Below are 113,860 nucleotides of genomic sequence, written 5' to 3' on the forward strand. Positions count from 1 at the left end.
CGTTGAAGTTGCTTTCCGCGATCTTGCCCAGTTCGGCCTGGGTTTCGGACACGATGTCGTACACGCTGCGCGAATTGGCGACAGCCTGTTCCAGATTCTGGGTGGCCAGCTTGTTCAGGCGGGTCAGGGCATCCTGTGGTGTTTTCAGGCTGCTCAGTTCGCGGGTCAGCTTGACGTTTTCTTCCAGCGACTGCTTGGACAGCTCGAAATTGAGCTTGACCAGGCGTTCAGTACTGTCCAGGGAGATTTGTGCGGCGCGGAACAGTGCCTCAAAACCATTCAGGGACAGTTTGCTCAGTTGTTCGGTTGGATTGATCATTTGGGATACCCTCACTCGCTGTTGATGTAACTCGGTCTGGTCCGGTGTGTCGTCATTGTTGTTGTACTTTTTTTGTCGCATCATACCGGTCTGTTGCGCTGCACAATGACAATTTGATAGTAGCGTAACTTCGAAATCGGTGCCTAGAAGTTTTGCTCTACCGTGTTGCATTTATGATAATGTGGCGCCACACAACAGAAAAATAAGCTGGGAGTGTTACATGAGTGTTGAAAAACGGGTCATCAAGAAGTACCCCAACCGCCGTTTGTACGATACCGCCACCAGTTCCTACATCACACTGGGCGATGTGAAGCAGCTGGTGCTGGATAATGTGGATATCCAGGTTGTGGACGCGAAAACCCACGATGACATCACGCGTGGTGTGCTGCTGCAGATCATTCTGGAAGAGGAGAACGGCGGCTCGCCGATGTTCAGCTACGAAGTGCTGACCCAGTTCATCCGTTTTTACGGCCAGGCGATGCAGGGCATGATGGGGCCGTTCCTTGAGAAAAACCTGCAGCTGTTTACCCAGCTGCAGTCGCGCATGCAGGAGCAGGCCAAGACCATCTACGGTGACAACCCGATGGTGAACGCCAAGATGTGGGGAGACTTCCTCAACTTCCAGGGCCCGGCGATGCAGAACATGATGACCAGCTATCTGGACCAGAGCACCAATATGTTCCTCGACATGCAGAACCGCATGCAGGAGCAGGCGCGCACCATGTTCAGCGGCTTCGGCTTCCCGGCCTACCCGCCTAGCCGCGACGACGACAAGAACCCGCCGAAGTAGTTTTTTTCCCGCGCGGTTTTTTCTATAATGTGCAGTTCACAGCCGGACGTTGTTGCAACGTCCGGCTTTCTGTATTGAATTTCTTCAAGGTTGTGTCCCATGTCGCACGTTGCACCAAAAGTAGGGTTTATCAGTCTGGGCTGTCCGAAGGCGGCCAGCGATTCCGAGCAGATCCTCACCCGCCTGCGTGCGGAGGGCTATGAAATTTCCGGTACTTACGATGGTGCCGACCTGGTAGTGGTCAACACCTGTGGCTTCATCGATGCTGCGGTGCAGGAGTCGCTGGATGCCATCGGCGAGGCGCTGACCGAAAACGGCAAGGTGATCGTCACCGGCTGTCTCGGCGCCAAGGGCGACGTGATCCGCGACAACCATCCGTCGGTACTGGCCGTCACCGGCCCGCACGCCACCGACGAGGTGATGGGGCACGTGCACAATCACCTGCCGAAGCCGCACGACCCGTTCGTCGACCTGGTGCCGGACATCGGCGTGCGCCTGACGCCGAAGCACTACGCCTACCTGAAAATTTCCGAAGGCTGCAACCATCGCTGCACCTTCTGCATCATCCCGTCGATGCGCGGCGACCTCGACAGCCGCCCGATCCAGAACGTGCTGGCGGAAGCCGAGAACCTGGCGAAGGCCGGCGTCAAGGAACTGCTGATCATCTCGCAGGACACCTCCGCCTACGGCGTCGACGTCAAGTACAAGCTGGGCTTCCATAACGGCCGCCCGGTGAAGACGCGCATGACCGAGCTGTGCGAGGAACTGGGCAAGCACGGCATCTGGGTGCGCCTGCACTATGTCTATCCGTACCCGCACGTCGACGAAGTGATTCCGCTGATGCGCGACGGCAAGATCCTGCCCTACCTGGACATCCCGTTCCAGCACGCCAGCCAGAAAATCCTGAAGCTGATGAAGCGGCCGGCCAACAGCGACAACGTGCTCGGCCGCATCAAGAAGTGGCGCGAGATCTGCCCGCAGCTGGTGATCCGCTCCACCTTCATCGTCGGCTTCCCCGGCGAGACCGAAGAAGACTTCGAGGAGCTGCTGAACTTCATCCGCGAGGCGCAGCTGGATCGTGTCGGCTGTTTCACCTACTCGCCGGTGGAGGGCGCAGCCGCCAACGAGCTGCCGGACCCGGTGCCGGACGCGGTGAAGGAGGAGCGCAAGGAGCGCTTCATGGCGGTACAGGCCGAGATCAGTGCCGCAAGGTTGGCCGCACGCATCGGCCAGCGCCTGCAGGTGCTGGTCGACGAGATCGACGAGGAAGGCACTGCGGTCTGCCGCAGCTACGCCGATGCGCCGGAGATCGACGGCCTGGTGTTTGTCGAGGACGCGGCCGGCCTGGTGGTCGGTGATTTTGTCGAGGTCGAAATCGTCGATGCCAGCGAGCACGACCTGTGGGGCGAGCGCGTGTAAACGCCACCCGCTGATGGCCAGAACGGCGCAAGGTGCAGACCTTGCGCCGTTTTTTATTCCTGCTCAGTTTTTTTGAACATGGGCTGCAGATTTTTGTGCTTTTTTATCGAATGGCCGGTTTGTATAGTGTTTCCATCAACCCCAGACCAGGAGCCACCCATGACCGATCCGCAATGGCAATCACGAACCGTCGAACAGCAAGTCAGCGGCATGCCGACTTCGGACGGTGCCGGCGTCAAGCTGACGCGCGTACTGACGCAAAACCTGCAGCGGCGGCTGGATCCGTTCCTGATGCTGGATGAATTCCGCTCTGACAATCCGGGCGACTACATCGCCGGTTTCCCGTCGCATCCGCATCGCGGCTTCGAGACGGTGACCTACATGCTGGCCGGGCGCATGCGCCATCGCGACAGCGGCAATAATGAAGGCCTGCTCGGGCCGGGCGGCGTGCAGTGGATGACCGCCGGCCGTGGCGTGATCCATTCCGAGATGCCGGAGCAGGAGGACGGGCTGATGCACGGCTTCCAGCTGTGGATCAACCTGCCGGCGGCGCGCAAGATGATTCCGGCCGCCTATCGCGACATCCCGGCGGCGGAGATTCCGCTGCTGCAGGAGGCGGACGGCGTCGCGGTGAAGGTGATCGCCGGCCAGTACCGCTCGCAGGCGGGGGCGATACGGCAGCCGGATACCGAGCCGCTGTATCTCGACCTGCAGCTGCCGGCGGGTGGCACGCGCGACATCGACATCGCAGCCGGCCACAATGCCTTTGTCTACGTCTACCACGGCAACGTCAGCATCGCCGGCGTCAACGTGCCGCAGCAGCGCATGGCGATACTCGCCAACAACGGTGACGGCGTGCGCCTGCACAGCGACGACGGTGCCAGCGTGCTGGTGCTGTCCGGACAGCCGCTGCGCGAACCGATTGCACAGTACGGGCCGTTCGTGATGAACACGCGCGCCGAGCTGGAGCAGGCGTTTGCCGACTACCAGCAGGGCCGTTTGGCTTGATGCTGCACAAGGTTGGCCGCAGGCGTTGCGGCCAACCTTTTTTCCATTCAATTGATGCGGAGTTTTTCCATGAGTGCCATCAGCCAGCGTATTGAACCGCGCCAGCAGGACATCGGCTTTGTCGTGCGGCGCCTGTTGCCGGTGCGCGGTATGCGCAGTGTCGGACCGTTCGTGTTTCTCGATCACATGGGGCCGGCGTATTTCGTCGCCGCCGGCACCGCTGGCGACGTGCGCCCGCATCCGCACATCGGTCTGGCCACCGTGACCTACCTCAGCCAGGGCGCGATGATGCACCGCGACAGCCTGGGCACGGTGCAGCGCATCGAGCCGGGCGCCATCAACCTGATGGTGGCCGGGCGCGGCATCGTCCATTCCGAGCGCATTCCGGCCGACATCCGTGCTGCCAGCGTGGCGGTGGAGGGGCTGCAGATGTGGCTGGCGCTGCCGCAGACGTTGGAGCGTTGCCAGCCGGCGTTCTATCACTACTCGGCGGCCGTGTTGCCGCAGCATGACTTCGAACGCGGCAGCGTGCAGCTGCTGATCGGCACCGCCTTCGGCATGGTGTCGCCGGTGAAAACCTTTTCCCCGACACTGTATGCCGCCTGGCAGTTGCAGGGCGGCGGCGTGCTGTCGCTGCCGCAGGACGTGGCCGAGCGCGCGCTGTACCTGATCGAGGGCGAGGTGCAGGTCGACGGTGAAGTCATCCGCGCCGGCGAATTGGTGATATTGTCCGACAGTGCGCGCGAGTTGCGTGCCAGCGCCTGCGTGCAGGGCGTGATCTTTGGCGGCGCAGCGCTGGACGGGCCGCGCTACCTGGACTGGAACTTCGTGGCCAGTGACAAGGCGCTGCTGGCGGCGGCGCGGGACGATTGGCAGGCCGGCCGCTTTGCCATGGTGCCCGGCGAGAGCGAGTTCATCCCGTTGCCGGCGTGAGCGGCGGGGCGGACGGCGCCGAACGGCAGATCAGGCTTTTGTCATGAATTGGCGGGTTTTTGCGTGAAGGAATAACCCTGCTTGTGGTAAGATTATTTCCTATTAATCATTATCAAATGACGGTGTTCAGTATAAATAGTTACTGCACCGTCTAACGAATGTCTGGAGCTGATTGCGTGTCGTTTTCCCGGTCCGTCGAGTCTATCCTGTCACGCCAGGTACTGAGCTGCCTGCCCACCGCCACGGTGAGCGAGGCGGCTTTTGCCATGTGCCGTGAGCGCTGTGGCGCCATTATCGTGATGGACGAGGGCGGGCGGCCGGTCGGGGTGTGGACCGAGAGCGACGCGGTCCGGCTGGACCTGCAGCAGCCGGGGGTGGCCTCGACGCCGGTGGCGACGGTGATGTCGTCGCCGGTGCGCACCATTGCCGCCAATGCCACCATCCAGGAAGTCACCGCGCTGCTGCACAAGCAGCGCATGCGCCATCTGGTGGTGACTGAGCCGGGCGGCAACCGCGTGATGGGCGTGGTGTCGACCACCGACATCGTCATCAATCAGGAGGCCGAGTTTTTCCTGCGCCTGAAGCGGCTGGATGCGATGGTGCATGTGCCGCTGGCCACCATCGCCGCCACCGCCGATATCGGCACCGCCACCCGGCTGATGCGCGAGCACAAGGCCGAGGCGCTGGGCGTGACCTACGCCGACGGCAGCTGGGGCATCCTCACCCAGCGCGACATGCTGCAGCACCTGGCGCAGCCGCGCGGCGGCCTGACGGTGGCCGATCTTGCCAGCCATCCACTGCGCACGGTGCCGGTGCAGATGACCCTGCTGGCCGCGCGCAAGGTGCTGCTGGAGCACCAGCTGCGCCATCTCGGCGTCACCGACGGCAGCGGCCAGCTGCTGACCATCATCGGCATGTCCGACATCCTCGCCACCATCGAGCAGGAATTTCTCGCCGAGCTGCATCACGCACTACGCGAGCGTGATGAGGCGCTGCTGCGCTCACGGCAGAGCCTGCTGATGGCGGACAAGGTGTTCGAGTCGACGATGGAAGGCATCGTCATCACCGACAGCAAGGGGCTGATCCAGTCGGTCAACCCGGCATTTTCCCGCATTACCGGCTACTCGCGCGATGAGGCCATCGGCCATACCCCTGCCTTGCTCAAGTCCGGGCGCCAGTCGGCGGATTTCTACGAACACATGTGGCGGCAGCTGGAAAGCGACGGTTTCTGGCAGGGCGAGGTGGTCAACCGCCGCAAGAACGGGCTGCTCTATACCGAACACCTGACCATCACCGCCATCGGCGATGATCAGGGTGTGACCCAGCACTACGTCGCGGTGTTTGCCGACATCACCCAGCGCAAGCAGGCTGAGGAGCGGCTGCATTTCCTCGCCAACCACGATGCGCTGACCGGGCTGCCCAACCGCACCCTGTTCGCGGAAAAGCTGCAGGCGGCGGTGGAGCAGGCGCGCGAGCAACAGCAGCGCTTTGCGCTGATGTTCATCGATCTCGACCGCTTCAAACTGATCAACGACACGCTGGGGCACCAGGCCGGCGACGAACTGCTGGTGAAAATCTCGCAGCGGCTGCAGGAAGAAGCGCCGGGCAGCAGCACCGTGGCACGCCTGGCCGGTGACGAGTTCACCATCCTGCTGCCCAATAGCGGCAGCCTGACCACGCTGGCCAGCATGGCGCAGGATATTCTGGACAGCATTACCGGCGAGCTGGTGCTGGGCGGCAACAGCAAGGTGTTTGTCTCCGCCAGCCTCGGCATCGCGGTGTTTCCCGATGACGGACGTACCGCCGATAGCCTGCTGGTCAATGCCGATGCCGCGATGTACCGCGCCAAAAACCGCGGCAAGAACACCTTCCAGTTCTACACCGCCGACATGAATGCCAGCGCCATGGCACGGCTGAAGCTGGAGTACAGCCTGCACCGCGCGCTGATCAAGGACGAATTCCAGGTCTGGTACCAGCCCAAGGTCGATCTCGCCAGCAGCGCGCTGGTGGGCATGGAGGCGCTGATCCGCTGGCAGCATCCGGAAATGGGCTTTGTGCCGCCGGTGGAGTTCATCCCGGTGGCCGAGGAGTGCGCGCTGATCGTGCCGATCGGCGCCTGGGTGTTGCAGGAAGCCTGCCGCCAGACCAAGCAGTGGGCCGACCGTTGCGGCTTTGGCGGCCGGGTGGCGGTCAACCTGTCCGGGCGCCAGATCAAGTTCGGCAACATCGTGGAAACGGTGGCGCAGGTGCTGCAGCAGACCGGCCTGCCGCCGTCGCAGCTGGAGCTGGAAATCACCGAAAGCACGGCGATGGACAGCGACGGCGAGGTGATGAAGGCACTGGAAGGGCTGCGCGCGATGGGCATCACGCTGGCGATCGACGATTTCGGCACCGGCTATTCCTCGCTGGCCTACCTCAAGCGCCTGCCGGTGCAGGTGCTGAAGATCGACCGTTCCTTCATCAAGGATCTGGATCGTGACAAGGACGATGCTGCCATCGCCTCGGCGGTGATTTCGCTGGGCCGCAGCCTGGGCTTGTCCATCGTGGCCGAGGGGGTGGAAAGGCCGGCCCACCGCGAGTTCCTGATCGGCCAGGGTTGCCATCAGGCGCAGGGCTACCTGTTCGGCAAGCCGCAAACCGCCGCCGAGTTCCAGCACTTGTTGTGCTAGCCATTTCCGGTTGCCACCGGGGCCGGGCGCAAAAAAAGCCGACGCGATGCGTCGGCTTTTTGCTGAAGGTTGGCCGCAACGCTTGCGGCCAACCTTGGCGCGGGGTCAGCCGCCGATCTTGTCCTTGCCGCCCATGTACGGACGCAGTACCGCCGGGATGGTGACCGAACCGTCGGCGTTCTGGTAGTTCTCCAGTACCGCCACCAGCGTGCGGCCCACCGCCAGGCCGGAACCGTTGAGGGTGTGCACGTAGCGGTTCTTGCCGTCGGCGTCCTTGAAGCGCGCCATCATGCGGCGCGCCTGGAAGTCGCCCATGTTCGAGCAGGAGCTGATCTCGCGGTAGGTGTTCTGCGCCGGCAGCCACACTTCCAGGTCGTAGGTCTTGTGCGAGCCGAAGCCCATGTCGCCGCTGCACAGCGTCACCACGCGGTACGGCAGTTCCAGCGCCTGCAGGATCACCTCGGCGTGGCCGACCATTTCTTCCAGCGCGGCGAAGGAGTGTTCCGGATGCGCGATCTGCACCATCTCCACCTTGTCGAACTGGTGCTGGCGGATCAGGCCGCGGGTGTCACGGCCGTAGGCGCCGGCTTCGGAGCGGAAGCACGGCGAGTGGGCGGTGAACTTCAGCGGCAGCTCGTCGTGCTTCAGCACCGAATCGCGCACCATATTGGTCATGGTGATTTCCGAGGTGGAAATCAGGTATTGCGGCTGGGCCGCCGCTTCGCCGCCACGCTCGACGCGGAACATGTCCTCGGCGAATTTTGGCAGCTGGCCGGTGCCGTACAGCACGTCGCTGTTGACGATGTACGGGGTGTAGGTCTCGCTGTAGCCGTGCTTGTCAGTGTGGGTGTTCAGCATGAACTGCGCCAGCGCGCGGTGCAGCTGCGCGATCTGGCCGCGCAGCACGGTAAAGCGGGCGCCGGACAGTTTGGCACCGGTTTCGAAATCGAGGCCCAGCGGGCTGCCGACATCGACGTGATCCTTGACTTCGAAGTCGAACTCGCGCGGCGTGCCCCAGCGGCGGGCTTCCACGTTGCCGCTTTCGTCGGCACCGGCCGGCACCGATTCGTGCGGCAGGTTGGGGATGGTCAGCAGCCAGTTGTCGATGCGGTTCTGTACCGAGGCGAAGGCTTCTTCGGCGGCCTTCAGCTCGTCACCCAGCGACGCGACCTGCGCCATGATGGCGGACACGTCTTCGCCGTTTTTCTTGGCGATGCCGATCTGTTTCGAGCTGCTGTTGCGCTGCGATTGCAGTTCCTGCATCCGGGTTTGCAGGGACTTGCGTTCCGCCTCCAGCGTGTTGAAGGCGTCGGTTTCCAGGGTGTAGCCACGGCTGGCCAGACGGGCCGCCACTTCATCGATATTGCTGCGCAGCAGTTGAATATCCAGCATTGTTTTCAGTCCTGTATTTCTGTCTCGGGTAGGGTGTGGCCGGCAACACGGCACGGGCGGGTCTCGCTCGCGGCCGCGGTTGCGCCCGCCGGCACAAAGTTTCCCCGCAAGTTTACCGGCAGCAGGGGGCAGTTGTCCCGTTTTGCCGTGCCGCCGGCGTGTGGCTGGCGGTCGGAAAAGTGGCCACACTGCCGCTAAGAGCATGGATTGCAGGGCCATTGCGCAGTGCTTATGCCGGAAAGATTAAAGTAACATGCAAACGTTATGTAATACTTGTAACGGATATTAATGATTGATTTTGAATGTCAGGGGAAAAACGTGTCCAGAGCTCATGTTATGGCCTTGTGCCTTGCGGCCGCGGTGGTGACCGGTTGTGCGCTACCGAAAGCGAATCAGGGAGTGTCTGTCAGCCAGACCGCGCGCGGGGTCGAAATCCGCTCTTCCGATTCCATCCTGTTCGACTCTGGCCAGTACGAAGTGAAGGCCTCGGCGCGGCCGTTCCTCGATCAGGTGGCCGGCCTGCTGACCTCGCGTACCAGGAGCAATGTCCTGATCGAGGGCCATACCGACAGTGTCGGTGGCCGCGACTTCAACCAGGACCTGTCCGAGCTGCGCGCCTTGTCGGTGATGAAGGCGCTGGTCGATCGTGGTGTGCCCAAGACGCGCATCAAGGCGCTGGGCTACGGCATGAGCCGGCCGCTGGCGGACAACGCGACCGAAGCCGGTCGCCAGATGAACCGCCGCACCGACATCATCATCCTCGGCGAGCGGCAGGAAAACCTGGGGCAGGATCCGTTCAAGGGCATGATCGACAGCGTGGTCAGCTTCGGCAAGGGCCTGTTCAAGTAATTCAATGCCACTGCACTCGCCGGCGAGTGCCGTTTTCATTTTGCAAAGTAAGGAATGTTCATGGCTGATTGCCCCGCCTGCCACGCCGTCAACCGCGACAGTGCGCGTTTTTGTCTGAATTGCGGTCACGCGCTGCAGTCCGTGCCGGCTGCGCCGCCAGTGGCGATGCCGGTCAGCGACAGTTGTGCCTGCCCGGCCTGCGGCGAGGAAAACCGTGCCGGCCGCAAGTTCTGCAAACACTGCGGCAGTGCCATGTTGGCCGCAACAGAGAGCACACAAGAGGTGCCACCAGCGGCACCAGTTGTCGCCACAGTGGTCACCACTGAGGCGGCGGTTGCCGATGCGCCAGCCAGTGCCGCAACCGTAGCGGTCGCGACTGCCGTGCAGCTTGAACCTGTTGTCGTTGCAGTCCGCGACGCGGCCGGATCACTGACGGAAGAGGAGGGCAGCCAGCCTGCGCTGACCAGTGCCGAGCCGGCACCTCTTGCTACGGAGGCGGTCGTGCCGGAAGCGGCGCTTATTGTGCAGGACAAAGAGCGTGCGGTCGTTGCGACCATTGTCAGCCGTGAGCCGCTGGCGGCGGTCGTTGCCGCTGAGCCAGCACCGGACCGTGTCGCCGCGCCAATGGTGTCTGTCGCAGTGCCGGTTTCCAGCAACGAGTCGTCTTCGCTGGAAACGGCGGTGGTCGTTACCGAGGCCATCGCGCAGCGCGCGCCGGCGCCGGTGTTGGTCGCAACGGCTGCGCCCGAAGCACCGGTCACGTCACCGTCCATGGCGGTGGCCGCGGAAAGCATGGTTGCCGTCGCGGTGGTAGCGAGTGCCAGCGAGCAGCCTGCGCCTGTAGGCATTCCTGCCGCTGTGGTGGCTGCCGGTTCGGTGGGCGCACAGCCTGCGCATACGCCATCCCCGGCGGATGTCAGCGCGGTGGCGCTGCGGGTCGAAGCGGGAGTGGCGGGAACGGCGGGAACGGCGCAGGTGTTCGCGGCAATCGACAGCGCAGTGGCAAGCTTGGCTGCCGGCGCGGTCACAACGGCGACACCGGCCGATGCACCCCCCACGAACCTGCCAGAGACGCCCGAAGCGGAATCCCGTGTCGCGCCGGCTGCGGCCACGTTCGCGCCGACACCCGTCGCCAACAGCCGCAACGACGCATTGCTGACCACATCAAGCGTCGTAGCGGAGGCGGCCAGTCCCGCCAGCGCCGTTGCGGCCAACGTTGCGACGGCCGTGGCGCCGGCGGCACGGCCGTGGTGGCACTGGGCGCTTGGCGCCCTGCTGCTGGGCATGGCCGCCGCCGCGGTGATGCTGAGCGGCGTGTTCAGTAGCGCTGGTCAGCCGGCAGCGGCGACAGCAGCCGCATCGGAGCCGGCCGCGATTGCCTTGCAACCAGGCACCGGCCCGTTGCAGGAGCAGACTGCCCTGCCGGCCGGCAGCAGTGCCGCCGCGGTGGTGGCGCCGGTGGTGACGCCGGTCGTCGCGGCCCCGCCGGTACAGAGCCCGGCGTCAGAGCCGATCCCCGCGCCGGCGCTGGCGAACGATGAACTGGCGGTGCCCCAGCCGATGCCGGAGATCAAGCCGGCGACCAAACCGGCAGTGGTGGCACCGGTCGCCAAGATCGCACCGAAGAACGAGGCGAAAGCCAGCAGCCAGCATGATGAAATCCGGCGCAAGAAAGAAGAACTGAAACGACAACTGGGCCTGCAATAAGCCGCTCACTGCCATAACTGGAGAATGATCCTGATGAAAATGTCGCAGCAACTTAAAAATACCGGCTCGCTGCTGGATGCTACCGAGGCACTGGGCAACTGGCGGGCACTGGCGCTGTTTGCGGCCAGCCTGTTGGGGGCGGCGCTGGTGTTTGGCGTGCTGGCCCTGACCCAAAGCAGTTTCGGCCTGTTCCTGGGGGCGCTGCTGTCGTGGCTGGTGGCGTTTTATGGCGTCAATGCGGTCGGCATCATGCTGATGGATGCCAGTCGCAGCGGACAGTCGCGCCAGATGGCGGCGGCGGTGATGGCGTCGCTGTTCAGCAGCCACCGCCTGCTGCTGGTCGGGCTGGTGGCGCTGGGTGGCATGCTGTTGCTGCTCTTGCTGGTCGCCATCGTGCTGCTGCTGTGCAAGATTCCGCTGCTGGGGCCGCTGCTGTTCACCTTTGTGCTGCCGCTGAGCGCCTTGCTGCTGGGCTTTGCCTTTTTCGCGCTGGCCTACGTGTTCTACCCGCTGGCGGCGTCGGCAGTGTGGAGCGGTGCCTCGGTGCGGGAAACGCTGGTCAATCTGCTGGCGATCGCGCGCCAGCGTCTGGTGTCGGTGGTGGTGAAGGAGCTGGTGCTGGCGCTGGTGGTGCTGGTGTCGGCCGGCATCATCGGCGGTATCGTGTTTTCCGGGCTGGGCATGGTGATGAGCATGTCGGCCGGCATTCTGGGCGGCATCGGTGGCCTCGGCATGCAGTCGATGGCGATGATGGCAATGGGCGGCATGGGGGAGGGCGGTGGCTATGTCATCGCCGGCGGACTGGGTTCGTCGCTGCTGCTGGCTGCGGCGATGATCGTTCCGGGGTTGATTGCGCTGCAGGGCTGCTGCCAGATCTACCTGTCGTCGATTGACGGGCTGGATGTCAGCGCCACCGAGCAGGAACTGGCGCGTCGCCAGCAACAGCTGGAGCAGAAGACGCAGCAGATCAAGCAGAAGATCGAGGAGCAAAAACAGCAGCTGGCGACACCGGCACCGGTTGCCGCCGCCAACACTGCCATGGCGCTGCCGCATTGCCCGCACTGCAAGGCGCTGTTGGAAGACGCCGACGACCGCTTCTGCGGCGAGTGCGGCAAACCGGTAAAGGACGACTGATGAGCCGCTTTTGCACCCAGTGCGGCACGGTCAACGAAGCCGACGCCCGTTTTTGCGACGCCTGCGGCAAGCCGCTGAAGCCAAGAGCGGCGGCGCCAGCGCCGGAGGCGAAGCCGTCCGCTAGCGCGGCGACCGAGCTCGACGCGCCGCTAACCCCGGCGTTGCCGGCCCGCCGCCTGCCGTGGCCATGGCTGGGTGGCGGGGTCGCGCTGTTGCTGCTGCTGGCCGCGGCGGCTTGGTACTGGTTGCAGCCGCAAGAACCGTCCCGGGAAGTGTTCATGGCGGCGATCAACCAGCATCTGGCCCAGCACGATGCCGATTACCGGCGCAAGGTGTGTCTGCGCAATCTGCCTTATGGCAAGCAGTCGCTGGTGACCAGTCCGTTCGACCAGGCGAGCAACGCCTGGCTCGGCGAACTGGTCAAGGCCGGCCTGTATGCCGCGCCGCAAAAGATCAGCAACGGCTTTTTCGGTGAGCAGCTGGAATACCAGCAGACCGATCTGGCGCGGACAGCAGTGGTGGACGGCCGCCTGTGTGTCGGCAGCGGCATCGAGGCGGTGGCGGTGACGCAGTGGTCGCCGCCACAGGCGATGGGCGAGCTGCTGGTGTCGCAGGTGCGCTACGACTTCCAGCCGCGTCAGCCGGTGGCGTGGCTGACGCCGGCCATCCGCCGCGAGCTGTTTGGCGAGGCGGGCAAGGGCGAGGCGCGCATCATGCTGCTGCGCAAGGATGGCCGCTGGCAGGTGGCCGACGATGGCGAGCGTCAGGCGCTGGAGGTGGCGGTCTTCATGCAGGCACTGGCCAAGGAAGGCATTGAGCGGGCCGGCGAGCAGGCCAGTACCGGCCTGAAGGCGTGGCTGGGCCGCCTGTTCGGCCCGGCGGAGCCGTCGGCGGACGACATCTGGCAGGCCTTGCTGGATTACTCGCCGTTGCTGGCCAGCCAGCAGCAAGGCTACGCCAAGCAGGACTGCACCGCGCTGGCGCAGCAGCCGGACACCTTCAGCTGCCGCATTCGTGTCGGCGGCGGCAGCGAGCGGGTGTTGCTGTCGAAGAACGGTGACGGGGTCTGGCAGCTGCGCTTGCCATAAACCGTTAACGGCTACCGTCCGGTTTTGGACAGCCAGACAGCAAAGCGCCGTGTTTCAGTGTTGAAACACGGCGCTTTTCACTGGCTCTGGCGATCTTGCCGGCCGCGGCTGGCGAGTTACGGCTTGCCCGGCAGGCCGCCGGCGACGGCATCGCTTTCTGCCGGGCTATTTGGCGTCTTCGTCGAGCTGGCGCAGGAAGGCCAGCTTGTCGGCGATCTTGCTTTCCAGTCCGCGTGGCACCGGCTCATACCAGTGCACGTCTTCCAGACCCTCCGGCATATAGGTTTCGCCGGCGGCGTAGGCGTGTGGCTCGTCGTGGGCGTAGCGGTAGTCGTGGCCGTAGCCCAGCTCCTTCATCAGCTTGGTCGGCGCATTGCGCAAGTGCACCGGCACCGGCCGCGACTGGTCCTGCGCCACGAAGGCGCGCGCCGCGTTGTAGGCCTTGTAGCCGGCGTTGCTCTTGGCGGCGATGGCGAGGTAGATCACCGCCTGCCCCAGCGCCAGCTCGCCTTCCGGGCTGCCCAGCCGCTCGTAGGTGAGGGCGGCATCGTTGGCGATCTGCATCGCGCGCGGGTCGGCGAGGCCGATATCTTCCCACGCCATGCGCACGATGCGCCGCGCCAGGTAGCGCGGGTCGGCGCCGCCGTCCAGCATCCGGGAGAGCCAGTACAGTGCGGCGTCGGGGTTGGAGCCACGCACCGATTTGTGCAGCGCGGAGATCTGGTCGTAGAAGGCGTCGCCACCCTTGTCGAAGCGGCGCGCGTTGACGCTGAGCACCTCGCCGAGAAAGGCGCTGTCGATGCGGCCAACCTTGCGTGCCAGTGCCGCGGTGCGGGTCTGTTCCAGCAGGTTGAGGAAGCGGCGCGCGTCACCGTCGGCGTAGCCGGCCAGTGCATCGCGGGCATCATCGTCAAACTGCAGTCCATCCAGTGCGCCCTGCGCCGCGGCGCGACGGAACAGCGCCAGCAGCTCGTCCCGGCTCAACGATTGCAGTACGTACACCTGCGCCCGCGACAGCAGCGCGGCGTTGACCTCGAAGGACGGGTTTTCGGTGGTGGCGCCGATGAAGGTCAGCAGCCCGGATTCGACAAACGGCAGGAAGGCGTCCTGCTGGCTCTTGTTGAAGCGGTGCACCTCGTCGACAAACAGGATGGTGCGGCGGCCGCTGCGCTGCAGCGTGGCATGGGCGCGTTCCACCGCCTCGCGGATGTCCTTGACGCCGGACAGCACCGCCGACAGCGGGATGAAGTCGGCGTCGAAGGCGCCGGCGAGGATGCGCGCCAGCGTGGTCTTGCCGACGCCGGGCGGCCCCCACAGGATCATCGAGTGCGGCACTTGCGCCTCGATCGCCATGCGCAGCGGCTTGCCGGCGCCTATCAGGTGTTGCTGGCCGATGACGTCGTCGAGCGAGCTTGGCCGCAGCGCTTCGGCCAGCGGCTTGTGGGGTTCTTTGGCAAACAGGTCGTTCATGCGCTGATTTTACGTGCAAACCGCTATTTGTGCCGCGCTGATCGCGTGGCCATGCACGCCGCTGGCATGGCGGTGGGCAAGCAATGCTAGAATCCGGCGACTGTACCCCCACCCTGCGAGTTTTCCGGCCATGACCCCGATGTTGTCCCTGTTTGTGAGCAAATACCTGTTCGTGCTGGCGGCGCTGCTGCCCATCATCAACCCGCCCGGTCTGGTGCCGTTTTTCATCTCGCTGACCTCGCACAACAGCAATGCGCAGCGCGCGTTCCTGGCGCGGCGGATCGCGATCTACTGCTTCTTGCTGCTCTTGGGCAGCATGTATATCGGTGGCGTGGTGCTGGAATTCTTCGGCGTGTCGCTGCCGGTGGTGCAGGTGTCCGGCGGCCTGCTGATCACCATCGCCGCCTGGCGCATGCTCAACGACGCGCCGGCGGAGGCATCGCCGCAGCTGGCGCAGGGCGAGCACCGCGAGGCACTGAAGCAGCGTGCGTTCTATCCGCTGACCTTCCCGCTGACGGTGGGGCCGGGCTCGATTTCGGTGGCGATCACCATCGGCGCCTCGCTGACCGGCACCGGTTCCGCGCTGGCGCGCTACACCATCGCGCCGGTGGCCAGCCTGGCGGCGGTAGCCACCATTTGTCTCGCGATCTGGGTGTGCCTGCGCAATGCCGACAAGCTGTTCCGCTATCTGGGGCAGACCGGCTCGGTGGTGTTCCTGCGCCTGACCGCCTTCATCCTGCTGTGTCTGGGGGTGCAGATCATCTGGATGGGACTCAGCGGCCTGTTGGAGCCGTTGCTGGCGGTGCGGCGCTAAAGCTTGGCCGCACGGTGACGACAAGGCGCGCTACGGCGCGCTTTTTGCTGTGCGCGTGCGCACTACCTCGCGCAGCTTCATGACCAGGATCACCGACGACAGCAGCAGCGTCAGCGCGTTGGCGAGCACCACCGGCAGTGCCGCGATGGAGAGGCCGTACAGCAGCCAGGTGCCGGTGCCGCACACGAACATCAGGTACATCGACAGCGAAATGCTGCGCGTGTCGCGGGTGCGCAGGGTATGCAGCACTTGCGGCAAGAAGCTGCCGGTGGTGAGCAGGGCGGCGAGATAGCCCAGTTGCGTGGTGTCCATGGCGTGCTACCGGAGAGGTCGGGTGGTGAGTGAAGGCTTGCCGTCCATTCTGCGATAGCGGGCGTTGTAAGCGAAGCACTACAGCGCTGCGGCAGCAGCGGAACAGGCTGTTCTGTTGCGGCGCCAGCAGCAAGGCGTACAATGCGCGGCTTGCCTCGTCCGGAATGCTATTGATGTTGACTTTGTCGTTTTTGTGCGCGTTTGCGTTTCTTGCCGGCCTGATCGACGCCGCTGTCGGTGGTGGCGGCCTGATCCAGATCCCGGCGCTGTTCAATGCGTTGCCGAATGTCTCGGTGCCGGCGCTGTTCGGGACCAACAAGATGGCCTCGGCGATGGGCACGCTGTCGGCGGCCCGTTCCTACCTGCGCCAGGTCACCATTCCGTGGCGGCTGGTGCTGCCGGCGGCGGCGGCGGCGTTCGTGATGTCGTTTGCCGGTGCGGCGGCGGTGAGCCTGATCCCGGCTTCGGTGATGCGGCCGCTGGTGCTGGTGCTGCTGATCGTGATGGCGGTGTACACCTTCCGCAAGAAGACCCTCGGTGCGGTGCACGCGCCGGTGGCGATCGGCCGCCGCGAGCTGGTGGTCGGTGTGCTGATCGGCGCCGCCATCGGCTTTTACGACGGCCTGTTCGGGCCGGGTACCGGCAGCTTCCTGATGTTCCTGTTCGTGCGCTTTTTCGCGTTCGACTTCCTGCACGCCTCGGCCTCGGCCAAGGTGGTCAACCTGTCGACCAATATTGCGGCGCTGAGCTTCTTCATCCCGACCGGCAACGTGCTGTTCGGCTACGCGCTGCCGATGGCGGTGTGCAATGTCGCCGGCGCCATGGTCGGCTCGCACATCGCGATGCGCAAGGGCGCCGGCTTCGTGCGCATCCTGTTCCTGCTGCTGGTCAGCGTGCTGATCCTGAAGCTGGCCTACGACATGCTGAAGTAAGCGCTGCTAACAAAACCTAGCAGAGCACCTGAGCCAAGGCGCGCCGACGCAGACAGTACAAGTCGTACGGCAAGGAGGCGCAACGCAGGATCAGGGGTTTTGTTAGTGGCGTTAAGCGGTTAGCGCGTGGCGGCCAACTGCTGCAGGCAGGCTGGGCACAGGCAGTCGCCGCCGCCGTCGGCGCTGGCCAGCGGCGGCAGCGCCATGCACCAGCAGCCACCGTTGTCGCCGCCGCGGCCGCACTGGAAGGCCTGGCCGCAACGGCGGCAGTTCAGCTCGCGCAGCGGCAAGGGCTGGCGCAGGCTGGCGATGCGCTGCAAGGCCGCCTGTTTCTGTGCGTTGCTGGCCGAAGCCCAGCCGCTGATCTCTGCCAGCGTGCGCAGGCAGCCGGTGCAGTAGCGGCCGCTGGCATCGAGCTGGCATTGCTTGACGCAGGGCGAGGCAATGTCGTCAGGCATCGCCGTCGCTCCTCTGGCCAGCAAACACGACATGCGCCAGCAACAGCTGGCAGGCGCTGTCGCTGTGCAGTTGCAGCGTGCCGGCATGCTCCAGCCACAGCAGGTCGAACTGCTGCAGCGTGTCGCTGGCCCCGTCGCTACTCACCGTCACCGCGTCCCCCTGTGCCACGAACAGCAGCAGCGGGCCGTCGTGCGCCAGTGTCAGGCTGCCGTCGAGTGACAGCCGTTCGGCACGGTGGTGGCACTGGCTGCGACGGGTCATGATGTTGAAATCGCGCACCTTGCCGGCCAGGCGCAGGCTGCTGATAGGCCATTCGCCGGCAAAATGCAGCAGCGGGCTGTCCGCTTGCAGCGTGGCCAGTGGCGCACCGTCGCGCTGCAATTGCAGGCCGCCGCCTTCCAGCAGCGTCAGGGAGCGGTCGATGCCGTCAAAGCGCGAGAACGGGCCGTCGCTGTCGACATCGGCGACGCTGACGCGCAGCGCAAAGTCGTCAAGGTTGGCCGCAGCGGGGCGGATCAGCAGCTGGCGGGTGATGCCGCCGCCGTTCTTCCACGGGCTGGGCTGGCAGGCGGCAAAGCGTACGATGTGCATGAGGGTCGGTGCCGGACAGGGAAAGGCGCGATGGTAGCACGCGTCCGCCGCCGGCCGCAGCGGGCAGGGTGCCGCCGCGCAAGGTTGGCCGCAATGGTCGCCGCGCCGGCTGGCATAGCTCCGACCGGGCGGAATTGACACAATGCTGCCCCGCTGTGGCTATCGGCTGCGCGCGGCCGGCCGGCATCGCCGCCATCATGGCAGGATGTGCCGCCGTGGCGCGTATCGGCGCAAGCCTGCCGCACAAACGTCAAGCTGCTTGCCGCAGCGCGGCGCGATGCCTCGTGATAGACTTCTGCATCCGGATTTTGTCACCCTGTCTGCCGGCCGGTGGCTACCCGTACACCGCCGGCAGCAAGCAATTCAACACTTTGGAGCCCCGCATGTCCTCTTCGATCTTCGCCGCCGTGGAAATGGCGCCGCGCGACCCGATTCTTGGCCTGAACGAAGCCTTCAACGCCGATACCCGTCCGACGAAAGTCAACCTGGGTGTCGGCGTTTATTACGACGACAACGGCAAGATCCCGCTGCTGGCCGCCGTGAAGGCCGCAGAAAAGGTGCGCCTGGAAGCGATGCCGCCGCGCGGCTACCAGCCGATCGAAGGCCCGGCCACGTATACCTCCGCGGTACAGAACCTGCTGTTTGGCGCCGACAGCGCGCTGACCGTCGCCGGCCGCGTGGTAACCGCCGAAGCGCTGGGTGGTACCGGTGCGCTGAAGATTGGTGCCGACTTCCTCAAGCGCCTCAATGCCGATGCCAAGGTCTACATCAGCGACCCGTCGTGGGAAAACCACCGCGCGCTGTTCGAATCCGCCGGCTTTATCGTGGAAAACTATCCGTACTACGATGCCGCCACCCGTGGCGTGAACTTCGAGGCGATGAAGGCCTTCCTGCTGGGTCTGGACGCCGGTTCCGTGATCGTGCTGCATGCCTGCTGCCACAACCCGACCGGCGCCGACATGTCCGACGCCCAATGGGCGGAAGTGGTGGAAGCCTGCCGCAGCCGCGGCCTGGTGCCATTCCTCGACATGGCCTACCAGGGCTTTGCCGACGGCATCGAGCCTGATGCGGTCGCGGTACGCCTGTTCTCCGCCTCCGGTCTGCAGTTCTTCGTGTCCAGCTCCTTCTCCAAGAGCTTCTCGCTGTACGGCGAACGCGTCGGCGCACTGTCGATCGTGACCGACAGCAAGGAAGAGTCGGCCCGCGTGCTGTCGCAGCTGAAGCGCGTGATCCGTACCAACTACTCCAATCCGCCGATCCACGGTGGTGCGGTAGTGGCGGCGGTGCTGTCCAGCCCGGAACTGCGCCAGCAGTGGGAAGACGAACTGGCCGGCATGCGCGAGCGCATCCGCGCCATGCGCGTGGCACTGGTGGAAGCGATCCAGGCCCAGGGCGTGGAGCAGGACTTCAGCTTCGTGATCAAGCAGCGCGGCATGTTCTCCTACACCGGCCTGACCGTGGCCCAGGTCGAGCGCCTGAAGGAAGAGTTCGGCATCTACGCCGTCTCCACCGGCCGTATCTGCCTGGCGGCACTGAACAGCAAGAACATCGGCTACGTCGCCGAAGCGATTGCCAAGGTGGTCAAGGCCTGATCACGCCGGCCGGCATCGCCACAAAAAACCCCGCGGTCTGACCGCGGGGTTTTTTCATGGCCGTTGCGTGGCCGGGCCTACGGTTCCAGCCCGACGCGCAGCACCTCCAGCGGCGGCGCGCTGAGCGGGAACCAGCGCTTGTGGATGGCCTGGAAGCTGCCGTCACGTTTCATGTCGCGCAGCGCCTGCTCCCATGCCAGCACCTGCTGCCGCGATGTGCCCCTGGAGAAGGCGAGGTACAGCGCCAGCGATTCCAGCGTGGCGATGCGCTCCACCGCGCTGTCGGCCACCCCCAGCCGCTGCAGCACCTGCGGCACCACGATATTTCCCTCCGCCCACAGGCGCACGCGGCCGGCCAGCAGCATCTTGGCCGAATGCTGCGGGTCGGTGGTGGCGGTGACGTTGTAGCCGTGCGCCCGCGCAGTGCTCTCGAAAATGCTGCCGCGATAGGCTGCGGTCGGCAGCCGCCGCCTGACGTCGCCCATGTCACGCAGCTGCTGCGCCTGTTCGCGCAGCGCAAACACGTCGGTGCTGGAGATCGCCACCGGCCCCAGCAGCGTCATCTTGCCTTCGCGCTCGGCATTGCGGCCCACGGTGAACAGCAGCACGTCCGGTTCGCTCAGCAGGTGGTGATAGGCGCGCGCCCACGGCTGCACCTGGATGACGCTGCGGTTGCCGGTGCGCTTTTGCAGCGCCTGCACCACTTCCACCGCCATGCCGGCGGCACCATCCTGGCTGTTGCGGAAGCTGAGCGGCGGCCAGTCTTCGGTGTAGATCGCCAGCGCGCGGCTCAGCTGGCTGCAGCCGGCCAGCAGCAGGAGCAGCACAAGGAGGGGGTATCGCATATGAATATCCTGACGGGCTGGAGCGCCAGTTTACTACAGCCGGTGCCGGGGATGGCGCTACGGCTTGTGCCGGAAACAAGGTTGGCCGCAGTGTTGCGGCCAACCTTGTACGGCAGGGGGGCTGCTGCTGTTACAGCGCGTGGGTGTGCTGCTGCAGCCAGGCCAGTGCCGCGCCGTCCAGCTGTGGTGCCAGCTGTTCGCGCACGCGGTGGTGGTAGTCGTTGAGCCAGTCGATTTCTTCCTGATTCAGCAGCGCGCGTTCGATGCAGCGCAGGTCGATCGGGCACAGGGTCAGCGTTTCGAAGCAGAGGAAGTCGCCGAACTCGTTGCTGGCAGCGGCCACGTTCAGCAGCAGGTTCTCGATGCGCACCCCCCACTGCCCAGGGCGGTAGATGCCCGGCTCGTTGGAGGTGATCATGCCGGGCAGCATCGCCATGGTCGCTTCCGGCTGCGAGCGCGAGATGCTCTGCGGGCCTTCGTGCACATTGAGGAAATAACCGACGCCGTGACCGACGCCGTGGCCGAAGTCGATGCCGTGCTGCCAGATCGGCGCCCGTGCCAGCGCGTCCAGCATCGGCGACAGCGTGCCCTGCGGAAACTGCGCGCGCGACAGCGCGATCATGCCCTTCAGCACCAGCGTGAAGTCGCGTTTCTGTTCGGCGCTGGGCTGGCCCACCGCCACCACGCGGGTGATGTCGGTGGTGCCGCCCAGGTACTGGCCGCCGGAGTCGATCAGCAGCAGGCCGTCGCCCTCGATCGCGGCGTGGTGCGCCTCGGTGGCGCGGTAGTGCGGCAGCGCGCCGTTGGCGTTGAAACCGGCGATGGTGGCGAAGCTGGGCGACACGAAGCCGGGGCGGCGCGCGCGCGCGGCGGTGATCTGCTGGTCGATGGTCAGCTCGGTGATGGCTTCGCGGTTGATTGCGCCCTCGAACCAGGCAAAGAACTCGGCCAGCGCCACCCCGTCCTGCACCATGGTGTCGCGCACGTGCTGCGCCTCGGCCTCGCTCTTGCGCGACTTGAGCAGGGTGCTGGGGTTGATGGTCTCGAGCATGGCAACGTTGGCCGCGACCGCGGCGCGCAGGCCGAGGGTGACGCGGCGCGGGTCCAGCAGCAGGCGGCTGTCTGCCGGCAGCGCCGTCAGCGCGGCCTTGGCCTGCTCGTAGCCGGCGACGGCGATGCCGTCTGCGGCCAACCTTTGCGCCAGCGCGGCGTCGACCTTGCCGTCACCGACGAACAGGGTGCCGCCGCAGCCGTTCAGCAGCAGGTGGCTGATGAACACCGGATTGTAGTTGACGTCGCTGCCGCGCAGGTTCAACAGCCAGGCGATATCGTCCAGCGTGGAGATGAAATGATGGCTGGCGCCATGCTGCTGCATCGCGTGGCGCACCGCGGCCAGCTTGTCGGCGCGGGGAGTGGCGGCGTAGGGCGGCAGGTGTTCGTATACCAGCTGGCTCGGCAGCGGCGGGCGCTCCGGCCACACCGCCTGCAGCAGGTCGAGGTCGCTGCGCAGCGTGATGCCGGCAGCGAGGAGCTTGTCCTGCAGCGCGCGGGCGCTGGCCAGGCCGAGCACGTCGCCATCCACTGCCAGCACGTCGCCGGCGCCAAGGTTGGCCGCAAGCCAGTCCAGATGCAGCGGCTGCGCCACGGTCTGGATCTTCATCAGCGCGATGCCGCTGCCGGCCAGCTCCTGTTCCGCCTGCACCCAGTAGCGGCTGTCGGCCCACAGGCCGGCAAAATCGGCGGTGACGATCAGGGTGCCGACCGAGCCGTGAAAGCCGGACAGCCAGCGCCGGCCCTGCCAGTAGGACGGCAGGTACTCGGACAGGTGCGGATCGGAGGACGGAATCAGGCAGGCGGCGATGCCTTGCTGTTGCATGTGGCGGCGTAGTGCGGCCAGGCGGGTAGGGATGGAGTGCGTCATCGTGCTTCTCGGTGGGAGATTGTATGCATTCTGCGATGGTGGGGTGTTTTGTGCAAATTATTTTGCCAATTGGCGCAATAGTCTGTCTTTTTGTAAATGAATAGGGCATGAAAAAAGCCGGAGCAGGCTCCGGCTTGGTTTTGCGTGCGGCAGGCTTACTTGCGTTCTACCGCCAGCGCCACGCCCATGCCGCCACCGATGCACAGTGTCGCCAGGCCTTTTTTGGCATCGCGACGCTGCATTTCGTGCAGCAGGGTGACCAGCACGCGGCAGCCGGAAGCGCCGATCGGGTGACCCAGCGCAATGGCGCCGCCGTTGACGTTGACCTTGTCGGCACCCCAGCCCAGCTCTTTTGCTACGCCCAGAGCCTGTGCGGCGAAGGCTTCATTGGCTTCCACCAGGTCGAGGTCTTCCACTTTCCAGCCGGCCTTGTCCAGCGCCTTGCGGGTGGCGGCGACCGGGCCGATGCCCATGATTTCCGGCGCGCAGCCAGTCAGTGCGTAGGACTTGATGGTGGCCAGTGGCGTCAGGCCCAGTTCGGCGGCCTTGGCAGCGGTCATCAGCATCACCGCGGCGGCGCCGTCGTTGATGCCGGAGGCGTTACCGGCGGTCACGGAACCGTCTTTCTTGAATGCCGGGCGCAGCTTGGCCAGCGATTCGGCGGTGGTGCCAACCTTGATGTATTCGTCGCTGGCGAAGGCAACCGGGTCGCCCTTGCGTTGCGGTACCAGTACCGGCACGATTTCGTCGGCGAACTTGCCGGCTTTTTGTGCGGCTTCGGCGCGGTTCTGCGACGCCAGTGCCAGCGCGTCCTGCTCGTCGCGGCTGATCTCGTACTTGGCAGCCACGTTTTCGGCGGTGATGCCCATGTGGTACTGGTTGTAGACGTCGGTGAGGCCGTCGGCGACCATGGTGTCCACCAGTTGGGCGTTGCCCATGCGGAAACCGTCACGCGAGCCCGGCAGGATGTGCGGCGACAGCGACATGCTTTCCTGGCCGCCGGCGATCACGATTTCGGCATCGCCGTTGGCGATGGCCTGGGCACCGAGGTGCACGGCGCGCAGGCCGGAGCCGCACACCACGTTGAGGGTAGAGGCCGGGGTCGACACCGGCAGGCCGGCCTTGATCAGCGCCTGGCGCGCCGGGTTCTGGCCGGCGCCGGCGGTCAGCACCTGACCGAGGATCACTTCGCTCACTGCTTCCGGCTGCACGCCGGTCTTTGCCAGCAAACCCTTGATAACGGTTGCACCCAGCTCCGGCGCCGGGATTTTGGACAGCGAACCACCAAAGCTGCCGACAGCGGTACGCAGGGCGGCAACGATCACGATATCTTGCATGAGAGTTTCTCCACGAGTGTGTTTGCTTATTATTGGCTACAGTGCTGTTGTGCGACGCACAAGAAACACTGTAGCACAATCATGAACCGGGTTGATTACTGCATGGCCGCCAGTTGCGGCATGGCTTTGGCCTGCACGTACAGACCTGGTGCCGGGCACAGCGGCGGCAATTCCTTGCTGCCCATTGCCTTCGGTGCGGCCACTTTCTTGCCTGACTGCGGTGCCAGCCAGCCGTCCCAGTCTTTCCACCAGCTGCCAGGCATGCTCTGCGCGGTTTCCAGCCAGGTATCGGCATCGGCGGCCAGGGTTTCATTGACCCAGTAGTTGCGCTTGTCCTTGGTTACCGGGTTGATGGAGCCGGCGATGTGGCCGGAAGCGCCGAGGATGAAGCGGCGCGAGGCGGCGCCTTCCAGGAACTTGACGCCGTCGAAGGCCGATTTCCACGGCACGATGTGGTCTTCACGCGCGGCGAAGATGTACACCGGCACCTTGATCTTGCGCACGTCGATGCTGACGCCGCACAGCGTGATGCTGTCCGGCTTGGTCAGCGCGTTGCGGTCGTAGAACTCGCGCAGGAAGAAGGTGTGCATCGGCATCGGCAGATCCACCGCGTCGTTGTTCCAGTACAAGAGGTCGAACGGTGGCGGCGTCTTGCCCAGCAGGTAGTTGTTGACCACGTAGTTCCACACCAGGTCGTTGGCGCGCAGGCTGGCAAAGGTACGGCCCAGCTCCTTGCCGCTGACGATGCCGCCGTTGCCGGCGGCCAGTTTGGCGGCGCGGCCCTTGAAGAAGTTGTCATCGAGGAACACCTTGATCTCGCCCGGATCGGTGTGGTCGATCAGCGAGGTCATGAAGGTGGCGGAATCGATGTAGTTCAGGCCGCGCGCTTCCATCACGCACAGCGCGGTGGTGAGGATCACGCCGCCGATGCAGAAGCCCAGCGCGTTCATGCTGCTCTGCTTGGTGATCTTGCGTACCGCTTCGGCGGCGGCGATCACGCCTTCCTCAATGTAGTTGTCCCACTGGTACTGCCGCATCTCCGGCGTCGCCGATTTCCAGCTGACCAGGAACACGCGGTAACCCTGGGCCACGAAGTGGCGCACCATGGAGTTGTCCGGCTGCAGGTCCATCAGGTAGTACTTGTTGACGCACGGCGGCACGATCAGCAGCGGCTTTTCGTACACTTCGCCGGTGGTCGGCGTGTACTGGATCAGCTCCATCAGGTCGTTGCGGAACACCACTTCGCCCGGGGTGCAGGCAATGTTCTTGCCGATCTCGAACTTGGTTTCGTCCGACATCGAGATGTGACCCTTCTGGATGTCTTCCATCATGTTCTTCATGCCTTCGACCAGGCTCTCGCCCTTGGTCTCGATGGCCTGCTTGATCACTTCCGGATTGGTCAGCATGAAGTTGGTCGGCGCCATGGCGTCGACGTACTGGCGGGTGATGAAGGCCAGCCGTTCCTTGTCTTCGCCTTCCAGATGGGTCTGGTCGGCGAGGTCGGTCATCCATTTCGAGGTCAGTAGGTAGCTTTGCTTGATGAAGCTGTAGAACGGATGCTCGTTCCATTCCGGTGCCGAGAAACGGCGGTCAGTGCTCGCCGCCGGGGCAGCGGCAGCACCGTTCTGGCCCAGGAACTGCATCCACAGGTTCATCTGCTGCTGGTACAGGTTGTTCTGCATCGCGATGAACTGGGTGGCGTTGTTGACCATCTGGTTCCAGGCGCCGGCCATCGGGTTGGCGGCATCTTGCGGCGTCAGGCCGCTGCTCATGGAGTTGACGAACTGCTGCATCCACTTTTGATTGGCCTCGGACAGATTGGCAAAAAAGCTGTCCAGCGGGTTGGGGGTTTCCTGGCTCATTGGTTCTCCTTCGAAAGTGGAAAGACGATCAAGCACCATCCCGCCCTGCATGCAGGCTGTTTTCTTGCTGGCACTGTCGGTAGATGGTTACGACTGTACCACCGCTTTATGACAAAACACAGCGCCTTATTGTTGCAGCGCAGGAATATCGTTGCGGGCTCGCAAACGCCATGCCAGCAGCGGCAAGAACAGTTGTTCGGGCGGGTGGTGCGGATGATGGCAGCAGTATAACTTGTCTCATGCTTTTGGTATGTTGCGATGCATCAATCGCTGGCCCAAGGCGAACTGGCGAGGTTGGCCGCCGTAGCGGCAAGGTTGCCCTGTGGCGACAGGAAAATCATACTGCAACCGTGGTGGTGCTCTGCCTGTCGCCGGCCCGTTTTGCATGGCAGCACTGCCGCGGCCGGCAGGCCACCCATACCCATTTCAGAAAAGGAAACATTCATGCACGTGCAGCTGTCGGAGACCGCGCAGCGGGTGAATACGGTGTTCTGCATCGGGCGCAATTACGCCGCCCATGCCGCCGAGCTTGGCAATGCGGTGGAAAGCGAACCGGTGGTGTTCCTGAAGCCGAACGCGGCGCTGCTGCACGAGGGCAGCCCCATCGTGCTGCCGGACTACTCGCAGGAGGTGCACTACGAGTGCGAGCTGGTGTTGCTGATTGGCAAGGACGCCGACCACGTCGACGAAGCCGCGGCGCTGTCCTGCATCGCCGGCTACGGCCTCGGCCTGGACCTGACCGCGCGCGATGTGCAGTCGGAGGTCAAGGCCAAGGGACTGCCATGGACCAAGGCCAAGGGCTTTCGCGGCGCCGCCTGTGTGTCGGATTTCGTTGCGGCCAACCTTGTTGCCGATCCGGCGCGGCTGCAGTTCAGCCTTCGCATCAACGGCGAGCTGCGCCAGCACGGCGACACCGCGCTGATGCAGTTCCCGGTGGCGACCATCGTCAGCTACCTGTCGCGCATCTACGGCCTGCGTGCCGGTGATCTGGTGTTTACCGGTACGCCGGAAGGGGTGGGGCGGTTGCAAGGGGGCGACCGTCTGCAGCTGGAACTGCCGGGACTACTGCAGGCGGCGTGGCAGGTTGCGCCATGAGCAAGGCAAGGTTGGCCGCAGGCGCGGATGACGACAAGGTGCGGCTGGACAAGTGGCTGTGGGCGGCGCGCTTTTACAAAACGCGGCAGCTGGCACACGAGGCGCTGGAGCTGGGGCGGGTGCTGGTTGACGGCGAGCGGGTCAAGGGCTCGCGGGTGGCGAAGGAGGGCGACCAGTTGTTGATCCGCATCGAGCGGCTGGAGTACAAGGTCACCATCCTGGCGCTGGCGACGCAGCGGCGCCCGGCTAGGGAGGCGCAGCTGCTGTACAGCGAGAGCGAGGCGTCGGTGGCCGCGCGCGAACACCAGATCGCGCTGCAAAAGGCCGAACACGCCAGCTACCCGCACGGCGACGGCCGGCCGACGAAAAAGGCGCGCCGCGACATCTCCCGTTTCAAGGACAGCTGGTGAGCGATAGGCGGGGGCCGGCAATGGCGCTATCATGCCGCCCCGCGCCTGTTTTTGCCCTTGCCTGAAAGAAAATCCGCCATGCCCGCCGTTGCCGACCTGCGTCCGTTCGCCGCGTTCTACTTCAGCTATTTCGCCTTCCAGGGCCTGTTCGGCCCGTTCTGGGGGCTGTATCTGGAGTCGCTGGCGTTCAGCACGGTGCAGATCTCGGTGCTGATGGCGCTGTCGACGCTGGCACGCATCGTGGCGCCGGGGCTGTGGGGCTGGCTGGCTGACAGGCGCGGCCGGCGGCGCAGCATCATCCTGTCGACCTCGCTGCTGTCGGCGCTGGCGTTTGCGTTCGTCGGGCTGGACAACGGCTTCTGGTGGGTGTTCGTCAGTCTGGCGGTATCGCACTTCTTCTGGGCGGCGGCGCTGCCGCTGGTCGAGGCCAGCACCGCGCACCTGACGCGCGCGACGCCGGGACGCTACAGCCGGGTGCGGGTGTGGGGCTCGATCGGTTTTGTCACGCTGTCGCTGGTCGGTGGTGCCTTGCTGGAGCTGATCGGGCTTCGCAACCTGCCGTGGGCGGTGCTGGCGTTGCTGCTGCTGATCGCGCTGGCCGCCTGGTTCGTGCCGGAGGTACACGCCGCGCCGCGCACTGCGGTGCGGCAGTCGATTGCCGGCACCCTGCGCCGGCCGCAGGTGCTGGCGCTGTTCGCCTGCTGCTTCCTGCTCGCCTTCGGCATGGGGCCTTACTACACCTTCTATTCGATCGGCCTGCAGCAGGCCGGCTACGGCAAGAGCGCCATCGGCTGGCTGTGGTCGGTGGGGGTGATCTGCGAGATCGGCGTCTTCCTGCTGATGCCGCGGCTGATGGCGCGCTTCGCGCTGGAACAACTGATGCTGGCCTCGCTGTTGGTGACCGCGCTGCGCTTCGTGCTGATTGCACTGCTGCTGGCGCAGCCGGCGGTGGCGGTGTTCGCGCAGACGCTGCACGCCTTCACCTTCGGCGTGCACCACGCGGCGGCGGTGGGGCTGATCCACCGCTACTTTGCCGAGCAGCACCAGGCGCGCGGCCAGGGCCTGTACGTGATCGCCTCCTTCGGCGTCGGCGGCAGCGCCGGCGGCCTGCTCGGCGGCGTGCTGTGGCCGCATGGCGGGGTGACGCTGACCTTTGCCGTGTCCGCGCTGGTGACCTTCATCGGCGTGCTGGTGTGCTGGCGCTGGCTGCGTACCCCGGCGCACGGCTGAGACCAAAGGTTGGCCGCAACCGCCGCACTCAGCTCGACAGCAGCATCACCAGCTTCAGTCCCGGCGCATTGGCCAGCCGCAGCGTCAGCTGTTGGTAACTGACCCGTCCCAGTTGTGCGTGGTTGAACGCGCGCTCGCCGCCTTCGCGGCCCTGCACGTCCTGCTGCCGCCACAGGCTGTCGAAGTCGCCGCTCTGTCGGCGCAGGCCGTCGAGCAGGGTGCCGACTTCGCCGTCATCGCGACGGGCGCTGGTCTCGGCGCGGAATTCCGCCACCATGCGGCGCGCCCGTGTCGGCCAGTCGTCGACCAGCTGCGGCGCCAGCGGGTGCAGGAACATGAAGTGCAGCAGGTTGTGGCGCGGCTCCGGCTGGTCCAGCCAGCCGCGGAACAGGGTGGCAGCCTGCGCGTTCCACGCCGGCACGAACCATAGCCCGTCCAGCACATAGGCCGGGTCGGCGATCTTGCCGACCGCCAGCGCCAGCGCCTGCTGCGCCTCCGGATCGCTGGCGAGGTGGGCGTCGTCCGGGTTTTTCTGCCCGGCGAGGTTGAACAGGTAGTCGCGTTCGGCGCGGCTCAGCAGCAGCGCGTCGGCCAGCCGCGCCAGCGTGGCGGCCGATACCGACTGCGTGCGACCCTGCTCGATCCAGGTCAGCCAGGTCGGGCTGATGCCGCACAGCGCGGCGACTTCCTCGCGGCGCAGGCCCTTGGCGCGGCGACGGCTGCCGGCGGGCAGGCCGGCCTGCTGCGGCGACACGCGCTCGCGGTGGCTGCGGATAAAGTCGCCTAGCGGGCTGGTGTTGCGCTCGTCGTTCATGGTGGTGGCGGCTCATCTTGGTAGTGTTACTACTAGTATAAATGCTTATCTTGTACTAGGAACCGGTTTGATCAATGATAGGGCTACTACGCACGGCCGGCTGCCGGCCCAGGGTTGGCCGCAGCGGCTTGTTCCGCCTCGGGCGGACGTGACAGAATGACCGGATCCACTGCCGGAATGTTGTCGGCAAACTCATCGGGAAAGCAGAACCATGACCGCACAGACCCTCTACGACAAGCTGTGGAGCAGCCACGTGGTGCACGAAGAAGCAGACGGCACCGTATTGCTCTATATTGACCGTCACTTGGTCCACGAAGTGACCAGCCCGCAAGCCTTCGAAGGCCTGAAGCTGGCCAATCGTCCGCTGTGGCGCGTGGACTCGGTGGTGTCGACCGCCGACCACAATACGCCGACCGACCACTGGGACGAGGGTATCAAGGACCCGATCTCGCGCCAGCAGGTGGAAACGCTGGACGCCAACATCAAGGCCTTCGGCGCGCTGGCCTACTTCCCGTTCAAGGACAAGGGCCAGGGCATCGTGCACGTGATGGGGCCGGAGCAGGGCGCCACCCTGCCGGGCATGACCGTGGTCTGTGGTGACAGCCATACCTCCACCCACGGCGCTTTCGGCGCGCTGGCGCACGGCATCGGCACCTCCGAGGTCGAGCACGTGATGGCGACCCAGACGCTGGTGGCGAAGAAATCCAAGAACATGCTGGTGCGCGTCGACGGCAAGCTGCCGGCCGGCATTACCGGCAAGGACGTGGCGCTGGCGATCATCGGCAAGATCGGCACCGCCGGCGGTACCGGCTACGCCATCGAGTTCGGCGGCGAAGCGATCCGCGAGCTGTCGATGGAAGGCCGCATGAGCCTGTGCAATATGGCCATCGAAGCCGGCGCCCGCTCCGGCCTGGTGGCGGTGGACCAGAAAACCATCGACTACGTGAAGGGGCGCCCGTTCGCGCCGAAGGCCGAGCAGTGGGACGCCGCCGTGGCGTACTGGAACACCTTGCACAGCGACGACGGCGCGCAGTTTGACGAGGTGGTGGTGCTCGATGCCGCCGCCATCCAGCCGCAGGTGACCTGGGGCACCTCGCCGGAAATGGTAACCGACATCAACGGCCGCGTGCCGGACCCGGCGCAGGAAAGCGATCCGGTGAAGAAGGGTTCCATGGAGCGCGCGCTGGCCTATATGGGCCTGCAGGCCAATACCCCGATCAACGAGATTCCGGTGGACATCGTGTTCATCGGCTCCTGTACCAACAGCCGTATCGAAGACCTGCGCGAGGCCGCTGCAGTGGCCAAGGGCCGCAGCAAGGCGGCCAACGTCAAGCAGGTGTTGGTGGTGCCGGGCTCTGGTCTGGTCAAGGCGCAGGCCGAGGCCGAGGGGCTGGATAAGGTGTTTGTCGCCGCCGGTTTCGAATGGCGCGAGCCGGGTTGCTCGATGTGCCTGGCGATGAACGCCGACCGCCTGCAGCCGGGCGAGCGTTGCGCGTCCACCTCCAACCGCAACTTTGAAGGCCGTCAGGGCCAGGGCGGCCGTACCCACCTGGTCAGCCCGGCGATGGCTGCTGCCGCTGCGGTGGCCGGCCACTTCGTCGACATTCGCGCGCTGTAAGCGGGCCAGAGCTAGGAGAACAGACATGACAACGCGACTTCTGACTGCGCTGGCCTTGCTGGCGGCAGTCACCGGATGCAATACCGTGGCCGGTGTCGGCCAGGATCTCAGAAACGCAGGTTCCGCCATCGAAAGGGCAGCACAATGAAGGCATTTACCACCCTTGACGGCCTCGTGTGCCCGCTGGATCGCGCCAACGTCGATACCGACGCGATCATTCCCAAGCAATTCCTGAAGTCGATCAAGCGTTCCGGCTTCGGCCCCAACCTGTTCGACGAGTGGCGCTACCTCGATCACGGCGAGCCGGGCATGGACAACAGCCAGCGGCCGCTGAACCCGGACTTCGTGCTCAACTTCCCGCGCTACGCTGGCGCGCAGGTACTGCTGGCGCGCGAGAACTTCGGCTGCGGCTCTTCGCGTGAGCACGCGCCGTGGGCACTGGAAGACCAGGGCTTCCGCGTGGTGATCGCGCCGTCGTTCGCCGACATTTTCTTCAACAACTGCTACAAGAACGGCCTGTTGCCCATCGTGCAGCCGGCGGAAGTGGTCGACCAGCTGTTCCGCGAATGCGAAGCGGCCGAAGGCTACACGCTGCAGGTGGACCTGCCGACGCAGACCATCACCACGCCGTCCGGCAAGGTGTTTGCCTTCGACATCACCGAGCATCGCAAGCACTGCCTGCTCGGCGGTCTGGACGAGATCGGCCTGACGTTGAAGCACGAAGCCGAGATCAAGGCCTTCGAAAGCAAGCACCGCGCGGCGCAGCCGTGGCTGTTTGCCTGAACTCACCACCAAAGGTTGACCGCAGTGCGGCCAACCTTGTCCTCCACGCTACGGGATAAAGATCATGAAAATTGCAGTCTTGCCAGGTGACGGCATCGGTCCGGAAATCATTGCCCAGGCGCAGCGCGTGCTGGAAGTGTTGCGCAGCGACGGCCTGCCGATCGAGATGGAGCAGGCGCCGCTGGGTGGCGCCGCCTACGACGAGTTCGGCCATCCCTACCCGTCGTTCACGCAGAACCTGTGTCGCGACGCCGACGCGGTGCTGCTCGGCGCCGTTGGTGGCCCGCAGTACGACAATCTGGAGCGCGCGCTGCGCCCGGAGCGTGGCCTGCTGGCGATCCGCAAGGACCTCAACCTGTTCGCCAACCTGCGTCCGGCCATCCTGTACCCGGAACTGGCCAACGCGTCGACGCTGAAGCCGGAAGTGGTGTCCGGCCTCGACATCATGATCGTGCGCGAACTGACCGGTGACATCTACTTCGGCCAGCCGCGCGGCATCGCCGTCAACGAGTTGGGCGAGCGCGAGGCGTACAACACCATGCGCTACAGCGAGGGCGAAATCCGCCGCATCGCCCACGTCGCCTTCGGCATCGCGATGAAGCGCGGCAAGAAGCTGTGCTCGGTGGACAAGGCCAACGTGCTGGAGACCACCGAGTTCTGGAAAGAAATCATGATCGACGTGGCGCGCGAGTACCCGCAGGTGGAACTGTCGCACATGTACGTCGACAACGCCGCGATGCAGCTGGTGCGCAACCCGAAGCAGTTCGACGTGATGGTGACCGGCAACATCTTCGGCGACATCCTGTCCGACGAGGCCTCGATGCTCACAGGCTCCATCGGCATGCTGCCGTCGGCATCGCTGGACCAGAACAACAAGGGCCTGTACGAGCCTAGCCACGGCTCCGCTCCGGACATCGCCGGCAAGGACCTGGCCAACCCGCTGGCCACCATCCTGTCGGCGGCGATGATGCTGCGCTACACCTTCAACCAGGAAGCCGCCGCCCAGCGCGTGGAAAACGCGGTGAAAACGGTGCTGGCGCAGGGCTATCGCACCGCCGATATCTTCGAGACCGGTTGCGAGAAAGTCAGCTGCTCCGGCATGGGCAATGCGGTGGTTGCGGCCTTGTAATTTGCATCTTTAATGTTGTTTGAATAAAAAACGTCAGCCCCATTGTGCGTGCCGCTGTTGCCCTGCACAATGGGGCTGATCACTACATAAAGCTGGTCTGTCAAGAGATGGCTGGCGAGACAGTTTCAAACACCCAAGACATTCAGGAGAATTATCGTGCGAGTAGGTTTTGTTGGCTGGCGCGGCATGGTCGGTTCCGTGCTGATGCAGCGCATGCTGGAAGAGAATGATTTTGCCGTTATCGACGAACCGGTGTTTTTCACGACCTCCAATGTCGGTGGTGCCGCCCCCAACGTTGGCCGCGACGTACCGCCGCTGAAAGACGCGCGCAACATCGACGAGCTGAAGGCGATGGACGCCATCGTCACCTGTCAGGGCGGTGACTACACCACCGAGGTGTACGCCAAGCTGCGCGAGGCCGGCTGGAACGGCTACTGGATCGATGCCGCCTCCACGCTGCGCATGGAAGACAACGCCATCATCGTGCTCGACCCGGTCAACAACAACGTGATCGAAGCCGGCCTCGCCAATGGCGTCAAGGATTTCATCGGCGGCAACTGCACCAACTCCATCATGCTGATGGGTATGGGCGGGCTGTTCCGCGAAGGCTTGGTAGAGTGGGTGTCCTCGATGACCTACCAGGCGGCCTCCGGCGGCGGCGCCAACCACATGCGCGAACTGCTGAAGGGCATGGGCGTGGTGCACGCCGCGGTGGCCGACGAGCTGGCCACGCCATCGTCCGCCATCCTCGACATCGACCGCAAGGTTGCCGCCACCATCCGTGAAGACGTACCGACCGAGTTCTTCGGCGCGCCACTCGCCGGCGGCCTGATCCCGTGGATCGACAAGCAGCTCGACAACGGCCAGTCCAAGGAAGAGTGGAAGGGCCAGGCCGAGGTCAACAAGATCCTCGGTAACACGGCGACCATCCCGGTCGACGGCCTGTGCGTGCGCATCGGCGCCATGCGCTGTCACAGCCTGGCGCTGACCGTGAAGCTGAAAAAAGACCTGCCGCTGGAAGAGATCGAGGCCATCATCAAGTCCGGCAACGATTGGGTGAAGTGGGTGCCGAACGACCGCGACATCACCGTCAAGGAATTGACACCGGCCGCCATCACCGGCGGTCTGCAGATCGGCGTCGGTCGCGTGCGCAAACTGAACATGGGCGGCGAGTACCTGTCGGCCTTCGTGATTGGCGATCAGCTGCTGTGGGGTGCGGCCGAACCGCTGCGCCGTATGTTGCGGATCCTGATTGAACGCTAAAATAGTGCGATACTGTTAGCCAAGGGCGCCAACGGCGCCCTTTTCGTTTTCTAGAACTGGATAAAGAATGTCTGAAACCCTGCGTATTGCTGTTGTTGGTGCCACCTCGCTGGTTGGCGAGGCCGTGCTTGAATTGCTGGCCGAACGTGCGTTGCCGATCGGCCGCGTGTTTGCGCTGGATGTGGCGGAAAAGGACGGCGAAACCGTGTCGCTGGGCAATCTCGAGCTGGATGTGGCCACGGTGGATGACTTTGACTTTGCCAACGCCTCGCTGGCGATCTTTGTCGGCGGCAGCGAACTGTCGCGCCGCTTCGTGCCGGAAGCACGCAACGCCGGTTGTGCCGTGATCGACTTCAGCTCGGTATACCGGCTGTCCGAGGACGTGCCGCTGGTGGTGCCCGGCATCAACGACGCCGCGCTAGATGATCTCGGCGAAGGCCTGCTGCTGGCGGTGCCGAACTGCACCGTGACACCGGTGGCCAAGGCGTTGGCCGCACTCCAGGCCAGCGGTCTGGAGCGGGTCACCATCGCCAGCTACCAGTCGGTATCCGGCACCGGCCGCGCCGCGCTGGAAGAGCTGGCCAACCAGACCACCGCGCTGTTTGGCGCCCGTGACATCGAGCTGGAGGTCTACCAGAAGCGCATCTCCTTCAACGTGCTGCCGCTGATCGGCGACGTCGACGAGCAGGGCAGCAGCGAAGAAGAACAGTCGCTGGTCGACGAGCTGCACAAGGTGCTGGGCAATCCGCAACTGCGGGTCGAGGCCAGCTGCGTGCGGGTGCCGGTCTTCTTCGGCCACGGCTGGGCGGTGACACTGCAGACCCGAGATCCGTTGAATGCGGACAAGGCGCGCGAACTGCTGGCCGCTGGCGGTCTGCAAATCGTTGACGATCCGCGTGGCGAACTGCCATATGTCACGCCACTGGAAGCATCCGGCAACGAAGCGGTCTGGGTCAGCCGCGTGCGGCAGACCGCCGGTGGTACCGTGTCGTTCTGGCTGGCGGCCGACAATGTCCGCGCGGGTGCCGCAGAGCCTTGCGTGGCGCTGGCCGCAGCCCTGATGAAGCGTGGCTATTTTGCCTGAGCCGGAATCTCAAGGTACTATGTCGCTATACTGATTTGGCTATTCGCTTGCAAGATTTATCAGGCCGGTTTAAAAATCGGCCGTCACCACGCTTATACAAATGGTGGATAAATGAGCGGCAACGGCGCTAGAGCAAAACAACACACCGAAAGGTAGCAAAAAAGAATGCTGGCCAAGAAAAAACTGAGCGTATTAATGCTGTCAGTGGCATTTTCTTCTGCAGCCTGGGCGGGTTTGGGGGGGGTCGTCGTCAAGTCCAATCTTGGCGAGCCGTTGCGTGCCGAAATCGAGCTGAGCAGCTCGGATGGCGATGTGCAGCGGGTTGGCCTGGCCACCCTGGATACCTTTCGCGAGTTGAAAGTCGATTACGCGCCGCTGCTGAGCAGCCTGCGCTTCACGCTGGCCCAGCGTGCCAATGGCCGCCCGTATATCCGGGTCACGTCGCTGGCGCCGATCAGCGAGCCTTATCTTCGCTTTGTGGTGGAAGCGAAAATGCCGAGCAGCCGTTCGGTGCGCGAATATACCGTGCTGCTGGATCCGGTCGATTATGCGTTGCCGGCCAATCCGGCACCGGCACCGGTTGCGGCCCGTCCGCCGAGCGAGCGGTTGGCACCGGCGCCAAGGCTACCGTCTCCGCCGCGTGCCGCGCGCGAAATCGTCAATCGTGCGCCGCCGGACCGTATCAGCGTGCGCTCGGGGCAGACCCTGCACCAGCTGGCGGCGTCATTGGCGCTGCCCAATGTTTCGCTGCGCCAGGTGATGGCTGCGCTGCTGGAGGCAAATCCGCAGGCCTTCGTCGCCGGCAATCCCGACCAGTTGCGTGCCGGTGCCCGCCTGAAGGTGCCGTCACTGTCACAAATCCGTGCCCTCGGGCGCGAACGCAGCAACAGCCTTCTCGCCGCCGATCGTGCCCCGCAGACTACTGCGGCAGCACCCGTTGTCGCCGCCGCCGCGACGCCGACAGAAACACCGGCGCCCGCCAAACCGGCTGCCCCTACGGAACAGCTGGTGAAGCTGGAGCCGGTGACCGCTCCCGCCTCGGCGCCAGCCGTTGATGCCTCTGCAGTGGTCTCCGAACAGGCGCTGCAACTGCAGCAGGCGCAGCAAAAAATCACCGAACTGGAAAAACGCCTCAATGCGCTGCAGGCGGCGGCGTCGCCGCAACCGGCACCGGCCGCCGAGGAGCGCGGCGAGCCGTTGCTGGGTCAGATCATGGCCTACCTGCCGCTGATTGGCGGTGCGCTGGCTGCGGTCTTGCTGGGGTTGGCGGCCATCATCATGCTGCGCCGCCGTCGTGCCGCGGGTTCGGGCCACGCTGGCGCGGCCAGCACCCTGCGCAAGCAGTCGCTGCACCAGCCCAATACCGAGCCGATGACCGCCGGTAATACTTTCCTCACCGACTTCACCCGTAGCGGTACCGGCGGCGCCGAGGCCGGCGATGTCGACCCGATCGCCGAAGCCGAGGTCTACCTCGCCTACGGCCGCGACCAGCAGGCCGAGGAAATCCTGAAAGAAGCACTGGCGAAAGACCCGACCCTGCACGAGGTGCGCGCCAAGCTGCTGGAAATCTATGCGTCACGCCAAGACCGAGCCGCCTTCGAACCGCACGCCAGAGCGCTGCACGACGCGCTGGGCGGGCAGGGCACGCTGTGGGATAAGATCGCCAAACTGGGTCGCGGCATCGATCCCGCCAATGTCCTGTATGGCGGTGTTGCCGTCGCCGGCGAGGTGGTGGCCGACAGTGCCTTCACGGCGTCACCGATGGACATCGACCTCGACAACGAACTGATGGGTAGTGTGCCGGCCGCCGCTGCGGCAGTGGTAGAGCCGGTTACGCCGGCCGTGGATGATGATCCACTGCGTGCGGCCCTGCTCGGCGACGATCCGTTCGCCGTGGATGCGCCCCCCAAGGCGCTGGCGCCGGAGCTGGATATTGAAAGCCTGCTGGCCAGCACCGAGCAGGTGGTGGCGGAACCAGCACCGCCCGAACCGGAGCCGGAAGAGAACAAGCACATGCTGGACTTCGATTTCCAGCTGGACGAGCCGGTGAGCGCCGCTAGTCCGCTGGAAACGTTGGCCGCAGCCGAGCCGGATGCCAATAGTGTCGATTTCGACTTCGGTCTGGACAGCCTGGGCGCGGAAACGCCGGCAGTCAGCACCGAAGGCATGTCGGTGTCGGACGATCCACTGTCGACCAAGCTGGATCTGGCCCGTGTCTATCTGGACATGGGGGACAAGGATGGCGCGCGCGAAGTGCTGGAAGAACTGGTGGCCGAGGCCGGCGGTTCGCTGAAGCAGGAAGCCGCCAACCTGCTGTCCTCGCTTTGATGTCAGCGCTGGCGACCGCAGATGAAAACCAACGCTAGTCACCCAAGCTTTGCCCTGCGCCCGGTGCTGGCCGGCCTGCTGACCGCCTGCGCGGTACTGCCGGCTTGGGCCGGACTCGGCGCGTTGCGGGTGCTGTCGGCGGCCGACGAGGCGTTTTATGCCGAGGTGGCGGTCGAGCCGGAGGGCGGACTCAGCGCGCCGACGGCGTCGCTGGCGTCGCTGGAGCGTTATCCGATGCTGGGGCCTTACGCCGAAGCGGTACGCCAGCTGGCGATCCGCACCAGCGAGGTGTCGCCCGGCCGCTACCTGATTACCTTGTCCGGGCCGGTGTTGCCCCGTGACCAGGGTCTGCATTTTGCCCTTGAGCTGTCATGGCCTTCCGGTCGGGCCATCCGCGAATATCACCTGCCGGCATCCGGGCAGTGGCCGGTGACACCGGACAAGAAGCCTTCGCCGCACAGTGCCTTGCCGGCGGAAAAACCGAGTTTCATCACCGGTGCCACCACACCTGCCTTCGGTGCCGGGCGTTTGCTGTCGGTGCGCGGGCTGCCGCTGCGCATGGAAGTCGAGCTGCTGGGCGACTGGCCGACGGCCGATCACTCCAGCCAGTTCCAGCTGTCGGCGCTGCACGGGCTGGGCGATGCGCAAGCGGTACGCTTTGCGCTGCGCAGCCGTGGCGGGCGTCAGTTCTTGCGGTTGCATCATCCGCAGCCGGTGACCAGCAGCCGCATCGGTTTTGAATTGCAGGCCCGGCTGGGCGAGGCCGAGGTGGTGCGCCGTTTCAGTGTTGCGGTGCCGAAGGCCGGTCAGCGCTATCGCAAGCACGTGGCCCCGTCGGCGCAGGCGTTGCCGGTGGACGGCTACCGCGTCAAGGCGGGGGACAGCCTTAATCGGCTGGCGCTACGCTACGCCCCGGCGGCGCGGCAGTCCTGGATGGTGGCGGTGCTGGCACGCAATCCGCAGGCCTTTGCCGGCGGTGATCGCGACCTGTTGTTTGCCGGTGCCTGGCTGGTGTTCCCGGAACACAAGCCGGCGCCCACTGGCAGCACGCACGATTCGGGGGTAACCGCCCCGGCCAAGGCTGCGGCGACACCATCGGCTTCAGTCGCGCCGCCGGCCCCGGTCGCCTCTGCGCCGTCAGTCGCAGCGGCGGTACCGTCCGAGCAGATCGGCCAGCAGTTGAAGGCGGCGCAGCAGCGCATGAAATGGTTGGAAGCGGAAATCAGCCGGCTGGAGGCCAGCCCGGCGCCCGCGGTGGCGGCCAGTGCCGCACCGGCCATGCCGCCGTTGTCGGACAGCGAAGCGGCGTTTCTTGATGGCCGCTTGACGGAGTGGGTGCTGACCGGTGTTGGCGGCATTTCCGTGGCCAGCCTGCTGGCGTGGATGCTGCTGCGGCGCCGCAAGCAGAAACCGGCGGACAGCGCAGCGGAAGCCGGCCAGACACCGGCCGCGACGCCGCCCGTGGTGGCGGCAGCGGCTGCGCTCGTGCCGCCGCCGCCCGCGCCGGCCGAGGAGATCCGGCTTGATACGGTCGACGTACTGGCCGAGGCGGACGTGCTGCTGGCTTATGGCCGCAGCGAGGCGGCCGAGAGCCTGCTGCGCAATGCCCTGCGCGCCGAGCCGGAGCGCGAGGATCTGCGCATCAAATTGCTCGACCTGATCGCCACGCAGGGTAATCGCGGCGAGTTCGAGGCGGTGGCGCTGGATGTGCTGGCGGTGTTCGGCCCACTGAGCGGTCTGTGGACGCGGGTGCAGCAGTTGGGCGCCACGCTGGACGCGGACAACCCGCTGTATCGCGCCATCGAGCGCCCGATGAGCGAACCCGTGGTGCTGGCATCCGCGCCGGCCGAGGTCGAGGCGCCCGAGGTGCCGTTGCCGGCAGCCGCTGTGGCGATTGCAGAGCCTCTGCCGCCGTCGGCGCCAGTGGCGCCGGAGCCGGAGCTGCCTGAGTTCGTGGCGCCAGAACCGGTAGCGCCGCGCCGCGTCGCCGACTTCGCCGCCAATGACCGGCAGCCGGTATCGGTGGCGGGTGAGCTGTCGGAGCAGGCGGCGATTGCCGAGCTGGCGCAGCTGTATCGCGAGATGGGTGACAGCGAGATGGCCGATACCCTGCTGCGCGATGCCGGGCTGCTGGAAGCGCCCAAAGAAGCGGTGGACGGTTCCTGATCGTGTGCGGCCATCCCGCACTGGCGCTGGTGGCGTGGTTGCTGCTGGTGCTGGTGCTGCAAGCCTGGTCCTGGCTGGCGCTTTCCCTGTTGTTCCTGTGCTGTCTCCCCCTGTTATGGCGGCAGCTATCCCTCGCGCTGCGGCGCATGCGCTGGCTGCTGCTGACCCTGCTGCTGGTTACCGCCTGGTCGGTGCCGGGTGATGCGCTGTTCGCCGCCGCGTGGTCGCCGTCGCGGCAGGGGCTGGCCTTGGCACTGCAGCAGCAGTTGCGGCTGCTGTTGCTGATGGCGAGCCTGCGCTGCGTCTGGCTGCAATTGGGGCAGCAGGGCATGCTGCAGGCGCTGGCGTGGCTGCTGCAACCGCTGGCGCGGCTCGGTCTGCCGCTGGAACGCGTGCTGCTGCGGCTGGGGCTGACGCTGTTTTATGCCGAGCACTGGTTGCAGCATCCGCCGGCGCTGAGCCTGGCGGCGTGGCGCGCGGCGCTGGCGGCGCAACTGACACAAGCCCCGGCGGATGAGGTAAAGTTAGGCTTTTCGCCGTGGACCATGCGTGACACGTTGGCCTTGTTGCTGCTGTTGCTGTTGTCCGGCTTACTCGTGAAAGTGGGACAATGAGAGTTGCGTTGGGTGTGGAGTATGACGGCCGTGCGTTTTCCGGCTGGCAGACGCAACCCGGTGGTAACACCGTGCAGGACAAACTGAACCAGGCGCTGTCGCGCATTGCCGGCCATCCGGTGACCACCCTCGCCGCCGGCCGTACCGATGCCGGCGTGCACGCGCTGATGCAGGTAGTGCACTTCGACAGTGATGCCATCCGCCCGCTCAATGCTTGGGTGCGCGGCGTCAATGCCCACCTGCCACCCGAGATCGCCGTGGTGTGGGCGCGGGAAGTCAGTGACGAATTTCATGCGCGCTTTTCCGCGTTTTCCCGCTCGTACCGCTATTTCCTGCTGACGCACCCGGTGCGCCCAGGGCTGACCGCCGGTCGCGTCGGCTGGTACCACCAGCCGCTGGATGTGGCCGCGATGCGCGCGGCGGCGGCGGTACTGCTGGGGCGACACGATTTTTCCAGCTTCCGCGCGGCGGAGTGCCAGGCCAAGTCGCCGCTGAAAGATCTGCAGCAGCTGGACATCAGCGAAGTCGACGGCCTGCTGCGCTTCGACCTCACCGCCGACGCCTTCCTGCATCACATGGTGCGCAATATCGTCGGCGCGCTGCTGTATGTCGGCAGGGGCAAGCTCGATACTGCCGGCATGGCGGCCTTGCTGGCGGCGGCGGATCGTACCAAGGCGCCGCCGACCTTCATGCCCGATGGCCTGTACCTGACCGGTGTCGGCTACCCGGCGCAGTTCGAACTGCCGTCGCAGGCCCAGGCCGCGCGCCTGACCCTGTGGAGATAAGATGAGCGTTCGCATCAAAGTATGTGGCTTTACCCGCGTCGCGGATGCGGTGGCTGCGGCCAACCTTGGCATCGACGCCATCGGCCTGGTGTTCTACGACAAGAGCCCGCGCCACGTCGGCATCGCGCAGGCGCAGACCATCATCGCCGCGCTGCCGCCGTTCGTGACCGTGGTGGCGCTGTTCGTCAACGCCACGCGCGAGGAGATCGAAGCCGTGTTGGCGCAGTGTGCCATCGACGTGCTGCAGTTCCACGGTGAAGAGTTGCCGGCGTTCTGCCGCAGCTTCCACCGTCCGTACCTGAAGGCGGTGCGGGTGCAGCCGGGTACCGATCTGCAGACGTTGGCCGCACAGTACCATGACGCGCGCGGCCTGCTGACCGATGCCTTTGTCGAGGGCGCGCACGGCGGCACCGGCAAGACCTTCGACTGGACGCTGATCCCGGCGCAGCTGCCCTTGCCGCTGATCCTGTCCGGCGGCCTGGACGAGCACAATGTTGCCGATGCGGTGCGTCGCGTACGCCCGGCGGCGGTCGATGTCTCCAGCGGTGTCGAGACCGGCAAGGGCATCAAGAGTCCGCAGCGGGTGGCGGATTTCGTCGCCGCGGTGCGGGCGGCACAGAATTAACACGGCGCGCCACCGCGTGCCGCTACCATCATCAAACCATCAGGAGCATTCCATGAGCAGTTATGACTTCCCCGATGCACGCGGTCACTTCGGCCCGTACGGCGGTGTCTATGTAGCGGAAACATTGATGGCAGCACTGGACGAGCTGAATGCCGAGTATGCCCGTGCCAAGGCTGATCCGGCGTTCTGGCAGGAATATCACTACGAACTGAAGCACTTTGTCGGCCGCCCGAGCCCGATCTACCACGCCAAGCGCTGGTCGGAGCAGCTCGGCGGCGCGCAGATCTACTTCAAGCGCGAAGACCTCAATCACACCGGCGCGCACAAGGTCAACAACACCATCGGCCAGGCGCTGCTGGCGCGGCGCATGGGCAAGAAGCGCGTGATCGCCGAGACCGGCGCCGGCCAGCACGGCGTGGCCTCGGCCACCGTCGCCGCCCGCTACGGCATGGAGTGCGTGGTGTACATGGGTTCGGAAGACGTGAAGCGTCAGGCGCCGAACGTGTTCCGCATGAAGCTGCTCGGCGCCACCGTGGTGCCGGTGGAGTCCGGCTCCAAGACGCTGAAGGATGCGCTCAACGAGGCGATGCGCGACTGGGTGACCAATATCGACAGCACCTTCTACATCCTCGGCACCGCCGCCGGCCCGCACCCGTACCCGATGCTGGTGCGCGACTTCCAGCGCATCATCGGCATCGAGGCCAAGGAGCAGATGCAGGAAATGGTCGGCCGTCAGCCGGACATGGTGGTGGCCTGCGTCGGTGGCGGCTCCAACGCCATCGGCATTTTCCATCCTTATGTCGAGGTGGAAGGCGTGCGCCTGGTCGGCGTTGAAGCCGGTGGCGACGGGGTGGCCACCGGCCGCCACGCGGCGCCGCTGTCGGCCGGCAAGCCGGGCGTGCTGCACGGCTTCCGCAGCTACCTGATGCAGGATGAGAACGGCCAGATCATCGAGACCCACTCGGTGTCTGCCGGCCTCGACTACCCGGGCGTCGGCCCGGAGCACAGCCTGCTGAAGGACATCGGTCGCGCCGAATACGTGGCCATCAACGACGACGAGGCACTGAAGGCATTCGAGGACTGCTGCCACCTGGAAGGCATCATCCCGGCGCTGGAGTCCAGTCACGCGCTGGCCTATGCTGCCAAGATCGCGCCGACCATGGCCAAGGATCAGATCATTCTGGTCAACCTGTCCGGCCGTGGCGACAAGGACATCAACACCGTCGCCGGTCTGATGGGCCTGACCCTGTAAGGTGGCCAGGGTTGGCCGCACTGCGGCCAACCTTTGCCGCTCCCCGATGATACCGGCCTGACTGATTGTCAGGCCGGCTGCAAGGAAACGCGTGATGAGCCGTATTGCTGAAACCTTTACCCGCCTGCAAGCCGCCGGCGAAAAAGCCCTGATCCCGTTCATCACCGCCGGCGATCCCGATCCCGGCCTGACCGTCAGCCTGATGCACGGTCTGGTGGAGGGCGGTGCCGACGTGATCGAACTGGGCATCCCGTTCTCCGATCCGATGGCCGACGGCCCGGTGATCCAGCGCGCCAGCGAACGCGCGCTGCTGCACAAGGTCGGCCTGCGCAACGTGCTGGACATGGTGCGCGAATTCCGCCGCAGCAACCAGCAGACCCCGGTGGTGCTGATGGGCTACCTCAACCCGGTACACGTGCTGGGCTACGAGGTGTTTGCGCAGGAAGCCGCCGCCGCCGGTGTCGACGGCGTGCTGACCGTGGACTGCCCGCCGGAAGAAGCGGCCGAGCTGTCGGCGGCGCTGATCGCCGCCAAACTGGATCCGGTATTCCTGATTGCACCGACCACGCCGATGGCGCGGGTCAAGCAAATCGCCGCGCTGGCACGTGGTTATGTCTACTATGTGTCACTTAAAGGCGTGACCGGTGCCGGAAATCTGGACATTGACGACGTAGCGCGTAAAATTGCCGCCCTTAGAGAATTTATTGATGTGCCGATCGGTGTCGGCTTCGGAATTCGCGATGCCGAAACGGCGCGCGCCATCTCCACCGCCGCGGATGCGGTGGTGGTCGGTAGCCGTCTGGTGCAGGAAATCGAAGCGGCGACCCCCGAAACTGCCAAAGAGCAGCTTACCCGTCTGGTGGCATCACTGAAGGATGCCATCCGTTAGAACAATGCTGGTCACCCGTGCCAGCACCCTGCGGCCAACGTTACCGTTGGCCGCAACGTATTGATTCAAGGAGTCAGCAATGAGCTGGTTGAATAAACTCCTGCCGCCGAAGATCAAGCGCGATCCGCGCACGAGCAAGGCGTCGGCGGTACCGGAAGGTTTGTGGAGCAAGTGCCCCGCGTGTGAGGCGGTGCTGTACCACACTGACCTGCAGGCCAATCTGCAGGTATGTCCCAAGTGTGACCATCACCACTCGCTGAATGCCCGCGAGCGGCTGGACATGCTGCTGGATGCGGAAGGCCGTCGCGAGATCGGCGCCGAGGTCAAGCCGATTGACATCCTGAAGTTCAAGGACAGCAAGAAGTACCCTGACCGTCTGGTCGCCGCGGCGGAAAGCACCGGCGAGGACGACGCGCTGGTGGTGATGCAGGGCAGTATCCACAATATGCCGGCGGTGGTCGCCGCCTTCGAGTTCCGCTTCATCGGCGGCTCGATGGGTTCGGTGGTCGGCGAGCGCTTCGTGCGCGGCGTGCAGGCTGCGGTCGAGGCGCGCGCGCCGTTCATCTGTGTCGCCGCCTCCGGTGGTGCGCGGATGCAGGAAGGCCTCAACTCGCTGATGCAGATGGCGAAGACCTCCGCCGCGCTGCAGCTGCTGTCCGACTACCAGCTGCCGTTCATCTCCATCCTGACCGATCCGACCATGGGCGGCGTGTCCGCCTCGTTCGCCTTCCTAGGCGACGTGGTGATCGGCGAGCCGGGCGCGCTGATCGGCTTTGCCGGCCCGCGCGTGATCGAGCAGACCGTGCGCGAGACGCTGCCGGAAGGCTTCCAGCGCTCGGAGTTCCTGATCGAAAAGGGCGCGCTGGACATGATCGTCGACCGCCGCGAGCTGAAGCTGCGCGTGGCGACGCTGGTGGCACTGCTGATGAAGGAAGCACAGCCGGTCAGCGCCTGATCTTCGCTGCTGCCAAACAAAACGCCACGGCTAGCCGTGGCGTTTTTGCGTTTGCGGCCAACGTTGGCCACAAGCGAGTGGCCCTAGTACAGCACTCGGCAGCGCAGGGTGCCGGGGATCTGCTGCAGTGCCTCCAGCGCCGGCTGGCTGGCGGCGCTGTCGGTTTCGATCACCACGTAGCCGATCTCGTCGCTGGTCTGCAGGTATTGCGCGGCGATGTTGATGCCGAGCTTGGAGAAGGCGTCGTTGATGCGCGCCAGCACCCCGGGCTGGTTCTTGTGGATGTGCAGCAGGCGGCACTTGCCAGGGTGCGCCGGTAGCGAGGCCTCGGGGAAGTTGACCGCGGTCAGCGTCGAGCCGTTGTCGCTGTACTTCACCAGCTTGGCGGCGACTTCGCCGCCGATATTGGCCTGCGCCTCCAGCGTGCTGCCGCCGATGTGCGGCGTCAGGATCACGTTGTCGAATTCGCGTAGCGGCGACAGGAATTCCTCGCCGTTGCCCTCCGGCTCCACCGGGAACACGTCGATGGCGGCGCCGGCCAGGTGCTTGCTCGCCAGTGCGGCCGCCAGCGCCTCGATCACCACCACCGTGCCGCGCGAGGCGTTGATCAGGTGGCTGCCGGCCTTCATCGCCGCCAGCTCGGCGGCGCCGAACATGTCCTTGGTCTGCGCCGTTTCCGGTACGTGCAGGGTGACCACGTCGGATTCGGCCAGCAGATCGTGCAGCTTGCCGATCTGGCGCGCGTTGCCCAGCGGCAGCTTGTTCTCGATGTCGTAGAACACCACCTTCAGGCCCAGGCTTTCCGCCAGCACCCCGACCTGGGTGCCGATGTGGCCGTAGCCGACGATGCCCAGCGTCTTGCCGCGCACCTCGAAGCTGCCTTCAGCCGATTTCAGCCAGCCGCCGCGATGGGCGAGGGCGTTCTTTTCCGGAATGCCGCGCAACAGCATGATGCTCTCGGCAATCACCAGCTCGGCCACCGAGCGGGTGTTGGAGAACGGCGCGTTGAACACCGGGATGCCGCGGCGGGTGGCGGCGGCGAGGTCGACCTGGTTGGTGCCGATGCAGAAGCAGCCGACGGTGATCAGCTTTTTCGCCGCCTCCAGCACGTCATCGGTGAGCTGGCTGCGCGAGCGGATGCCGACGATGTGGGCATCGGCAATGCGTTCCTTCAGCTCGTTATCGGCCAGTGCCTTCTTGTGATACTCGATGTTGTGGTAACCATTGTCACGGAAGGTGTCGAGTGCACTCTGGTGCACACCTTCCAGCAGCAATACCTTGATCTTGTCCTTGGCGAGCGATACGGTTTGCATGATGCGAATGGCCCTTTGTTGACTAAATTTATCGGGTATTATGACTCCGATTGCCGTTTTTTGACTAGAGAGAGCGCACATGCTTGCACCGCAACAGCTGGCCGAACTGGGCCGCCTGCTGGCCGCCGACCGCGTGGCCACCGATACCGATACCCTGACGCGCTACGGCCTGGACTGGACGCGCTATTTCACGCCCGATGCCGCCGCGGTGCTGTTCCCGAAAACGGTGGAGGAGGTGGTGGCGCTGGTGCGCTGGGCGCAGCGCGAGCAGTTTGCGCTGGTGCCGTCCGGCGGCCGCACCGGCCTGTCCGGCGGCGCGGTGGCGCGCAACGGCGAGCTGGTGGTGTCGTTCGAGCGCATGAACGCGATCCTGGAGCTGGACAAGGTTGGCCGCACCGTGCGCTGCCAGGCGGGGGTGATCACCAAGACATTGCAGGAGTACGCGCTGGCCAACGGCCTGTACTACCCGGTGGATTTTGCCTCCAGCGGCAGCAGCCAGATCGGCGGCAATATCGCCACCAACGCCGGCGGTATCAAGGTCGTGCGCTACGGCATGACCCGCGAGTGGGTGGTCGGTCTGAAAGTGGTGACCGGCGAGGGCGAGGTGCTGGAGCTGAACCACGGCCTGGCCAAGAACAATACCGGCTATGACTTCCGCCACCTGTTCATCGGCTCGGAGGGCACGCTGGGCTTCATCGTCGAGGCCACGCTGCGGCTGGCGCGGCCGCCGGCGGAGCTGGCGGTGATGGTGCTGGCGGTGCCGCAACTCGCCGACATCATGAATATTTTCAACGCCTACCGCGACAAGCTGGACCTGACCGCGTTCGAGTTCTTCTCCGAGCAGGCGCTGCGCCACGTGCTGGCGCGCGGCACGGTGCAGCGGCCGTTTGACGAGGCCGCCGACTACTACGTGCTGCTGGAGTTCGAGAAGATCGCGCCGGACACCGAGACGCAGGCGCTGGCGCTGTTCGAATACTGCGCCGAGCAGGGCTGGCTGGTCGACGGCGTGCTGTCGCAGTCGCAGCAGCAGGCGGCGGAGCTGTGGCGCCTGCGCGAGGACATCAGCGAGTCGATTACCCCGTACAAGCCGTACAAGAACGACATCGCGGTGGTGGTCAGCAAGGTACCGGCTTTTGTCGCGCAGCTGGACGAGATCCTGGCGCGCGAGTACCCGCAGTTCGAGGTGGTATGGTTCGGCCACATCGGCGACGGCAACCTGCACATCAACGTGCTGAAGCCGGAGGCGCTGGCCATCGACGACTTCCGCCGCGCCTGCGAGCAGGTCAACAAGCACGTGTTCGAGCTGGTGCGCGACTTCAACGGCAGCATGTCGGCGGAGCACGGCGTCGGCCTGCTCAAGCATGACTATCTTGACGTAAGCCGCAGTCATGCCGAAATCCGGCTGATGAAAGCGGTGAAATCACTTTTTGACCCGGATGGCATTATGAACCCGGGCAAGCTGGTGTAAGCGGCAGACGATGCCCGAAAAATGCGCGGCGTCAGCAAACTGCTGACGCCGCGCTGTTTTTTTTGGCTTTCAACAGCTTATCCACAGCTTTTTCCCTGTTTTGCTGTGGATAAGCGTCTAATCCAGTTGGCAGGGGCTGATCACGATGCCGGCGCGCAGGCCGATGCCGACCTTGGGGTTGGGGAACAGGATGCGTTCTTCGCCACCATCGGCGACATAACGGATATCGCCATCTTCGGCAATTGTCATGCCATGCGGAAGGGCGGTGAAGTTCTCCACGCTATCGGCCAGGTGCAGCTTGAACTGCTCGCTGTGCTTCACCAGATCGTACTTGGCGTGGAACACCGCGAAGCGGCTGGCGTCGTAGGCCGGCAGCGGCGGGGTGCTGCCAGAGACCAGGCGTCGCAGCGCGCGGTCGATGCCGGCGAAGCGGGCGAGGTCGTTGTCGCCGAACGGCCGCGCCTTGCCCAGCTCCAGCGTCAGCGCGTCGGCGTGGAAATGGTGGCTGGTGTAGTAGCTGAAGGTGGCTGCCGGCTTGCTGTGCAGCAGCAGGGTGCTGACGTCGGCGCTTTCCAGCCACAGCAGCTGTTCGCGCTTGTGCGGCCGGCCGTCGGTGTACGGGTAGATGGCGAACTTCTCGAACACCGAGCCGCGGATGGCGGTGTGCAGGTCGTAGTGCAGACGCTGCACGCCGGCCGGCGCGGCGCGGAAGAAGTCGGCGGCCAGCTGTTCCAGCTCGGCGGCGCGGCGCGCCTCCTGTGCCTGCGGCTGGCTGATGTGGGCGCCGTTGAACAGCCGGTTCATGTCGTAATCGGTAAAGCGCGCGCCGCTGCGCATCGCCACCGGGTTGCCCAGCATCACCAGCAGTCGGCAGCGCAGCGGCATGGCGCCGGCGAGCAGGTCGTTGACAATGCTGTTGACCACCTCGATCGGGGCGGTCTCGTTGCCGTGGATGCCGGTGGACAGCAGCACGTGGTCCAGCGTGTCGGTGGCGTCCAGCGGCGCCAGCGCCAGCACGCCTTCGGCCAGCCACTGCAGGCTCAGGGTCGCGGTCTGCCAGTGGCGGGGGCCGGCAAAGCGGCCTTCCAGCGTGGCGTGCAGAAAATCACGGGCGGGAGCAAACGGCGTCATGGGGTGTCCTGTGCTTGTGGTGTTGCCCCATTCTAATCAAATGCCAGTCAGCGCCAACGCGGCTGTCACCGCCCTGTCCGAATGTGGCGCAAACCGGACATTCTCCACCTTAGAACCTGTTCACGATCTGCTGCGACTGATATCAATCGGGCGATGCCGCGTTAAACACGGCTTCGGCATGCTTGTTTATGTCTGGATAAACGTCGCTTCCTCAGCCGTTTTCGCCTTGTCTCGCGTGAGCGTGCGAGATCGTGAACACGTGCTCAGGCGTCGGCGAAGCGGCTGATCTGCTGCGCGAAGGCGGCCGGCGCTTCGAGGTGGATGGCGTGGCCGGCGCCGGGCAGAACCGTCAGCGTCGAGCCGGCGATGCCCTGGTGCAGCAGTTCCGACTGGTACAGCGGGGTGAGGCGGTCTTCGCTGCCGACGATGATGTGGGTCGGTACCCTGATCTCATCCAGCCAGCTGCGCGCGTCGTGTTCACGGATGCCGGCCAGGATGCGTTCCACCCCCGGCCAGTCCACGGTGGCGGCGATGGTGCGCAGGTCCGGCAGCATCTGCGCGCTGCTGACGAAGAAGCGGCTGGAAAACAGCCACGGCAGGCTGATGTCGAAGCGCAGTCCGGGGCCGCCGGCCTGTTGTGCCGCGCTCCAGCTCTGCGCGATGTAAACGTTGGCCGCATCCGACCACGCCAGCGTCGAGGCCAGCAGTAGCCGCGACAGCCGCGCCGGATGGCGGCGGGCGAAGTGCTGCGCCACCATGCCGCCATAGGACAGGCCGGCGAGGTAGCACTGCTCGATGCCGAGGTGGTCGAGCAACGCGGCGGCGTCGTCGGCCTGCTGCGTCAGCGGGTAGCTGTCCTGCACCCGCCGCTCGCTCTGGCCCTGGCCCTGGAAATCGAGGCGGATCAGCTTGAAGCGCGGCTCCAGCAAGGGCGCCATCAGCGTCCAGGCGGCGGTGCTCATGGTCAGGCCATTGAACAGCAGTAGCGGCTGTTCGCCGTGGCCACTGACTTCGTAATACAGCTGGCGTCCGTCGTGTTGCAGCATGGGCATGGCGTCTTCCTTGTCGGATACGGTTAATGTCAGTGTGGTGCAGGAAGCGGCGGCCCGCAATAGCGGCCACCGCCGTCATCGCCGATTTGTCATATTGTTGCGCTAGCCTTTCCGCTCTTGGAAACGGACTTGTGCAATGGAAACCATGCTGGAAACCGTCACGATCAGCGTCGCGCCGGGCTTGGCGCATCAGGCGCTGCTGGAACAGATCATTCGTCAGGGCCAGGTGCAGGTGGTGTTCCAGCCCATCGTGCAGCTGGCCGACGGCGAGCTGTACGGCTACGAGGCCCTGGTGCGTGGGCCGTCCGATTCCATCCTGCATTCGCCGGTGATGCTGTTCGAGCAGGCGGCGCGCGCCGGCCTGTCCGGGGTGCTGGACCAGGTCTGCATCGCCGCAATCCTGCGCCAGTTTGCGCTGCGCCAGCTGCCCGGCATCCTGTTCATCAATGTCATTCCCGATACCCTGCTCAGTGCCGATGTCTCGGTCGAGGCGCTGCTCGGCCTGTTGCAGCTGAACGGGCTGCCGCCGCAGCGGGTGGTGCTGGAACTGACCGAAACCCGCCCCAATGCCGGCTACCCGGTGCTGCGCCAGGTGGTGGACGAGCTGCGCCGCACCGGCCTGCGGCTGGCACTGGATGACCTCGGCGAGGGTTTTTCCAATCTGCGGCTGTGGTCGGAGCTGCGTCCGGACGTGGTCAAGCTGGACAAGTATTTCGTGCAGAACATCCACGCTGACCCGCTGAAGGCGCAGTTCGTGCGTTCGCTGGTGGACATGGCGCGCGCCTCGGGCGCGCTACTGGTGGCGGAAGGGGTGGAACAGGCGGAAGAGTTGCGCGTGCTGCGCGAGCTGGGGGTGGCGATGGGGCAGGGCTACCTGATCGCACGGCCGCAGGCCGATCCGGCGCTCGTGCACCACTACCCGTTGCCGCGCGCGCCGCAGCACGCCGGAAACCGGTGCCGACCGGTGGCGCGCGACCTGTTGCAGGAGGTGCCGTACCTGACCACTGCGCACAGCTGCGAGCAGGCCTACCAGATGTTTGCCGCCTCGCTGCAGCGTTTTGCCATTCCGGTATTGCACGAGCGGCGTCCGGTGGGCTTGCTGACGCGGCACCACGTGCTGGAAACCTTCGCCAAACCGTTCAACCGCGAGCTGTTTGCCAAGAAGCCGTGCATGGCGCTGGCCGACGCCAGGCCGCTGCTGGTGTCGGCGGAGATGGACATCCAGTCGCTGTCCGGGCGGGTGGTGGAGGCGGAGCAGCGCTACCTGGTCGACGGTTTCATCATCGTCGAGGATGGTGCGTATCTCGGCATGGGTACCGGCTACGACCTGATGCGCCTGATCAGCGAGATGCAGCTGTCAGCGGCGCGTTACGCCAACCCGCTGACCGGGCTGCCGGGCAATGTGCCGATCGGCGAGGAGGTGCAGCGGCTGCTGGAGGGCGAGCGCCCGTTCGTGGTGGCTTATGTCGATCTCGACTACTTCAAGCCGTTCAACGACCACTACGGCTATGGCGCCGGCGACGACCTGATCCGCGAACTGGGGCGGATTCTGCTGTCGCAGCTGGACATGACGCTGGATTTTGTCGGCCACATCGGTGGCGATGACTTCGTGTTGTTGTTGCAGAGTTGCAACTGGCGGCGCCAGCTGCAGGCCATCATCCAGTTGTTCGATCAGCGGGTGCAGGCGTTCTTTTGTGCCGCAGCGCGCCATGCCGGTGGCTATCACATCGCCGATCGTGGCGGGCAGATGCAGTTCTTCCCGCTGACCAGCGTGTCCATCGGGGTGCTACCGGTGTTGCCGGGCCGCTTCCGTTCGCACTACGAAGTGGCAGCGGCGGCGACGCAGGCCAAAAAAATGGCGAAAAAACAGGAGGGTAGCAGCCTGTTTGTCGAAGCGCGCGAATTCCCCGTTTTGGTGCGGCCAACGGCGCTGGCCGTTTGAGGAATTAAACAGTTTTTGCCGTTATTGCTGCTTGTGCCAACGTTCATGCTGCAGGGCAGCATGAGCGTGATAGCTAAGTCCATGATTCACGTCCGTTTTTTATTTCGCTGCTTTTCTTGCGACTCTCCCGTTTTCTCTTGTCAATTTTATTAAACGTGCGCTACTCTTTTTTCGACGGGTGGCGGCGTTTGTGCGTACAACGTGGCGAGCGACGGTCGTCTGCGGCGTTCCGTGTTGCGGCGGGTAGGGGTCTTGCCGCGGCAGCCGGCGGTGTCTGCCATGCCGTGCACGGCGCCGCCGCGGGCGCAAAAATCCCGTTTTGGCGGTGCTTGCCGGCAAATGCCAGTGGCTGCGGATATTGCCTGCAAGGTTGGCCGCAAGTAGGGTGTCGGTTTATGTTGAACGGCGCTACGTCCACCGCGTCATGATGACGAAGACGTACGAAAATATCACAGGGACGAACCACGTCCTTCAGGGGAAACAATCATGGTTGATGCTGCAAAGCAGTCTGCTAGCGAAAAGCCTTATTTGTCGATTGCCAATATCGTCAAGAAATTCGGGGACACCACCGCTGTCGACGGCGTGACACTGGACATCCAGCGCAAGGAAATCTTTGCCCTGCTCGGCAGCTCCGGCTGCGGCAAGTCCACCCTGCTGCGCATGCTGGCGGGCATGGAACGGCCCACTGCCGGCCAGATCATTCTCGACGGCCAGGACATCACCAAGCTGGCGCCGTACGACCGCCCGATCAACATGATGTTCCAGAGCTACGCGCTGTTCCCGCACATGTCGGTGGCGGACAACATCGCCTTCGGCCTGAAGCAGGACAAGATGCCCAAGGGTGAGATCGACGCCCGCGTGGCGGAGATGCTGGATCTGGTGCAGATGCGCAAGTACGCCAACCGCAAGCCGTACCAGCTGTCCGGCGGCCAGCAGCAGCGTGTCGCGCTGGCACGCAGCCTGGCCAAGCGTCCGAAGCTGCTGCTGCTGGACGAGCCGCTGGGTGCGCTGGACAAGAAGCTGCGCCAGCAGACGCAGCTGGAGCTGGTCAACACCCTGGAGAGCGTCGGCGTGACCTGCATCATGGTGACCCATGACCAGGAAGAGGCGATGACCATGGCCACCCGCATCGGCATCATGAGCGAAGGCCAGCTGCTGCAGGTGGGTACCCCGGCAGAAATCTACGACTACCCCAACTGTCGCTTCACCGCCGAATTCATCGGCGACACCAACCTGTTCACCGGCCCGGTGGTGGTCGACGAGCCGGACCGGGTCGAGATCGAGGCCGAAGAGCTGGGCGGGCGCATCTGGATCGACCACGGCATCACCGGCCCGAAAGGCATGCAGGTGTGGGCCAGCATCCGGCCGGAAGACGTGCGCGTCGACCGTGACCCGGTGGCTGCCGGCCCCAACGCCGCCAAGGGCTCGGTGGCGGAAATCGCCTACTTCGGCAGCTATTCCGTCTATCACGTCAAGCTCGGCAGCGGCAAGGTGCTCAAGGCGATGGTGCCGGTCAACCGCTGGCACGAGGCCAACCTGGAGCCGCCGACCTGGGGCGATCAGGTCTACGTCAGCTGGCGCGCCGACATGCCGGTTGTGCTCACCCGCTAAGGAGCTGTGACATGAATATCCAGCGCCTCTTCAAGCGCCTCAAGCCCGGTCGCGGTGCGGTGATCTCGATCCCGTACTTCTGGCTGCTGCTGTTTTTCCTGGTGCCGTTCTTCATCGTGCTGAAGATCAGCTTCGCCGAGCAGGATCTCGCCATTCCACCGTTCACCAGCCTGATGAACCTGGAGGAGGGTGGGCTGCTGCACCTCACGCTCAACCTCGGCAACTTCGACTTCATCCTCAGCGATGACTTCTACGCCAAGACCTACCTGTCCTCGCTGCAAACCGCGCTGTTCACCACGCTGATGTGCCTGCTGCTGGGCTACCCGATCGCCTACGCCATCGCGCGTACCGATCCGGCGCGCCGCAACGTGCTGCTGATGCTGGTGATGCTGCCGTTCTGGACCTCATTCCTGCTGCGCGTCTACGCCTGGATGGGCCTGCTCAACGAAAACGGCCTCATCAACAGCTTCCTGCTGGGGATCGGCCTCATCGACGAGCCGTTGATGCTGTTCCACAACGACTTCTCGCTGTATCTGGTGATGGTGTACGCCTACCTGCCGTTCATGATCCTGCCGCTATTCTCGCACCTGGTGAAAATGGACGGTCGCCTGCTGGAAGCGGCCAGCGATCTTGGCGCCGGCCCGATCAAGGCCTTTTTCACCATCACCCTGCCGCTGTCCAAGAACGGCATCATCGCCGGTTCGATGATGGTGTTCATCCCGGCGGTCGGCGAGTTCGTGATTCCGGAGCTGGTCGGTGGCCCGGATACGCTGATGATCGGCAAGGTGCTGTGGAACGAGTTCTTCGACAACAACAACTGGCCGATGGCCGCCGCGGTGGCGACGGTGATGGTGCTGCTGCTGATCGTGCCGATCGCGTTCCTGCACCGCTTCGAAACCCGCCAGCTGGAAGGAAAAGGCAATGAATAATCAAAAACTGTCCCCCTTCCTCAAGGGTATGCTGCTGCTGGGGCTGCTGTTCCTGTACATCCCCATTGTCAGCCTGGTGGTGTACTCGTTCAACGACTCCAAGCTGGTGACGGTGTGGGGCGGCTTCTCCACCAAGTGGTACGCGTCGCTGTTCCAGAACGAGCAGATCATCTCGGCGGTGGAATTGTCGGTGCAGATCGCACTGGCCAGCGCCACCGCGGCGGTGACGCTGGGCACCATCGCCGGCTTCGTGCTGGCACGTTTCAAGCGCTTCCCGGGCAGCTCGCTGTTCGCCGGCATGATGACGGCGCCGATGGTGATGCCGGAGGTGATTACCGGCCTGTCGATGCTGCTGCTGTTCATCTCGATGCAGCAGCTGATCGGCGTGCCGGCCGAGCGCGGCTTCTTCACCATCTGGGTCGGCCATACCACGCTGTGCATGGCCTATGTGTCGGTGGTGGTGCGCTCGCGGCTGCTGGAAATCGACCAGTCGCTGGAGGACGCGGCGATGGATCTGGGTGCGCGCCCGCTGAAGATCTTCTTCGTGATCACGCTGCCGCTGGTGGCGCAGGCGATTGCCTCCGGCTTCCTGCTGTCGGTGACGCTGTCGCTGGATGACCTGGTGATGACCGCCTTCCTGTCCGGCCCCGGCTCTACCACGCTGCCGCAGGTGATCTTCTCCAAGGTGCGTCTCGGCCTCAATCCGGAAATCAACGCGCTGGCGTCGATTACCGTGCTGGTGGTCGGTGTGCTGGTGATCGTCGCCAACTACATGATGCTGAATTCGCAACGCAAGCGCGAGCGGGCGCTGGCGGCGGCGATGCGCGAAAGCAGCGCCGGCTGACCATGACGGGTGCCGCATGGCGCCCTCCGAACGGCGGAGTTGCGAGGCTCCGCCGTTTTTCTTGCCCGACCTATCCTGCCGCTTGTCAAAAAAGGACTGATCTTGCCGTTTGCCCTGCCGTTTTCCTGACCACAAACGAGGACTTTATGCTCAATTACGCCCACCAGCCGCATGCCCCATCCTATTACGCCGCCACCGCCGTGCCGTGGGAGCCCGGGGCCGCGCTGCAGGGGCGGGTGGACTGCGACGTGTGCGTGATTGGCGGCGGCCTGACCGGGGTCTCCACCGCGCTCAATCTGGCCGAACGCGGCCTGCGTGTGGTGCTGCTGGAGGGCTCGCAGATCGGCTTCGGCGCCTCCGGCCGCAACGGTGGCCAGGTCATCGCCGGCTACGCCTGCGAAATGGACACCATCCGCCAGCAGCTGGGCGACGAGCTGGCCAAGGCGTTCTGGCAGATGTCGCTGGAAGCGATCGACATCATCGAGCAGCGGGTGCAGCGGCACGGCATCGCCTGCGACTGGACGCGCGGCTACTGCACCGCCGCGGTGAAGCCGGCACACCTCGACGATCTGCTGGCGTGGCAGCACGAGGCGGAAAGCTTCTACGGCTATCGCCACTACACGCTGTGGGACAAGGAAACGTTGGCCGCCAACCTCGCCTCCGAGCGCTACCAGGGTGGCCTGTTCGACCCGCTGGCCGGGCATATCCATCCGCTGAACTACCTGCTGGGACTGGCCGCCGCCGCGCGTGCCGCCGGGGTGACGCTGCATGAAAACTCGCCGGTCACCAGCATCGATACCGGTATCGGCACTGGCGGGCGGCCGCGGGTGCGGACCGCACAGGGCGAGGTGCACTGTCGGCAGCTGGTGCTGGCCTGCAATGCCTTTGTCGGCCAGCTGGTGCCGGCGCTCAACCGCCGCATCATGCCGGTCGGCACCTATGTCATCGCCACCCAGCCGCTGGGCGAGGCGCGCGCGCGTGGCCTGATCGCCAACAATATGGCGGTGTGTGACACCAATTTCGTGCTCGACTACTACCGCCTGTCCGCCGACCAGCGCCTGCTGTTCGGCGGCAAGGTCAGCTACTCCGGACGCGAGCCGCGCGATCTGGCCGGCAGCATGCGCGCCGACATGCTGCGCGTGTTCCCGCAGCTGGCCGACGCGCGGATCGACTACGCCTGGGGCGGCTTCTGTGACATCACCATGAACCGGGCGCCGGACTTCGGCCGCCTTGCGGCCAACGTTTACTACGCGCAGGGCTTCTCCGGCCACGGCGTGGCCATCACCGGGCTGGCCGGCAAGGTGCTGGCCGAGGCGATCACCGGCGACGACCAGCGCCTGAAACTGTTCGAGCGACTGCGCCATCGTCGCTTCCCCGGTGGCGAGCTGCTGCGTACCCCGGCGCTGGTGCTGGGCATGGCCTGGTACCGGCTGCAGGATCACTTCTGAGCCGGTCGCCGGCGGCGCACGGCTTGCCGGCGCGCTGGCCGGGGCGGGTGCCTGCGCCGGCCAGCCGTCATTGCGCCGGTATTCGCGGGGCGCCCCGACTATATTGAGGCAACGGTGCCTTGTCCTCGCGCGGCGCGCCCTGAAACGGTGCGCCGGCGTTGCCATTTTTCATCATGTTGCAGTGCGACATCAGTCCGCGGCCGTGGTGTTGAATATCATGGACGCGCCGCGTGCTGAATGTCGTCGCCGCATGGCGGCGGAACGGTTAAAAAACATTCACATGACGCCGCTACACTGGGCTGTCGGCAACAGGGGTGGCCGGTGTCGTGTTGATTAAAATGGACGGCCCAAAATTGTGCTTGTCACAGCGCGTGATGTTGCTAAAATCCGCGCTCATTTTGCGGCGATCAGCCGTTTATTGCGCGCTCCGACATCCCAGGCCCACATGAAGCTTTCTTAGCCCGAAAGCCGCGCACTAAGGAGCAGTTTTTCCAAATTTTTAGCAGGAAATCCTTTCATGGCTTGGACTGTGGCAGATAGCCGGAGCCTCTACGGCATCCGGCATTGGGGGGCTGGCTATTTCAACGTCGGCGAGAGCGGTTGCGTCAAGGTGCGTCCTAACGCCAACCATCAGCGCGAAATCAATCTGTACGAACTGGCACACACGCTGTCGGACAAGGGTCTGGACATGCCGCTGCTGGTCCGTTTTCCGGACATCCTGCAAGACCGCGTCACCCGCCTGTGCCGCGCGTTCGACAACGCCATCGCCGGTATCGGCTACGACAACCAGTACACCGCGATCTACCCGATCAAGGTCAACCAGCAGGAGGCGGTGGTCAAAAGCATCATCGCCACCCCGGACGTGTCCATCGGCCTCGAGGCCGGCTCCAAGCCGGAACTGATGGCAGTGCTGGCGCTGGCGCCCAAGGGTTGCACCATCATCTGCAACGGCTACAAGGATCGCGACTACATCCGCCTGGCGCTGATCGGCCAGCGCCTGGGCCACCAGGTATTCCTGGTGATCGAGAAGGAATCCGAAGTCGACCTGCTGATCGAGGAAAGCTACAAGCTGGGCGTGAAGGCCAATATCGGCCTGCGCGTGCGACTGTCGTCGCTGGCATCCAGCAAGTGGGCGGACACCGGTGGCGACAAGGGCAAGTTCGGCCTGTCCGCCGGCCAGCTGATCTCGGCGGTGGACAAGCTGGTGGCCGCCGGCCACGGTGACACCGTGCGCCTGATGCACTTCCACATGGGTTCGCAGATTGCCAATATCGCCGACTACCGTGCCGGCTTCCGCGAGGCGATCCGCTACTTCTCCGAGCTGCGCGCACTGGGCCTGCCGGTCGATCACGTCGATGTCGGCGGCGGTCTGGGCGTCGATTACGACGGCACCCACTCGCGCAACGCCAGCTCCATCAACTACGACATGGACGAATACGCGCAGGTGATCGTGTCGATGCTGCACGAATTCTGCGCCGAGAACGACATCCCGCATCCGCGCATCCTGTCGGAATCCGGCCGCGCGATGACCGCGCACCACGCGGTGCTGATGATGAACGTCACCGACGTCGAGCGCTTGCCGGACACCATGCCGCAGATCGACGACGCCAGCCTGCTGGCCAAACCGGTGGCCAAGCTGTTCGAGCTGATGAGCCTCACCGACGCCGAAATGGTGACCGAGACCTACTACCGCGCCAGCCACCTGGCATCGGAAGTGTCGGACATGTACGCCGAAGGCCGCCTGACGCTGAAGGAAAAAGCCGTCGCCGAGCAGCTGCACGCCGCGCTGTGCCGCCGCCTGTTGTCGCAGCTGACCGCCAGCCAGCGCTCGCAGCGGCAGGTGTTCGACGACCTGACCGACCGTCTGGCCGACAAGTACTTCTGCAACTTCTCGGTGTTCCAGAGCCTGCCGGATACCTGGGCCATCGACCAAGTGCTGCCCATCATGCCGATTCACCGCCTCAACGAGCAGCCAACGCGCCGCGCCGTGCTGCAGGACCTGACCTGCGATTCCGACGGCAAGGTCAAGCAGTACGTGGACGAGCAGAGTATCGAGTCCAGCATGCCGGTGCACGAGGTGAAGCCGGGTGAGGAGTACCTGATCGCGGTGTTCCTGGTCGGCGCCTACCAGGAAATCCTGGGCGACATGCACAACCTGTTCGGCGATACCGACTCGGTCAACGTCTACGTGCGCGAAGGCGGCCGCCTGTCGTACGAGGGCGTGGAAGAGCACGACACCATCGAGGACATGCTGCGCTACGTGCACCTGTCGCCGGAGGAAATCCTCAACTGCTACGAAGCCAAGGCACGTACCGCCGGGCTGAGTGCGGAAGAGCGCTCCAGCTACTTCGCCGAGTTCTGCCGCGGTCTGAAGCAGTCGTCGTATCTGAACGTGTGAGCGCTGGCATCCGTCGCGCCGCTTGATGCGGTACACCGGTAGTGCACAAAAGGTTGGCCGCAAGCTTCACGCTTGCGGCCAATCTTTTTTATGGCGTGAAGGTGCTGCCGCTCTAGCCCGGCTTGCCGTCGGCACGCTTTTTCGCCAGCAGTGGCAGGCCGAACCAGGCCCAGCCGAGCAGGCCCAGCAGCAGGCTCAGCGCCGCCAGCACATAGCCGCGCAGCGCGAACGTCGGCAGCAGGTCGGCGCTAACGCGCAGCAGCGCCACGCCGTGCAGCAGCAGGTACAGCCACCACAGCCCGCGGCTGGCCTGCAGCGGATGGCCGGCATGACCCAGCATCACCCGCGAGGCGAAGCCGACCAGCATGGTAATGAAGAAGCCGACCGTTACCGCGTGCAGCCCGGCCAGCGACGACACCAGGCCGAGATCGGCCAGCGTCAGCAGCAGGAAGGCCAGCGGCAGCCAGGCGAAGGCCAGGTGCAGCATGGCCAGCAGGGGCACGCTGCGGCTGCGCCACGACTGCCAGCGATAGAGGCAGGTAGCACTGAGGCCGCACAGCAGCAGGCTGGCCGGCCACAGCGGCAACTGGGCAATGGCGAGCGCGCCGTACAGCCAGCTGCCGCCCAGCAGTGCCAGCAGCAACCAGCGCGGCCGCCACACCTGATAGGGCGCAATCACGCTCTGGGTGAAGAACGGCAGCATGCGGTGGCTGACGGCGAGGAATACCGGCAGCAAAAAGCCCCACAGCGCCAGATTGCGCATCCACCACCACGCGGCTGCCACATCCGCCAGCAGCCAGTACAGCATCGCCAGCAGTCCGCCGCAGCCGGCCAGCAGCGCGGCGAGTACCGCTTGCGCGTGCAGGCGGTCGGTCACCGTGCTTTGACTCAGCAGTTGCTGCATGGTCTGCGCCAGCAGCGCCAGCGCCGCCAGCCACAGCAGTGCGGCGGCCGCCAGCCAGTAGTGCGAGCCCGGCAGTGCCGCCAGTGCGCAGAGCAGGGCGGCGAATAACAGCAGCGGGATCAGTACGCAGCGCCAGCGTGCCGGCGAGGTGGCGTTCAGCCAGCGCGGCGCCGCGGTCAGGATGAAGCCGGTCATGAAAAACGGAAACAGGCCGTACAGCATCAGCGCCGCGTGCGCCTGCAGCGGGCTGAGCTCGTGGTGCAGGCTGGCGCCTTGCTGGCGCAGCAGCAATTCGCTGCTCCATACCGCCAGCAGCAGCAGGGCGGCGAGCAGGCCGGGCAAGAATGCCGCGCGATGGGGTGTGGCGGCCAACCTTTGTAGTAGGGGGTGGGTGGTCATGTTGGCAATCCTGGCTTGGTGCAAAGCACAAGTGTCGGTAATCTTGACGCCCCTGCCAATGACGCGAATCAAGCGCACGGGCCACGCCGGCAGATCGGCGCCGGCGGCGGGAAGCGGCGAAATTCCGGACAAATCCGGCGCCTATCTATAAAAATATTTCTAACCATCTGATTTTAGAGGATTTTATTGCGTTTGCACATTGTTGGACATTTCAGGGAAATGTGTAAGCGGATGTCGCAAAGAGGATATGGTCTGTTTCCATGATTGGATTAGAATCGGTAACAGACGCTGTTCACACAATAAATCCAGTACAGATTGCAATAAGGAACTATCAATGAGCACCAACGTTACCCGCGATACCTTCGATCAGGTCATGGTCCCGAACTACGCGCCGGCCGGTTTCATCCCGGTCAAGGCTGCCGGCTCCCGCGTGTGGGATCAGCAAGGTCGTGAATTCATCGATTTTGCTGGCGGTATTGCGGTTAACTCGCTGGGGCATTGCCATCCGGAGCTGGTCGCCACACTGACCGAGCAGGCCAACAAGGTCTGGCACCTGTCCAACGTGTTCACCAACGAGCCGGCGCTGGAACTGGCCTCGCTGCTGACCGAAACCACCTTTGCCGAGCGCGTGTTCCTGTGCAACTCCGGCGCCGAGGCCAACGAGGCCGCGTTCAAGCTGGCGCGCAAATACGCCGCTGACCACTACAGCGCCGACAAGCACGAGATCATCTCCTGCACCAATTCCTTCCACGGTCGTACCGTGTTCACCGTCAACGTCGGTGGCCAGCCGAAGTACACCGAAGGCTTCGGCCCGAACCCGGCCGGCATCACCCACGTGCCGTTCAACGACATCGACGCGCTGAAAGCCGCCATTTCCGACAAGACTTGCGCGGTGGTGATCGAGCCGGTACAGGGTGAGGGCGGCGTGCTGCCGGCAACCCAGGCCTACCTGGATGCGGCGCGCGAACTGTGCAACCAGCACAATGCGCTGCTGGTGTTCGACGAAGTGCAAACCGGCGTCGGCCGTACCGGCTCGCTGTACGCCTACCAGGAATACAACGTTACTCCGGACATCCTGTCCTCGGCCAAGGGCCTGGGCGGCGGCTTCCCGGTGGGCGCGATCCTGACCACCAGCGCGATCGCCAAGAGCTTTGGCGTCGGCACCCACGGCACCACCTACGGCGGCAACCCGCTGGCATCGGCGGTGGCCAAGAAAGTGGTCGAGATCGTCAGCCGTCCGGAAGTGCTGGCCGGCGTGCGCGCCAAGCACCAGCGTTTCGTTGACGGCCTGAACGCGATCAACGCCAAGTACAACGTGTTCAAGGAAATCCGCGGCATGGGTCTGCTGATCGGCGCCGTGGTTTCCGACGAGTTTGCCGGCCGCGCCCGTGAATTCCTGAAAGCCGCCGAAGCCAAACAGCTGATGGTGCTGGTCGCCGGCCTGTCGGTGGTGCGTTTTGCACCGTCGCTGGTGATCGAAGACAAAGACATCGACGAAGGTCTGGCACGTTTCGATGCCGCCATCGCCGAACTGGTTGCTGCCAACCGCGCCTGATTTCCGTTTCCGGAACCTAATCAAATCCGCATTCTGGGGAACTCCGCTGCCGCCACGGCAGCGGAGCGGGGCTTGCTGCGCCCGGTTCCGGAACGCCACGAGGGAGAAATAACCATGTTGATCGTGCGTCCAGTACGCATTTCCGATCTGCCAGTCATTGAAACAATGGCGGTGGACAGCGGGATTGGCGTCACCAGCTTGCCGAACAATCGGGAAAAGCTCTACGAAAAAATCCAGACCTCGCTCGGCGCCTTCGAGCACGAGGCGGTAGCCGGTACCGGCCGCGAATACTATATGTTCGTGCTGGAAGACGACGGCCAGGTGGTCGGCACCGCGTCGATCAGCGCCTCCGCCGGCTTTGAAGAGCCGTTCTACAGCTACCGCAGTGAAACCATGGTGCACGCCTCGCGCGCGCTGAAGGTGAACAACCGCATCCACGTGCTGAACATGTGCCACGACCTGACCGGCATGGTGCAGCTGTGCGGCTTCTACTGCATGCCGAATTTGTCGCTGCGCGCGCTGGAATTGCTGTCGCGTGCCCGACTCCTCTATATGGCCGCCGCGCGCGAACGTTTCGGTCGCCGCATCCTGGTCGAGATGCAGGGCATTCTCGACGCCAACGCGCAGTCGCCGTTCTGGGACGCCATCGGTCGCCGCTTCTTCAATATGGACTTCCCGCAGGTGGAGCAGGCCTTCGCCCAGCGCAGCAAGACCTTTATTGCCGAGCTGATGCCGACCTACCCGATCTACGTGCCGCTGTTGCCGGATCAGGCGCAAAACGCCATCGGCCAGATTCACCCCGATTTCGAGCGTCCGTTCAACATCCTCAGCCGCGAAGGCTTCGAGGCCGACAACTACATCGACATCTTTGACGGCGGCGCGGTGCTGACCGCCGAGGTCGACCAGTTGTTCAGCATGCGCCAGCAGCTGCGGGCGCAGGTTGAAGTGGCACCTGTGCTGCCGGAAGGCGCCGAAGAGATGGTGATTTCCAACCATCGCAGCGACCAGTTCGCCCTGGCGCAGGCGCATGCCAGCCTGGTGGACGACGTGCTGTTCATCACACCGGATACCGCGCGCGCGCTGTCGCTCGCCAGTGGCCAGATCGCCTGTGTCGCGCCGCTATTGCAAGCAGAACAAGGGAGGGTTGCAGCATGATGGTGATTCGCCCGGTCAAGGCGTCCGACCTGGACGGCCTGATGGAGCTGGCGCGCAGCGCCGGCGTGGGTTTGACCTCGTTGCCGGTGAACGAAGAGCGCCTCAGCGCCCGTATCGCCCGCTCCGAGAAAAGCTTCAGCGGCGAGGCCGATCTGGCCGAGCGCGGCTACGTGTTCGTGCTGGAAGACACCGCCAGCGGCCGTGTCGGCGGCATATGCGCGCTGGAAGCGGCGGTCGGCCTGAAAGAGCCTTGGTACAACTACCGTGTCGGCACCATCGTCCACGCCTCGGAAGAGCTGGACGTCTACACCCGTCACGAAACGCTGTTCCTGTCCAACGATCACACCGGCTACTCCGAGCTGTGCACGCTGTTCCTGCACCCGGATTTCCGCGTCAACAAGAACGGCGGCCTGCTGTCCAAGAGCCGCTTCCTGTTCCTGGCGCAGTTCCCGGAAATGTTCGGCAAGGTGGTGGTGGCGGAGATGCGCGGTGTGTCCGACGCCGCCGGTAACTCGCCATTCTGGGAGGCGCTCGGCCGCCACTTCTTCTCGATGGAGTTCGCGCAGGCCGACTACCTGACCGGCGTCGGCCAGAAGGCTTTCGTCGCCGAGCTGATGCCGAAATTCCCGGTCTACATCGACTTCCTGCCGCAGGACGCGCAGGCGGTGATCGGCCAGACCCACGACAACACCCGCCCGGCGGTGGCGATGTTGCACAGCGAAGGCTTCCGTTACGAAGGCTACGTCGACATTTTCGACGCCGGCCCGACGGTACAGGCCTACACCCGCGACATCCGCGCGGTGCGCGACAGCCGCCTGCTTGCGGCCAACGTTGGCGACAGTGCGGATAGCGCGGCAACCGGTTTCTATCTGGTGTCCAACACCGGCTTTGACGGCTTCCGCGTGCTGCTGGCCGAGCTGGCACCGGGCGCGGACAGCGTCAAACTGAGCGCGGAACAGGCGGCAACACTGAATATCAAGCAGGGCGATGTGGTGCGCGTGGTGGCACTGTCGCCGAAGGAGACTGCATAAATGGCAACGCAATTCATCAATGGCAGCTGGTTGTCCGGTAGCGGCGAGCAGCTGAACAAGAACAATCCGGCCACCGGCATCCTGATCTGGCAAGGCCAGGCCGCCGATGCGCAGCAAGTCGACGCCGCCGTGCGCGCCGCGCGTGCCGCGTTCAAAGGCTGGGCACGCACCGCGCTGGACGAGCGCCTGGCCGTCATCCGCCGCTTTGGCGAACTGCTGAACAGCAACAAGGCCGCGCTGGCGGAGATCATCGCCAAGGAAACCGGCAAGCCGATGTGGGAAGCGCAGACCGAAGTCACCACTATGGTGAACAAGGTCGAGATCTCGATCAAAGCCTATAACGAGCGTACCGGTGAGCGCAGTGCGGCGATGGGCGACGCGCAGGCGGTATTGCGCCACAAGCCGCACGGCGTGGTGGCGGTGTTCGGGCCGTACAACTTCCCCGGTCACTTGCCGAACGGCCACATCGTGCCGGCGCTGATCGCGGGCAACACCGTGATCTTCAAGCCGTCCGAGCTGACACCGTGGACGGCGCAGGAAACCGTGCGTTTGTGGCACGAGGCCGGCCTGCCGGCCGGGGTGATCAACCTGACCCAGGGCGCCAAGGAAACCGGCATCGCGCTGGCCAACCACGACGGTATCGACGGCCTGTTCTTTACTGGCAGCTCCGGCACCGGCAACCTGCTGCACAAGGCCTTCGGCGGGCAGCCGGAGAAAATCCTGGCGCTGGAAATGGGCGGCAACAATCCGCTGATCGTCGGCACGGTCGCCGATGTCGATGCCGCCGTGCATCACGTGATCCAGTCCGCCTTCGTCTCCGCCGGCCAGCGCTGCACTTGCGCCCGCCGCCTGCTGGTGGCGGAGGGCGCCGCCGGCGACGCCTTCATCGCGCGGCTGGTGCAGGTTGCGGCCAACCTTAAGGTGGGTCTGTACAACGAGGAACCGCAGCCGTTCATGGGTTCGGTGATTTCCAATGCCGCCGCCGACGCGCTGTTGGCAGCGCAGGCCAGCCTGGCCGCCACTGGCGGCAAGGTGCTGCTGGAGATGAAACGACTGTCCGAAGTCGGCGCCATCCTGTCGCCGGGCATCATCGACACCACCCACGCGCAGCGTCCGGACGACGAATTCTTCGGCCCGCTGCTGCAGATCATCCGCTACCGCGATTTTGACCAGGCGATCGAACTGGCCAACGACACCCGCTTCGGCCTGGCCGGGGGTGTGCTGTCCGACGATCGCGGCCAGTACGAGCAGTACCTGCTGGAAAGCCGTGCCGGGGTGGTGAACTGGAACAAGCCGCTGACCGGCGCCTCCAGCGCTGCACCATTTGGTGGCATCGGCGCCTCCGGCAATCACCGTCCTAGTGCCTATTACGCCGCCGATTACTGCGCGTGGCCGGTAGCGTCGCTGGAATGCGACAGCCTGACCGTTCCGTCTCAACTTTCTCCGGGGATCGTACTGTGAGCAATGCTTTTGAAGTGAACTTCGACGGCCTGGTGGGCCCGACGCACAACTACAGCGGCCTGTCCTACGGCAACGTCGCCTCTACCGGCAACCAGAATGCAGCCTCCAATCCGAAGCTGGCCGCCAAGCAGGGCCTGGCCAAGATGAAGGCGCTGCACGACCTCGGCTTCAAGCAGGGCGTGCTGGCCCCGCACGAGCGTCCGGATGTGGCCTCGCTGCGGCTGCTGGGCTTTGGCGGCAGCGATGCGCAGGTCATTGCCCGCGCCGCGAAAGAGGCGCCGGCGATCCTGGCGGCCGCCACCTCGGCGTCGTGCATGTGGACCGCCAACGCGGCCACCGTCAGCCCGTCCGGTGACACCGCCGACGGTCGCGTGCACTTCACGCCGGCCAACCTGAACAACAAGTTCCACCGCTCCATCGAGCATCCGACCACCCGCCGCATCCTGCAGGCGATGTTCGCCGACGAATCGCGCTTCGCGGTGCACCCGGCGCTGCCGGCGCAGATGCACTTCGGTGACGAGGGCGCGGCCAACCATACCCGCTTCTGTCATGAATACGATGGTGCCGGCGTCGAGTTCTTCGTGTTCGGTGCCGCCGCCTTTGACAGCCGTTACCCGAAACCGGCGCGTTTCCCGGCGCGGCAGACGCTGGAAGCCTGCCAGGCGGTGGCCCGCCTGCACGGTCTGAAGGAAGCGGGCGTGGTCTACGCGCAGCAGGATCCGGATACCATCGACGCCGGCGTGTTCCACAACGACGTGATCTCGGTCGGTAACCGCAATGTGCTGTTCCACCACGAGAAGTCCTTCCTGCATCAGGCCGAGGTGCTGGCCGAGTTGGATCGCAAGTTGGCCGCGGCCGGCGGCAACTTCATCGCCATCGAAGTGCCGCTGGCGGAAGTCAGCGTCGAAGAGGCAGTGAAGAGTTACCTGTTCAATAGCCAGCTGCTGTCGAAGCCGGACGGCAAGATGATCATCGTGGTGCCGGAAGAGTGCCGCAACATCGAACGGGTGTGGACTTACCTGCAGAAGATGAGCAGCGCTGGCGGCCCGATCGACGAGGTGCGCGTGTTCGACCTGAAGCAGAGCATGCAGAATGGCGGCGGCCCGGCCTGCCTGCGCCTGCGTGTGGCGCTGTCGGCGGCGGAGATTGCGGCGGTCAATCCGAACGTAATGATGAGCGATGCATTATTTGGCACGCTTAATGCTTGGGTAGACCGGCATTATCGCGACCGCCTGTCACCGGACGATCTGGCCGATCCGCAACTGCTTGTCGAGTGCCGTACCGCACTGGATGAACTGAGCGGCATCCTGGCCCTGGGCTCGGTGTATCCTTTCCAAATGGTGTAATTAAACCCATCTGGAAAATGCATTTGCATATAGGCCATCTGCGATCATGTCGCAGGTGGCTTTTTTGTTGTGTGAGTGCAAAAGCAAATAAAATCGATTGTATCCATAATCGGTTTTTTGCTTTTGCGCGGATTTGGTGCATCGGCGGCGTATTTGTGATTCGAATTGAAACAAATTTGGTTCGTTTTCGAAAAGAAAGGAAAATTTTTAAAAATAATACGCGCGAAAAAGAACATCAAAAAAAGCCTTTGGTTGCAACGCAACATTGAATTGCGGCTAGTATTTTTTGCTGTTTTTTTTAATCAAATCAATGACTTGCATTGTGTTAAAAAAATCGCAAAAAAACCTTAATTTCTCAAGTTTTTGCGATTGACAGTCGATTGGATACGCTATCATAATCCGCTCGGCTTGTCGGACAGAAACCCAACTGCCGACCTTTGCACAGAAGACGGTAAAAGAGGGTAAACCCCGCATAAATCGTCGGGACAATCATCCTTAGGAGATCCCACCGTGGACATTTTTCTGCAACAGATCCTGAACGGCCTCGTGCTGGGCAGCATTTATGCCCTGATCGCACTTGGTTACACCATGGTGTACGGGATCATGGGCCTCATCAACTTCGCGCATGGCGAAGTCGTGATGTTTGGCGCCATGGTTACCATCACCGTTGTTACTTCCCTGATGAATGCCGGTGTCGGTCTGCCGGGTCCGATGCTGGTACTGATCGGCCTGCTGGTCGCCATTCCCGCCTGCATGCTGCTGGGCTACTCCATCGAGCGCGTAGCTTACCGCCCGCTGCGTGGCGCACCCAAGCTGGCACCGCTGATCACCGCGATCGGCCTGTCCATCGTGCTGCAGCAGGTTGCCATCCTGATCTGGGGCCGTAACTACATCCCGTTCCCGGCCATCCTGGATCACGAAACCATCGAGATCTTCGGTGCCACCATCACCAAGCTGCAACTGGGTATCGTTGCCCTGTGCCTGCTGCTGATGATCGGCCTGCTGGTCGTGGTCGAGAAGACCAAGCTGGGCCGAGCGATGCGCGCCACCAGCCAGAACCCGGCAGTTGCCAGCCTGATGGGTGTCAACGTCAATACCATCATCTCCGCGACCTTCGTGATGGGTTCGGCGCTGGGTGCCATCGCTGGTGTGATGGTTGCCACCAACTATGACCAGGCTCACTACTATATGGGCTTCATGATCGGCCTGAAGGCGTTTACCGCCGCGGTGCTGGGTGGTATCGGCAACCTGGGTGGTGCCGTCGCCGGTGGCATCCTGCTGGGCATTATCGAAAGTCTGGGTGCCGGCTATATTGGTGACCTGACCGGTGGTTTCCTGGGTTCGCACTATCAGGACATCTTTGCCTTCGCTGTGCTGATCGTCGTTCTGATCTTCCGTCCTTCTGGCCTGCTGGGCGAGAAAATGGCCGATCGCGCCTAATAGGGAGAGACAAGTGAGCATGACTATGGATACCAACAAAAAACTGGCGGTCTTTATTGCCTCCGCCATCGTGCTGGCCGTGCTGCCGTTCGTGGTCGGCAATACCCTGGGTAACTCCTGGGTGCGCACCATCGACTTCGCGCTGCTGTATGTAATGCTGGCGCTGGGTCTGAACATCGTGGTCGGCTTTGCCGGTCTGCTGGACCTGGGTTTCATCGCCTTCTACGCCGTCGGTGCCTACACCTTCGCGCTGCTGGGCTCGCCGCACTTCGACATTCACCTGCCGTTCTACATCTCGATCCCGCTGGGCGCCGGTCTGGCCGCGATGTTCGGCCTGCTGCTGGGTACTCCGGTACTGAAGCTGAAGGGCGACTATCTGGCGATCGTGACGCTGGGCTTCGGTGAAATCGTACGGATCTTCATGAACAACCTGAACGCCCCGGTGAACATCACCAACGGGCCGCAGGGTATCAACCTGATCGATCCGATCCAGATCGGCGGCGTGTCGCTGGGCAAGGCCATCGAGGTATTCGGTTTCAGCCTGAACCCGGTGCACATGTACTACTACGTGTTCCTGTTCCTGACCGTGGTGGTGGTGATCATGGTTTACCGCCTGCAGCACTCCCGTATCGGTCGTGCCTGGGTGGCGATGCGTGAAGACTCGATCGCCGCGGCGGCAATGGGTCTCAACATTCGCAACATCAAGCTGCTGGCCTTTGCGCTGGGCGCGCTGTCCGGTGGTGTGGCCGGTGGCCTGTTCGCGACCTTCCAGGGCTTTATCTCGCCGGAATCGTTCGGCCTGCTGGAATCGATCATGATCCTGGCAATGGTGGTACTGGGCGGTATGGGTCACATCCCTGGCGTGATCCTGGGTGCCGTGGTGCTGACCATTGCGCCGGAAGTCCTGCGTGACGTGATCGGTCCGCTGCAGATGCATACCTTCGGCAAAATGATTGTCGACCCGGAAAACGCCCGTATGCTGCTGTTCGGTGCAGCGATGGTGATCATGATGCTGGTACGTCCTGAAGGTATGTGGCCGTCCAAGCGTCGTGCGGCCGAATTCAAAGATGCGAAGAAAGGTTAAGCCATGTCTGAAGTTTTGCTGAAAATCGAAGGCATCAACAAGCGTTTTGGCGGCCTTCACGCACTGAGTAATGTCAGCCTGCACATCAACAAGGGCGAGATTTACGGCCTGATCGGTCCTAACGGCGCCGGCAAGACCACCATGTTCAACGTGCTGACCGGCCTGTACACCCCGGACGAAGGCTCCTTTACCTTTGACGGCAACGATCTGTTCCGTGCGCCACCGCACGTGGTGGTGAATACCGGTATCGCCCGTACCTTCCAGAACATCCGTCTGTTCCACGAGATGACGGCGCTGGAAAACGTGATGGTTGGTCGCCACATCCGCTCCAAGGCCAATGCGCTGGGTGCGGTGCTGCGCAACAAGGCCACCCGCGACGAGGAAGCCGAGATCGAGGCCAAGGCCTGGGAACTGCTGCGCTATGTCGGCATCGAGGATGTCGCCTACGAGCGTGCCAAGAACCTGTCCTACGGTCACCAGCGTCGTCTGGAAATCGCCCGTGCGCTGGCCACCGAGCCGAAGCTGCTGGCGCTGGATGAACCGGCCGCCGGCATGAACCCGAGCGAGACCGAATCGCTGAAGGCGTTGATGGAAAAGATCCGCGACGGTGGTGTCACCGTGCTGCTGATCGAACACGACGTGAAGCTGATGATGGGCCTGTGCGATCGTATCGCCGTGCTCGACTATGGCAAGAAAATTGCGGAAGGTGTGCCCGAAGTGGTACGTAAAGATCCGAAAGTGATCGAGGCTTATCTGGGAGTGGCACACGAATGAGCATTCTAGACGTCAAGAACCTGCAGGTTTCCTACGGTGGCATTCAGGCCGTCAAGGGCATCGACTTCCACATCAACAAGGGCGAGCTGGTGACCCTGATCGGTGCCAACGGTGCCGGCAAGACCACCACGCTGAAAACCCTGGTCGGCATGGTCAAGATCGCCGGCGGCAGCATCAACTTTGATGGCAAGGACACCACCAGCATCGCCACCCACGATTTCGTGCGTAACGGTCTGGTGATGGTGCCGGAAGGTCGTGGCATCTTCGGCAAGCTGACGGTGGAAGAAAACCTGCAAATGGGTGGTTTCCATCGCAACGACAAGGATGGCATCCAGCGCGACATCGAGCGCGGCTACGAGCTGTTCCCACGCCTGAAGGAGCGGCAGAAGCAGCTGGCCGGTACCCTGTCCGGCGGTGAGCAGCAGATGGTGGCGATGGCGCGTGCGATCATCTCGCAGCCGAAGCTGCTGCTGCTGGACGAACCGTCGATGGGTTTGGCACCGCTGATCGTGGAAAAGATCTTCGAGATCATCCAGATGGTGGCGGCAGAAGGCGTGACCATGTTGCTGGTGGAACAGAACGCCAAGCTGGCGCTGCAGGTATCGCAGCGCGGCTACGTGATGGAAAGCGGCAAGATCAGCATGAGCGGCCCAGCGAAGGAACTGCTGGACGACGAGCGCGTGCGTAACGCCTACCTCGGCGGTTAATCCCGTCCGGTCACGGGTGCGGCCTGCCGGCCGCCCCGTGTGTGCTTGCCCGAGGCGGATATTGCCGCCGTGTCGCGAGAACAATCACCATGCTTGACACCCTCAGCCCCGATGTCCTGCTCCGTCAGGCACTCGGGGCTTTGTTTTTTCCGCCGCTGAACGGGCTGTTGTTGCTGCTGGCCGGCGGCTACTGGCAGCGGCGGGCACCGGCGGCCGGCCGCTTGCTGTTGCTGCTGGCGCTGCTGTTGAGCTATCTGCAGGCGACGCCATGGCTGGCGATGCGGCTTAACGGCGCGCTGGAAACGTTTGCGCCGGCCACGCTGGCGCAGGTACGCACGACCGGCGCCATCGTGGTGCTCGGCGGCGGCCAGCGGCCGGCGCCGGAGTATGCGGCCAACGTGCCGTCCGGCGACAGCCTGGCGCGGCTGCGCTATGGCGCCTATCTGGCGCGGGCCAGTGGCCTGCCATTGCTGCTGACCGGCGGTGCCCCCAACGGTGGCGAGGCCGAGGCGGTGGTGATGGCGCGCGTGCTGCAGCAGGATTACGGCATCACCCCGCGCTGGGTGGAAGCCGCCGCGGAAACCACCGCCGACAATGCCCGCCTGTCTGCCGCGCTGCTGCGCGAGGCCAAGGTTGGCCGCATCACGCTGGTGACGCAGGCGTGGCACATGCCGCGCGCGCTGCCGTCGTTCCGTGCCGCCGGCCTGCAGGTGCTGGCGGCGCCGACCGGCTATAGTCGTTATGACGGCATCTGGCTGCAGCACTGGCTGCCGAGCGGGCGTGCGATGCAGGAGGTGTATCAGGCGGAGCGCGAATGGCTGGGGCTGCTGTATTATCGCTTGCGTTCCCTCATCACAGGATTAAGCACATGAACATCGGCGCGCTGATCATCGGAGACGAACTGTTGTCCGGCAAACGCCAGGACAAGCACATGCCGGTGCTGATCCGCCTGCTGGCGGAACGCGGCATGAAACTGGCCTGGGTCGAGTACCTCGGTGACGATCCGGCGCGCATCGAGGTGGCGCTGCGTCGCGCTTTCGCCAGCGGCGACCTGGTGTTCAGCTTCGGCGGCATCGGCGCGACGCCGGACGACTACACCCGCGCCTGTGCTGCCCAGGCGCTGGACGAGGCGCTGGAGATCCACCCCGAGGCGAAGCAGCTGATCGAAGGCCGCTTTGGTGCCGACGCCTATCCGCACCGCATCAATATGGGCCGGCTGCCGGCCAGCGCGCGGCTGATCCCCAATCCGGTCAACCAGATGCCGGGCTTTTCCTGCCGCGATGTGCACTTCGTGCCCGGCTTTCCCAATATGGCGTGGCCGATGGTGGCGTGGGTGCTGGACACGCAGTACCGGGCGCTGTTTTCCGAGCACCCGGACGTGGAGCAGGGCTGCATCGCCATCGAGGCGCGTGAGGGCGACCTGATCACGCTGATGCAGGAATTCGTGGCGCGCTATCCGGCGCTGCGTTTCTCCAGCCTGCCCAATTTCGGCACCGACGCCATTCCGCAGATGCACATCGAATTCGGCTTCAGTGGCCAGCCGGCGCTGGTGGCGATGGCACTGGACGAGTGGCGCAAGGCGCTGCTGGCCAAGGGTTACGAGGTGCGCGACAAGCCGGCGAGCTAGCTGCTGCGGTGCTGGCCGGCTAACGGCCGATGCGGATAACGCGGGGCGGCGCCACTGACCCGTGCGCCGCGACAAGACAAAAGGTTGGCCGCAAGCGGTGATGCTTGCGGCCAACCTTTTGTCGTTGTGGCGTAGGGCGCCGGCAGGCGCCGGTAGCTTAGTTGACGAAGCGCATCGAGAAGTCGATGGCGCGCACGTCCTTGGTCAGCTTGCCGATGGAAATGCGGTCGACGCCGGTGTCGGCGATGGCGCGCACGCTGTCCAGATCGACACCGCCGGAGGCTTCCAGCTGCGCACGGCCGGCATTGCGGCGTACCGCCTCGCGCATCTCGTCCAGCGACATGTTGTCGAGCAGGATCAGCGGGCAGGTCGCGGCCAGCGCCTCGTCCAGCTCGGCCAGGTTTTCCACTTCCACCTGCAGCGTCACATGCGGCGGGGCGATGGCGCGCGCGGCTTTGAGCGCCGCGGTGATGCTGCCGTTGGCGATGATGTGGTTTTCCTTGATCAGGATGCCGTCGTAGAGGCCGACGCGCTGGTTGGCGCCACCGCCGACGGTGACGGCGTACTTCTGCGCCAGGCGCAGGCCGGGCACCGTCTTGCGGGTGTCGTGGATCACGGCGCGGCTACCGGCGACGGCATCGACGTAGCGGCGCGTTTCGGTGGCCACACCGGACAGCGTCTGCAGGAAGTTCAGGCCGCTGCGTTCGGCGGTGAGCAGCGCTTGCGCCGGGCCGTTGATGGTGCACACCACGTCACCGTTGTCGATGCGGGCGCCTTCGGCGACGTGCCACTGCACCCGGCAGCGCGCGTCGATCTGGCGATAGCACTCTTCCAGCCACGCCTGGCCGCACAGCACCGCCGCTTCGCGCGCCACGATGCGCGCTTCACCCGGCTGGTTCGGGCACAGGGCGGCAGTCCAGTCCTTGTCGCCGATGTCTTCGGCAAGGGCAAGGCTGACGGAGTGGGCGATCAGGTGCTGGGCGGGCAAGGTCGGCATGATGGTCTGGGTCCGGGGCAAAGAGCGCGATTTTACCCCGCTTTGGCGTGGCGGTGGGGGGCTCTGCTATGATGAGGGTCTGTCGCCCGTCCCGATCCGTCGATGAATTTTCCCGATACGCTGTTTTCTCCGCCACTGCTGTGGGCTGCCACCGGCCTGATGTTGCTGCTGCTGTCACTGGCGGCGTGGCGCGTGCCGTGGCGCACACTGCCATCCGGCGCGGTCAGTGCCTGGGCGGCGGCCTGTGTGTTGCTGGCCGCGATGTGGCTGGTCAAGGCAGGCTTGCAGCCGGGGCTGTCATTTCACCTGCTGGGGGCGGCGATCTTCACCCTGCTGATGGGGCCGGCGCTGGCGCTGCTGGCACTGGCGCTGGTGCTGCTGTTGCAGGTGGCGGCAGGGCAGCTGGGCTGGCTGGCGCTGGGGCTGAATTTCTGCGTCACGCTGTTGCCGGCTGTGGCAGTGACCGCGCTGGCCCTGCGTCTGGCGCAGCGCTATCTGCCGGCACACCTGTTCGTCTATGTCTTCGTCAACGCCTTTCTCGCCGGCGGCCTGAGCCTGATAGTCGCCGCCGCCAGCGGCATGGCGCTGCTGTGGCTGCAGGGCGTATACGACTGGCCCTACCTGCTGGATAACGCGCTGCCGTTCTATTTCTTGCTGTCGTGGTCGGAGGCGTTCACCAGTGGGCTGGTGCTGTCGATCATGGTGGTGTACCGGCCGCAGTGGGTGCGCAGTTTTGATGACGCGCGCTATCTGGTGCGCTGACTGAAAGGGGAGTGTGATGCAGTTTGCGTTCTGGGCAATCCTGCTGGCCGCGGCGATGCCGCTACTGTGGGCGGTGCTGGCCAAAAGCGGGCCGGGTTTCGACAATCATCAGCCGCGGCGCTATCTCGCCGGGCTGCAAGGCTGGCGCCAGCGTGCACAGTGGGCGCAGCAGAATTCCTGGGAGGCGTTCGCGCCGTTTGCCGCCGCCGTCATCGTCGCCTACCTGATGATGGTGACCCCGCAGCAGCTGGATGCAGCGGCCGCCGTCTTCATCGTGGCGCGGCTCGGCTACGGCGTGTGCTATGTCGCCGACTGGGCCACGTTGCGCTCGCTGTGCTGGACGGTGGGCTTTGGCGTGGTGGTGTACCTGTTCCTGGCGGCAGCGCATTTGCTGTGATGCCGGTGAGTGGAAAGCAATGCGGCCAACCTTGTCCAAGGTTGGCCGCATTGCTTTGGCGATGGCTTGTTGCAGTTACGGCATGATCGGTTCGGCTTCCAGCGCCACGCCGTAGCGGGCCAGCACCGTGGCCTGTACCTTGGCCGCCAGCGCGGCGATTTGCCGGCCGCTGGCCTGGCCGTAGTTGACCAGTACCAGCGCCTGTTTGGCGTGCACGCCGGCGTCGCCGTCGCGGTAGCCCTTCAGTCCGGCCTGGTCGATCAACCAGCCGGCCGCCAGCTTCACCTTGCCTTCGCCGGCCGGATAGTGCGGCAGCGCCGGGAAGCGCGCCAAGAGCGCGGCGGCCTGCTCGTTGTCGACGATCGGATTCTTGAAGAAGCTGCCGGCATTGCCCAGCTGCGCCGGATCCGGCAGCTTGCTCTGGCGGATGGCGATCACCGCGCAGCTGACCTCCTGTGCAGTCGGCGTGCCGCTGATGCCCATCGCCTGCAGTTGCTGCGCGATGTCGCCATAGCCAGTCTTGCTGTGAGCGTGGCGCGACAGGCGAAAGCGCACCGCGGTCACCAGATAGCGGCCGGCGTGCTGCTTGAACACGCTGTCGCGGTAGGCAAAGTGGCAGTCGGCATTGGCCAGCGTCACCGCCGCGCCGCCGTGCTGCAGGTCGGCACACACCACTTCCGTGATGCAGTCCTTCACCTCCACGCCGTAGGCGCCGATGTTCTGGATCGGGCTGGCGCCGACGGTGCCGGGGATCAGGCTGAGGTTTTCCAGTCCGCACCAGCCCTGCTGCAGGGTGTGGCAGACGAAGTCGTGCCAGTTTTCGCCGGCGGCGGCCTCGATGACCACGCTGTCGCCGTCGTCGGCCAGCAGGTGGATGCCCTTGAGCAGGATGCGTACCACGGTGCCGGGGTAGTCGTCGCGCAGCAGCAGGTTGCTGCCGCCGCCCAACCACAGCACCGGTCCGTCCAGCTCGGTCAGCAGGGCCGGCAGCTGGCTCAGTTGCTGCAGCTCGGTGTAGCGGCGTGCACTGGCGGCAATGCCGAAGGTGTTGAACGGTTGCAGCGAAACGTGTTGCTGGAAGGTGATGGTCACGAAGCGGGCCTCACAAGGTTTGACGATGCAGGCGCTGCCTGCTGATATGGGAAAGGTAGCCGACCAGGGTCAGCCCCGCCACGCTGAGGCTGACCACCAGTGCCGCCCAGAAGCCGTGCACGCCCATGCGCGGCAGCAGCCAGTCGGTCAGTCCCAGCACCATGCCCAGCCCGAGGCCGAGACCCCAGAACGACACGATGTGGATTGCCATCGGCAGGGTGGTGATCTTGTAGCCGCGCAACGCACCGGAGGCTACCGTTTGCATCGCGTCGGTCAGCTGGTAAAAGGCGGCGAACAGCATCAGCGTGCTGCCCAGCGCCACCACCGCCGGGTCCGGGCTGTACATGGCGATGATCTGGTGGCGGAACAGCAGCACCAGCAGCATGGTCAGCACCGCGGCAGCGATACTGAGCGCGATGCCTAGGCCGCTGATCAGCCGCGCCTGCAGGTAGTCGCCGCTGCCGATGCTCTGGCCGACGCGGATGGTCAGCGCGGTGGCGATGCTCTGCGGGATCATGTAGATCAGGCTGGAGAAGTTCAGCACCGCCTGGTGGCTGGCTACCACCAGGGTGCCCAGTTGCGCGATCAGCAGCGCGATGAAGGAAAACAGGCTGACCTCGACGAAGAACGACAGCCCGATCGGCAGCCCCAGCTTCAGCATCGCCGGAAAACGCGACCATTGTGGCCAGCTGAATTGCTGTGTCAGGCCGTAGTCGGCCAGTGCCCGGTTGCGGGCGAGGTAGACGAACAGCGTGATGGCGTTGAACCACATCACCATGCCGGTGGCCCAGCCGCAGCCGGCGCCGCCCAGTTGCGGCAGGCCGAACAGGCCGTGGATCAGCATGTAGTTGAGCGGAATGTTCAGCAGCAGCGCGATCAGGCTCACCACCATGATCGGGCGCGGTCGGTTGAGGCTGGAGGCAAAGGCGTGCAGCGCACGGTGCATCATCGCCGCCGGCATGCCGATGGCGGTGCCGCTGATGAACAGCATTACCTTGTCCTCCACCGTGTCCGGCAGGCTCAGCCACTGGCGCAACAGAGGCTGGATCGCCAGCATCAGCAGCGCGCCGAGGCAGCCGAGCAGCAGCCCGAACCACAGGCCCTGGCGCGCGGTTTCGCCGATGCTGCGGGTTTCGCCGGCACCGAACTGGTGCGACAGGATCGGGTTCAGCGCGCTGACGATGCCCATCAGCGTGACATAGACGGTGATGAAGATGCTGGCGCCCAGCGACACCGCCGCCAGATCGTCGGTGCTGACGCGGCCGGCCATTACCGTGTCGACAAAACCGGTCGCGACCTGGGCGATCTGCGCCACCATCATCGGCAGCGCCAGATGGCTCAGGGTGCGGGTTTCTTCGCGGATGCGCGGCCAGCCGGCCTTATCAAGGTGAAACAGCATGTCAATCCAGCTCGGGAGCAAACCGCCGATTATAGCCGGATCGGCCGCGCGGCGTCCGTGCCGCGCAGCGGACTCAGGCGACGCCCGGGCGGCGCAGGTGGCAGCTGATGATCAGCGCGTTGCCGAACAGGCGGTTGATCTGCAGCGCCTGGTCGACATCGACATCCTGCAGTAGTAGTTTGCCCTGTTGCAGGCTGGCGGCCAGGCCGCGTTCGCTGGCCCAGGCCAGCAGTGTGGTCAGCTGGCGGGCGCCGGCATTGTCGCCGAGGTGGATGGCGCGCAGCTCGCCGCGCAGCGATGGGGTGGAACGGGCAGGGGTGGTGGCAAACTCGGTGTAACGGTCTTGTTCGCAGTCGTACATGGTCTCGGTCTTCCTTGTCGGTCGCCCGGACTATCCGAGCGACGCTTTAGCAGAGTTGGTTTAACGGCGCCCTGCAAGTTGTCGATTAACTCGGCGCCATGCGTTTTCACGCGGGGTACGGCTTTGCGGCAGCAGAAAACAAAAAATCCGCTGGCCAGTGGCTGCAGCGGATCGCTTGATCTGACGCTTTAGCTGGCATTTATAATGCGCCCGCAAGCTGATATCAAATCGGCGCAGAGACAACGTTACGACAGGGCACTGCCGCTTGTCAAGCCGCGGCGGCGCGCGGCTGCCGGCGGCGGTATTGGCAGGCAGGTGGAGCCAGTTTTGCGAATCGCGCTATAATCCGCCGCCTGAACGCGGACTTTGTGTCCTTTTTTTCTTTCTCAGTGTAGCCCCGATGATCCGTAAACTCATCAGTCGAATCTTCGACTTGCCTGCCAGCCTGGCCGGCAACAAGAGCAAGCCGCGTGTGCTTGCCCTGGCCCAGCACGGCGTGCGCCGTGACGCACTCAGCCATGCCGCCCTGCGTGTGGTATCGCGGCTGCAGGACGCCGGTTTCGCCGCCTATGTCGTCGGTGGCGCGGTGCGGGATCTGCTGCTGGGTGTCACGCCCAAGGATTTCGACGTGGCCACCAGCGCCACGCCGGAGCAGGTGCACCACCTGTTCCGCCGCTCGCGCATCATCGGCCGGCGCTTTCGCATCGTGCACGTGATGATGGGGCCGGAAACCATCGAGGTGACCACCTTCCGTGGCGGCGAAGTCGCCAACAAGAACGAAACCGGTCGCGTGATGGCGGACAACACCTACGGCAACCAGGTCGAGGACGCGCTGCGTCGCGACTTCACCGTCAATGCGCTGTTCTACAACCCGACCGATGAAACCATCATCGACTATCACCATGGCGTGAAGGACCTGCGCGCGAGGAAGCTGGTGATGATCGGCCAGCCGGCGCGCCGTTACCAGGAAGACCCGGTGCGCATGCTGCGTGCGGTCCGTCTGGCCGCCAAGCTGGATTTCACCATCGACGAACATACCCGCAAGCCGATTGCGGCCAACGCCGCGCTGCTGCGCAACGAGCCGCCGGCGCGGCTGTTCGACGAGCTGCTGAAGCTGCTGCACTCCGGCCACGCCTACGCCTGCCTGAAGATGCTGCGCGACGAAGGCCTGTCGCAGGGGACCTTCCCGCTGCTGGATGCGGTGATGGACGAGCCGGGTGGCGAGACCTTCCTCAAGAACGCGCTGGCCAATACCGACGAGCGCGTGCGCGCCGACAAGCCGGTTTCGGTCGGCTTCATGCTGGCGGCGATGCTGTGGGCGCAGGTGCGCAACCGCTGGCAGCAGCGCCTGCAGCAGGGTGAGCGCGACATCGCGGCACTGGTCGAGGCGATGGCGGAAGTGGAAACGCTGCAGGACAACGACTTTGCCATCCCGAAGCGCTTCTCGGCCACCATGCGCGAGATCTGGTTCCTGCAGCCGCGCTTCGAGAGCCGTGCCGGGCAGCGCCCGTTCCGCTTTGTCGAACAGCCGCGCTTCCGCGCTGCCTATGACTTCTTCTGCCTGCGCGCCGATGCCGGCGAGGTGCCGCGCGAGCTGCAGCAGTGGTGGGAAGACTTTCAGAACGGCGATACCGCCGAGCGCCAGCAGCTGGTCGACGACGTGCGCAACAGCGGTGGCGAAGCCGCCAATCCGGAGCGCAAGAAGCGCCGTCGCCGGCGCAAGCCGGCTGCCGCCGCGGGTGGCGGGGAGCCGGCGTGACCCTGGCGGTGATTGCGCTGGGCAGCAATCTGGAAAATCCGGTGCAACAGGTGGAGGCGGCGCTGCAAAGGTTGGCCGCATTGCCGGCCACGCGGCTGGTGCGCCGTTCCGCCTGCTACCGCACCGCCCCGGTCGGTTTCGCCGATCAACCCGATTTCATCAACGCGGTGTGCGAAGTCGACACCTCGCTGGATGCCGAAGCGCTGCTGGCGCAGCTGCTGCAGCTGGAACAGGACTTCGGCCGCGTGCGCAGCTTCCGCAACGCACCGCGGGTGCTGGACCTCGACCTGCTGCTGATGGACGGCGTCACGCGCGACAGCGAGTTTTTGACGCTGCCACACCCGCGCATGCACGAGCGTGCCTTTGTGATGCTGCCGCTGGCGGAAATGGCGCCCGAGCGGCAGTTGCCGCAGGGCCGGGTCAGCGACATCGCCGCTGCGCTCGACGGCAGCGGTGTCAGCCGCCTGCCACGCAGTAAATAACCCCCGGCAGCAGCGGCTGCCTCCCAAGGAGTACGTGATGACGCAACTGCGCTATGTCGTGGTGGAAGGCCCCATTGCTTCCGGCAAGGCCGCCCTGGCGCGCCGGCTGGCGGATCACTGGGCGGTGCGGCTGCTGGCGGAAGCCGCGGAGCAGAACCCGTTTCTCGAGCGTTTCTACCGCAATCCCCCGTATCACGGCCTGGCCACCCAGTTGTCCTTCCTGTTGCAGCGTGCCGACGCCGCGCGCGCGATGCTGGAAGGCGAGCTGCTGGCGACGCCGCTGGTGTCTGACTTCCTGTTCGAGAAGGACGCGCTGTTTGCCGAGCTGGCGCTGGAAGACGACGAGCTGGCGCTGTACCGCCGTATCGCGCCGGCGGTGTTGCGCGCCCACCCAGTGCCGGACCTGGTGATCTACCTGCAGGCGTCGCCGGAAACGGTGCAGCAGCGGCTGGAGCGGGGGGTGGCCAGTGGCGCGATGTCGCCGCTGCCGGCTGGCTATGTCCAGCGGGTACACGCCGCCTACAGCACGTTTTTCCACGCCTACGCGGGCGCGCCGCTGTTGATCGTCAACACCGATCATCTTGATTTGGTTGAAGGTGATGATGATTTCGGGCTATTGTTGCGCTGCATCAGCGAGATGCGAGGCCAACGCAGTTACTTCAACAAGGGTATCTGAACCCTGCCCGGCCGGAAGGCGGAGCCATCAGTTCCGCACCGCGGCCGCCCCTGCGTATCCGGGTGGTCACCCGCACCCCGGTCGCAGCTGCACGCAACGAGGAAATACAGAATATGAAAATAACCGTTAATACTTTGCAGACCATGGCCGCCGAAGGCCGCAAGATCAGCATGCTGACCTGTTACGACGCCAGCTTCGCCAGCCTGCTGGATGGCGCCGGTGTCGACATCCTGCTGATCGGCGATTCGCTGGGCATGGTGATGCAGGGGCGGGATTCGACGCTGCCGGTGACCATGGAACAGATGGAATACCATACCCGCTGTGTCGCGCAGGGCAGCAAGAACGCGATGGTGCTCGGCGACATGCCGTTCGGCAGCTACCAGGAAAGCCCGGCACAGGCGTTTGCCAATGCCGCGCGCCTGATGCAGGCCGGCGCGCACATGGTCAAGATCGAGGGTGGCGCCTTCATGGCGGAAACCGTGCGCTTTCTGGTGCAGCGCGGCGTGCCGGTGTGCGCCCATATCGGCCTCACCCCGCAGTTCGTCAACACTTTCGGCGGCTACAAGGTACAGGGCAAGAGCGAATCCGATGCCGAGCGCATCATGGCCGACGCCCGCGCGCTGGCCGACGCCGGTGCCAGCATGGTGCTGATGGAGTGCGTGCCGGCGGTGCTGGCAAAGAAGATCACCGAAGCGATCAGCGTGCCGACCATCGGCATCGGCGCCGGTCTTGATGTCTCCGGCCAGGTGCTGGTGCTATATGATGTGCTCGGCGTGTATCCGGGCAAGAAAGCGCGTTTCGTCAAGGACTTCATGGCCGAGGCGCAAAGCATCCAGGGCGCGGTCAGCGCCTACGTCGCAGCGGTGAAAGCACAGACTTTCCCGGCGCCCGAACACTGTTTCTGAGTCCGTCCCATGCAAATCATCCGTAGCATTGCCGAGCTGCGCGCCTGGCGCAAAACCGCCGGCCGCGTCGCCTTCGTCCCGACCATGGGCAACCTGCACGAAGGCCATCTGGCGCTGGTCGCCGCCGCGCGGCAGCACGCCGAACAGGTGGTGGTCAGCATCTTCGTCAACCGTCTGCAGTTCGGCCAGGGCGAGGATTTCGACGCCTACCCGCGCACCTTCGAGGCCGATGGCGACAAGCTGCGTGCCGCCGGCGTCGCGGTGCTGTTCTTCCCCGACGAGCGCGAGCTGTATCCGCGCATCAAGCAGGACTTCAACGTCGAGCCGCCGCATATCCAGAACGAGCTGTGCGGTGCCTTCCGCCCCGGCCACTTCCGCGGTGTGGCCACCGTGGTCGCCAAGCTGTTCAATATCGTGCAGCCGGACGTCGCCTGCTTCGGCAAGAAGGACTTCCAGCAACTGCACGTGATCCGCGCCATGGTCGACGACCTCAACATGCCGATCGAGATCGTGCCGGTGGATACCGGCCGTGCCGATGACGGCCTGGCGCTGTCGTCGCGCAATGGCTACCTCAGCAGCGACGAACGCGCCGAGGCGCCGCGGCTGTACCGCCAGCTGTCCGCCATCCGCGCGGCGCTGCAGGCAGGTGACAGCAATTATGCGGCGCTGGAAAAGGCCGCCTGTGACGAGCTGAACGGCCACGGCTGGCGCGTGGACTATGTCGAGATCCGTCAGGCCGACACGCTGGAGATCGCCCACGTCGGCGAGGCGCGGTTGGTGGTGCTGGCGGCGGCGCGTCTGGGTCGTACCCGGCTGATTGACAATATCGAAGTGGCGCGCTGACCCGCCGCGCCGCAAGCAACAACAGGAAGACCGAACCATGCAGCGTTCCATGCTGAAATCCAAGCTTCACCGCGTCACCACCACCCACGCCGAACTGCACTACATCGGCTCCTGCGCCATTGATGAAAACCTGCTGGAAGCGGCCGACATCAAGGAATACGAAGAAGTGCAGATCTGGAACGTGACCAACGGCGAGCGTTTCGCCACCTACGCCATCCGCGCCGAGCGCGGTTCCGGCGTGATCTCGGTCAACGGTTCCGCCGCGCGTCGCGCCGCCCCCGGCGACCTGCTGATCATCGCCTCGTTCGCCGCCTACGAAGACAGCGAGCTGGCGAATCACACGCCGAAGCTGGTGTTCGTCGACGAGCGCAACCAGATGACCGAGCTGGCGTCGCTGACGCCGGTGCAGCCGGCCTGATGCTGCCGTCGTGATCCGTTCGAACCAAGCCGCCCGCAGAGGCGGCTTTTTATTGTCTGAACACAAACGAGAAAAGGAGAAAGCATGAGTTTCCTGACAACCGATCTCTACGATGCCAACGAGGGCCGCGTGGCGGTGGTGGAGCCGATGTTCCGCGCCTACGGCGGCCGCGCCCGCTTTGCCGGGCAGGTGGTGACGCTGAAGGTGTACGAGGACAACACCCGCGTGCGCGAAGTGCTGGCCGAGCCGGGGCAGGGCAGGATCCTGGTGGTCGATGGTGGCGGCTCCAAACGCTGCGCGCTGCTGGGTGACCAGATTGCCGAGCTGGGGGTGAAGAACGGCTGGGAGGGCGTGGTGATTTACGGCTGCATCCGCGACTCGGTGGCCATCAATGCACTCGATATCGGCGTGCGTGCGCTGGATACCAACCCGAAGAAAACGGTGAAGCGCAACGAGGGGCAGCGCGACCTGGTGCTGGCCTTCGGTGCGGTGGAATTCGTGCCTGGCCACTGGCTGTACGTCGACGAGGACGGGCTGCTGCTGTCGGCGACGCCGCTGCTGTAAGCCCTTGCGGCCAACGTTGGCCGCAAGGCGTAAAAAAGCCGGCCCCGCGGGTCCGGCTTTTTTGCAATGGGCGACTTATTCGCCGACCACGTCGACGCCGGCGGGCGGGGTGAAGCGGAACTGCGCCGGGTTGACCTTGACGTTGCGCTGCAGGTTCTTGAACTGGATGCGGGTGACGTTGCCGAAGCTGTCGGCCAGCTCCATTTCCACCAGCTGGTTGGCGCTGAAGCCCATCTTGATCGATTCAAACGTGTTGTCGGCTTTTTTCGGGCTGGCGGCCAGCCATTCCACCTTGCCGGTCTTGCCGACTTCGCGCAGCTGGTAGTCGCGTTCGATGGCATTGCTGCCGGCCAGCAGCGCCGCCGGCGAATTACCCAGCGCGCCGGCCTGGTCACGGCGGGTGACCTGGGCCAGCTCCTTGTCGTACAGCCACAGCGTCTTGCCGTCGCCGACGATCAGCTGCTCGAATGGCTGGGCGTAGGTCCAGCGCAGCTTGCCGGGGCGCTGGATCTGCATGGTGCCGTGCGCGGTTTCCTGGCGCTGCTTGCCGCTCACCGTCTGGGTGAAATCGGCGGCCAGGGTCCTGGTGCCGGCGATAAAGGCCTTGAACTGGGGCAACGCGGCGGCGTGTACCGGCAGCGTGGCAGCCAGCAGCAGGCCGAGTAGGGCTTTCTTCATGTGATTCCTTTGACTGGCGCGGACGGTCGTCAGCAGTGCTACGACTGTCGCGCCGTGGCCGCGTTCAGCTGAAGCGGTTGGTAATCGGGTAGCGCCAGTCCTTGCCGAAGCCGCGATGGGTGATGCGTGGGCCGACCGGCGCCTGGCGACGCTTGTATTCGTTGATCTTCAGCAGGCGCACCACCTTGGCCACGTCGGCCTCGGCAAAGCCGGCCTTGACGATGTCGGCGGCGGACTGGTTGTGCTCGACGTAGCGTTCCATGATCGCGTCCAGCACGTCGTACGGGGGCAGACTGTCTTGGTCTTTCTGGTCGGGGCGAAGTTCCGCCGACGGCGGTCGGGTGATGATGCGTTCCGGAATGATCTCGCCCTGGGTGTTGCGCCAGCGGCACAGCGCGAATACCAGCGTCTTGGCCACGTCCTTCAGCACCGCGAAGCCGCCGGCCATGTCGCCGTACAGCGTGCAGTAGCCGGTGGCCATCTCCGACTTGTTGCCGGTGGTCAGCACCAGCTTGCCGGACTTGTTGGACAGCGCCATCAGCAGCGTACCGCGGATGCGTGCCTGCAGGTTTTCCTCGGTGGTGTCGGCCGGGAGGCCGGCAAACGACGGCGCCAGCGCGTTCATGAAGCTTTCGTACATCGGCCAGATTTCGATCTCGTCGTACTTCACGCCGACGCGCTGCACCATGTCGCGGCTGTCGTCGACGCTGATGTCGGCGGTGTAGCGTGACGGCATCATTACCGCGTGCACCTTGTCGGCGCCCAGCGCATCGACCGCGATGGCCAGCGTCAGCGCGGAGTCGATGCCACCGGACAGACCCAGCAGCACGCCGGGGAAGCTGTTCTTGACTATGTAGTCGCGCACGCCGACCACCAGTGCGCGGTACGCGCTCTCCAGTTCGTCCGGCAGCGGTGCAAGGTTGGCCGCAACGATGTCGCCATCCACCACATCCAGCAGCAGCAGTTCGTCGTCGTAGGCGGCGGCCTGCGCCACCACTTCGCCGGCCTTGTTCAGCGCGAACGAGGCGCCGTCGAACACCAGTTCGTCCTGGCCGCCGGTGAGGTTAACGTAGGCCATCGGCAGACCGGTTTCCTGCACCCGGTAGCGCATCACCTCATGGCGGGTGGCGATCTTGTTGAGGTGGAACGGCGACGCGTTCAGCGACACGATGACCTCGGCGCCGGCATCGGCGGCTTCGGCAGCCGGCTCCACCGACCAGCCGTCCTCGCAGATGATAATGCCGACCTTGACGCCGTTCTGCTCGAACACCAGTGGCGCGGCGCCGGGAGTGAAGTAGCGGCACTCGTCGAACACTTCGTTATTGGGCAGCAGCATCTTGTGGTACTGGCCCAATCTATGGCCATCCCGCAGCACGGTGGCGGCGTTGAAGCGCTCGTGGCCGAGGCGGGCAGGGTGGCCGATCACCAGCGTGATGCCGTCCAGCATTTCCAGTTCGTCGAGGCCGGCGTAGATGGCGCGGTAGAAGTGTTCGCGCAGCAGCAGGTCTTCCGGGCTGTAGCCGGTCAGTGCCAGCTCCGGCGTGACCAGTACGTCGGCACCCTGTGCCATGGCCGTCTTGGCCAGCTCGAGGATTTTGCGGGTGTTGCCGGCGATGTCGCCGACAACCGGGTTGAACTGGGCAAGTGCAATGCGCATCGGGAGAACCACCAGTAGAGAATCGATCGGCCAATTTTAGCGTTGTCTCGCCCGTACCGCATAAAAAACTTGCGCAACGGCCGACTCGCTTATACAATGCGCCTCCTCTGTTGCTTGAGCGGAAACGCCGGTGATAGGCCATCTAGGAGAGGTGGATGAGTGGTTGAAGTCGCACGCCTGGAAAGCGTGTTCAGGGTAATACCCTGACGGGGGTTCGAATCCCCCTCTCTCCGCCAGATTTCCATCGTGCCGCTGTGGCGGTGCGATATTGCAGTACGCCTCACGGAGAGGTGGATGAGTGGTTGAAGTCGCACGCCTGGAAAGCGTGTTCAGGGTAATACCCTGACGGGGGTTCGAATCCCCCTCTCTCCGCCAGTATTGAAAAAGCCAGCTGCCTGCAGCTGGCTTTTTTGCGTTTGCGCTACTGCCCCGGTAGCTGCCAGTCGCCCTTGCTGCGGAACGGCATGTCCCCTAGTCCGCCGACGCCGAACACGGTGCCGTCAATCTCGTAGCGCAGCGCCGTATGGTTGCTCGCCAGTTTGCCCAGCTGCTTCAGCCAGCCGGAGAGCGAGGTGTGCAGCAGCACCTTGACGGTATCGTTGCCCAGCGGCGGGATGCTGAACGGCTGGTTGCTGGCGCCGCGGGCAAAGTTATCGCCGTCGAGGCTGACATTGAAACGCAGTCCCTGCGCGCTGAGCGGCTGCTGGTTCGGGTTGCTGATGCGCAGCGTGACCTCGAACTCCTGCTCGAACAGCGTGGCCTTGGCGGTGGGCTGGATGTCGGCCAGTTGCACTTCCGGCTGTAGTCGCGACAGGCTGGCGCAGCCGCTGAGCAGTGCCGCCAGCAGTAGCGGAGTCAGATATTTCAGCATCGGTGTCTCCATTAATGGCGTGGTGGACAATACTCAGTGTATCTGCCCGCTTGTGACCGTGCGTTGCTGTTTTATCGATATCTGTTGCGCCACGGTTGCATGTGGTGACGCTTTGTTTCATATTGATGTGCTATTCGTTCAGGATATATGACGGTTCATGTTGCGCTGGCGCGGGTGGGCGGTCATGGTGGTGGCGAGGAGCAAGATGAACGCAGCAAAGAAAATCCGTTTGTACCTGCAGTCCGGGCAGGATGCGGCCCAGGTCGAAATCCTGCTGCAGCTGGCGTTCAGCCTGCAGACTGGCAAGCCGTTCCAGTTGCAGCCGCTGCATGACCTGGACGAACCATATTTCGATACCGCGCTGCAGCTGATCCGCGAGTGGCATCTGGATCACCACATCGCCTCGCGCAGCAAGTTGCTGGAAATGATCTACGCCCGCGGCCAACGTGTGGCCGCGCGCAATGCGCCGTCACCGGTTGTCACGGAACATTAACCTTGCGGGACTAAGCTTGCCTTGTTGCATCCTGTTTCGCTGATAGTCCCTGCAATCCTGTCGCAATTTGGCCCGCCACTGCGGGCCGTTTTCTTTTCAGTCCGCGCTCGGCCACTGCAGCTGGCCATGACAGGCCTCGTTGAGGCTGGCGATCAGTGCCGCGCCCTGCGATTCGGCAATGCTGAAGCTGAGCAGCACCGCCGCGCCGTGCTCCACCGCCAGCAGTTGCGCGTCAGCCGCCTGCAGCAGGCGGCGCAGCCTGCCTTCCAGCGGGTAGGGCGCGAGGCATTGCAGCTGCTGCTGGCGGATCAGTGGCAGCCGCACCGCCTGTTCCAGCGCGCTGGCGACGCTGTCGGTGTAGGCTCGCACCAGGCCGCCGGCGCCGAGCTTCACGCCGCCGTAGTGGCGCACCACGCTGGCCAGCACGCCCTCCAGCTGCTGGTGGCGCAGCACCTCCAGCATCGGGCGACCGGCGGTGCCGGACGGTTCGCCGTCGTCGTTGGCCGCAGAGTGGCCGCCGGCCATTAGCGCCCAGCAGACATGCGCCGCCGCCGGGTGTGCCGCTTTCAGCGCCGCGATGCGTGCCAGTGCGGCCTCACGGTCCGCCATGGGTTCGACACAGCCGAGGAAGCGGCTTTTCTTGATCTCGATCTCGCTATGGACCGCGTGTTGCAGGGTGAAGGGCATGCTGGTTCGACAGGTAAGGATCGGATGGTTGCGGCCAACCTTGATGCGCTGGCGGCAAGGTTGACCGCAAGTGGAGAGCTTGCTTCAGTTGCAGAACATGAAATCGTTCGGTTGGTCATGCAGCAGCCGACCCGGGCAGGACGCCACTTGCATGGCTACTCCATATATAGGGTGGCAAACGCTGCGAACAGTGACAGCGAGGTCGCCTGCGGGACGGCTGCAGTTGCGCCACGCACATCACGCAGGGCCGATGCGCTTGGCAGACGGGCGCGGCCACGATTGTCGCAGTTTTGCCGGCTGCGGACGAGGGCGGCTAGCGGTTCAGCGCCAGACGCAGGCCAAAGCCGACGAAGGCGAGGCCGAGCACGCGGTCGAGCAGGCGCTGCAGTCGTGGCGAGCGCAGCCAGGCGCCGGCACGTGCAGCCACCAGCGCCAGCACGCCGAACCACAGTATTCCCATCAATGCGTGGATCAGTGTCATCAGTACGCTGAGGGTAAACACGTCCTCGCCGGGGGCGATGAACTGCGGCAGAAAGGTAACGTAGAACAGCCCGACCTTGGGGTTGAGCAGGTTGGTCAGCACGCCGCGCCACAGCCATTGCCAGCCGCTGGCCGCCGTGCGCTGCGCGTCCGGCTCGCCCAGTGAGGAGGTGCGGCCACGTAGCAGTTGCCAGCCCAGCCACAGTAGCCACAGCGCGCCGCCAATGCGTAGCGCGGTATAGGCGGTTTCCGATGCTGCCAGCAGTGCACCGAGGCCAATGGCCACCAGCAGCCCCCACAACAGCACGCCGCCGCAGATGCCGATGCCGGCCAGCCAGGCGGTGCGCCGCCCTTCGTTGATCGCGGTGCGCAACACCAGTGCGGTATCGAGGCCGGGAGTGACGGTGAGGACGGCGGCGGCGAGGCTGAATAGCAGCAGGGCGTTGCTCATGGCGGGGTTTTCCGGACGGGTGCGGGATGATGATCTTGCCATGAATGGGTAAGGGCAGGGAGGGGCAGTGTTGCGTTGCTGTTGCGGTCGCCGAAGGGTGGGCTATATTTTTGTTGCGTTTCGATCGCAGGCGAAAACGTTCTTGCGTTATATTTTATATTGTCCAACAAGTTAATTTTAGATTGTATACAATAGGCAAGTTGGCAAATAAAATTGATAGAGGTGAGTTCTCATGCAGTTTCAGGCATTCGCGCGCAAACAAACCGCACTCCGTGACGCCATTACGGCAGCCTATCGCCGTGACGAGCAGGCTTGCGTCAAGACACTGACCGCCGAGGCGCAGATGTCGTCCGAGCAGGTGACCTCGGTCAAGACCCTGGCCGCCAAACTGGTTTCGAAAGTGCGCAGCGAGCGCACCAAATCCAGCGGTGTTGATGCGCTGATGCATGAGTTCTCTCTCTCCAGCCAGGAAGGCGTGGCGCTGATGTGCCTGGCCGAAGCGCTGCTGCGCATCCCGGACCGCGTTACCGCCGATCGCCTGATCCGCGACAAGATTTCCGGCGGCGACTGGAAGTCCCATCTGGGCAACAGTTCCTCGCTGTTCGTCAACGCCGCCGCCTGGGGCCTGCTGGTCACCGGCAAGCTGGTGTCGTCGCACAGTGCGCACGGCCTGTCCTCGGCCCTGACCCGCCTGATCGCCAAGGGCGGCGAGCCGCTGATCCGCAAGGGTGTCGATCTGGCGATGCGTATGCTGGGCAAGCAGTTCGTGACCGGCGAGACCATCGACGAGGCACTGGTCAACGGCCGCGAGCGCGAAGCCAAGGGCTACCGCTTCAGCTACGACATGCTGGGCGAAGCGGCGATGACCGAGGCCGACGCACAGCGTTACCTGCGTGACTACGAAGTCGCCATCCACGCCATCGGCAAGGAATCCAATGGCCGCGGCATTTACCAGGGCCCCGGCATCTCGGTGAAGCTGTCGGCAATCCACCCGCGTTACGTGCGCATGAAACACGAGCGGATGATGGCGGAACTGCTGCCACGTCTGAAACAGCTGTTCCTGCTGGCCAAGCAGTACGACATCGGCCTTAACATCGACGCCGAAGAAGCCGATCGTCTGGAGATCTCGCTGGACCTGATCGAAGCGCTGGCCAATGATCCGGATCTGGACGGTTTCGAAGGTATCGGCATCGTGGTGCAGGCCTACCAGAAGCGTTGTCCGTACGTGATCGACTACCTGATCGACCTCGCCCGCCGCAGCAAGCACCGCTTCATGGTGCGGCTGGTGAAGGGTGCCTACTGGGATGCCGAGATCAAGCGCGCCCAGGTCGACGGCCTCGACGGCTACCCGGTGTACACCCGCAAGGTCTACACCGACGTGTCCTACCTCGCCTGCGCCAAGCGCCTGCTGGCGGCACAGGACGCGATCTATCCGCAGTTTGCCTCGCACAACGCCTACACCCTGTCCGCGGTGTACCACCTTGCCGCCGGCAAGGACTACGAATTCCAGTGCCTGCACGGCATGGGCGAGAGCCTGTACGACCAGGTGGTCGGTGCCGACAACCTCGACAAGCCGTGCCGCATCTACGCGCCGGTCGGTTCGCACGAAACCCTGCTCGCTTACCTGGTGCGCCGTCTGCTGGAGAACGGGGCCAACTCCTCGTTCGTGAACCGCATCGTTGACGAGAGCGTGTCCATCGACGAGCTGGTGGAAGACCCGGTCGCCGAAGCACTGCGCCAGGGCGGTGAGCCGCATCGCAAGATCACCCTGCCACGAACCCTGTACGGTGCCGAACGTCTCAACTCGCTGGGCATGGACCTGTCCAACGAGCATGTGCTGCAACAACTGAACGACGCGCTGAATGCCGGTGCCGCGCAGAGCCTGCACCTGAAGCCGATGTTGGCCGCAGGCCCGCTGAGCGAAGGCGTGGCGCAGAACGTGCTGAACCCGGCCAACCTGCAGGACGTGGTCGGCACCATCCAGGAAGCCAGCGCCGCCGATGTCGAGCTGGCCTTGCAGCAGGCAGTATTGGCTGCGCCGCAATGGGCCGCCACCGCGCCGGCCGAGCGCGCCGCCTGCCTGGAACGCATGGCTGACCTGATGGAACAGCATATGGCCACCCTGATGGGGCTGGCCGTGCGCGAAGCGGGCAAGACCTTTGCCAACGCCATCGCCGAAGTGCGTGAGGCGGTCGACTTCTGCCGTTACTACGCGGCACAGGTGCGTCGTGAGTTCGACAACCAGACTCACCCGGCACTGGGTCCGGTGGTGTGTATCAGTCCGTGGAACTTCCCGCTGGCGATCTTCATCGGCGAAGTGGTGGCCTCGCTGGCCGCCGGTAACGTGGTGCTGGCCAAACCGGCCGAGCAGACCGCGCTGATCGCCGGTTTTGCCGTGCAGCTGCTGCATCAGGCTGGCGTGCCGGCCGGTGCGCTGCAGTTCCTGCCGGGCCGTGGCGAAGTGGTCGGCGCCGCGCTGACCCGCGACGAGCGCGTCAAGGGTGTGATCTTTACCGGCTCCACCGAGGTGGCACAGCTGATCAACCGTACCCTGGCCAAGCGCAGCGGCGAAGTGCCGCTGGTAGCCGAAACCGGCGGCCAGAATGCGATGATCGTCGACAGCTCGGCGCTGCCGGAGCAGGTGGTGGCCGACGTGATGTCGTCCGCCTTCGATTCCGCCGGCCAGCGCTGCTCGGCGCTGCGCGTGCTGTACCTGCAGCAGGACATCGCCGACAAGGTCATCACCATGATCAAGGGCGCGATGGACGAGCTGCGTGTCGGCAACCCGGCGCTGCTGGAAACCGATATCGGCCCGGTGATCGACGCCGAAGCGCAGCAGGGCCTGCTGCGTCACATCGACAGCATGAAAACCAAGGCGCGCGACTGCTACCAGGCGCGGCTGACGCCAGAGTGTGCCGACGGCACCTTCGTGGCGCCGACCCTGTTCGAGATCGACAGCGTCAGCCTGCTGCAACGCGAGGTGTTCGGTCCGGTGCTGCACGTGATCCGCTTCTCGGCGCAGGATATCGACCGCGTGGTGGATGAAATCAATGCCACCGGCTACGGCCTGACCCACGGCATCCACAGCCGCATCGACGAATCCATCGACAACATCGTCGCCCGCATCAAGGTCGGTAACGTCTACGTCAACCGCAACATCGTTGGCGCCGTGGTCGGCGTGCAGCCGTTCGGTGGTGAAGGCAAGTCCGGTACCGGTCCGAAGGCCGGCGGCCCGTTCTATGTCTACCGCCTCAGCGGCGCCAGCTGGAATCCGGAACTGGCGGCCAACCCGGTGGTGCCGGCGCTGTCCGAACTGGATCGCCTGCAGGGCGTGTTGGCGCAGTTGCTGCCGGATGCCACCGCCCAGACCCGTCTGCGTGAAGCCATCGCCTATGCCCGCCGCCACACGCCGCTGGCGAACATGGTGACGCTGCCAGGCCCGACCGGCGAGCGCAACAGCCTGCACTTCGCTGCCCGTGGCCGCGTCGGTTGCCTGGCGCTGACGCTGGAAGGCCTGCTGCAGCAACTGGTGGCGGTGTTTGCCACTGGCAACAGCGCGGTGTTGCTGGACGGCGCGCTGACCGCCGCCTTGCCGGCGACGCTGGCCGGCTTCTTCGTGGCCAAGGGCGGCGATGTCGCCAGCGCCGACGTGACGGCCGTGCTGTACGAGGGCGATGCCGCCGACCGCCTGCGCCAGACCCTGGCGCAGCGTGACGGTGCGCTGATCCCGTTGCTGACCGCGGATGAGGACGGCTACAACCTGCATCGCCTGGTTGTGGAGCGCGCAGTGAGCGTAAACACCACAGCTGCAGGCGGTAATGCCAGCCTGATGAGCATTGGTGACTAATCAGACTTGCCTGAGGTTGGCCGCATTGGAATAATGCGGCCAACCTTGGCATTTTGCCTTGGAGCGGCACAATCGTTCCGATGTCTTTCCCTGACATAACTAGAGAAGAGAAACATGCAACTGACCAAAATGACCCGCCTTTCCCTCGCTGTTGCTGCTGCGCTGACTTTGGCTGCGTGCGGCAATAAAGAAGAAGCCCCGGCCGACGCATCTGCCGCTCAATCCGGCGCCGCTGCTGGTGAAGTCGTGAAGCTCGGCTTTGCCGCGCCACTGACCGGCCCACAGTCGCACTACGGTGAAGAGTACAAAAACGGCGTGACCCTGGCGATCGAAGATGCTAACGCCGAGAAGCCAACCATCGGCGGCAAGCCGGTGACCTTCGAACTGGTGGCAGAAGACGACCAGGCAGACCCGAAAACTGCGACCCAGCTGGCGCAGAAATTCGTCGACAACCAGGTAAGCGGCATTGTTGGTCACTTCAACTCCGGCACCTCGATCCCGGCTTCGAAGATCTACTCCGACGCAGGCCTGCCACAAGTGGCCATGGCGACTGCCCCGGCTTTCACCCAGCAAGGTTACAAGACCACTTTCCGCTCCATGACCTCCGATACCCAGCAGGGTTCGGTAATGGGCAAGTTCGTGGTTGAGAAGCTGGCCGCCAAGAAGATCGTCATCGTTGACGACCGTACCGCTTACGGCCAGGGTCTGGCTGACGAATTCGAGAAGGCAGTCAAGGCCGCCGGTGGCGAAGTCGTGAAGCGCGAGTTCACCAACGACAAGGCAACCGACTTTGCCGCCATCATCACCTCGATCAAGGGCACTGCACCTGACGTGGTGTTCTTCGGTGGCGCCGATGCGCAGTCCGCCCCGATGGCCAAGCAGATGAAGCGTCTGGGCCTGAAGGCACCGCTGGTATCCGGCGAAATGACCAAGACCCCGACCTTCCTGAAGCTGGCTGGCAAGGAAGCCGAAGGCACCATCGCCTCGCTGGCTGGCCTGCCGCTGGAAAAAATGCCTAAAGGCGGTGACTACGCCACCCGTTACAAGGCTCGCTTCAACGCTGACGTGGCGACCTACTCGCCATACGGCTACGACGCGACTCGCGTGATCATTGCTGCGATGAAAGAAGCGGATTCGGTCAAGCCGGCTGACTACCTGCCGAAACTGGCCGCGATCAACTACTCCGGCGTGACTTCCGCAGCCTGGTCCTACGACCAGAACGGCGACCTGAAAGACGGTGGTATCACCGTGTACAAGGTTGAAGGCGGTGAGTGGAAGGTTATGGAAACTATTGGTGGTGCCGGCGCTGCCGCAGCCCCTGCTGCTTCCGCTGCCCAGTAAGTTTCAGGTGGCAGGACAAAAAACCGGCACAGGTTTCTGTGCCGGTTTTTTTTATGGCTGTTATTCAGCTGCTAGCGGCAGCTGCCGCCGCTGTTGTGTCGTTGCAAGGTGGGGGTGACTGAATGGCGTTGGCGGCAGGCACGGAGGCGAGAGCGGGTACGGGCTGCGGCGGGTTCGCTGCCCGCCGGCGATGCTCCGCAGGCGTGTTGCTGTGGGTATTGCGAGGGCTGGCTGGATACGACAAGAGGCATCACTACCGGGGTAGTTGATGCCTCCTGTTTTTCGCGCGTGTCCTTGAAAAGCGTAATGCTCTGCAAGGCGGGGCGATGACGCTGCGCTGCTGCGACGCTCATCGCGCCATTGACTGCGATTTCATTGCCGGCGAGCAGTGCTGTAGCGCGCCGCCTGCCGGCGTCTGCTTATGCGTCCGGTACGTTCAGCGAGTTGATGCTGAAACCGCCATCGACATAGGTGATTTCACCGGTGATGCCCGACGCCAGGTCGGACAGCATGAAGGCGGCGGTGTTGCCGACTTCTTCGGTGGTCACGTTGCGGCGCAGGCAGGACTGGTTGGCCGCCATCGACAGCAGCTTGCCGAAGCCGGAGATGCCGGCTGCGGCCAAGGTCTTGATCGGACCGGCGGAAATGGCGTTCACGCGGATGCCGTCCTTGCCCAGGCTGGCTGCCATGAAGCGAACCGAAGCTTCCAGGCTGGCCTTGGCCAGACCCATCACGTTGTAGTTCGGGATCGCGCGCACCGCGCCGAGGTAAGACAAGGTCAGTAGCGCGCCGTTGCGGCCCTGCATCATCGGACGGGCGGCCTTGGCCAGCGCCGGGAAGCTGTAGGCCGACACGTCGTGTGCGGTCTGGAATGCTTCGCGGGTCAGCGCGTCGAGGAAGTCGCCTTCCAGCGACTCGCGCGGGGCGAATGCAATGGCGTGTACCAGGCCGTCGAGGCCGTCCCATTCCTTGCCAAGGTCAGCAAACAGCTGCTCGATTTCCTGATCGTTCTGTACGTCGCAGCGGAAGACCTGTGTGCTGCCGAAGTCGGCGGCCATTTCGCGGACGCGGTCTTCCAGTTTGTCTACGACATAAGTGAACGCCAGTTCTGCGCCCTCGCGGTGACAGGCCTGCGCGATACCGTAGGCAATCGACCGGTTAGAAATCATGCCGGTAATCAGGATCTTTTTACCCTGCAAGAAACCCATGTTGAATCCTTCGTTATTTTCAAGCAAGCGCGCATTATAACCGCCTATTGTCCGACAGTGTTTGTTCTCTCTGCGCTTGTCGTGTGCGGTGTGTTGAAACAGCCCCTGTCAAGGCTTGCTGCCCGTGCCGGGTATTGCTACCATCGCCCATCAAACCTGAAATTGACAGACTTCGAGAGGAAGACGATGAGCGACCTGATCCTGCATGTGACTGATGATTCTTTCGAACAAGAAGTACTTAAGTCCGAGCAGCCGGTGCTGGTGGATTACTGGGCCGAGTGGTGCGGTCCCTGCAAGATGATTGCACCGATCCTGGATGATGTTGCCAAGGAATATCAGGGCCGTCTGACCGTTGCCAAGCTGAATATCGACCAGAACGAAGCCACTCCGCCGAAGTTCGGCATCCGTGGCATCCCGACGCTGATGCTGTTCAAGGGCGGCGAAGTGGCCGCAACCAAGGTTGGCGCTTTGTCCAAAACGCAACTGGTTGAATTCCTGAACAATAACCTGGCCTGATTGAATTGACACGCCTGTACTGATCGGCTATCTTCAAGCCAGATCTTCAAAAGTCGAGCGACCTGACACGGTCGCTCGATTCTCATCTGATTTCCCCCGTACTCATTAGCAGCGCATCCCGTTTTTTGTCCCGTTACCGGTCGACGCCACACATACCATGCATTTATCCGATCTCAAGCATCAGCACGTCAGCGAACTCGTAGAAATGGCCATCGCCAACGAGATCGACGGTGCCAACCGCCTGCGCAAGCAGGATCTCATCTTTGCCATCCTGAAGCATCAGGCCAAAAAAGGCGAAAGCATCTTCGGTGAGGGCACCCTGGAAGTGCTGCCTGACGGTTTCGGCTTTCTGCGCAGCCCGGAAGCATCCTATCTGGCCGGTCCTGACGACATCTACGTCAGCCCGTCGCAGATCCGCCGTTTCAACCTGCATACCGGCGACACCATCGACGGCGAAATCCGCACCCCGAAAGAGGGTGAGCGTTACTTTGCCCTGGTCAAGGTCGACAAGGTCAACGGTGGCCCGCCGGAAGCGGCCAAGCACAAGATCCTGTTCGAAAACCTGACGCCGCTGTTTCCGACTGAACGTCTGGTGCTGGAACGCGACATCAAGGCCGAAGAAAACATCACCAGCCGCATCATCGACCTGATCGCGCCGATCGGCAAAGGCCAGCGTGCCTTGCTGGTGGCGCCGCCCAAGTCGGGCAAGACGGTGATGCTGACCCACATTGCGCACGCCATTACCACCAACCATCCGGAAGTGGAAATGATCGTGCTGCTGATCGACGAGCGTCCGGAAGAAGTGACCGAGATGCAGCGTTCGGTGAAGGGCGAAGTGGTGTCCTCGACCTTCGACGAACCGGCCACACGTCACGTGCAGGTTGCCGAAATGGTGATCGAGAAGGCGAAACGTCTGGTCGAGCACAAGAAGGACGTGGTGATCCTGCTGGACTCCATTACCCGTTTGGCCCGCGCCTACAACACCGTGATCCCGTCCTCCGGCAAGGTGCTGACCGGTGGTGTCGACGCCAACGCGCTGCAGCGTCCGAAGCGTTTCTTCGGTGCGGCACGTAATATCGAAGAAGGCGGCTCGCTGACCATCATCGCCACCGCGCTGGTCGATACCGGTTCGCGGATGGACGACGTGATCTTCGAGGAGTTCAAGGGTACCGGCAACATGGAACTGCACCTCGACCGCCGCATGGCGGAGAAGCGCACCTTCCCGGCGATCAACATCAACCGCTCCGGCACCCGCCGCGAAGAGCTGCTGATCCAGCAGGACCAGTTGCAGCGCATCTGGGTATTGCGCAAGTTGCTGTACCCGATGGACGATCTGGAGGCGATGGAGTTCTTGCTGGGCAAGATCAAGGCCACCAAGACCAACCTGGCTTTCTTTGATTCGATGCGTCGCTAAGACGCCAGGCATGACTGTTCAAACGCCAGGTTCCCCTGGCGTTTTTCTTTGCAGAAGCGAAATAATGAACTGGATGGATTTACTGCTGGATCTGGACGGCTATTCGATCATCGGCACGGTGGCGTTTGCGGTTTCCGGCTACCTGCTTGGGGTGCGCAAGCATCTCGACCTGCTGGGGGTGGTGATTGTCACGCTGCTGACCGCGATAGGCGGTGGCATCATCCGCGACATGCTGGTTGGCCGCATGCCGATGGTGTTCCTCGATAACACCAATCTGGTGGTGATCGCGCTGACCGTGCTGCTGGCGTGGCTGGTGCGGCTGCACAAGCGCGAGAACGAGGTGCTGACCACGCTGTTCATCATCGCCGACTCCATCGGCCTGGTGGCGTTCAGCCTGGCCGGGGCCAAGCTGGGAGTGGAGTTCCATCTCAATGCTTTCGGCGTGATCCTGCTCGGCTTTGTGACCGCGGTCGGTGGTGGCATCGTGCGCGACATGATGGTCAACGATGTGCCGTTCATCCTGCACAAGGATTTTTACGGCACGGTGTCGATCGTGGTGGCGGCGCTGCTGTTCGTGCTCAGCCGCTTCGGCTGGGATCATCTGCTGGCGGTACAACTGGTATTCGTCGCCGGCGTGGCGCTGCGCCTGCTGGCGCACTGGGGCGAGCTGTCGCTGCCAAAGCTGGCGGCACAGCGGAAAGGACGGGATAACTGATGTGGCCTGCCGAGTTCGAGCGTGCCCACGCCTGGTTTGCCGCGGCACTGGTGCAGATGCCGGCGGCGGCGGACGACGAGGGTCTGTTGCCGCGGCCGCAGGCGCGCAGCCAGGCGGCGGTATTGCTGGCCATCGTCTGGCAGCAGGGCGAGCCCAGCGTGTTGCTGACGCGGCGTACCGCGCACCTGCGCAGTCATGGCGGCCAGATCAGCCTGCCCGGCGGCAAACTGGAGCCGCAGGACGCGGACGCGGCCAGTGCCGCCTTGCGCGAGGCGGAGGAGGAGGTCGGCCTCTCGCCGGCGCTGGTGCAGCTGGCCGGGGTGATGCCGCCCTACATCACCATTACCGGCTACGAGGTGACGCCGGTACTGGGCCTGCTGGCGCAGCCGTTCCAGCCGGTGCCGGCACCGGACGAGGTCGACGAGGTATTCTTTGTGCCGCTGGCGCACCTGATGGATGTCGCCGCCTACCAGCGCCACGCGGTGCAGCGCGATGGCTTCAGCGGCCACTACTATGCGATCAGCTACGGTGACTACTTCATCTGGGGGGCCACGGCGGCGATGTTGCGGCGGCTGGCGCTGCACCTGGCGGCGTGGTCGCGCTGAGGCTGTCGGCCGTCGCGAAACGAAAAAACCACCGCATTGCGGTGGTTTTTTGTTTGCGGCCAACCTTGTCGCTTAGCGCTTTGGTGGGCTGAACAGCGCCGAGGTTTGGCGCGGCTTGCCGCTGCCGCCCTGGCGTGGCTTGCCACCACCGCCGGCCGGTTTGCCGCTGCCGCCGTTGCGCGGCTGGCCCGCCGGCTTGCGCAGCGGGGCATCTTCGGTCGGCGAAATGCCCAGTGCGTGCAGTGTCAGCGTTGGCTGGCGCGGGCCGTCGTCGTGGAAGTAGTTGCCGTTCGGCTCCTGCTGCGGATTGCGCTTGGGCGCGTTGTTGCGCGACTCGTTGCGGCGCGGCTCGGCGGCGGCCTGTGGCTGGCGCGGCTTGCCGGCTGCCGGCTTGGCGCTGCCGTTGGCCGCTTTGGCGGCGGCGGGCTTGCCGTTGCTGCGTGCGGCAGCCGGACGGGCGGCGTCATCACGCGGCTCGTTGCGACGGCCGTTGCTGTCGCCCTGACGCGGTTTGGCTTGTGCCGCCGGCTGGCGGCGCTGGTTGCTGCCAGCGCTGCCTTCGCGACGCTTGCTGCTGCCTTTTGGCGGCGTGGCGGTCGGGGTCAGTGCGCCGTGGATGTAGCGGCCAAGGCCGATCTCGATGGCCTGCGGTTCTTCGTTGGGGTTGGCCTCGAAGCCGGGCACGGTGAAGCGGTCCACGGTCTGCTTGGTCAGTTTTTCGATGTCGCGCAGGAAGCCCAGCTCGTCCACGCAAACCAGCGAGATCGCCTCGCCGACGCAGCCGGCACGGCCGGTACGGCCGATGCGGTGCACGTAGTCTTCCGGTACGTTCGGCAGCTCGTAGTTGACCACGTGCGGCAGTTCTTCGATGTCTAGGCCGCGGGCGGCGATGTCGGTGGCAACCAGTACCGGCAGGCTGCCGTCCTTGAAGCCGGCCAGCGCCTTGGTGCGCGCGCCCTGGCTCTTGTTGCCGTGGATCGCCATCGAGGCGATGCCGGCTTTTTCGAGTTTTTCCGCCAGGCGGTTGGCGCCGTGCTTGGTGCGGGTGAACACCAGTACCTGGTGCCAGTCGCCGCCCTTGATCATCTCGATCAGCAGCTCGGTCTTGCGGTCGCGGTCGACCAGATGCACTTTCTGGGTGATCTGGGCGTTGGTCTGGTTCGGGCGCGCCACTTCCACCAGCTTAGGCTGGTTCAGCAGCTTGTCGGCCAGGGTCTTGATCTCGTTGGAGAAGGTGGCCGAGAACAGCAGCGTCTGGCGCTCCTTCGGCAGCATCGCCAGCACTTTCTTGATGTCGTGGATGAAGCCCATGTCCAGCATGCGGTCGGCTTCGTCCAGTACCAGGATCTCGACGCCGGACAGGTCGACGGTCTTCTGGCCGGCGTGGTCCAGCAGGCGGCCCGGTGTCGCCACCAGGATATCGACCGGCTTGCGCAGCTGGGCGATCTGCGGGTTGATGCCGACACCGCCGAACATCACCATCGATTTCAGCGGCAGGTATTTGCCGTACTCGCGCACGGATTCTTCCACCTGGGCGGCCAGTTCGCGGGTCGGGGTCAGCACCAGTGCGCGCGGACGGCCCTTCTGCTTGGACGGCTGGTCCATCAGGCGGTGCAGCAGCGGCAGGGTGAAACCGGCGGTTTTACCGGTACCGGTCTGCGCTGCGGCCAGCAGGTCGCCGCCTTGCAATACTTGAGGAATGGCCTGCGCCTGGATAGGGGTAGGCTGGGTGTAGCCGGTATCGGCTACGGCACGCAACAGTGGCTCGGCAAGGCCTAGTGCGGCAAAAGTCAGTTCGGACATTTATTGTGCAATCAGGATGTCTGCCCATTGCAAAGACAATACCAATCCGGGCGGACAAAAATAGTGTTTTCAATGGAGGACCCGGCGGGAGAGTGCGGGTCTGAAGAAAAGGTCGCGGTGATTGGTGGCACGCGATTCGCTAGTGTACTCCGATTGCCGCCGTTGTGCAGCGAATCATTGACAATAAATTGCTGGTATGCGGTTTGGGTGGGGCGGGGTGCTGCATTGCAACACCCCGCCCGGTGCCGTCAGTGGCGGAAGTGGTTCACGATGCTGGAGAAATCCAGCTTGCCGTTGCCGTCGGCGACGTGGCTTTCGTACAGGTTGCGCGCCAGCGCGCCCAGCGGGTTGGCGGCGTGGCTTTGCAGTGCGGTTTCCTCGGCGAGGCCGAGATCCTTCAGCATCAGCTCCGACATGAAGCCGCCGCTGTAGCCGCGGCTGGCCGGGCTGTTCTCCATCACGCCTGGCCACGGGTTGTACAGCTCCAGCGCCCAGTTGCGGCCGGAGCTTTTGCTCATGATCTCGGACAGCACTGCCGGATCGAGGCCGTTTTTCACCCCCAGTGCCAGCGCCTCGGCGGTGCCGGCCATCAGGATGCCGAGCAGCATGTTGTTGCACACCTTGGCGGTCTGGCCGGCGCCGATGTCGCCGGCGTGGAAGATGTTCTTGCCCATTGCCGCCAACAGAGGTCGCGCCGCCTCAAGGTTGGCCGCATCGCCGCCGACCATGAAGGTGAGGGTGCCGGCGGCGGCGCCCGCGGTGCCGCCGGATACCGGCGCATCGAGAAAGCGCAGGCCGGCGTCGCTGGCGGCGTGGCCGACGCCGCGTGCGGTGTGCGCGGCGATGGTGCTGCAGTCGATCACCAGCGTGCCGGCGGGCAGGCGGGCGATCAGGCCGTCGTCACCGAGGTAGAGCCCTTCGACATGGCGCCCGGCCGGCAGCATCGAGATCACCGCGTCGGCGTTCTGGATCGCCTCGGCGACGCTGGCAGCCGCGCGGCCGCCGTTGTCGCTGAAGTGCTGCAGCGCCTCGGCGGAGAGGTCGACCCCGCTGACGCTGAAACCGGCGCGCACCAGATTGATGGCCATCGGGCCGCCCATATTCCCCAGGCCGATAAAGGCGATGTGTTGCATGTGTTGCTCCTCTTGCGTGTGTTCAGTGCAGGGCGGCCAGCGGGTGATCCTGCTCGCGCCACGGCGAGCGGAAGTGCTGCGCCACCCAGTGTTGGTCAACTGCGGCCAGCGTCGGGTGCGACCACTGCGGGTTGCGGTCCTTGTCGACCAGCAGCGCGCGCACGCCTTCGCGGAAATCCGGCGCGGCGCAGAAATTCAGCGACAGCACCAGCTCCATGCGCAACACCTCGGCCAGCGACAGATGTTTGGCGCGGCGGAAAATCTCCCAGGTGACGGCGGCGCTGCTCGGGCTGCCGGCGGCGTAGCTCCTGGCGGCGGCAGCCAGCCAAGCGTCCTCGAAGGCGGTGTGGCGCAGTGTCTGGTCCACCGCCGCCAGCGAGCCCTTGTTCATCAGCTGATGGATCAGCGGCAGGCAACGCATCACGTTGCTGTCGGCCAGCGCATCGCCGTTGCCGGCCTCCAGCTCGCCCAGCAGCGCGGTGAGCTGGCTGTGGTTGGCCGCACTGTCGGCGTGCCAGCCGGCGGCGGCGAGTCTCGCCAGCAGCGGCGACCAGCCGTCCTGCGGCAGGATGTGGTCGGCGAGATTGCACAGCAGCGCGTCGCGCGCGTTTAGCGGCGCGCCGGTCAGGCCGAGGAACAGGCCGGCCTTGGCCGGCATCCGCTGCAGGAACCAGCTGCCGGCGACATCGGGATACAGGCCGATGCTGATTTCCGGCATCGCGATGCGGGTGCTGGCGGTGGCGACGCGGTGGCTGGCGCCGGCCATCAGGCCGAGACCGCCGCCCATCACGATGCCGCTGCCCCACAGCAGGATAGGCTTGGCATAGGTGTGGATGCGGTAATCCAGCGTGTATTCGGCGGTGAAAAACGCCTCGGCCTGCGGGTTGGGCCACTGCTGCTCGGGGTCGCTCACCAGTGCCTCGCGCAGTGCGCGCACGTCGCCGCCGGCGCAGAAGGCCTTGTCGCCGGCTCCACGCAACAGCACGGCAGCGATGCCGTCATCCTGATCCCAGATCGACAGCCGCGCGTCGAGCAGGCGGATCATGTCGCCGTTGAGTGCGTTGAGCGCCTTTTCCGCGTTCAGTGTCGCCACGCCGAGGCGGTGGCCGCTGGCGGTGGGGATTTCGTCAAACAGTACGACGTCGTTCATGGTTTTCCTTCTTTGTTGTCGCCACGCAATCCACGGAAAAACACAGACAGGCGGGTCAAGAAAGCATGCTGGTGCGGCTGGCTATCCGCTTTGTTGTCGTGTTTTTCGCGGGTTCAGTGGCTAACAGGGTTTAGCGGTTTTGCCACTGCGGCGTGCGCTTCTGCAGGAAGGCCTGCACCCCTTCGCGCTGGTCTTCGGTGTCGAACAGCTTGATGAACAGTTCGCGCTCGTGGATCAGGTTGGCCGCAGGCGGAGCGTGGCGCGCGGCTTGTACCAGCGTCTTGCAGGCGGTGACCGCCACCGGGGACTGGCGGCCAACCTTTTCCGCCAGCGCCAGTGCGCTATCGCGCGCGCTGCCTTTGGCCACCACTTCTTCCACCAGCCCGATGCGCAGCGCGGTGGCGGCATCGACGCGCTCGCCGCACAGGATCATGCGCTTGGCCCAGCCTTCGCCGACCAGGTGCGGCAGGTTCTGCGTGCCGCCGGCGCAGGGCAGCAGGCCGACGGCGGCCTCCGGCAGCGCCATCACCACCTGTTCCTCGGCGATGCGGATGTCGCAGGCCAGCGCGCACTCCAGCCCGCCGCCCATCGCGTAGCCGTTGATGGCGGCGATGCTGACGCCGCGGAACGCCGACAGCGCCTCGAAGGCCTCGCCGAACAGGATGGTCATGCTGGCGGCGACGCCCTTGTCGCCGTCGGCGAACAGCTTGAGGTCGGCGCCGGCGGAGAAGAATTTGTCGCCGTCGCCGGTGATCACCAGTGCGTAGATGTCGCGGTCGGCGTTGAGATCGGCCACCAGCCGCTTCAGCGCCTGCAAGCTGTCGTAGGTCCAGGTATTGGCCGGCGGGTTGGCAATGGTGATCAGGGCGGTGTGGCCGCGTTTTTCAACGATCAGGTTGGCGTAGTCTTGCATGTTCGGTTCCTGTGTTTGCCACCTCAGTCCAGGCGTGGCTGGCAACGGCGGCCTGGTGCGGTGGTGGCGGGTGGGGCGGGCAAAGTCTCTATTTCAATCGCGGTCAGCGCAGGTTTTCCAGCGCGCCTTCCTGCAGCAGCTTGCGCGCGATGATCACGCGCATGATCTCGTTGGTGCCTTCCAGGATCTGGTGCACACGGTTGTCGCGCACGTAGCGCTCCAGCGGGTATTCCTTGATATAACCGTAGCCGCCAAACAGCTGCAGCGCCTCGTTGGAGACCTTGAAGCCGACGTCGCTGGCGAAGCGTTTCGCCATCGCGCAGTAGGCGCTGGCATCGGCGCTGCCCTTGTCCAGCTGCCAGGCGGCGAGGCGCACCATCTGCCGCGCGGCGACCAGCTCGGTGACCATGTCGGCGAGGCGGAACTGCACGCTCTGGAACTCGGCCAGCGGCTGGCCGAACTGCTGTCGTTCCTGCACGTAGCGGGTGGCGGCGTCCAGCGCCGCCTGCGCGGTGCCGACCGAGCAGCTGGCGATGTTGATGCGGCCGCCGTCCAGTCCCTTCATCGCGAAGCTGAAGCCCTGGCCTTCCTCGCCCAGCAGGTTGGCCGCCGGCACCACCACGTTATCAAAGGTGATGGCGCGCGTGGGCTGGCTGTTCCAGCCCATCTTCTTTTCCTTCTTGCCGTAGACGATGCCGGGCAGGTCGGCCGGTACCAGCAGTGCGGAGATGCCGCGTGCGCCGGCGCCGCCGGTGCGCGCCATCACCACCAGCACGTCGCTGCTGCCGGCGCCGGAGATGAAGGCCTTGCTGCCGTTGAGGATGTAGTGCTCGCCGTCACGCTCGGCGCGGGTGCGCAGGTTGGCCGCATCGGAGCCGGCGCCCGGCTCGGTCAGGCAGTAGCTGCCGAGCAGCTCGCCGCTGGCCAGTTGCGGCACCCACTGCGCCGCCACTTCCGGGCGGGCAAAGCTGCCGATCATCCAGCTGACCATATTGTGGATGGTGAGGTAGGCGGTGGTGGAGGTGCAGCCGCCGGCCAGCGCCTCGAACACGATGGCGGCGTCCTGGCGCGTCAGGCCCAGCCCGCCGTACTGCTCCGGTGTGTACAGGCCGCAGAAGCCCATCTCGCCGGCGCGGCGGATCACGTCCACCGGGAAGATTTCCGCCTCGTCCCAGTGCGCGGCATGCGGCGCCAGTTCGTTGTCGGCGAAAGCGCGTGCGCTGTCACGAAAGGCGATTTGTTCGTCGCTGAGTGCGAAGTCCATGCTTGATTCCTTTTCTGCTTCGCCGGCCGCCGCGCTTGTGGCGCGGGCTGGCCGCGGCCAACGTTGCTCTTACTTCAGCGCGATGGTGGTATGCACTTTGCCGCTGCTGGCGTCGTCGTCGAACCAGCGGCTGGTGACAGTCTTGGTCTGGGTATAGAACAGCACCACCTGCTTGCCGTAGGGGCCGAGATCGCCAAGCTTGGACGCGCGCGAGCCGGTGAACGAGAACAGCGGCACCGGTACCGGGATCGGCACGTTGATGCCGACCTGGCCGACGTCGATCTCCTCCTGGAAGTGGCGCGCCGCCGCGCCGCTCTGGGTGAAGATGGCGGTGCCGTTACCGTTGGGATTGGCATTGATGATGTCGATGGCCTCATCCAGCGTGTCGGCGGCCATCAGGCACAGCACCGGGCCGAAGATTTCCTGGTCGTAGATCGCCATCCCCGGCTTGACGCCGCTGAAGATGGTGGGGCCGACGAAGTTGCCGTGCTCGAAGCCGGCCACGCTGACGCTGCGGCCGTCCAGCTCCAGCGTGGCGCCTTGCTCGACGCCCTTGGCGATCAGCGTGGCGACGCGGTCCTTGGCAGCGCAGGAAATCAGCGGGCCGATGTCGGGGTTGGTATTGCCGGGGCCGACCTGCAGCGTTCTGGCCTTGGCCACCAGATCGGGGATCCACTGTTGCGCGTCGCCGACCAGTACCGCCACCGTCAGCGCCATGCAGCGCTGGCCGGCGGCACCGAAGGCCGCACCGGTGAGCTGGTTCAGCGCCTGTTCCTTGTTGGCGTCCGGCAGCACGATGGCGTGGTTCTTGGCGCCCATCATGCACTGCACGCGCTTGCCGTTCAGGCTGGCGCGATTGTAGACGTGGGTGCCGACCTTGCTGGAGCCGACGAAGGAGATCGCCTTGATGTCGGGGTGGTCGCAGATGGCGTTCACCACTTCCGGCCCGCCGTGCACCACGTTCAGCACGCCCGGCGGTACGCCGGCTTCCAGTGCCAGCTCGACCAGGCGCATGGTCACCATCGGGTCCTGCTCCGACGGCTTCAGCACGAAGGTGTTGCCGGTGGCGATGGCCATCGGGAACATCCACAGCGGGATCATCGCCGGGAAATTGAACGGGGTGATGCCGGCGCAGACGCCCAGCGGCTGCATCACGCTGTAGGTATCGACGCCGCCGGCGACGTTCTCGGCGTAGTCGCCCAGCTGCAGGCTGCCGATGTTGGCCGCATGCTCGACCACCTCCAGGCCGCGGAACACGTCGCCTTCGGCGTCGGCCAGCGTCTTGCCCTGCTCGGCGGTGAGGATGGCGGCCAGCTCCTTCATGTGTTCGCGGATCAGCTGCTGCAGCTTGAGGAAGATACGGGCGCGGGTGCCGATCGGGGTTTTCTTCCAGCTCTTGAACGCGGCCTTGCCGGCGGCGACGGCGGCGGCCACCTCGGCGGCGGTGGCCATCGGCACGCGCGCCAGCACTTGCTGGGTGGCCGGGTTGATCACGTCACGCCATTCGCTGGTGGTCGATTCGACGAATTCGCCGTTGATCAGCAGCTTGACGGTGGGCAGGTGCGACATGGTGTTTCTCCTTTGCGGGCGGCGTGGCGCGTGCGGCTGGTAGCCGTGGTGTTAGATAATTAGTGCACGTTGACGTAAACGTCAATTTAATCTCAATTTAGAGCAAGCGCTTGGTTTTTTGAAGGGCGCACTACAAGCAGCGCAAACCGTGCTGCCAGGCTGTTGCGTGGCGGGTACAGGCGGCGGTTGGTATTGCCTGTTATCTGTCTGCATAGACCGCTGCCAGCGGCGAAAGTGCGGCCGCCGGCAGCGGCCCGGTACGGCATTCAGGCTAGGCTGCGCGCGTCGTCGATGACCTTGCCGTCGGCGGGCAGGCTGCCGGGCGCGCACAGCACCACCTCGCCGCGCAGTTTGCACACCTCGCGCAGGCTGGCGGCAAGGTTGGCCGCAAGGCTGCTGTCGTGCTGATCGCCAACCTCGGCGTGCAGCGTCATCACGTCGAGCTGCTCATGCTGCGTCACCACCAGCCGCGCGCGCCGCACCGCCGGGTGGCGCTGCGTCACCGCGTGCACCTGTTCCGGGTGCACGAACATGCCCTTGATCTTGGTGCTCTGGTCGGCGCGGCCGAGCCAGCCCCGGATGCGCTGGTTGCTGCGGCCGCACGGCGACGGGGTGTCGATCAGCGCCGACAGGTCGCCGGTGGCAAAGCGCAGCAGCGGGTAGTCGCGGTTGAAGCTGGTGACCACCACCTCGCCGATCTCGCCGGCCGGCAGCGGCTCGCCGCTGCCGGGGCGTACGATCTCCAGCAGCACGCCCTCGTCGATGACCATGCCCTGGTCCGGTGCGGTTTCGTAGGCGATCAGGCCGAGGTCGGCGGTGGCGTAGCACTGCAGCACGGCGATGCCGCGTGCGGCGAACCAGGCACGCAGGCTGGCCGGCAGCGCCTCGCCGCTGACCAGCGCCTTGTTCAGACGCGGCAGCGCGACGCCGAGCTGGTCGGCCTTTTCCAGGATCAGTTTCAGGAACGAGGGCGTGCCGGTGTAGGTGCTGGCGCCGAGGTCGCGCAGCGCCGCCACCTGCAGCTCGGTCTGGCCGGGGCCTGCGGGGAACACGGCGCAGCCCAGCGCGCGGGCGCCGGCGTCGAGCATGAAGCCGCCGGGGGTGAAGTGGTAGGAAAAGGCGTTGTGCACCAGCTCGCCGGCACGCACGCCGGCTGCGTACAGCGCGCGGCTGAGGCGCCAGAAGTCGTCGCCGTGGCCTTGCGGCTCGTAGATCGGGCCGGGCGAGGCGAACAGCCGTGCCGCCTGTCCCGGCGCCAGCGCGGCGAAGCCGCCGAACGGCGGCGCCGCCTGCTGCGCGGCGATCAGCGCCGACTTGCGTGTCAGCGGCAGGTCGGCCAGCGCGGCTAGGCTGGTGATGCCGGCCGGCTCGATGTCGGCGAGCAGCGCGGCGTAGGCGGGGCTGTGCGCCTTGGCGTGGGCGATCTGCGCCGGCAGCGCGGCCAGCTGTGCGGCCAACCTTGCGGCGGGGGCGCGGGTTTCCAGTGTGTCGAGATAGGGCATGGTGACTCCTGTCGGGGGCGGCGAGGGCGGGCGCGTCACGCCAGCCAGCGTTTGCGGCGGCGGTAGTGCTTCACCTCGCGGAAGCTCTTGCGGCCTTCGCCGCCGAGGCCGAGGTAGAACTCCTTGACGTCCTCGTTGCTGCGCAGCTCATCGGCGCTGCCGTCCATCACCACGCGGCCGTTTTCCAGGATGTAGCCGTAGTGGGCGTAGCGCAGCGCGACGTTGGTGTTCTGTTCCGCCAGCAGGAAGCTGACGTTTTCCTGCTGGTTCAGTTCGCGCACGATCTCGAAGATCTCCTCGACGATCTGCGGTGCCAGTCCCATTGACGGCTCGTCGAGCAGGATCATCTTCGGGTCGGCCATCATCGCGCGGCCGATGGCCACCATCTGCTGCTCGCCGCCGCTGGTGTAGCCGGCCTGGCTCTGGCGGCGCGTCTTCAGCCGCGGGAAGTAGTGGTAGATGCGCTCCAGCGCCAGCTTGATCTCGCTGCGGCTGATGGCGCGGGTGTAGGCGCCGGTGAGCAGGTTTTCCTCGACGGTGAGGTGGCCGAAGCAGTGGCGGCCTTCCATCACCTGGATCACGCCCTGTTTCACCAGCTGGTCCGGCGTGCCGTGGTCGATGCGCTGGCCGCGGTATTCGATGGTGCCCTTGGTGATGTCGCCGCGCTCGGAGCGCAGCAGGCTGGAGATCGCCTTCAGCGTGGTGCTCTTGCCGGCGCCGTTGGCGCCGAGCAGGGCGACGATCTGGCCTTCCGGCACGTCCAGCGACACGCCCTTGAGCACCAGAATGACGTGGTTGTAGATCACTTCGATGTTGTTGACCGACAGCAGGTAAGGCGTTGCGGTGGCTTGCATGGGCGTAGGCTCCGTGAGGGCCGGGGCGGGGCCCCGGCCGGGTCAGCAGTGAGGTCGGCAGGCGCCGGCGCGCGCCAGGGCGGCGCGGCCGGTGCCGGCGGCATTACTTCTCGGCGGCGCAGTCACGCAGCTTCATGCTCTTTTCCTGGCTGTACTTGTCGACCGAGGCCTTGATCAGCGGCAGGGTGACGCCGGTGTCGGCCTTGATCCAGCCGGAGACCGGCTTCCAGTCCTTGCCGTCCCACTGCATGAAGCGGGTGTAGCCGCTGCCTTCGTGGTTCTGGCAGCTGGTTTTCACCTGCGGGAACATGTCGGTCACGCCCAGTTCCTGCTGCCGCTTGGCGTCGATGTTGAGGTTTTCCATGCCCCAGCGGATCTGGTCGCCGTTGAGGGTCTTGGCGCCGTATTTCTTCTGTGCCGCGCGGATCGCCTCCACCATCAGGATGCCGCTGACCACGCCGCGGTTGTAGTTGACGGTGCCGATGAAGCCCTTGTCGGAGAGATTGCCCTTGCCGGCGCCGTACACGGTCTTCTCGATGTTCTGGATCACCGGGAACTGCCTGCCGTCCAGCGCGAAGCTGCCGGCGATATAGCCCTTGGCGGCATCGCCGGCGGCGATGGCGTCTTCTTCCGAGCCGCCCCACCAGTTGGCGACGATGTTTTCACGCGGGAAGCCGACCTTCTGCGCCGATTTCAGCGCCGCCGGCGTCATCACCCCCCAGCTGCGCAGCAGCACGAAGTCCGGGCGTGCGCGGCGGATTTCCAGCCACTGCGACTGCTGCTCGGTGCCCGGTGCCGGCACTTCCACGTGCTGCAGTTCGAAGCCGTACTTCTTCGCCATCGCGTCCAGCACCGGGATGGTTTCCTTGCCGTAGGCGGAGCCGTGGTACAGGTTGACGATCTTCTTGCCCTTCAGGTTCTGCATGCCGCCGACGCGCTGGCCGAGGAACTGCACCTTGGCGGTGGCCTGGCTCCAGTAGCTGGTGATCAGCGGGAACACGTACTTGAAGGCGCGGCCGTCCTGCGCATCGGCGCGGCCGAAGCCCATGGTCATCAGCGGAATCTTGTCCTTCTCGGCGCGGTCCATGGTGGCGTAGGTGATGCCGGTGGACATGAAGTTGAACGCCGAGGCGCCGCCGTTCTTCGCCTTCAGGCGTTCGTAGCACTCCACGCCGCGGTCGTTCTTGTACTCGGTCTCGCACTCCTCGTAGGTGAGCTTGACGCCGCCGACGCCGCCTTCCTTCATGTTGACGTAGTTGAGGTAGTCGATCATGCCGCCGTAGAACTTGGCCCCGCCGGAGGCGTAGGCGCCGACACGGTAGCTGGGGATCGGAATGAACTGGTCGGCGGCCTGGGCCACACCGGCAACGGTCAACAGGGCGAGCGATACGGCAACAGCGGTTTTGTTCATGGTGATGTCTCCTGGTCTTTCTCTGTTGTGGTGCTGCTTGGGGTCATGCATCGGTTGGCCGCGACCTTGCGGCCAACCTTCAGGTCGTTGCAGGCGCGTCAGTGCGGGAACGGCCACACGCGCAGTTTTTCCTTGGCGATCTGCCACAGCCGGGCGAGGCCGTGTGGCTCGACGATCAGGAAGAAGATGATCAGGCCACCGAACAGCATCATTTCCAGGTTGGCGAGGAACTGGGTGCTGATGGTGTCGTGGAAGGCCTGACCCAGCAGGTTGAGGCAGATCGGCAGCAGCACGATGAAGGCGGCGCCGAGGAAGGAGCCGAGAATGCTGCCGACGCCACCGACGATGATCATGAACAGCACCTGGAAGGAGCGGTGCAGATCGAAGGCCTGCGCATCAACGGTGCCCAGCAGCACGAAGGCGTACAGTGCGCCGGCGACGCCGCAGTAGAACGAGCTGATGGCAAAGGCGAGCAGCTTGGTGCGCAGCATCGGGATGCCGATCACCTCGGCGGCGACGTCCATGTCGCGGATCGCCATCCAGGCGCGGCCGATGCTGGCGCGGGCCATGTTCTTCGCCGCCAGCGCCATCAGCGCCACGATGGACAGCGTCAGCAGGTACTTGCTGGCCGGGGTGTCGATGGCGATGCCGAACACCTGCATCGGCGGTGCCGAGATCACGCCGGAGCTGCTGTAGTTGGTGAACCAGCCGAACTTGGTGAACACCCACTCGATGAAGAACTGTGCGGCCAGCGTCGCCACCGCCAGGTAGAAGCCCTTGATGCGCAAGGACGGCAGGCCGAAGGCGACGCCGACCAGTGCCGCCATCAGGCCGCCGAGGAAGATGGCGAGCAGCAGCGGCATGCCCGGCATGCGCAGCATGAAGTTGTAGGTGGCAAACGCGCCCACCGCCATGAACGCCGCCGAGCCCAGCGACAACTGCCCGGCGTAGCCGGTGAGGATGTTCAGCCCCAGTGCCGCCAGCGACAGGATCAGGAAGGGGATCAGGATGCCGGACAGCAGGTAGTCGCTGCCAAGGCCCGGCAGCACCACGAAGGCGAGCGCGAGCAGGGCGGCGATAAACAGCCGGTCCTGGGCGATGGTGAGGATGGCGGAATCCGCCGCGTAGGAACTCTTGAACTGACCCGATTCACGGTAGAACATGGTTTACACCCTCTCGATATGTTTTTCGCCGAACAGGCCTTCCGGACGCACCAGCAGGAACAGCAGTGCCAGCATGTAGGGGAACCAGTTCTCGATGCCGCCACCGACGAACGGCCCCAGGTACACCTCGGCCAGCTTCTCGCCGGCGCCGATGATCAGGCCGCCGATGATGGCGCCCGGCACCGAGGTGAAGCCGCCGAGGATCAGCACCGGCAAGGCCTTCAGTACCACCAGCGTCAGCGCGAACTGCACGCCAAGGCGCGAGCCCCACAACAGGCCGGCGACCAGCGCCACGAAACCGGCGACGCCCCACACGATGGCCCAGATGTGCTTCAGCGGAATGCCGACCGACATCGCCGCCTGGTGGTCGTCCGCCACCGCGCGCAGTGCGCGCCCCAGCTTGGTCTTGCTGAAGAACAGCGCCAGCGCCGCCACCAGCGTGCCGCCGACCGCGGCGGCGAACAGGTCGAACTTGGAGATGAATACGCCGCCGACATCGAACGGCTCGTCGGCGATGCCCAGCTCCAGGCCGTGCACGTCGGTGCCCCACACCATCTGCGCCAGCCCTTCGAGGAAGAAGGACAGGCCGATGGTGGCCATGAACAGCGTGATCGGCGGCTGGTTGACCAGCGGCCGCAGCACCACCCGCTCAATGCCGACGCCGAGCAGCACCATCAGCGCCAGCGTCAGCAGCAGCGCCAGCCAGAACGGCACGCCCATCGCCTGGATCGAGACAAAGGACAGCGCGGCAAACAGCACCATCGCGCCCTGCGCAAAGTTGAACACGCCGGAGGCCTTGTAGATCAGCACGAAGCCCAGCGCCACCAGCGAATACATCACGCCGGCGAGCAGGCCGCCCACCAGCACCTCAAGGAAAAACTGCCATTCCATGTCTTGCTCCTTGCCTGATATTGCGGCCAACGTTGGCCGCACGCGGCGTTAACGGGTACCTCGAAAAACCTGCTGCGCCAGCCGATTGCTGCGTTGCATCGTCCTCGCTCCCTCGCTGTACGCCTTGTACTAACTCGGTCGCTGCGGGCGCTGCGCCTTGCGCTCGACTGGCTCGCGACGGTTTTTCGAAGTGCCCTAACGGCGATTAGTGGGAGGTGCCGAGGTAGGCGGCGATCACGTCGGCATTGCCGCGGATCTCGTCCGGGGTGCCGTCGCCGATCTTCTTGCCGTAGTCGAGCACCACCACGCGGTCGGAGATGTCCATCACCACCCCCATGTCGTGCTCGATCAGCACGATGGTGGTGCCGAACTCGTCGTTGACGTCGAGGATGAAGCGGCACATGTCCTGCTTTTCCTCCACGTTCATGCCGGCCATCGGCTCGTCCAGCAGTAGCAGCGTCGGCTCGGCGGCCAGCGCCCGCGCCAGCTCGACGCGCTTTTGCAGGCCGTAGGGCAGGCGCCCGACCGGGGTCTTGCGGATGTGCTGGATTTCGAGGAAGTCGATGATCTTTTCCACCTGCTCGCGGTTGGCGATCTCCTCGCGCTGGGTGCGGCCCCAGTACAGCGCCTGCTGGATGAAGTTGGAACGCATCTTCAGGTTGCGGCCGGTCATGATGTTGTCCAGCACGCTCATGCCCTTGAACAGCGCGATGTTCTGGAAGGTGCGCGCGATGCCCTGGCGTGCCGCCTCGTGCGGCCGCATCTTGCTGCGGGCCTCGCCGCGGTAGATCACGCGGCCCTGCTGCGGGTGGTAGACGCCGTTGATCACGTTCAGCATCGAGCTCTTGCCGGCGCCGTTGGGGCCGATGATGGACAGCACTTCGTGCTCGCGCACTTCCAGGCTGATGTTGGTCAGCGCCTTCACGCCGCCGAAGGACAGCGAGATGGCTTCGGCTTGCAGGATGACGTCGCCGATTTTGCGGTGCGGGTTCATGCGGCCTCCTTGGCGGTGGCGGGGAAGGTCTTGGCGTCGCGGATTTTCACCGTAGCGCGGATGTTGCCGCTGCGGCCGTCCTCGAACTTCACCTGTGCGTCGATGGTGCAGTCGCGCGCGTCGCTGTTGAGAGCCGCGATCAGCGGCGCGTAGCGTTCGGCGATGAACTTGCGGCGTACCTTGCGGGTGCGGGTCAGCTCGCCGTCGTCGGCGTCCAGCTCCTTGTGCAGGATCAGGAAGCGCTTGATCTGGCTGCCGGCCAGCCGCGGGTCGGTGGCGAGGTCGGCGTTCATCTTCTCGATGCACTCGCGGATCAGCTCGTACACCGGCTCCTGGCCGGCGAGGTCGGTGTAGCCGGTGTAGGCGAGGCCGCGTTTTTCCGCCCAGTTGCCGACCGCGATCAGGTCGATGTTGATGAAGGCGGTGGCGTAGTCGCAGCCGTCGCCGAAGGCGACCACTTCCTTGATCTGCTGGAAGAATTTCAGCTTGTTTTCCAGGTATTTCGGCGCGAACAGGCTGCCGCAGTTCATGCGGCCAACGTCCTTGGCGCGGTCGATGATCTTGAGATGGCCGTCCTCGTCGAAGAAGCCGGCGTCGCCGCTGTGTACCCAGCCTTCGCTGTTGCGCGTCTCGGCGGTGGCGTCGTCGCGCTTCCAGTAGCTGTGGAAGGTGCCCGGGCCGCGGAACAGCACCTCGCCGCTGTCGGCGATCTTGACTTCCACCCCCGGCACCGGCACGCCGACGGTGTCGGGCTTGACCTTGTCGTTAGGGTGCACGCACACCATCACGTAGGCTTCGGTCTGGCCGTACAGCTGCTTGATGTTGACGCCGATGGCGCGGTAGAAGTCGAACAGCTCGGGGCCGATGGCCTCTCCGGCGGTGTAGGCGAGCTTGAGGCGGGTGAAGCCGAGCACGTTCTTCACCGGGCCGTAGACCAGCAGTTCGCCGAGCTTGTAGCCGATGCGGTCCCAGAAGCCGACCGGCTTGCCTTCCAGGATGGCGGTGCCGACGCGGCGGGCGTGATCCATGAAGTAGTGGAACATCCGGTACTTGAGGCGGCCGGCGTCCTCCATGCGGATCATCACCTGGGTCAGCAGGTTCTCGTACACGCGTGGCGGGGCGAAGTAGTAGGTCGGCCCGATCTCGCGCATGTCGGTCATCACCGTGTCGCTGGACTCGGGGCAGGACACGCAGAAACCGGTGACCATCGATTGTGCGTAGGAGAACAGGTTGTCGCCGACCCACGCCATCGGCAGGTAGGCCAGCACCTCCTCGTGCTCGGTGAGGCCCTCAAGGTTGGCCGCATTGCGCGCGGTGATGATCATGCTGTCATTGGTGTGCAGCACGCCCTTGGGGTGGCCGGTGGTACCGGAGGTGTACAGCATGATGGCCGGATCGCTGCCGCGGCCGAGGTCAACCATGTTCTGGAACAGCTGCGGGTGCTCGTCGTGCTGCACGCGGCCGGCGCCGAGGATTTCGGCGATGTCGTAGAG

The 113,860-nt window shown here is 64.6% G+C and carries 101 protein-coding genes and 2 tRNA genes (2 of these 103 running past the window's edge); 65 read left to right on the top strand and 38 right to left on the bottom strand.

The window, feature by feature from the left end; genetic code table 11:
* Positions 1–319, bottom strand: partial view of a phasin family protein gene (locus C8E02_RS12085; protein WP_120811028.1) — the 5' portion only. The gene continues 236 nt to the left of window position 1, outside the view; the window shows 319 of its 555 coding nt (coding positions 1–319); its start codon is at positions 317–319; its stop codon lies beyond the left edge, outside the window.
* Between the two features lie 220 nt (positions 320–539).
* On the opposite strand from C8E02_RS12085, the gene phaR reads away from it, so the two are divergent.
* The 5 genes from phaR to C8E02_RS12110 all read left to right on the top strand — a co-directional run bounded on the left by phaR (position 540) and on the right by C8E02_RS12110 (position 7,138).
* Positions 540–1,109 carry a polyhydroxyalkanoate synthesis repressor PhaR gene (gene phaR / locus C8E02_RS12090; RefSeq protein WP_047967434.1) on the top strand — a complete coding sequence of 190 codons (570 nt, stop codon included), beginning with the start codon at positions 540–542 and terminating at the stop codon, positions 1,107–1,109.
* Between the two features lie 99 nt (positions 1,110–1,208).
* Complete coding sequence (rimO, locus tag C8E02_RS12095; protein WP_120811031.1) at positions 1,209–2,528, top strand: 30S ribosomal protein S12 methylthiotransferase RimO; 1,320 nt, start codon at positions 1,209–1,211, stop codon at positions 2,526–2,528.
* A gap of 159 nt (positions 2,529–2,687) precedes the next feature.
* Positions 2,688–3,536, top strand: coding sequence for a pirin family protein (locus C8E02_RS12100; RefSeq protein ID WP_120811033.1), 849 nt, complete (start codon positions 2,688–2,690; stop codon positions 3,534–3,536).
* A 69-nt stretch (positions 3,537–3,605) separates the two neighbouring features.
* On the top strand, positions 3,606–4,469 hold the full coding sequence (locus C8E02_RS12105) for a pirin family protein (protein WP_120811035.1): 864 nt from the start codon (positions 3,606–3,608) through the stop codon (positions 4,467–4,469).
* 176 nt (positions 4,470–4,645) lie between these two features.
* Entirely contained in the window at positions 4,646–7,138 is a 2,493-nt protein-coding gene (locus C8E02_RS12110) for an EAL domain-containing protein (RefSeq protein WP_245961141.1), read from the top strand.
* Positions 7,139–7,243: 105 nt separating this feature from the next.
* Here C8E02_RS12110 and serS read toward each other — a convergent pair whose 3' ends face one another.
* The gene (gene serS / locus C8E02_RS12115) at positions 7,244–8,530 is read right to left on the bottom strand and encodes a serine--tRNA ligase (RefSeq protein WP_120811039.1); all 1,287 of its coding nucleotides are present in this window, start codon (positions 8,528–8,530) and stop codon (positions 7,244–7,246) included.
* Between the two features lie 399 nt (positions 8,531–8,929).
* Between serS and C8E02_RS12120 the strand changes: the two genes are divergently transcribed.
* The 4 genes from C8E02_RS12120 to C8E02_RS17535 are packed head-to-tail and all read left to right on the top strand — an operon-like array spanning position 8,930 to position 13,308.
* Positions 8,930–9,379: an OmpA family protein gene (locus tag C8E02_RS12120; protein ID WP_170152158.1), complete on the top strand. Its 450-nt coding sequence runs from the start codon at positions 8,930–8,932 to the stop codon at positions 9,377–9,379.
* Positions 9,380–9,439: 60 nt separating this feature from the next.
* Positions 9,440–11,086, top strand: a complete 1,647-nt coding sequence (locus tag C8E02_RS12125) for a zinc ribbon domain-containing protein (RefSeq protein WP_170152159.1) — start codon at positions 9,440–9,442, stop codon at positions 11,084–11,086.
* A 24-nt stretch (positions 11,087–11,110) separates the two neighbouring features.
* Positions 11,111–12,220, top strand: coding sequence for a zinc ribbon domain-containing protein (locus C8E02_RS12130; RefSeq protein WP_120811045.1), 1,110 nt, complete (start codon positions 11,111–11,113; stop codon positions 12,218–12,220).
* Positions 12,220–13,308, top strand: a complete 1,089-nt coding sequence (locus tag C8E02_RS17535; protein WP_211329241.1) for a zinc ribbon domain-containing protein — start codon at positions 12,220–12,222, stop codon at positions 13,306–13,308. The genes C8E02_RS12130 and C8E02_RS17535 overlap by 1 nt, the downstream gene beginning before the upstream one ends.
* Before the next feature lie 165 nt (positions 13,309–13,473).
* Here the strand turns inward: C8E02_RS17535 and C8E02_RS12140 are convergent, their stop codons facing one another.
* Positions 13,474–14,778 carry a replication-associated recombination protein A gene (locus C8E02_RS12140; protein ID WP_120811047.1) on the bottom strand — a complete coding sequence of 435 codons (1,305 nt, stop codon included), beginning with the start codon at positions 14,776–14,778 and terminating at the stop codon, positions 13,474–13,476.
* 139 nt (positions 14,779–14,917) lie between these two features.
* On the opposite strand from C8E02_RS12140, the gene C8E02_RS12145 reads away from it, so the two are divergent.
* Positions 14,918–15,592 carry a MarC family protein gene (locus tag C8E02_RS12145; protein WP_053068126.1) on the top strand — a complete coding sequence of 225 codons (675 nt, stop codon included), beginning with the start codon at positions 14,918–14,920 and terminating at the stop codon, positions 15,590–15,592.
* 30 nt (positions 15,593–15,622) lie between these two features.
* Here the strand turns inward: C8E02_RS12145 and C8E02_RS12150 are convergent, their stop codons facing one another.
* Positions 15,623–15,904 carry a SemiSWEET transporter gene (locus C8E02_RS12150; RefSeq protein WP_120811049.1) on the bottom strand — a complete coding sequence of 94 codons (282 nt, stop codon included), beginning with the start codon at positions 15,902–15,904 and terminating at the stop codon, positions 15,623–15,625.
* A 173-nt stretch (positions 15,905–16,077) separates the two neighbouring features.
* Between C8E02_RS12150 and C8E02_RS12155 the strand changes: the two genes are divergently transcribed.
* Entirely contained in the window at positions 16,078–16,836 is a 759-nt protein-coding gene (locus C8E02_RS12155; RefSeq protein ID WP_120811051.1) for a sulfite exporter TauE/SafE family protein, read from the top strand.
* A gap of 119 nt (positions 16,837–16,955) precedes the next feature.
* Here the strand turns inward: C8E02_RS12155 and C8E02_RS12160 are convergent, their stop codons facing one another.
* Positions 16,956–17,294 (bottom strand): cysteine-rich CWC family protein, encoded by a 339-nt coding sequence (locus C8E02_RS12160; RefSeq protein ID WP_245961142.1) that lies wholly within the window; start codon positions 17,292–17,294, stop codon positions 16,956–16,958.
* Entirely contained in the window at positions 17,287–17,886 is a 600-nt protein-coding gene (locus C8E02_RS12165) for a HutD/Ves family protein (protein ID WP_120811055.1), read from the bottom strand. The genes C8E02_RS12160 and C8E02_RS12165 overlap by 8 nt, the downstream gene beginning before the upstream one ends.
* Before the next feature lie 395 nt (positions 17,887–18,281).
* On the opposite strand from C8E02_RS12165, the gene C8E02_RS12170 reads away from it, so the two are divergent.
* Positions 18,282–19,478, top strand: a complete 1,197-nt coding sequence (locus C8E02_RS12170) for an amino acid aminotransferase (RefSeq protein ID WP_425451990.1) — start codon at positions 18,282–18,284, stop codon at positions 19,476–19,478.
* A gap of 77 nt (positions 19,479–19,555) precedes the next feature.
* Here the strand turns inward: C8E02_RS12170 and C8E02_RS12175 are convergent, their stop codons facing one another.
* The 4 genes from C8E02_RS12175 to C8E02_RS12190 all read right to left on the bottom strand — a co-directional run bounded on the left by C8E02_RS12175 (position 19,556) and on the right by C8E02_RS12190 (position 25,443).
* Positions 19,556–20,323 carry a substrate-binding periplasmic protein gene (locus tag C8E02_RS12175; protein WP_120811057.1) on the bottom strand — a complete coding sequence of 256 codons (768 nt, stop codon included), beginning with the start codon at positions 20,321–20,323 and terminating at the stop codon, positions 19,556–19,558.
* 130 nt (positions 20,324–20,453) lie between these two features.
* Entirely contained in the window at positions 20,454–22,244 is a 1,791-nt protein-coding gene (locus tag C8E02_RS12180) for an aminopeptidase P family protein (protein ID WP_120811059.1), read from the bottom strand.
* Between the two features lie 155 nt (positions 22,245–22,399).
* Positions 22,400–23,581, bottom strand: coding sequence for an acetyl-CoA C-acetyltransferase (locus C8E02_RS12185; protein WP_120811061.1), 1,182 nt, complete (start codon positions 23,579–23,581; stop codon positions 22,400–22,402).
* A 95-nt stretch (positions 23,582–23,676) separates the two neighbouring features.
* On the bottom strand, positions 23,677–25,443 hold the full coding sequence (locus C8E02_RS12190) for a PHA/PHB synthase family protein (RefSeq protein ID WP_047967137.1): 1,767 nt from the start codon (positions 25,441–25,443) through the stop codon (positions 23,677–23,679).
* Positions 25,444–25,887: 444 nt separating this feature from the next.
* Here C8E02_RS12190 and C8E02_RS12195 point away from each other — a divergent pair, with 444 nt between their 5' ends.
* From C8E02_RS12195 to C8E02_RS12205, 3 genes are all read left to right on the top strand, one after another.
* Complete coding sequence (locus C8E02_RS12195; RefSeq protein WP_120811063.1) at positions 25,888–26,538, top strand: fumarylacetoacetate hydrolase family protein; 651 nt, start codon at positions 25,888–25,890, stop codon at positions 26,536–26,538.
* Positions 26,535–26,948 carry an RNA-binding S4 domain-containing protein gene (locus C8E02_RS12200; protein WP_120811065.1) on the top strand — a complete coding sequence of 138 codons (414 nt, stop codon included), beginning with the start codon at positions 26,535–26,537 and terminating at the stop codon, positions 26,946–26,948. Before C8E02_RS12195 ends, C8E02_RS12200 begins: the two co-directional genes overlap by 4 nt.
* A 78-nt stretch (positions 26,949–27,026) precedes the next feature.
* Positions 27,027–28,178: an MFS transporter gene (locus C8E02_RS12205; protein WP_120811067.1), complete on the top strand. Its 1,152-nt coding sequence runs from the start codon at positions 27,027–27,029 to the stop codon at positions 28,176–28,178.
* A gap of 28 nt (positions 28,179–28,206) precedes the next feature.
* Here the strand turns inward: C8E02_RS12205 and C8E02_RS12210 are convergent, their stop codons facing one another.
* Entirely contained in the window at positions 28,207–28,992 is a 786-nt protein-coding gene (locus tag C8E02_RS12210) for a helix-turn-helix transcriptional regulator (RefSeq protein WP_120811069.1), read from the bottom strand.
* A gap of 211 nt (positions 28,993–29,203) precedes the next feature.
* On the opposite strand from C8E02_RS12210, the gene leuC reads away from it, so the two are divergent.
* The 14 genes from leuC to accD all read left to right on the top strand — a co-directional run bounded on the left by leuC (position 29,204) and on the right by accD (position 44,483).
* On the top strand, positions 29,204–30,610 hold the full coding sequence (leuC, locus tag C8E02_RS12215) for a 3-isopropylmalate dehydratase large subunit (protein ID WP_047967133.1): 1,407 nt from the start codon (positions 29,204–29,206) through the stop codon (positions 30,608–30,610).
* 25 nt (positions 30,611–30,635) lie between these two features.
* Positions 30,636–30,758, top strand: coding sequence for an entericidin A/B family lipoprotein (locus C8E02_RS12220; RefSeq protein ID WP_120811071.1), 123 nt, complete (start codon positions 30,636–30,638; stop codon positions 30,756–30,758).
* Positions 30,755–31,393 (top strand): 3-isopropylmalate dehydratase small subunit, encoded by a 639-nt coding sequence (gene leuD / locus C8E02_RS12225; protein ID WP_047967132.1) that lies wholly within the window; start codon positions 30,755–30,757, stop codon positions 31,391–31,393. Before C8E02_RS12220 ends, leuD begins: the two co-directional genes overlap by 4 nt.
* A 64-nt stretch (positions 31,394–31,457) precedes the next feature.
* The gene (leuB, locus tag C8E02_RS12230; protein ID WP_047967131.1) at positions 31,458–32,522 is read left to right on the top strand and encodes a 3-isopropylmalate dehydrogenase; all 1,065 of its coding nucleotides are present in this window, start codon (positions 31,458–31,460) and stop codon (positions 32,520–32,522) included.
* Positions 32,523–32,678: 156 nt separating this feature from the next.
* Positions 32,679–33,785, top strand: coding sequence for an aspartate-semialdehyde dehydrogenase (gene asd / locus C8E02_RS12235; protein ID WP_211329242.1), 1,107 nt, complete (start codon positions 32,679–32,681; stop codon positions 33,783–33,785).
* 67 nt (positions 33,786–33,852) lie between these two features.
* On the top strand, positions 33,853–34,869 hold the full coding sequence (locus C8E02_RS12240) for an aspartate-semialdehyde dehydrogenase (RefSeq protein WP_120811075.1): 1,017 nt from the start codon (positions 33,853–33,855) through the stop codon (positions 34,867–34,869).
* A gap of 195 nt (positions 34,870–35,064) precedes the next feature.
* On the top strand, positions 35,065–37,197 hold the full coding sequence (locus tag C8E02_RS12245) for a motility hub landmark protein FimV (protein WP_170152160.1): 2,133 nt from the start codon (positions 35,065–35,067) through the stop codon (positions 37,195–37,197).
* Positions 37,198–37,218: 21 nt separating this feature from the next.
* The gene (locus tag C8E02_RS12250) at positions 37,219–39,363 is read left to right on the top strand and encodes a type IV pilus assembly protein FimV (protein WP_120811079.1); all 2,145 of its coding nucleotides are present in this window, start codon (positions 37,219–37,221) and stop codon (positions 39,361–39,363) included.
* 2 nt (positions 39,364–39,365) lie between these two features.
* Positions 39,366–39,977, top strand: a complete 612-nt coding sequence (locus C8E02_RS12255; RefSeq protein WP_120811081.1) for a hypothetical protein — start codon at positions 39,366–39,368, stop codon at positions 39,975–39,977.
* Positions 39,974–40,762 carry a tRNA pseudouridine(38-40) synthase TruA gene (truA, locus tag C8E02_RS12260; protein WP_120811083.1) on the top strand — a complete coding sequence of 263 codons (789 nt, stop codon included), beginning with the start codon at positions 39,974–39,976 and terminating at the stop codon, positions 40,760–40,762. The genes C8E02_RS12255 and truA overlap by 4 nt, the downstream gene beginning before the upstream one ends.
* A gap of 1 nt (position 40,763) precedes the next feature.
* A complete protein-coding gene (locus C8E02_RS12265; protein ID WP_120811085.1) occupies positions 40,764–41,387 on the top strand; it encodes a phosphoribosylanthranilate isomerase in 624 nt (207 codons plus the stop codon).
* 52 nt (positions 41,388–41,439) lie between these two features.
* Positions 41,440–42,639, top strand: coding sequence for a tryptophan synthase subunit beta (gene trpB, locus C8E02_RS12270; protein WP_120811087.1), 1,200 nt, complete (start codon positions 41,440–41,442; stop codon positions 42,637–42,639).
* A gap of 94 nt (positions 42,640–42,733) precedes the next feature.
* On the top strand, positions 42,734–43,528 hold the full coding sequence (gene trpA / locus C8E02_RS12275; RefSeq protein ID WP_120811088.1) for a tryptophan synthase subunit alpha: 795 nt from the start codon (positions 42,734–42,736) through the stop codon (positions 43,526–43,528).
* Positions 43,529–43,607: 79 nt separating this feature from the next.
* Positions 43,608–44,483 (top strand): acetyl-CoA carboxylase, carboxyltransferase subunit beta, encoded by an 876-nt coding sequence (accD, locus tag C8E02_RS12280; protein WP_047967122.1) that lies wholly within the window; start codon positions 43,608–43,610, stop codon positions 44,481–44,483.
* 83 nt (positions 44,484–44,566) lie between these two features.
* On the opposite strand, the gene serA is transcribed toward accD, so the two are convergent.
* Positions 44,567–45,796, bottom strand: coding sequence for a phosphoglycerate dehydrogenase (serA, locus tag C8E02_RS12285; protein ID WP_120811090.1), 1,230 nt, complete (start codon positions 45,794–45,796; stop codon positions 44,567–44,569).
* A gap of 79 nt (positions 45,797–45,875) precedes the next feature.
* Here serA and C8E02_RS12290 point away from each other — a divergent pair, with 79 nt between their 5' ends.
* The gene (locus C8E02_RS12290; RefSeq protein ID WP_120811092.1) at positions 45,876–47,264 is read left to right on the top strand and encodes an FAD-binding oxidoreductase; all 1,389 of its coding nucleotides are present in this window, start codon (positions 45,876–45,878) and stop codon (positions 47,262–47,264) included.
* Positions 47,265–47,381: 117 nt separating this feature from the next.
* Here C8E02_RS12290 and astE read toward each other — a convergent pair whose 3' ends face one another.
* Both astE and C8E02_RS12300 read right to left on the bottom strand, forming a co-directional pair.
* Positions 47,382–48,395, bottom strand: a complete 1,014-nt coding sequence (gene astE, locus C8E02_RS12295; RefSeq protein WP_120811094.1) for a succinylglutamate desuccinylase — start codon at positions 48,393–48,395, stop codon at positions 47,382–47,384.
* A 263-nt stretch (positions 48,396–48,658) separates the two neighbouring features.
* A complete protein-coding gene (locus tag C8E02_RS12300) occupies positions 48,659–49,447 on the bottom strand; it encodes an alpha/beta fold hydrolase (RefSeq protein ID WP_120811096.1) in 789 nt (262 codons plus the stop codon).
* Positions 49,448–49,583: 136 nt separating this feature from the next.
* Between C8E02_RS12300 and C8E02_RS12305 the strand changes: the two genes are divergently transcribed.
* From C8E02_RS12305 to speA, 6 genes are all read left to right on the top strand, one after another.
* A complete protein-coding gene (locus C8E02_RS12305; RefSeq protein ID WP_120811098.1) occupies positions 49,584–51,389 on the top strand; it encodes a GGDEF domain-containing protein in 1,806 nt (601 codons plus the stop codon).
* Between the two features lie 486 nt (positions 51,390–51,875).
* A complete protein-coding gene (locus C8E02_RS12310; protein WP_120811100.1) occupies positions 51,876–53,000 on the top strand; it encodes an ABC transporter ATP-binding protein in 1,125 nt (374 codons plus the stop codon).
* Positions 53,001–53,011: 11 nt separating this feature from the next.
* On the top strand, positions 53,012–53,929 hold the full coding sequence (locus C8E02_RS12315) for an ABC transporter permease subunit (protein ID WP_120811102.1): 918 nt from the start codon (positions 53,012–53,014) through the stop codon (positions 53,927–53,929).
* Positions 53,922–54,773 (top strand): ABC transporter permease subunit, encoded by an 852-nt coding sequence (locus C8E02_RS12320; protein ID WP_120811104.1) that lies wholly within the window; start codon positions 53,922–53,924, stop codon positions 54,771–54,773. Before C8E02_RS12315 ends, C8E02_RS12320 begins: the two co-directional genes overlap by 8 nt.
* 146 nt (positions 54,774–54,919) lie before the next feature.
* Positions 54,920–56,221, top strand: a complete 1,302-nt coding sequence (locus C8E02_RS12325; RefSeq protein ID WP_120811106.1) for an NAD(P)/FAD-dependent oxidoreductase — start codon at positions 54,920–54,922, stop codon at positions 56,219–56,221.
* A gap of 517 nt (positions 56,222–56,738) precedes the next feature.
* Complete coding sequence (speA, locus tag C8E02_RS12330) at positions 56,739–58,619, top strand: arginine decarboxylase (RefSeq protein WP_120811108.1); 1,881 nt, start codon at positions 56,739–56,741, stop codon at positions 58,617–58,619.
* A 112-nt stretch (positions 58,620–58,731) separates the two neighbouring features.
* Here the strand turns inward: speA and C8E02_RS12335 are convergent, their stop codons facing one another.
* Positions 58,732–59,922 carry an NnrS family protein gene (locus C8E02_RS12335; RefSeq protein WP_120811110.1) on the bottom strand — a complete coding sequence of 397 codons (1,191 nt, stop codon included), beginning with the start codon at positions 59,920–59,922 and terminating at the stop codon, positions 58,732–58,734.
* Between the two features lie 334 nt (positions 59,923–60,256).
* On the opposite strand from C8E02_RS12335, the gene C8E02_RS12340 reads away from it, so the two are divergent.
* The 11 genes from C8E02_RS12340 (at position 60,257) to C8E02_RS12390 (ending at position 72,102) form a co-directional block, all read left to right on the top strand.
* Positions 60,257–61,477, top strand: coding sequence for an aspartate aminotransferase family protein (locus C8E02_RS12340; protein WP_047967112.1), 1,221 nt, complete (start codon positions 60,257–60,259; stop codon positions 61,475–61,477).
* A 114-nt stretch (positions 61,478–61,591) separates the two neighbouring features.
* Positions 61,592–62,632, top strand: coding sequence for an arginine/ornithine succinyltransferase subunit alpha (aruF, locus tag C8E02_RS12345; protein WP_047967111.1), 1,041 nt, complete (start codon positions 61,592–61,594; stop codon positions 62,630–62,632).
* Positions 62,629–63,663, top strand: coding sequence for an arginine N-succinyltransferase (gene astA, locus C8E02_RS12350; protein WP_120811112.1), 1,035 nt, complete (start codon positions 62,629–62,631; stop codon positions 63,661–63,663). The genes aruF and astA overlap by 4 nt, the downstream gene beginning before the upstream one ends.
* On the top strand, positions 63,664–65,124 hold the full coding sequence (gene astD / locus C8E02_RS12355) for a succinylglutamate-semialdehyde dehydrogenase (protein WP_120811114.1): 1,461 nt from the start codon (positions 63,664–63,666) through the stop codon (positions 65,122–65,124). It abuts the gene before it with no gap.
* On the top strand, positions 65,121–66,470 hold the full coding sequence (gene astB, locus C8E02_RS12360) for an N-succinylarginine dihydrolase (protein ID WP_211329243.1): 1,350 nt from the start codon (positions 65,121–65,123) through the stop codon (positions 66,468–66,470). The genes astD and astB overlap by 4 nt, the downstream gene beginning before the upstream one ends.
* Positions 66,471–66,980: 510 nt before the next feature.
* On the top strand, positions 66,981–67,910 hold the full coding sequence (locus tag C8E02_RS12365; RefSeq protein ID WP_047967107.1) for a branched-chain amino acid ABC transporter permease: 930 nt from the start codon (positions 66,981–66,983) through the stop codon (positions 67,908–67,910).
* 19 nt (positions 67,911–67,929) lie between these two features.
* Positions 67,930–68,994, top strand: coding sequence for an ABC transporter permease subunit (locus C8E02_RS12370; protein WP_047967106.1), 1,065 nt, complete (start codon positions 67,930–67,932; stop codon positions 68,992–68,994).
* 3 nt (positions 68,995–68,997) lie between these two features.
* Entirely contained in the window at positions 68,998–69,768 is a 771-nt protein-coding gene (locus C8E02_RS12375; RefSeq protein ID WP_047967105.1) for an ABC transporter ATP-binding protein, read from the top strand.
* Positions 69,765–70,475 carry an ABC transporter ATP-binding protein gene (locus tag C8E02_RS12380; RefSeq protein WP_047967104.1) on the top strand — a complete coding sequence of 237 codons (711 nt, stop codon included), beginning with the start codon at positions 69,765–69,767 and terminating at the stop codon, positions 70,473–70,475. Before C8E02_RS12375 ends, C8E02_RS12380 begins: the two co-directional genes overlap by 4 nt.
* 89 nt (positions 70,476–70,564) lie before the next feature.
* Positions 70,565–71,347, top strand: a complete 783-nt coding sequence (locus C8E02_RS12385; protein WP_120811120.1) for a YdcF family protein — start codon at positions 70,565–70,567, stop codon at positions 71,345–71,347.
* A complete protein-coding gene (locus C8E02_RS12390) occupies positions 71,344–72,102 on the top strand; it encodes a competence/damage-inducible protein A (protein ID WP_120811122.1) in 759 nt (252 codons plus the stop codon). The genes C8E02_RS12385 and C8E02_RS12390 overlap by 4 nt, the downstream gene beginning before the upstream one ends.
* Before the next feature lie 157 nt (positions 72,103–72,259).
* Here C8E02_RS12390 and nadC read toward each other — a convergent pair whose 3' ends face one another.
* Positions 72,260–73,099, bottom strand: a complete 840-nt coding sequence (gene nadC / locus C8E02_RS12395) for a carboxylating nicotinate-nucleotide diphosphorylase (RefSeq protein WP_120811124.1) — start codon at positions 73,097–73,099, stop codon at positions 72,260–72,262.
* Positions 73,100–73,201: 102 nt separating this feature from the next.
* Here nadC and C8E02_RS12400 point away from each other — a divergent pair, with 102 nt between their 5' ends.
* Together C8E02_RS12400 and C8E02_RS12405 are read left to right on the top strand one after the other, a co-directional pair.
* A complete protein-coding gene (locus C8E02_RS12400) occupies positions 73,202–73,861 on the top strand; it encodes an energy-coupling factor ABC transporter permease (RefSeq protein WP_120811126.1) in 660 nt (219 codons plus the stop codon).
* Between the two features lie 16 nt (positions 73,862–73,877).
* Entirely contained in the window at positions 73,878–74,258 is a 381-nt protein-coding gene (locus C8E02_RS12405; RefSeq protein WP_120811128.1) for an MAPEG family protein, read from the top strand.
* A 75-nt stretch (positions 74,259–74,333) separates the two neighbouring features.
* Here the strand turns inward: C8E02_RS12405 and murB are convergent, their stop codons facing one another.
* The 3 genes from murB to C8E02_RS12420 form a co-directional block, all read right to left on the bottom strand.
* The gene (gene murB / locus C8E02_RS12410; RefSeq protein ID WP_120811130.1) at positions 74,334–75,350 is read right to left on the bottom strand and encodes a UDP-N-acetylmuramate dehydrogenase; all 1,017 of its coding nucleotides are present in this window, start codon (positions 75,348–75,350) and stop codon (positions 74,334–74,336) included.
* 10 nt (positions 75,351–75,360) lie between these two features.
* On the bottom strand, positions 75,361–76,749 hold the full coding sequence (locus C8E02_RS12415; protein ID WP_120811132.1) for an MATE family efflux transporter: 1,389 nt from the start codon (positions 76,747–76,749) through the stop codon (positions 75,361–75,363).
* A gap of 73 nt (positions 76,750–76,822) precedes the next feature.
* Positions 76,823–77,110, bottom strand: a complete 288-nt coding sequence (locus C8E02_RS12420; protein WP_120811134.1) for a hypothetical protein — start codon at positions 77,108–77,110, stop codon at positions 76,823–76,825.
* A 400-nt stretch (positions 77,111–77,510) separates the two neighbouring features.
* Here C8E02_RS12420 and pcnB point away from each other — a divergent pair, with 400 nt between their 5' ends.
* The 7 genes from pcnB (at position 77,511) to rraA (ending at position 82,757) form a co-directional block, all read left to right on the top strand.
* Positions 77,511–78,869 carry a polynucleotide adenylyltransferase PcnB gene (pcnB, locus tag C8E02_RS12425; RefSeq protein WP_047967096.1) on the top strand — a complete coding sequence of 453 codons (1,359 nt, stop codon included), beginning with the start codon at positions 77,511–77,513 and terminating at the stop codon, positions 78,867–78,869.
* The gene (folK, locus tag C8E02_RS12430; RefSeq protein WP_120811137.1) at positions 78,866–79,351 is read left to right on the top strand and encodes a 2-amino-4-hydroxy-6-hydroxymethyldihydropteridine diphosphokinase; all 486 of its coding nucleotides are present in this window, start codon (positions 78,866–78,868) and stop codon (positions 79,349–79,351) included. The genes pcnB and folK overlap by 4 nt, the downstream gene beginning before the upstream one ends.
* 37 nt (positions 79,352–79,388) lie before the next feature.
* The gene (locus C8E02_RS12435) at positions 79,389–80,027 is read left to right on the top strand and encodes a deoxynucleoside kinase (RefSeq protein ID WP_120811139.1); all 639 of its coding nucleotides are present in this window, start codon (positions 79,389–79,391) and stop codon (positions 80,025–80,027) included.
* 113 nt (positions 80,028–80,140) lie between these two features.
* The gene (gene panB, locus C8E02_RS12440; protein WP_047967093.1) at positions 80,141–80,932 is read left to right on the top strand and encodes a 3-methyl-2-oxobutanoate hydroxymethyltransferase; all 792 of its coding nucleotides are present in this window, start codon (positions 80,141–80,143) and stop codon (positions 80,930–80,932) included.
* 9 nt (positions 80,933–80,941) lie between these two features.
* Entirely contained in the window at positions 80,942–81,775 is an 834-nt protein-coding gene (gene panC / locus C8E02_RS12445; RefSeq protein ID WP_120811141.1) for a pantoate--beta-alanine ligase, read from the top strand.
* A 37-nt stretch (positions 81,776–81,812) separates the two neighbouring features.
* Positions 81,813–82,193 (top strand): aspartate 1-decarboxylase, encoded by a 381-nt coding sequence (gene panD / locus C8E02_RS12450; RefSeq protein WP_120811143.1) that lies wholly within the window; start codon positions 81,813–81,815, stop codon positions 82,191–82,193.
* Between the two features lie 84 nt (positions 82,194–82,277).
* Entirely contained in the window at positions 82,278–82,757 is a 480-nt protein-coding gene (gene rraA / locus C8E02_RS12455) for a ribonuclease E activity regulator RraA (protein WP_120811145.1), read from the top strand.
* A gap of 75 nt (positions 82,758–82,832) precedes the next feature.
* Here rraA and lolA read toward each other — a convergent pair whose 3' ends face one another.
* Positions 82,833–83,435 (bottom strand): outer membrane lipoprotein periplasmic chaperone LolA, encoded by a 603-nt coding sequence (gene lolA, locus C8E02_RS12460; protein WP_120811147.1) that lies wholly within the window; start codon positions 83,433–83,435, stop codon positions 82,833–82,835.
* Positions 83,436–83,499: 64 nt separating this feature from the next.
* Positions 83,500–85,092, bottom strand: a complete 1,593-nt coding sequence (locus tag C8E02_RS12465) for an NAD+ synthase (RefSeq protein ID WP_120811149.1) — start codon at positions 85,090–85,092, stop codon at positions 83,500–83,502.
* A 145-nt stretch (positions 85,093–85,237) separates the two neighbouring features.
* On the opposite strand from C8E02_RS12465, the gene C8E02_RS12470 reads away from it, so the two are divergent.
* A tRNA-Ser gene (locus tag C8E02_RS12470) sits at positions 85,238–85,328 on the top strand.
* Between the two features lie 48 nt (positions 85,329–85,376).
* Positions 85,377–85,467, top strand: a tRNA-Ser gene (locus tag C8E02_RS12475).
* Positions 85,468–85,513: 46 nt separating this feature from the next.
* Here the strand turns inward: C8E02_RS12475 and C8E02_RS12480 are convergent.
* Entirely contained in the window at positions 85,514–85,963 is a 450-nt protein-coding gene (locus tag C8E02_RS12480) for an LEA/WHy family protein (RefSeq protein ID WP_245961143.1), read from the bottom strand.
* Positions 85,964–86,168: 205 nt separating this feature from the next.
* Here C8E02_RS12480 and C8E02_RS12485 point away from each other — a divergent pair, with 205 nt between their 5' ends.
* Positions 86,169–86,456, top strand: a complete 288-nt coding sequence (locus C8E02_RS12485; RefSeq protein WP_147424494.1) for a hypothetical protein — start codon at positions 86,169–86,171, stop codon at positions 86,454–86,456.
* A 96-nt stretch (positions 86,457–86,552) separates the two neighbouring features.
* Here C8E02_RS12485 and C8E02_RS12490 read toward each other — a convergent pair whose 3' ends face one another.
* A complete protein-coding gene (locus C8E02_RS12490; protein WP_120811153.1) occupies positions 86,553–87,143 on the bottom strand; it encodes an IMPACT family protein in 591 nt (196 codons plus the stop codon).
* Between the two features lie 313 nt (positions 87,144–87,456).
* On the bottom strand, positions 87,457–88,074 hold the full coding sequence (locus C8E02_RS12495; protein WP_120811155.1) for a LysE family translocator: 618 nt from the start codon (positions 88,072–88,074) through the stop codon (positions 87,457–87,459).
* A gap of 232 nt (positions 88,075–88,306) precedes the next feature.
* Here C8E02_RS12495 and putA point away from each other — a divergent pair, with 232 nt between their 5' ends.
* Positions 88,307–91,921 carry a trifunctional transcriptional regulator/proline dehydrogenase/L-glutamate gamma-semialdehyde dehydrogenase gene (putA, locus tag C8E02_RS12500; RefSeq protein ID WP_120811157.1) on the top strand — a complete coding sequence of 1,205 codons (3,615 nt, stop codon included), beginning with the start codon at positions 88,307–88,309 and terminating at the stop codon, positions 91,919–91,921.
* Between the two features lie 114 nt (positions 91,922–92,035).
* Positions 92,036–93,262 carry a branched-chain amino acid ABC transporter substrate-binding protein gene (locus C8E02_RS12505; protein ID WP_120811159.1) on the top strand — a complete coding sequence of 409 codons (1,227 nt, stop codon included), beginning with the start codon at positions 92,036–92,038 and terminating at the stop codon, positions 93,260–93,262.
* A 419-nt stretch (positions 93,263–93,681) separates the two neighbouring features.
* Here the strand turns inward: C8E02_RS12505 and fabI are convergent, their stop codons facing one another.
* On the bottom strand, positions 93,682–94,470 hold the full coding sequence (fabI, locus tag C8E02_RS12510) for an enoyl-ACP reductase FabI (RefSeq protein WP_047967083.1): 789 nt from the start codon (positions 94,468–94,470) through the stop codon (positions 93,682–93,684).
* Positions 94,471–94,656: 186 nt separating this feature from the next.
* On the opposite strand from fabI, the gene trxA reads away from it, so the two are divergent.
* The 4 genes from trxA (at position 94,657) to C8E02_RS12530 (ending at position 97,720) form a co-directional block, all read left to right on the top strand.
* Entirely contained in the window at positions 94,657–94,986 is a 330-nt protein-coding gene (gene trxA / locus C8E02_RS12515; RefSeq protein WP_047967082.1) for a thioredoxin TrxA, read from the top strand.
* A 157-nt stretch (positions 94,987–95,143) separates the two neighbouring features.
* Entirely contained in the window at positions 95,144–96,400 is a 1,257-nt protein-coding gene (gene rho / locus C8E02_RS12520; RefSeq protein WP_047967081.1) for a transcription termination factor Rho, read from the top strand.
* 64 nt (positions 96,401–96,464) lie between these two features.
* Positions 96,465–97,115, top strand: coding sequence for a trimeric intracellular cation channel family protein (locus tag C8E02_RS12525; RefSeq protein ID WP_202902734.1), 651 nt, complete (start codon positions 96,465–96,467; stop codon positions 97,113–97,115).
* Complete coding sequence (locus C8E02_RS12530; RefSeq protein WP_120811161.1) at positions 97,115–97,720, top strand: CoA pyrophosphatase; 606 nt, start codon at positions 97,115–97,117, stop codon at positions 97,718–97,720. Before C8E02_RS12525 ends, C8E02_RS12530 begins: the two co-directional genes overlap by 1 nt.
* Positions 97,721–97,792: 72 nt before the next feature.
* Here the strand turns inward: C8E02_RS12530 and C8E02_RS12535 are convergent, their stop codons facing one another.
* The 13 genes from C8E02_RS12535 to C8E02_RS12595 form a co-directional block, all read right to left on the bottom strand.
* Positions 97,793–99,523 (bottom strand): DEAD/DEAH box helicase, encoded by a 1,731-nt coding sequence (locus C8E02_RS12535; protein WP_120811163.1) that lies wholly within the window; start codon positions 99,521–99,523, stop codon positions 97,793–97,795.
* Between the two features lie 248 nt (positions 99,524–99,771).
* Positions 99,772–100,656: a 3-hydroxyisobutyrate dehydrogenase gene (gene mmsB, locus C8E02_RS12540; protein ID WP_120811165.1), complete on the bottom strand. Its 885-nt coding sequence runs from the start codon at positions 100,654–100,656 to the stop codon at positions 99,772–99,774.
* Between the two features lie 22 nt (positions 100,657–100,678).
* Positions 100,679–101,806 carry an enoyl-CoA hydratase/isomerase family protein gene (locus tag C8E02_RS12545; protein WP_120811167.1) on the bottom strand — a complete coding sequence of 376 codons (1,128 nt, stop codon included), beginning with the start codon at positions 101,804–101,806 and terminating at the stop codon, positions 100,679–100,681.
* 130 nt (positions 101,807–101,936) lie between these two features.
* Complete coding sequence (locus tag C8E02_RS12550; RefSeq protein ID WP_120811169.1) at positions 101,937–102,719, bottom strand: enoyl-CoA hydratase; 783 nt, start codon at positions 102,717–102,719, stop codon at positions 101,937–101,939.
* A 103-nt stretch (positions 102,720–102,822) separates the two neighbouring features.
* A complete protein-coding gene (locus C8E02_RS12555; RefSeq protein ID WP_120811171.1) occupies positions 102,823–103,983 on the bottom strand; it encodes an acyl-CoA dehydrogenase family protein in 1,161 nt (386 codons plus the stop codon).
* Between the two features lie 69 nt (positions 103,984–104,052).
* A complete protein-coding gene (locus tag C8E02_RS12560) occupies positions 104,053–105,552 on the bottom strand; it encodes a CoA-acylating methylmalonate-semialdehyde dehydrogenase (protein ID WP_120811173.1) in 1,500 nt (499 codons plus the stop codon).
* Between the two features lie 266 nt (positions 105,553–105,818).
* Entirely contained in the window at positions 105,819–107,054 is a 1,236-nt protein-coding gene (locus tag C8E02_RS12565) for a phenylacetate--CoA ligase family protein (RefSeq protein WP_120811175.1), read from the bottom strand.
* A 35-nt stretch (positions 107,055–107,089) separates the two neighbouring features.
* Positions 107,090–107,908 carry an ABC transporter ATP-binding protein gene (locus C8E02_RS12570; protein ID WP_047965976.1) on the bottom strand — a complete coding sequence of 273 codons (819 nt, stop codon included), beginning with the start codon at positions 107,906–107,908 and terminating at the stop codon, positions 107,090–107,092.
* Between the two features lie 103 nt (positions 107,909–108,011).
* Positions 108,012–109,319, bottom strand: a complete 1,308-nt coding sequence (locus C8E02_RS12575; RefSeq protein WP_120811177.1) for an ABC transporter substrate-binding protein — start codon at positions 109,317–109,319, stop codon at positions 108,012–108,014.
* Between the two features lie 98 nt (positions 109,320–109,417).
* Positions 109,418–110,482, bottom strand: a complete 1,065-nt coding sequence (locus tag C8E02_RS12580; RefSeq protein WP_047965978.1) for a branched-chain amino acid ABC transporter permease — start codon at positions 110,480–110,482, stop codon at positions 109,418–109,420.
* 3 nt (positions 110,483–110,485) lie between these two features.
* Positions 110,486–111,373 carry a branched-chain amino acid ABC transporter permease gene (locus C8E02_RS12585; protein WP_047965979.1) on the bottom strand — a complete coding sequence of 296 codons (888 nt, stop codon included), beginning with the start codon at positions 111,371–111,373 and terminating at the stop codon, positions 110,486–110,488.
* 205 nt (positions 111,374–111,578) lie between these two features.
* On the bottom strand, positions 111,579–112,367 hold the full coding sequence (locus C8E02_RS12590) for an ABC transporter ATP-binding protein (protein WP_047965980.1): 789 nt from the start codon (positions 112,365–112,367) through the stop codon (positions 111,579–111,581).
* A protein-coding gene (locus tag C8E02_RS12595; protein ID WP_120811179.1) for an AMP-binding protein crosses the window boundary here: on the bottom strand, positions 112,364–113,860 show its 3' portion. 486 nt of this gene lie beyond the right edge of the window; only the last 1,497 of its 1,983 coding nucleotides appear in the window; its start codon lies off the right edge, out of view — the gene reads right to left on this strand; it ends in the stop codon at positions 112,364–112,366. The genes C8E02_RS12590 and C8E02_RS12595 overlap by 4 nt, the downstream gene beginning before the upstream one ends.

Origin of the sequence: Vogesella indigofera, assembly GCF_003633895.1 — a bacterium.
GTDB classification, from domain to species: Bacteria; Pseudomonadota; Gammaproteobacteria; order Burkholderiales; family Chromobacteriaceae; genus Vogesella; species Vogesella indigofera.

Excerpts from the sequence above, each read along its gene's own strand:
- phaR (WP_047967434.1), top strand. The coding sequence starts at position 540 with ATGAGTGTTGAAAAACGGGTCATCAAGAAGTACCCCAACCGCCGTTTG.
- rimO (WP_120811031.1), top strand. The coding sequence starts at position 1,209 with ATGTCGCACGTTGCACCAAAAGTAGGGTTTATCAGTCTGGGCTGTCCG.
- C8E02_RS12100 (WP_120811033.1), top strand. The coding sequence starts at position 2,688 with ATGACCGATCCGCAATGGCAATCACGAACCGTCGAACAGCAAGTCAGC.
- C8E02_RS12105 (WP_120811035.1), top strand. The coding sequence starts at position 3,606 with ATGAGTGCCATCAGCCAGCGTATTGAACCGCGCCAGCAGGACATCGGC.
- serS (WP_120811039.1), bottom strand. The coding sequence starts at position 8,530 with ATGCTGGATATTCAACTGCTGCGCAGCAATATCGATGAAGTGGCGGCC.
- C8E02_RS12125 (WP_170152159.1), top strand. The coding sequence starts at position 9,440 with ATGGCTGATTGCCCCGCCTGCCACGCCGTCAACCGCGACAGTGCGCGT.
- C8E02_RS12130 (WP_120811045.1), top strand. The coding sequence starts at position 11,111 with ATGATCCTGATGAAAATGTCGCAGCAACTTAAAAATACCGGCTCGCTG.
- C8E02_RS17535 (WP_211329241.1), top strand. The coding sequence starts at position 12,220 with ATGAGCCGCTTTTGCACCCAGTGCGGCACGGTCAACGAAGCCGACGCC.
- C8E02_RS12140 (WP_120811047.1), bottom strand. The coding sequence starts at position 14,778 with ATGAACGACCTGTTTGCCAAAGAACCCCACAAGCCGCTGGCCGAAGCG.
- C8E02_RS12145 (WP_053068126.1), top strand. The coding sequence starts at position 14,918 with ATGTTGTCCCTGTTTGTGAGCAAATACCTGTTCGTGCTGGCGGCGCTG.
- C8E02_RS12150 (WP_120811049.1), bottom strand. The coding sequence starts at position 15,904 with ATGGACACCACGCAACTGGGCTATCTCGCCGCCCTGCTCACCACCGGC.
- C8E02_RS12155 (WP_120811051.1), top strand. The coding sequence starts at position 16,078 with ATGTTGACTTTGTCGTTTTTGTGCGCGTTTGCGTTTCTTGCCGGCCTG.
- C8E02_RS12160 (WP_245961142.1), bottom strand. The coding sequence starts at position 17,294 with ATGCCTGACGACATTGCCTCGCCCTGCGTCAAGCAATGCCAGCTCGAT.
- C8E02_RS12165 (WP_120811055.1), bottom strand. The coding sequence starts at position 17,886 with ATGCACATCGTACGCTTTGCCGCCTGCCAGCCCAGCCCGTGGAAGAAC.
- C8E02_RS12175 (WP_120811057.1), bottom strand. The coding sequence starts at position 20,323 with ATGCGATACCCCCTCCTTGTGCTGCTCCTGCTGCTGGCCGGCTGCAGC.
- C8E02_RS12180 (WP_120811059.1), bottom strand. The coding sequence starts at position 22,244 with ATGACGCACTCCATCCCTACCCGCCTGGCCGCACTACGCCGCCACATG.
- C8E02_RS12185 (WP_120811061.1), bottom strand. The coding sequence starts at position 23,581 with ATGCAAGATATCGTGATCGTTGCCGCCCTGCGTACCGCTGTCGGCAGC.
- C8E02_RS12190 (WP_047967137.1), bottom strand. The coding sequence starts at position 25,443 with ATGAGCCAGGAAACCCCCAACCCGCTGGACAGCTTTTTTGCCAATCTG.
- C8E02_RS12195 (WP_120811063.1), top strand. The coding sequence starts at position 25,888 with ATGCACGTGCAGCTGTCGGAGACCGCGCAGCGGGTGAATACGGTGTTC.
- C8E02_RS12200 (WP_120811065.1), top strand. The coding sequence starts at position 26,535 with ATGAGCAAGGCAAGGTTGGCCGCAGGCGCGGATGACGACAAGGTGCGG.
- C8E02_RS12205 (WP_120811067.1), top strand. The coding sequence starts at position 27,027 with ATGCCCGCCGTTGCCGACCTGCGTCCGTTCGCCGCGTTCTACTTCAGC.
- C8E02_RS12210 (WP_120811069.1), bottom strand. The coding sequence starts at position 28,992 with ATGAACGACGAGCGCAACACCAGCCCGCTAGGCGACTTTATCCGCAGC.
- leuC (WP_047967133.1), top strand. The coding sequence starts at position 29,204 with ATGACCGCACAGACCCTCTACGACAAGCTGTGGAGCAGCCACGTGGTG.
- C8E02_RS12220 (WP_120811071.1), top strand. The coding sequence starts at position 30,636 with ATGACAACGCGACTTCTGACTGCGCTGGCCTTGCTGGCGGCAGTCACC.
- leuD (WP_047967132.1), top strand. The coding sequence starts at position 30,755 with ATGAAGGCATTTACCACCCTTGACGGCCTCGTGTGCCCGCTGGATCGC.
- leuB (WP_047967131.1), top strand. The coding sequence starts at position 31,458 with ATGAAAATTGCAGTCTTGCCAGGTGACGGCATCGGTCCGGAAATCATT.
- C8E02_RS12240 (WP_120811075.1), top strand. The coding sequence starts at position 33,853 with ATGTCTGAAACCCTGCGTATTGCTGTTGTTGGTGCCACCTCGCTGGTT.
- C8E02_RS12245 (WP_170152160.1), top strand. The coding sequence starts at position 35,065 with ATGCTGTCAGTGGCATTTTCTTCTGCAGCCTGGGCGGGTTTGGGGGGG.
- C8E02_RS12250 (WP_120811079.1), top strand. The coding sequence starts at position 37,219 with ATGAAAACCAACGCTAGTCACCCAAGCTTTGCCCTGCGCCCGGTGCTG.
- truA (WP_120811083.1), top strand. The coding sequence starts at position 39,974 with ATGAGAGTTGCGTTGGGTGTGGAGTATGACGGCCGTGCGTTTTCCGGC.
- C8E02_RS12265 (WP_120811085.1), top strand. The coding sequence starts at position 40,764 with ATGAGCGTTCGCATCAAAGTATGTGGCTTTACCCGCGTCGCGGATGCG.
- trpB (WP_120811087.1), top strand. The coding sequence starts at position 41,440 with ATGAGCAGTTATGACTTCCCCGATGCACGCGGTCACTTCGGCCCGTAC.
- trpA (WP_120811088.1), top strand. The coding sequence starts at position 42,734 with ATGAGCCGTATTGCTGAAACCTTTACCCGCCTGCAAGCCGCCGGCGAA.
- accD (WP_047967122.1), top strand. The coding sequence starts at position 43,608 with ATGAGCTGGTTGAATAAACTCCTGCCGCCGAAGATCAAGCGCGATCCG.
- serA (WP_120811090.1), bottom strand. The coding sequence starts at position 45,796 with ATGCAAACCGTATCGCTCGCCAAGGACAAGATCAAGGTATTGCTGCTG.
- C8E02_RS12290 (WP_120811092.1), top strand. The coding sequence starts at position 45,876 with ATGCTTGCACCGCAACAGCTGGCCGAACTGGGCCGCCTGCTGGCCGCC.
- astE (WP_120811094.1), bottom strand. The coding sequence starts at position 48,395 with ATGACGCCGTTTGCTCCCGCCCGTGATTTTCTGCACGCCACGCTGGAA.
- C8E02_RS12300 (WP_120811096.1), bottom strand. The coding sequence starts at position 49,447 with ATGCCCATGCTGCAACACGACGGACGCCAGCTGTATTACGAAGTCAGT.
- C8E02_RS12305 (WP_120811098.1), top strand. The coding sequence starts at position 49,584 with ATGGAAACCATGCTGGAAACCGTCACGATCAGCGTCGCGCCGGGCTTG.
- C8E02_RS12310 (WP_120811100.1), top strand. The coding sequence starts at position 51,876 with ATGGTTGATGCTGCAAAGCAGTCTGCTAGCGAAAAGCCTTATTTGTCG.
- C8E02_RS12315 (WP_120811102.1), top strand. The coding sequence starts at position 53,012 with ATGAATATCCAGCGCCTCTTCAAGCGCCTCAAGCCCGGTCGCGGTGCG.
- C8E02_RS12320 (WP_120811104.1), top strand. The coding sequence starts at position 53,922 with ATGAATAATCAAAAACTGTCCCCCTTCCTCAAGGGTATGCTGCTGCTG.
- C8E02_RS12325 (WP_120811106.1), top strand. The coding sequence starts at position 54,920 with ATGCTCAATTACGCCCACCAGCCGCATGCCCCATCCTATTACGCCGCC.
- speA (WP_120811108.1), top strand. The coding sequence starts at position 56,739 with ATGGCTTGGACTGTGGCAGATAGCCGGAGCCTCTACGGCATCCGGCAT.
- C8E02_RS12335 (WP_120811110.1), bottom strand. The coding sequence starts at position 59,922 with ATGACCACCCACCCCCTACTACAAAGGTTGGCCGCCACACCCCATCGC.
- C8E02_RS12340 (WP_047967112.1), top strand. The coding sequence starts at position 60,257 with ATGAGCACCAACGTTACCCGCGATACCTTCGATCAGGTCATGGTCCCG.
- aruF (WP_047967111.1), top strand. The coding sequence starts at position 61,592 with ATGTTGATCGTGCGTCCAGTACGCATTTCCGATCTGCCAGTCATTGAA.
- astA (WP_120811112.1), top strand. The coding sequence starts at position 62,629 with ATGATGGTGATTCGCCCGGTCAAGGCGTCCGACCTGGACGGCCTGATG.
- astD (WP_120811114.1), top strand. The coding sequence starts at position 63,664 with ATGGCAACGCAATTCATCAATGGCAGCTGGTTGTCCGGTAGCGGCGAG.
- C8E02_RS12370 (WP_047967106.1), top strand. The coding sequence starts at position 67,930 with ATGACTATGGATACCAACAAAAAACTGGCGGTCTTTATTGCCTCCGCC.
- C8E02_RS12375 (WP_047967105.1), top strand. The coding sequence starts at position 68,998 with ATGTCTGAAGTTTTGCTGAAAATCGAAGGCATCAACAAGCGTTTTGGC.
- C8E02_RS12380 (WP_047967104.1), top strand. The coding sequence starts at position 69,765 with ATGAGCATTCTAGACGTCAAGAACCTGCAGGTTTCCTACGGTGGCATT.
- C8E02_RS12385 (WP_120811120.1), top strand. The coding sequence starts at position 70,565 with ATGCTTGACACCCTCAGCCCCGATGTCCTGCTCCGTCAGGCACTCGGG.
- C8E02_RS12390 (WP_120811122.1), top strand. The coding sequence starts at position 71,344 with ATGAACATCGGCGCGCTGATCATCGGAGACGAACTGTTGTCCGGCAAA.
- nadC (WP_120811124.1), bottom strand. The coding sequence starts at position 73,099 with ATGCCGACCTTGCCCGCCCAGCACCTGATCGCCCACTCCGTCAGCCTT.
- C8E02_RS12400 (WP_120811126.1), top strand. The coding sequence starts at position 73,202 with ATGAATTTTCCCGATACGCTGTTTTCTCCGCCACTGCTGTGGGCTGCC.
- C8E02_RS12405 (WP_120811128.1), top strand. The coding sequence starts at position 73,878 with ATGCAGTTTGCGTTCTGGGCAATCCTGCTGGCCGCGGCGATGCCGCTA.
- C8E02_RS12415 (WP_120811132.1), bottom strand. The coding sequence starts at position 76,749 with ATGCTGTTTCACCTTGATAAGGCCGGCTGGCCGCGCATCCGCGAAGAA.
- C8E02_RS12420 (WP_120811134.1), bottom strand. The coding sequence starts at position 77,110 with ATGTACGACTGCGAACAAGACCGTTACACCGAGTTTGCCACCACCCCT.
- pcnB (WP_047967096.1), top strand. The coding sequence starts at position 77,511 with ATGATCCGTAAACTCATCAGTCGAATCTTCGACTTGCCTGCCAGCCTG.
- C8E02_RS12435 (WP_120811139.1), top strand. The coding sequence starts at position 79,389 with ATGACGCAACTGCGCTATGTCGTGGTGGAAGGCCCCATTGCTTCCGGC.
- panB (WP_047967093.1), top strand. The coding sequence starts at position 80,141 with ATGAAAATAACCGTTAATACTTTGCAGACCATGGCCGCCGAAGGCCGC.
- panC (WP_120811141.1), top strand. The coding sequence starts at position 80,942 with ATGCAAATCATCCGTAGCATTGCCGAGCTGCGCGCCTGGCGCAAAACC.
- panD (WP_120811143.1), top strand. The coding sequence starts at position 81,813 with ATGCAGCGTTCCATGCTGAAATCCAAGCTTCACCGCGTCACCACCACC.
- rraA (WP_120811145.1), top strand. The coding sequence starts at position 82,278 with ATGAGTTTCCTGACAACCGATCTCTACGATGCCAACGAGGGCCGCGTG.
- lolA (WP_120811147.1), bottom strand. The coding sequence starts at position 83,435 with ATGAAGAAAGCCCTACTCGGCCTGCTGCTGGCTGCCACGCTGCCGGTA.
- C8E02_RS12465 (WP_120811149.1), bottom strand. The coding sequence starts at position 85,092 with ATGCGCATTGCACTTGCCCAGTTCAACCCGGTTGTCGGCGACATCGCC.
- C8E02_RS12480 (WP_245961143.1), bottom strand. The coding sequence starts at position 85,963 with ATGCTGAAATATCTGACTCCGCTACTGCTGGCGGCACTGCTCAGCGGC.
- C8E02_RS12485 (WP_147424494.1), top strand. The coding sequence starts at position 86,169 with ATGAACGCAGCAAAGAAAATCCGTTTGTACCTGCAGTCCGGGCAGGAT.
- C8E02_RS12490 (WP_120811153.1), bottom strand. The coding sequence starts at position 87,143 with ATGCCCTTCACCCTGCAACACGCGGTCCATAGCGAGATCGAGATCAAG.
- C8E02_RS12495 (WP_120811155.1), bottom strand. The coding sequence starts at position 88,074 with ATGAGCAACGCCCTGCTGCTATTCAGCCTCGCCGCCGCCGTCCTCACC.
- putA (WP_120811157.1), top strand. The coding sequence starts at position 88,307 with ATGCAGTTTCAGGCATTCGCGCGCAAACAAACCGCACTCCGTGACGCC.
- C8E02_RS12505 (WP_120811159.1), top strand. The coding sequence starts at position 92,036 with ATGCAACTGACCAAAATGACCCGCCTTTCCCTCGCTGTTGCTGCTGCG.
- fabI (WP_047967083.1), bottom strand. The coding sequence starts at position 94,470 with ATGGGTTTCTTGCAGGGTAAAAAGATCCTGATTACCGGCATGATTTCT.
- trxA (WP_047967082.1), top strand. The coding sequence starts at position 94,657 with ATGAGCGACCTGATCCTGCATGTGACTGATGATTCTTTCGAACAAGAA.
- rho (WP_047967081.1), top strand. The coding sequence starts at position 95,144 with ATGCATTTATCCGATCTCAAGCATCAGCACGTCAGCGAACTCGTAGAA.
- C8E02_RS12525 (WP_202902734.1), top strand. The coding sequence starts at position 96,465 with ATGAACTGGATGGATTTACTGCTGGATCTGGACGGCTATTCGATCATC.
- C8E02_RS12530 (WP_120811161.1), top strand. The coding sequence starts at position 97,115 with ATGTGGCCTGCCGAGTTCGAGCGTGCCCACGCCTGGTTTGCCGCGGCA.
- C8E02_RS12535 (WP_120811163.1), bottom strand. The coding sequence starts at position 99,523 with ATGTCCGAACTGACTTTTGCCGCACTAGGCCTTGCCGAGCCACTGTTG.
- mmsB (WP_120811165.1), bottom strand. The coding sequence starts at position 100,656 with ATGCAACACATCGCCTTTATCGGCCTGGGGAATATGGGCGGCCCGATG.
- C8E02_RS12545 (WP_120811167.1), bottom strand. The coding sequence starts at position 101,806 with ATGAACGACGTCGTACTGTTTGACGAAATCCCCACCGCCAGCGGCCAC.
- C8E02_RS12550 (WP_120811169.1), bottom strand. The coding sequence starts at position 102,719 with ATGCAAGACTACGCCAACCTGATCGTTGAAAAACGCGGCCACACCGCC.
- C8E02_RS12555 (WP_120811171.1), bottom strand. The coding sequence starts at position 103,983 with ATGGACTTCGCACTCAGCGACGAACAAATCGCCTTTCGTGACAGCGCA.
- C8E02_RS12560 (WP_120811173.1), bottom strand. The coding sequence starts at position 105,552 with ATGTCGCACCTGCCCACCGTCAAGCTGCTGATCAACGGCGAATTCGTC.
- C8E02_RS12565 (WP_120811175.1), bottom strand. The coding sequence starts at position 107,054 with ATGCCCTATCTCGACACACTGGAAACCCGCGCCCCCGCCGCAAGGTTG.
- C8E02_RS12570 (WP_047965976.1), bottom strand. The coding sequence starts at position 107,908 with ATGCAAGCCACCGCAACGCCTTACCTGCTGTCGGTCAACAACATCGAA.
- C8E02_RS12575 (WP_120811177.1), bottom strand. The coding sequence starts at position 109,319 with ATGAACAAAACCGCTGTTGCCGTATCGCTCGCCCTGTTGACCGTTGCC.
- C8E02_RS12580 (WP_047965978.1), bottom strand. The coding sequence starts at position 110,482 with ATGTTCTACCGTGAATCGGGTCAGTTCAAGAGTTCCTACGCGGCGGAT.
- C8E02_RS12585 (WP_047965979.1), bottom strand. The coding sequence starts at position 111,373 with ATGGAATGGCAGTTTTTCCTTGAGGTGCTGGTGGGCGGCCTGCTCGCC.
- C8E02_RS12590 (WP_047965980.1), bottom strand. The coding sequence starts at position 112,367 with ATGAACCCGCACCGCAAAATCGGCGACGTCATCCTGCAAGCCGAAGCC.